Source organism: Pseudomonas alliivorans, from assembly GCF_017826695.1.
GTDB lineage: Bacteria > Pseudomonadota > Gammaproteobacteria > Pseudomonadales > Pseudomonadaceae > Aquipseudomonas > Aquipseudomonas alliivorans.
The window spans coordinates 343,292-458,634 of record NZ_JAFFZW010000002.1 but is presented as its reverse complement, the minus strand read 5'-3'; the positions used below and the strand labels follow the sequence as shown (position 1 = coordinate 458,634).

Genomic DNA, 115,343 nt, shown 5'->3' with positions numbered 1-115,343 from the left:
GGTTAGTCAGGGTGTTATCAAGATCGAATAAAACGGCTTTAGGACGCACTGATTCTCCACTACGACTCACGTGGCAATTCCCTCTGTCGCAAGCGTCTGCGAATACCTCGCGTTCAATGATCAGCGCCTGTTCAAATTTATTTCGTACATCCTTTGCAGTTGAGCCGGTCGGCATGTTTCAAACCATAGAAGTCTGATGCCTGACAAGCTATTCAACGTTCATGTGCCCTTCTCTACCACGACTAAGATTTAATTGCGCCCACCGCTCCGCACTGGTCACAGGCAACCCATGCACCGCATTGAATGTCCCCGCTACATCCCACGCCACCCCCCGACCCATGGCAAACACCGCCCGGTACTTTCGCAGATTATCATCAGGCTCTTCTGCAAGATCGGCCATCAACTCCTGCACGCTTAGCTCGCGGCGCTCGACTTTTCGTCCAATGACTCGTTCAACCAGGTCAGCCAGACCGCCGTAGCTGAGTGTATCGCCGGCGGTGTATACGACCTGGTTTATAAGGCGCGGGCTGTGCAGCACGATGGCGGCGGTAAGCGTGCCTATGTCTTCGGGGGGCGTCACCGTGACCGTGGTTTCCAGACTGCCCAGCGCGTTGACTTTTCCGGCGGCCAGGTCAACGACTCCGAACGCTGGATCGAACAGGAAGCTGGTGAACATGCCGGTGGAAATAATTACCCATTCAGTCCGGGATTGAGCACGCAGCAGGTCGCGAACATCCAGTTGCTCATCAAATAGGTCTTGAGGGCTGCCGCGGCCAATGAGGTCGTAGTCCACGCCGAACTGCCAGGGAATATAGCGTTTCACTCCCGACATGAGTGCGGCCTCGGTGAGTTTGCGCTGAGTGCCCCGGCCCGCTGCAAATCCTACGCAACTGATCACCGTGTCGAAACGTTCGAGCACCACAGCAAGTTCTTCCACGGAGGCATCGGCGATGTCGGCTGTCTCAATGGCAACTCCCAAGGCCTTGATGGTGTCGATTTCCTGTTGTTTTACCTTGCTCGAACTCTGAACAGTGGCCTGACGCAGCAGCACGCTGATGCTCATCGATTCGGTTGAACGGGCAGCCAGTCCTTGCAATACGGCAAGCCCCAGTTCGCCGGCCCCTAATACCAAAATGCGTTGTTTGACGTTTGAAATAACAGCCTGCATGGTAAGCCTCTGTTGTCGTACTTAACGTGAGGCCAGGGATCTTGTCATGGACTTTGATGCGCAAAAAGTAGGTACATCCGTGATACCGAGTGGTCTTGATGCTCAGGAAATCGTGCGGCTTTCGCAGAACGCGTGTCGCGCGCTTTCCGATGACGAGGACGGTCTCAAGCGCGATATCCTGGGGCATTCCGGTAACCGATGGTCACTCGGTGTGGTGCATGCACTGGGTGTCACCAGCCCCTTGCGCCACGCGGAGCTGCGTCGCCGATTGCATGGCGTCACCCAACGCATGCTCACTCACACGCTGCGTCAGCTGGAGCGCGACGGGCTTATCTCTCGTCACGACTTTGGCGAGAAGCCCTTGCGTGTCGAGTACGCGTTGACCGAGCTGGGAATGGGGTTGCTGGTGCAGATGATTCCACTATGGACGTGGGTGATCGCGCAATCTGAGGGGTTCAACGAGGCGCGCAAACGTTATGACAACCAGTGACAGCTGGGTAATGCCCTGCATCCAGAGATGAAGCTAAGTCAGGCGAATTTCCAAGTCCCCTACCCCTTCTGCACCAACCTTTCTGGCACTACCGCAAATTGGGCACGGACAGGAGTGGGTATTACGCCTGGTTGCCTGAGCCGCAATCTCCACGCACCAGAGAAGATCAGCGACAAATTCAGAACGATCTGCGCGAAGTCGGTGAAGATTGTGGTCGCCTCACCCAATTTGCTGAAGCGCCGGTTTGATGTCGTAGAGCCCAACAAGGTTTATGGTTTTCGGTTCATTTTTATCTGGCGGACTGCTCGACGCCTATGGCTGGACGACCGTCTCCGGTCTAATTCTGGTTCCAGTGCTGCTGGCTATGTTCGGGCTCCTTTGGCTACAGCGTCGCCCCTCTAAAGCAGGCGTCCAGCCTCAAACGTAACAGGTCGGCTCGGCACTGGCCTGCTTGCAGCCATAAGGTCAATGCCATGTGGTTCAGCCTATGTCAGCTCATTTACTTCGACGCTGCCTCCTCGAATAGCCAGTCCCGAAAAGCGGACAGTTTCGGCAAGCTGGAGCACTCCGCTCGATATACGACGTAATAAGCCAATGGCGACATGCATGATATCTCCGGGAACAAACGTATTAAACGTCCTGCCGCGAGATCATCGGCTGCCATTACGCTTCGAGCGAGAGCGATACCGTGACCATCGATTGCAGCCTGTAGAACCGCCGCTGAATTGTTGATTTGCATTCCGCGTGTGGCAACGTTGGTGACGCCAGCCTTCTGCAACCACATGTCCCAAGATGGAAAGCCAGTATGCCTATCCATCGACAAATCATGAATCAAGGTCTCGCTTGCCAGATCGCTTGGCTTTTGCAAACGCCAATGTTCGCTAAGCAGTCTTGGTGAACATACAGGGTAGACCTCCTCGCCCATCAGCTTATCTGCCACCAGGCCTGGCCAACTACCTGCGCCGTATCGCACCCCGATATCAATACGCTGAGCGAGGAAGTCCACGGGCTTTAGGTTGGTATCAAGTCTTACATCAGTATCAGGTCGAGCGTTGTGAAAGTGCTCAATTCTTGGCAGCAGCCACTTGGCAGCAAACGCAGGACTTATCGCCACGGTGAGTACGCCTGAAGGGGATGCCTCCTGGAGTCTCTCCATGCCGAGAACCAACCTGTCGAAGCCGGCCCGAATATCCGGCAGCGCACGCTCAGCAGTTTCAGTAGGTATTAACCGCACGCGTCCACTGCTACTGCGCAGAAACAGTGGTGCACCCAGCCAATCCTCCAAGGTGCGTACGAGCTGTCCGACTGCGGCGGGTGTGACATTCAACTCCGCCGCTGCCGCTGAAAAGCTTTGATGACGGGCGCTGGCTTCAAACGCGCGTAGGGCATTCAGGTGAACGGGCGATTTCATGTCGGTAAAGAATTTCTTTCAAAGAGGAACACTTTATCTCGTTTGTCGGCGTATGCAAATCAGAGAAGAATCCATCCCATGTCGAAGCCGGAGCAAAGTACCTGCTCAGGAATGCGAAGTTGCTGACGCAATGATTCTGTCAGAAAGAACGCATCCATCGATGAAGCGGAAAATGGACGCCACGGGGCTACGTGCAGTTTAGCTCAAGGGCATGAGCTGGATGCTCCGAGATATTTTTTCTTTTACTGAGTCCTGTCATCGACAGGCGTAAATCGAGGTTTTCAAAATGAGCATTGAATTCAAAGGCAAAAAGCTGTTGGTCGTCGGTGGCACCAGCGGTATGGGTTTGGAATCGGCACGCATGGTGCTGGCTGGCGGTGGTAGCGCTGTAATTGTAGGCAACCGTCCGGATAAGACCGAAGCGGCGCGCCAGGAGCTGGCGAAATTGGGTCAGGTATGGACGGTGACTGCTGACCTATCCAGCAGCGAGGGTTTGAATGCATTGCTCACAGCCATTGATGAGCAGCATGCAGATGTCGATCTGCTGGTGAACGCGGCTGGCGTTTTCTTCCCTAAGCCATTTCTGGAACACGAGGGTGCAGATTACGACCAGTATATGAAGCTGAACAAAGCGTTCTTCTTCATCACTCAGAAAGTAGCCGCCAATCTGGTCGCCAAGAGCAAGCCAGGTGCGATCGTCAACATCGGTTCGATGTGGGCCAAACAAGCCATTGCAGCCACTCCGTCGTCGGCCTATTCGATGGCCAAGGCCGGTCTGCACTCTCTGACCCAACATCTGGCGATGGAATTGGCTCCCAAGCAAATTCGCGTCAATGCGGTCTCCCCTGCGGTTGTACAAACCCCGATCTACGAAGGCTTTATTCCTAAAGCTGAAGTTCATAGCGCACTGCAAGGTTTCAACAGTTTCCACCCAATCGGTCGTGTTGGCACTCCACAGGATGTAGCCGAAGTCGTCTCCTTCCTGCTTTCGGATAAAACAGGCTGGGTCACTGGCGCGATTTGGGATGTCGACGGCGGCGTGATGGCTGGCCGCAACTGATACACCTCGGGCAGGCGCTCGCGCCTGCCTAGCGACGCATGCCCAAATTTTCAAGAGGAATACCGTCATGATGCAAGACTGGAACGCTTACCGTGAAACCCTTCTGGAACGCGTAGGCGATTACGCAAAACAGAGCCCCGACGTTATGCGCGGCCTGATGACTATCGACAACGCTGCCGCCAAGACTGGTCATTTGGAAGCCAAGTTTCATGAAATGATCGCCCTCGCTGTGGCCGTTACCACGCGCTGCGACGGCTGCATTTCAGTGCACACCAAAAAGGCTGTGGATGCTGGTGCCACTCTCGAAGAAATCTCCGAAGCCTTGGGCGTCGCTATTGCTCTCAATGCTGGTGCAGCGCTGACCTATTCGGCGCGTGTCATAGAGACTTACCAACAGCTGCCAAAAGACTAAGCCGCAGCGACAGGTGCCCGCGTTTCTAGGGGGCACCTGTCAGCGCGTTATTAGGAGAATCCCCATGCTGATCAATTCAGATTTCTCGCGCCGCGCGTTCGTGGCACCCCACAAGTATGAATGGGTCTCCTCCCCTCAAAACGGTGTCGAGCGTGTGATGCTGGATCGCGTGGGCGCAGAAAAAGCTCGTGCAACCAGCATAGTGCGGTATGCACCCGATTCGTACTTTCCACACCACATGCACCCAGGCGGTGAGGAAATTCTCGTGTTGGCCGGTACTTTTTCTGAGGACGACGCACATTATCCTGCGGGCTGGTATCTGCGTAACCCACCCGGCTCTGGACACCGCCCCTCCAGCTGTGAGGGCGCGACTATCTTCGTCAAACTTCAGCAAATGCGCGACGACGAAGCCCAACACGTGCGGATTGACACCAGCGACCCAGACAATTGGCTCCGTCACGGTGATCGTGAGATCTGCCCCTTGTTCTCAGACCAATCTGAGGAAGTTTGTTTAATTCGACTGCCAGCATCTGAAGCGCTCCTCTCAACGCCCGTACAAGGCGCGGAGTTGTTGGTGCTGGAAGGTGAAGTGGTTGTGAGTGAGCGCTCTTTTACCTCCGGTAGCTGGGTGCGCACACCCGCTGGAGAAATCCCTCCAATTACCGCCGGCGAACAGGGTGCCACCGTCTATCTCAAGACAGGCCATCTGGCCGACCTGACGGCAGAGGTCTAAATGCGACACGTACGCACTGTCATCGTCGGAGCAGGTTTGAGCGGCCTGTATGCCGCTTATCTACTTGAACGTCAGGGTCGCCAGGATTACATCCTTCTGGAGGCGCGTGATGTGCTCGGAGGCCGAATCGCATCAGTCAGAGCGCCCCACGACCGGACGTCGACAAATACCTCTGATCGATTTGATTTAGGGCCCACTTGGTTCTGGCCCGACTTCCAGATTGAACTGCATCAACTGATTGTGCAGCTAGGCCTGGAATACTTCGAGCAGTTCGACACTGGCGACATGATGATGGAGCGCGCGTCAAGTGATTCGCCGGTACGCATGCGTGGCTATGCCAGCTCACCGGCCTCTATTCGCTTGAAAGGTGGTATGTCGGCACTCATCGATGCACTGAGCCGAGCGCTGGACTCAAAACGAACACTTACCGATCAGACTGTCCTCTCGATTCGCGCCACACCGGCCAATGTAGAAATTGATAGCACAGACTCTGCCGGAAACCTCACGACCTGGTGCGCAGAACAAGTCTTGCTGGCAATGCCTCCGCGTCTCGTAGAGCGCAACATCAAGTTTGAGCCAGCATTGCCAACCGAGTTGGCTCGACAGTGGCGAGACACTGCCACCTGGATGGCGCCTCATGCCAAATACCTTGCGATATACGACAAACCATTCTGGCGTGAGCAGGGGCTGTCCGGTGCCGCGCGGAGTGCGCGTGGCCCATTGGGCGAGATACACGATGCGTCCATGCCTGATGGCAGCGCGGCGCTATTTGGCTTCTTCGGTGTACCTGCGTACGTCCGTAAAGCGGTTCCCGAGGATGTGCTGCGCGAACACTGCCGGGCACAACTCGTACGTCTCTTTGGATCACAGGCAGCGGAACCACGCGCTGACTTCATCAAGGACTGGGCGCAGGATCCTTTAACCGCTACCGAAGCTGATCTTGGCTCGGCTGGCCATCCCACAAATACTCCCCAAGCTGCGGTGAGTTCAGGGATTTGGAAGGGGCGACTCACCGGCATCGCCAGTGAATGGTCACCACAGTTCCCTGGATACGTTGCCGGCGCCATTGAGGCCACGTCGCTGGCAATTCGGGCCTTATCGCCATTGCCGGACTAAACGAATACTTCCCCGTTCGCTGAGGATGAGAACATGCCAGATCAACGTTTTGACTTTCACGGAGCACTTGGAACAGTGCTGTCTGGACGAATTGAGCGTCCACAGACCACACCTCGTGGGTGGGCTATTTTTGCCCATTGTTTCACTTGTGGAAAAGAAAGCCTCGCGGCAGCGCGGATTGCACGAGCCCTTGCACTGAACGGGATTGGTGTACTGCGTTTTGATTTCGCAGGACTCGGGGGTAGCGAAGGAGAATTCGCTGACTCAACTTTCGCCGCTGATGTGGGTGATCTCATCGCCGCAGGCCGCGCCATGACTGAAGCAGGCCATCCTCCTTCATTACTGATTGGCCACAGTTTGGGTGGGGCGGCAGCGTTGAGTGCCGCCGCCGAAATGCCCTCCGTGCAAGCAGTGGCAACCATCGGTGCTCCTGCCGATGTGAAACATATCCTTCATCAGTTCGACAATGACGCTCTCGCGCAGATCGAGACAGAGGGTGAAGCGCAACTTCTACTGGGTGGTCGCCCTTTCACAGTACGCAAATCATTCGTAGACGACGCTCGACAGCAGAATCTCGAAGAGCGTATTGCCCAGATGGGCAAGCCATTGTTGGTCTTGCATGCTCCTGGCGACAACGTGGTCGGAATCAACAACGCTTCAAGGATCTTCCTCGCGGCGCGCCACCCGAAGAGTTTTGTTTCGCTGGACGATGCCAACCATCTGTTAACACGCCGGGCTGACTCGGACTATGCAGCATCAGTAATCGCTGCTTGGGCCGCCCGCTACCTGCCCAAATTGGTCGATGACATCGCCGATATCTCTACGGGCGAAGGTGTAACTGCAGAGGAGACAGGAGCGGGATTGTTCCAGCTCAGATTGAGCACCGGCGCTCACCATTTGCTCGCGGATGAACCGAAATCCGTGGGAGGGCTCGCAAGCGGACTGTCACCCTATGAGCTCGTTTCTGCAGGTTTGGCGGCATGTACGGTTATGACCATGCGCATGTATGCCCGCCGCAAAGGAATTCCGCTCCAACGTGCCAGTGCCCACGTCACACACGCCAAGCGAAACGAGCAGTCACCTGCGGATCTTTTCACTCGTTCGATCACTTTGAACGGGCCTCTCGACGATGAGCAGCGCCGAAAGCTTCTGGCCATCGCCGATAGATGCCCCGTCGATATGACGCTCGTTCGCGGTTCAGACGTCAGCACTTCTCTAGTTGAGAGCGACGCTTTAGTCGATGACGAAGAGCCCCTCATTAAGCCGATCTCCTGAGGAACTGAACATGAGACTACGAGGCAAAACTGCTTTGATCACTGGCGCAACCAGTGGCATTGGTCTGGCGACTGCACAGCTGTTTGTCGAAGAAGGAGCCCGGGTAGTCATTACTGGCCGAGACGCAGAACGTCTTAAACGGGTTGGAGCAGAACTGGGCGGCGCAGTGACAACAATTCAGGCCGATGTACGCAGCCTCAATGATATGCAACGCATGGCTCGAAAAGTTGCCGAGACGTTTGGTGAAGGTGGTTTGGACATTTTCTTCGGCAATGCTGGCGTGGCGTTCTCCACACCCCTGCTCACTACCGAAGAGGCTCGCTTTGACGAGCTTATGGCCGTCAACGTCAAAGGTCTGTTCTTCTCCATGCAAGCCATTACACCTGTGCTGCGTGACGGCGCCTCCGTTGTACTCAATTCCGCCTGGCTAAATGCGGTCGGCATGGGTGGTTTCTCTGCCTTGGCCGCGACCAAGTCAGCCGTACGCTCATTTGCTCGTTCGTGGTCATGCGAATTAATGGATCGAAAAATTCGCGTCAACGCCGTAAGCCCTGGTGCAGTAGACACGCCAATCTTCGAATTGGAAGGTGCCACGCCTGAACAATTGGCCGAGACAAAGCGGCAAATGGCGCTTCGAATTCCTGCTCGCCGCTTAGGGGATCCACACGAGATTGCCCAAGCCGTCCTGTTTCTTGCCAATGATGAGTCGCGCTACATGTTGGGTGCGGAGATTGTTGTTGATGGGGGCTTCGCCCAGCTTTGAATCGATGAAGCGCTGAACCCACTCACGTCAAATCTGACCTAACCATAGGACACAAGACCATGAAAAATACTTACCAAGCAATGCAAGTGACCCGGCCTGGAGTCCTCGAAATGGTGGATCGCCCGATACCTACTCCATGTACCGGAGAGGTATTGATTGAAGTCGAAGCGTGCGGCATCTGTGGTGCCGACATAAGCGACATCGAAGGTGCAGATCCAGCACTACAACCACCGCGGGTACCAGGTCATGAGGTGGTTGGCCGTATAAAGGCGCTCGGCGCACACACCTCGTCCATCTGGAAGATTGGCCAACGCGTAGGGATGGGCCGACTCGGCGGACACTGTAACGAGTGCCCCCAATGCCGTCAGGGCAACTTTCAACTTTGCCCTAACCAACATTTCGTTGGTGCTACCTGTGACGGTGGCTACGCCGAGCTGATGATCGCTCGCAGCAGCGGACTGGTGTCGATCCCCGACGAGCTCGACGCCGTGGAGGCAGCCCCGCTCCTCTGCGCAGGTATAGCGACCTTCAATGCCCTAAAAAAATGTGGTGCCAACGCGGGTGACACCGTGGCCATTCTTGGTATAGGAGGCCTCGGACACATGGCGCTCCAGTATGCGCGCCGCATGGGGTTTAGAGTCATCGCCGTGGGCCGAGGTCAAGACATTGCAGATGATGCGCTGGCATTGGGGGCGCATCTCTATATCGACACCAATAACAAAGATGCTGCAGCAACGCTCAACAGCTTGGGCGGTGCTCAGGCCATCGTCAGCACCGTCGGTCATCCCGACGCGGTGTCTGCGGTGATGGGCGGATTGGTACCTCAAGGAAGGTTGATTCTGCTTGGAGCACACAAGTCCCCCCTGCCCGTGTCGTCTGGACAGTTAGTCGTCGGCGAACGCAGTGTGTGCGGATCCCTCACAGGCACACCCTACGAAAATGAGCGCACCTTGGATTTCAGCGTGCTCACGGATGTACGTCCGAGAATCGAGGTCATGCCACTCGAACAAGCCAATGAGGCCTTTCAGAAGCTGAAGTCTGGTGAAGCCAAATTCCGGATTGTGTTGACTGTCGCAGGTGAAAGTGTGGCACAGAATGGTTTGCCCTAAGCGTCATCGCTCTCGTGCGCTAACACCTAGCGCACATTGTCGCACTTGCGATTGCATTGAAATCGGTGATGGAGATTCAGAATGACGTTCAAGAGCTCAGGCCAGAGCACTGACACAGCGGCTAGCAACGCATCAGTCGCGCCTTTTATCGTTCTGATGACGAGCCTTGCAATGATTGCGTTCGCAGCCAACTCATTGCTCACCAGGGCAGCTTTTCAAACGACCGACATCGATGCGGCTTCATTCAGTGGCATCCGAGTGATATCGGGCGCACTGACATTACTGATAATTTTCCTGGCTCAGGGCGGAAAAATTAAACAGCTCAAAGCGGAGTGGTGGGCCGCAGTCTTTCTCTTCACATATGTCGCCGCCTTTTCCTTCGCCTACCGTGACATCAGTACCGGCGCAGGCGCATTGATACTCTTTGCATCTGCACAAGTCCTTATGATTTCTTATGGGCTCCGGAGGGGGGAACGCACAAGCATCTTCGGGCTGTTCGTTGCTCTCGGCGGAATGATCGCTTTTCTCGCCCCATCCGCATCGGCACCACCTGCGTATGCTGCCGCGTTGATGGCGGTTGCAGGAATCGCGTGGGGCGCTTTCTCAGTGGCCGGAAAGGCTAACGAGTCTCCACTCGTCAAGACTGCGAGCAGTTTTCTTGGGGCAATTCCCTTTGCTGTTGTGCTCGTGCTTTACCAACATGATCATCTGCGTGTCGATACTACCGGGGCGTGGTATGCAGTGATTGCTGGCGGTTTAACGTCAGCCGTTGGATACGCGATCTGGTATTGGGCACGGGTTCGAATGACCACTATTACTGCCGGGGCCGTTCAGCTTTCAGTCCCCATCTTGAGCATGGTACTTGGCGTTCTCATCCTCAGCGAGAACATCACAATGCTCAGCGGTATTTCGGCGTTAGTGACATTGAGCGGTGTCGCGTGGGTCTCATTGACCACCAAGCAAAAGAAACTCTGACGACGCACCGATACGGGTGTTCCCCCCCCGTCTTTCAAAAGTCGGTGACGGTGATTAGGCATGCCCAGCCACCGGAGGTAGCTGGACACCGTTCATCAGCGAAGATTGATCAACCCGTCAATACAGGTAACGGCTTCGCCTCCTACCTTGATGACCTCATCGCTCACTTCGAGATTGATGAAGCCCGCGCGGCCCAAAATTTGACCCTGACTGGCTCGAAATTGACTGCCAAATGCTTCGGCCTGCCCGGTATGTCGGATAAAAGCTGCCATGGCGCCGTTTCCACTGCCGCAAACGGGATCTTCGCTCACACCGCAAGCTGGAGCAAAAGCGCGTATTTCTACATCTGCAGTGCCGTCAACCGGGTACTTGCCGAAAACAATTACCCCAGTTGCTCTATCGCGTAGATTGCTTACCTTCATACTCTGCAAATCAGGCTTATTCGCAATCACCTGCTGAGCACTGGCGAGCTGGACGACAACCCAACGTGCACCGACGTCAACAAGAACAGGTGGATACTCACGCGATAGGGTTGTGCCCAAACAGGCCTCCAATTCATCAATGCGTTGAGTATCAAATGGCTCGAATTTCGGATGGGGGAGCTCAAACGAGATTAACTGCTTTCCGGCCTCGTCAATGGTGACATCAAGCCGCACCAACCCAGCACCGCACTCTTGAACGACGACTCCGTCGGTGGGAGCGATGGCGCCGGCCTCTATGAGAGCGTGTGCGGTGCCGATAGTTGGATGGCCCGCGAACGGGAGCTCTGATCCAGGCGTGAAAATGCGAACGCGATAATCGGCCTGCTCTTGAGTTTTCGGTAATACGAAAGTGGTTTCTGAAAGGTTCGTCCAATTGGCAATCTGTTGCATCTCGGCGTCCGACAGCTCCTTCGCATCGAGAACGACTGCCACAGGGTTACCTTTGTATCGTTCGAACGTGAACACATCAACTTGCTTAAAACTGACGCTGTGCATGATGGGTCGTCCAATAGGGTTGAGAGTCACTGAATTTTAGTTTCTTACCCTTTTTGGATACAGCTACAGTCAGTACATTGATTTATGAGTACAATTCGAAGCCCATCACGTGCATGTCTTTTAGATATCCTGCCAGGTACAGCAAATAGGACCGAAGAGTCGAATTATTTTATCTTGGCGAAGTCATTTGCCCGGCGCTCCCGTCATGTCTGTCAGCTCAAAGCTCGATTCATTTAGCTCGTTCAACACATAGTGGATCTCTTAGGGAACCCACGACCTCATCGTACAGCGTATCTACGGCACGAGATCCCTTTGAGTCCCGGCTCCGCATCAGCACGACTTCAATTACCGGAAGCTCGGGTAAACCTTGCCGCGCATCCAGCACCTTTAGAGTGGGTGGAAGGCTGCACCGCGTAAGCACAGCAACGGCCATTCCGCTTTGAGCAGCAGCAATCTGGCCGCCGACATTAGGACTGTTGTAGACAACGCGATACTCACGTTGCTGAGCCTCAAGCGCTGCCAGTATCTCGGTACGCAACCGCCCGCCTAATTCATGCACTGCAATCGGTAGCGGGCTGCGCTTCCAGATCTCGTGCTGTTCAGCGGCGCCCCACACCAAGGCCTCCTTGAAGAGCAACTCACCACGTGAAGGCGCATCACGGGTTACCAGCGCCAAATCGATCTCACCCCGATCAACCTTTGCGAGCAGCGCTGTGGACTCTTCACATACCAAAGTGACCTCGACCTCACCGAAGCGCGCAGCAAAGTGTCTGAGCACTGGCACCAGATACGGCACTGCATAGTCGTCAGGAACGCCAAGAGACACTCGCCCTGAAAGAGCCCCACCATGCATAGCAAGCACCAGCGTCGAGTGAGACGCCAGCAACCTGCGCGCATGGCCCAGCAGATCGAAGCCAGCGGGCGTCAGAGACAGTTGCCTAGGCTCGCGGTTGAGCAACGGGCGACCGATACTATCTTCTAGCTTCTTTAATTGCATGCTCACCGCTGACTGCGAGCGCGATACCTGTCGCGCTGCCGCCGTCATTGAACCGGTATCAACCACGGCCAGGAAAGTTCTTAGCCAGTCAATTTGCAAATCCTTGGAATGCATCGCTAAATCCTGCCCATTCGAAATTCGAATAGCTATTATAAAACTTATTCGCTTTTCTTGGATCGATAAGCACCCTCAAAATGTCGCCTCAGTAACGCTACAGCCAGGGCCAGTGAGGTGGAATGGTGTTAAGTGTCGATGCAAGCTCAGTGGAGTTGGATAAAAGCGAAGTATGGAGCGGCTTCAAACAGCTCTTGCCGATTTCCATGTTCGTGGTGGTCTTTGCGATTGCGTTCGGGCTTGCTGCTGCGCAGGCAGGGCTGAGCGAAGCGTCAACGCTTCTGATGAGTATTCTGGTATTCGCAGGTGCAGCACAATTTGCCGTGCTTGACCTTTGGGGTCAGCACGTCCCGGTAATGCCGTTGGTGATCACGGTATTCGCGATCAATGCCCGCCATCTGTTGATGGGGGCAACCCTGTACCCCTGGTTACGCGAACTGCCACGCGCCAAGCGTTACGGCGTGATGATGGTGGTTTCCGACGCCAACTGGGCGATGTCGATGCAGGCGTTCAACAGCGACAAGCGAGGCATGGGACTGCTGTTTGGGGGCGGTCTTGCGCTGTGGTCGGCTTGGTCGCTTGGCAGTTGGTTGGGGCTGAAGTTTGGAAGCGTTATCCAGAACCCCGTGAGTCTGGGCCTCGATATGGTGATGGGCTGTTTTCTTCTCGCGATGGTGCTCGGCGGCCAAAAAAACCTGCGCATGTTGATCATCTGGAGTGTGGCAGCCGTAGCGTCCTTGTTGGCGTATTTGTATTTGCCTGAAAACAGTCACGTTGTTACCGGAGCATTGGCGGGTGGTTTGCTGGGCGCAGTGTGGACGGAGAAAAAGAATGAGCATTGAAATATCAGGGTTCGGCACGCTGTCCATCATTCTGATCATGGCAATTGTCACGCTCGCGACCCGATGGGGTGGCGTATTCGTGATGTCATTTGTGCCCATCAACTACAGGGTGCAGCAGTTTATCAGCGCCATGTCTGGATCGGTATTGGTGGCGGTGCTGACACCAATGGCGATCACGGGTGATAACGGCGCGCGACTCGCATTGCTAACGACCGCCATTGTGATGCTAACACTGCGCAAATCTCTTCCGGCAATTGCAGCCGGGATTTTGATGGCGGCTTTATTCAGACGGCTTCAGGTCATCTTGTAATGTGCCCTCTTCCCGACCACCTATGGACATGAAATATGGATCCGCACTCGGTTTTGGCTTTTACCCTCCTCGCAGCCGTCGCCGTCGCCAGCCCTGGCCCTGCGATAATTATGGCGATCAATAACAGTTTGGCATTTGGGCCGCGTTACGCCGTATGGTCATCATTGGGCAATGCTTGCGGATTGTTCTGCTTGTCGGCCGCTGCGGTGTCTGGCTTGGGCGCCCTGCTCGCAAGCTCCGAATGGATGTTCAATGCGGTGAAAGTCTTGGGTGCCGGTTACCTTCTATATCTTGGCGTTAAGCAATTGATCAACAAGCATCCAATCCTCGTACAGGAAGTGCAGCCGGATGGCAAAGCCATCACACCGTCACGTTTGAAACTCTACAAGTCGGCTTTCCTGACCGCCGTCACCAATCCTAAGGCGACGACGTTCTTCACCGCCTTGTTCCCACAATTTATTAACCAGGACGCCGCGCTACTCCCACAATTCCTGCTACTCACCTGCATCTTTATGGGCTTGTCGCTGGCCTCATTGAGCGTTTACGCCGCCGCTGCAGCTCGTGCCAAAAGCGTACTGACCCGCCCAGCACTCTCTTTATGGATCAACAGGCTTGTAGGCTCAGCCTTCATCTGCTTCAGCGCTGCCATTTTGACGGTACGCCGGCCAGTTTCTTGATACAAACCTGCGCCTTTGGCCTGGACTAGCTGGACTGGGCTGAAGACAAGACGCCCTATGTTATGAGCCGACCCAGTTGCAGGCTGAAGGTTGGCTGGGCGAGATTGAGCAAGCGTGCCGCCCGTGTGACGTTTTGCTCGGATAACAGCGCATCCAGCGTGACCAGTAAATCAAGATCCAGACGATGCTACACCTGAAGGTTAGAGGTCAGCACATCTACTCAATCCACAATCACCGTTTTCGGGGACCATCCACGCATTCCCGCTATTCTGGTCCCCGAAAATGCAGTTCTCCAAACACCCTCACGTCTCACTCGGCCTGCTTTTCCTGGCGATAGCCGAATCCGCTTCCGCCACCGGCTTTCTCGACGATGCGACCACCTCCCTGCTCGCCCGTCATTACTTCCTGAGCAACGACTACCGCTCACCCTCTCCCTCCGGGAAGAACTACAAACAGGAATGGGCTCAGGGGTTCATTGGTACGTTCAGCTCAGGTTTCACCGACGGCGCGATGGGCGTCGGTCTGGATGCTCATGCTTTTTACGGGCTGAAACTGGACGGCGGCAAGGGGCATTCGGGCACGGGATTGCTGCCGGTGGACAGTGACGGCCGTAGCGAGCGGGACTACTCCAGCGCGGGTGGCGCGTTCAAGCTCAAGGCCTCCCGAACCACCCTCGCCTTTGGCGAAATGACGGTAGAGACGCCGGTGTTCGACACGTCGGACAAACGTCTGCAGCCTGAATACGCCACCGGGTTTCTCCTCAACAGTCGCGAGATCGACAATGTGAACCTGGTAGCCGGCCATTTCACGGCGTTCAAGAATCAGGACAGCTCATCAGGCAGGGACGATTTTCAGGGCTATGGTGCCAGCACCGATGCTGGAGGGATCAGTTTTGTCGGGGCTGATCTGTTCAGCGACGGCCCGCTGGGTGGCGCGCTGTATGCCTCTGACCTCAGTGAAACCTGGCATCAGTATTACGCCAATCTGCACTGGAAACAGTCTGGCGTATTGCTCGACGCCAACGTCTACCACACCCGCGATACCGGGCAGGCGCTGGCCGGAGAGATTGATAACACGGCGTTCAGCCTTTCGGGCAAGTACACTTCTGGTGCCCATGCAGTGATGCTCGGCTGGCAACGGATCGACGGCGATACGCCTTTCGATTTCGTCGGTGGCGACTCGATCTATCTGGCCAACTCAATCAAGTACGCCGACTTCAACGGCGCCAACGAGCGCTCGTGGCAAGCGCGTTATGATCTGGATTTCGGTGCGTTCGGCATTCCGGGGCTGAGCTTCATGACCCGTTATGTGTCCGGCAGCCACATCGACGGTACGCATGCACCCAAAGGCGGCGCCTATAACCCGTTCGACGCGGACAGCGGTGATTACCAGCCTCAGCAAGGTGATGGCGGCCGTCATTGGGAACGTGATGTTGACCTGCACTACGTCGTCCAGTCCGGTGCGGCCAAGGATCTTTCAGTGCAGCTGTCCCAGGTCTCGCACCGGGCCAACAGCGCTCAGGCGGGTGATGACATTGACCGGATCTATGTGGTGGTTCAGTACCCGTTGGGGTTCTGAACCAAGGTCATCACGCGAGGATAGCGCCTCAACCCTTGATGCGATGCTCCGTGAATTCATAGTCTTCGACGCGTGCGGGCCTCAAAAGTCCGCCACCTTCCCCCAAGCCGACCCCTTGAACCGATCCGGATGATAAGGCTTCGGATCAACAATCGGGTCAGCCCCACTGACGATGTCAGCAATCAAATGCCCTGCTCCCGGGCCGATGCCGAATCCATGACCACTGAACCCGGCCGCCAGCACCAGGCCCGGCAGACTGGCCATTTCTCCGATGCCGGGAACGCCGTCCGGTGTGCTGTCCACATACCCGGCCCACGCGGCTTTTATCGATGAGTCTCGCAGCGCCGGAACCAGCTCCTGCGCGCGTTTGTAGGTCAGTGCGACTGCCGAGGCATCGGCTGTGGGGTCAAGGATTCGCATCTTTTCCATGGGTGTCGGCTGATCGAGGCTCCAGCGTTTCCAGCTTTCATGGCCTGAGCGGATGCCTTCCAGTCCACCCGGTGCGAGGTTGCGCCATCGGCGCATGAACATCGGCAGGAATTGTGTGCCGAAGCCGAGGAGTTGAGGTGTGGGGTCGACGCGCCCTCTTCCGCTGATTGCCAGCGTGTAGCTGCCATCGAAGCGGCGTGTCATCGAGACGCCGGAGGTGTGCAATGCGCCGGGTATTTCATCGCTTGGCGCGGACACCGAGAGCACGGTTTGGCGAATGGTCGCCTGAGGAAAGCGAATGCCGTACTGGCGACAGAACGACGACGCCCACGCACCTGCCGCGAGCACAGCGATCGGGGTGCGGATGACGCCTTTTTCGGTCACGACGGCAGATAACCGACCCGCCTGGGTCTCGATGCCGCGCACAGCGCAGCCTTGATGCACGGTGCTGCCGAGGGCCATGATGGCGCGTGCGACCGCAGGTGCTGCGCGGGAAGGATCTGCTGTGCCGTCGGAGGGCGCGAAAACCCCACCTTTCCACTGTTTGCCCGTCGCTTTGCCGTGTTCAGCGGCTTGCTGCGCGGTGAGCATACGGGTGTCGACGTTGACCGTACGAGCAAACTCGCCCCAGCGCGCCCAGCCGGCGATTTCCTGTTCGTTGTTGCTCAGGTACAGCAGGCCGCAGCGCGAGAAACCGGTCTGCTCGCCAGTCTCTGCGCCGAATTGCTCCCACAATTCCAGAGCCTTGGTAGCCATCGGCAGCTCACGCGCATCGCGGTTCTGCTGACGGCACCAGCCCCAGTTACGACTTGATTGTTCTGCGCCGATGCGACCTTTTTCGATCAACGCGACTTTCATGCCGCGCCTGGCCAGGTAATAGGCGGTAAACGCGCCGATGATGCCGCCGCCGATCACGACCACGTCGGCCTGCGTCGGCAATTCAGGGGAAGATTCTATGGCGGTTAAAGGTGCGGGCATGGTCAGAGGGTCCGTTCAAGGCTTCAGTGCGCAGTGATGTTACCGAGGTATTACACCACCACAGCGCGATGCATAGATGCTTGAAAGTAACGGACCTCTGGCATGAATTACCGTTTAACCGGGTTGCCTCGGCAGACTTTGCCGATGATGCACGCGTAGCGTTATGGCGAACGTCAGGCTGGCGTCTTCGATCCTCTTATCGACGATACTGCTGCAAAACAGTGAGGTACCTGACGAAGCATTTCCCCCTCGCCCTTGAAGGGAATCAAACACTGCAATGCTCAAACTGGCCACCCTGTCGCTACTTGTCTTTCCCTCTGTTCGCTTTTGCGGGTGAGTGGGACGGAATGTGCATTGTCGACGAACGCACGCTGTTCATCACATACAGATCCGAACACGACACAGAAAGATCTGCTCTCACTTCCCCCACCGCAACACCTCATAAGCCTTCTCCACTCCCGGCTCAGGTCGCAGCAACACCGTGGCCTGCACGCGGGCAGCAGAACCGTCGGGCATTCGCGCCCTGCTGTCGATCACCAGCACTTCGCCAGGGTCCATGCCGAGTGCGCTTTGTGACGGCAGGCCCAGGGCGTTGCGCATCAGCGGACTGGCGAATGCAGGGTCCGGACGATCATAGCCGCTCCACAGTGTGATTTCCGGCAGCAGCCGGTTGTAGAGCGTCTGGCTCATGCTCGGGAGCTGGGCGAGTTCCTCCAGCAGTTTGAAGGGCGTCTGGCCGTCATTACGTTTTGCCACGAGTTCGCTGCCGATCTGGCTGGCCTGAGCCTGGGTTGCTCCGCAGGCAAGCGCCAGGCGGGAAAAGTCGTCCGGCTCTGCGTTGTTCAGATAGAGCTTTCCGTTCTCGCTGTGCAAACGGATGAAAAGCTGCGCATCGTCGAACATCACGGGGATCTCACGACCATCGACGATCCACTTCTTGCGTTGCGCAGGATTATCCAGGCCTTGCACCGCCAACTCGATGCCCGCCTGCGCCGCCATCAACGCCTGCACATGCTGACGAAGCTGCAAGGCCTGACGACTTTCCAATTGCACCCATCCAGCCAGCGAACCCAGCAGCAGGCTCAGGATAGCCAACACCCACAGCACCACCAGCAATGCCACGCCGTGCTGACGGCGCGAGCCTTTCACAGGTGTGCCTTTTCGATGGCAGGCTGCAGTTTCAGCGTACTGAAGCGAGCCTCGCGCTGTGCCTGTGTCACGATCAAGTCGAGGCGGAACATGCGCGGTTGACCCGGATGGGTCGGTTGCCGAGCGACATTCAACTGCCATTCGATCCCTTCGCCCAGACTGCCCTGTTGGTGGCCTGGAGTCAGCGGTTCCGAAGTGTGCTCGTCCATCACACTCATGGCCGCATGGGTCAACCGGTCGCTTTGCGCGACTTTCGACAGAGAGCGTGCACTCTGGCCCAACGCGACCAGCAGCACCGTGCTGCACAGGGCCATGAGCGTCAACGCCGCGAGCATTTCCAGCATAGTGAAGCCGCTTTCGCGGCTTGCCGGCCCTGCCCTGTCCATTGCGGCCTGTCGTGGCAGGGGGCGATTACAGACGAACCGCCATGGTGACGAACGCGCTGCGTGGGTTGCCCACCTGGAGGATCTGCAGGTCGCCCGTCGGATCGCTCGCGGCACTGGCGTCGGTATTCAGAGTGGAGATGTAGCGTTTGTCGAACAGGTTCACCACGTTCAGCGAAACCGTCGTGTCCTTGACGGCACCCAGTTTGCCAAAGTCATAGCCCAGCGTCGTGTTGGCCAGCCAGTAGCCGGCGACGCTCGAATCGTTGGTGTAGGTGTAGTAACGCTTGCTCATGTAACTGCCTTGCAGGCCAGCGTTCCATTGCTGCCAGTGCCAGTCCAGGCTGCTGGAATACATCAGCTTGGGCGTATCGACGACGGTTTTGCCTTTGACATGCACCTGGCTGGTGCCGCTCTGGTAATCGTCGTCGTACGTGCTTCGGTTATAGGACGCCGAGTTGGACCAGCGCCAGTTTTCATTGGGGGTCAGGGCAAAAGTCAATTCAAGGCCCCGACTGGTGACCGAGCCAACGTTGGCCACGCTGTTCTGACAGATCACGATGCCGGTGCAATTGGCGATCGCAACCAGGCGATTGTCGAATTTCGTGTTGTAGACCGCAGCCGAGGTCGAGTACAGCGGATTGCTGCGGCGCACACCGACTTCAACGGTCTTGGAAGTTTCGGGCTTGAGGTTCTTGAAACCGCCCGCTGCGTCGACGGCGACCTGCGTGGTGAAGAACGGGCTGTAGCCACTGCTGGGGAACGCGGCAACGTTCTCGGAATACGAGGTGAAGACCTCATCCTGATCATCGAGTTTGTACGTCGCGCCCAACTGCGGCAGGAAACGGTCGCGGGCTTCCAGCGAGCCACTGGCGTAACCGCCGCCCTTGCCTTCAGCAGTCGAGGTGGTAACCGTGTTCTTCGCACCGAACTCCAGCTTCAGACGGTCATCCAGCAAGGTGTAGCTGTCGCGCAGGTAGAATTGCCGCGTCAGGTCGTTGTAATCCTGGGCAAGAACAGTCGCGACCTGCGGCAGCCCCTTGGTTTTCACAATGTTGTTCTGTGGCGCGGTCCCGGTCGGGTCGAACAGATAGCGACCGATATCGTTTTTGTTCGACTGAATCCAGAACCCGCCCTGAATCTCATGCTGGCCGAGGAAATACGTCAGCGACGTCTGAAAGCCAGACCGGTTGATGCCATAGACGGTGCTGCGAATGGAGTTGGTGGGCACGGTGGTCGTGCCGTTGGTGAAGACAAACGGGTAATAAGAGTTGCCGCGTCCCGAGTCGTGGTGGTGATAGACCGCAGCATCCAGCAGCACATCGTCGCTGAGCGAGAAATTGCCGCTCAGGATGTCCAGTTCATCGTCACGCAGGCTGCTGCCGTTGTAGGTCGCATCCCCCGCACGGGTAACGCCACCGGTAAAGATGCCGTTGGCCGCATTCACGGCGCGCGTCCAGTCGGGCGTGTAATAGCTCCAGTTGTAACCCAGTCGCCGGATTATGCTGCTCGACAGAGACGGCAGGCTGGCCTCGTTGTGGGTAGAAGTACTGTGATAGAAGCTCAGGTGATTACTGCCGAAATCGTAGGTGACCTTGGCGTTTACAGCATCCGATTCCTGCGGGTTGTCGTGACCTTTCCAGGCATCGGCGTCATACGTTTCTCCGGAAATATAAGCGGCCAGACCGTTGTATTCGCCGGTGTCGAATCGAGCAAACGTCCGCTTGGTTTTGTAGTCGCCAAAGGTCTGCGACAGCCGTGCGCCAATCTCCTTGTCAGGATTGGAACTGGTGAAGGCAACTGTGCCGCCCAGATTGCTGTTGGAGGCCGTGCCTAGCGCGCCGATACCGGCGGCCACTTCACTGCTGGCGATGTTTTCCGCAATGATTGCCCGGGTAATGCTCAGGCCATTGAAGTTGGCAAAGCTCATGTTGCCCAGCGTGACGCCATCCAGCGTGTAGCCCAGGTGGTGCATGTCGAAGCCGCGCAGACTGATGCGCTGACTGCTCTCCTCTCGCCCCAGCGGGTCGCCGGACTGAAAGCTGACCCCTGCCAGACGCTGCAGGACTTTCATCGGGTTGGTGGCGGGCGAATACGCCTTGATGTCCTTGTCACTCACCCGCTGCACCTGGCGCGTTTCGCCCTGGCCGATGACGGAAACCGTGCCTAGCGTGGTATCTGCCGCTGCGGAGACGGGTTCCTCAGTCGACGTAGTCGGCGTCGCGGTGTCCTGCGCATAAGCCGCCAGACTTAACGTGTGCAAACCGATCAATAGCACCAGGCGTCGGACGGGGAAACGTGACGCGTGCGTGGTCGATAACGTGATCATGAAAGGATTTCCAGGACGTAATGAGTCGACAGGTTCCGGCCCGCGTGAGGGCTGGCCGGGATTATTGGGTTCAAGGGCTTTCGGTGATTACCGCCAGCCGTGTGATGCCGGATCGCTGCACATCCGCCAGTACGCGGGCGACTCGTCCGTAGTCGGTTGCCGTATCGGCGCGCAGGGTCAGCGCGACCTCCGGGTCTCGTGTATGCAGGTTTTGCAGGGCATCCGGCAGCTGTTCCTCGACCAGAGGCTCGCCATCGACAAACAGACTGCCTGTGGCGTCGATACTGATAGCGACAGGCTTGGCGTCATCCAGCGGTGCGGTAGAAACGGTTTGCGGCAGGTTCAGCGGGATGGCGTTGGTCAACAAGGGGGCTGTAACGATGAACACCACCAGCAGTACCAGCATGACGTCGACCATCGGCGTGATGTTGATATCGCTGATTGCGTCGTCGTCATTGCTTGATGAAAAGGCCATGTCATGCAACCCCGCTGAGGTTGCGCACGCCGTCACGTTCACCTTTCAATCGGAAGGCATGGCGCTGGGCGCGATTGAGCAGGTCAACTGCGAACGCATCCAGATCGGCAACGATGAGCTTCACGCGACGGCCCAGGAAGTTGTAGGCCAGCACAGCAGGCACAGCCACGGCGATACCGACACCCGTGGCGATCAGCGCTTCGCCGATAGGCCCTGCCACTATCGCAATACTGGCTGATTTGGCGGTGCTGATAGCTTGCAGCGCGTGGATGATGCCAAACACGGTGCCGAACAGACCAATGAACGGCGCAGTGCTACCGATGGACGCGAGCACGATCATGCCGCTTTCGAGGCTGCGTCGTTCGCCGTGAATCTGCTGATGCAGGCTGCGCTCGAGCAGTTCCTGTCGGCTCCAGCTATCGGTTGGCTCGTGACCGTCCTGACCGTTGGAGAGCGCTTTGGTGGTCACCTGCGCGAGACGCGCCAACTGACTTTTTTCCGGACCGCTGCGTAATGCCGCGTCAAAATCCTGCGCTGCCCAGAACGCCTGGGTGTAGCGCTTGTTCTGGCTCTTCGCCCTTCCCTGCTGCCAGGCCTTGAGCAACAGTACGGCCCAGGTTGCCAGTGAAAACAGCAACAGAATGCCCATGGAGCTTTGCTGTATCAGTGTTGAATAGTCGATTGTCATAGTGAAGCCTCAAGGCGCGAGAGTGAAGGCAAGCGGAACGTTGACCCAGCCATCGACCGGTGTATCGCCACGCTTGGCAGGAGTGAATGACCATTGCCGCACCGCCGCTTTCGCCGCGTCGTCGAGTGCCGGGAAACCGCTGCTCTGAGTCACTTCAATCTGATCCGGATGGCCGCTGGCCAATACATGCACGCGCAACAGGGTCGTGCCCTGCTGATGGCGTTTCGCAGCGGCGGGCGGATAAACCGGTGGCGGGTTGTTCAGGTAACCCGCGCGGCCAATGGGCGCAGTGGTTCGTGGCTCCGGGCTGGGCGCTGGAGCAGGTGGTGCCGGCTTTGCAGCGGCCTGAGGCGCCGTAGGTGTCGGCGGCGCGGTCTGTTTTTCGGCCACTTGCGGCTTTGCCTGTGGCTTGGCAGGCACAGGGCGTGTCGCTGGTTTTGGCGTGGGGGCCACAGGTTTGAGCGGCTCTGCCGGGGCAGGCGGCGGAGGCGGCGCAACAGGCGGAGTCGGTTCAGCGGGCGCCGAAGGCACGGGGGGTTTGGGGGCAGAGACCATTTGCATGGCAATCGGCATGGGCTGCGTAATAGGCGGCAATGGCTGCGCAGGCATACTGTGCAACAAGAGAAAACCACCCACATGCGCGCTCAGCGCGATGACACAGACCAGCGCAATGTGAGGCTTGCTGGTCGGTGGGACGGCTACTTCCGGCAAGGGTGCAGCGGGCTTGTCGAATGCATGTGCTGCAAGGCTCGGTGTCGAAGTGTGCTCGCGGACCTGTTGCGGCGGACGTCGGGATGAAAGTAACGCAGGCATAACATCACCAGTTCAGGGCGGAATACCCAAGAGCGGGCCGCTTTTTTAAGTTGGGCGATGCTACTATGGGTTTTATGTAGTTAATGTGACCGTGATCGTTCTTGTTGATAAGTTTCATCTTTGCAAAAAAAAATGATGGCCAATTAATGCTTCGGCGACAGGCAAGCTATTAACCGGCCACAGTGATAGACATAATCGCTTATGTGATGGTTTTGTTTTGGTTTTCTGACACGCCACCCATTGAGTGTCACGCTCAAGAAAGCATGAATAAAACAGGACGTGCACCTACGGCCGGACACAGAGTGTAAGTCTGGCCTGCGCATTCAGGCGTCTTCTGTTCGGCTTTACTTGAATATCAGTTTGAAATAAGGCTCATGTTTCTACGACCGGAATTCCTCAGTTCAGTGATGGCTGTCAAGGGGTCGTCCGTAATAATGTAGCCAAAACTCTTGTCTACCGTATTCATGATCCAATTGAGGCTGGTACGGTTGTCACCCGTCTCTTGACCGTTACCATACTTGGACTTCCATAGCCAGTATTTTGGTTCTGTGCAGCAATGCCCATCGGCGGCAAAGTAGGAATAGTATTTGGTTTCTGGCACAGGCTGATAGGCACCCACGGTTTTGACGTTGCGCATCGTCCTGTTGTTGTAATAGTTCTCCATGATGTTGTTCAGAGGAAACCGATGAGAGTTGTCGTACTCCTTAAGCCGCACCTCAGTCGCGTAGACATAATTCTTGTTGTAATAGCCTAGCCAATTTTGAAGCAGCTTCCCCGGTCCACCGCTGGTGTCGATCGCATCAGCACCGAACACCGGAATCAACCTGAAGCGTCCTCCTTCGCTTTGAACGTTGATGATGCCCTTGGCTTCGAATTCACCGGCCGTCATGCCAATCGAGTTGACGGGCATCTTGAAATAGACCCAGCGCTCGGCAGGCGTACCCCACGCGTTGGTGTGTGCTTTCACGATTTGCCAGGCTTTCTTCGCAGCTTCGATATTCTTCACGTCAAGCAAAAGGATCATCGCAATCCGCTGGTTCTTGATCGCATTCAGAACGTCATCGAGGCTCGGCATCTTCTGATTCGTATAGCCGTTGCGCAGAGGATTGCGAAGGTACAGATCAAGCGTATTCCCAAAGTAGTTCGACAGGGCGGGGTTGTAGCCAAATCTAGTGTAAGGGTCATAGTCACTTGTACGTCCGACCGTGGAAACGTTGGTGGTTCGGCCCAGATTGCTGTCATGCAAGAGAATGACGTGACCGGCACGGTCCAGTTGCAGATCGATTTCCGAGCACTCTATTCCCTGATTATGGGCCTGTTCGATCGCCGCGATCGAGTTCTCCGGCACGTTGCGAAGCCAGTCAGGATGGGCATTGGTACCGATGGCGGTCCCATGCAAGCCACGGTGGGCACAGACTATGGTCAGGTCATTGTGTGCACGTTTGAGTACGTCACCGATCTTGTCGGTGTTGTACTCTTCAGCGAACGAAACGCAGGGTGTAATCAGAGCGGCAGTTGCACAAGCTAGAACCCAGATCGGCATACGTAACATAAGCTTGACCTCCTTCAGGTGAGTATCACATCAGTCGGGCAGTGCCGGTGGCAGGTTCTTCCCTGCCATCGCTTCCACATACACGGAGGGTGGTGCGGGAGGTGGTTGAGTGGGAGACGTTAAAGCGCCGGTATCCGGGTCATAGGAAAAGACCTCCTGGACACTGTCGATGCTCACCTTGAGTCGCCCTTGCTGCAGGTCATCGTCGACCTTCAAGACGCGTCGGAATCCATCGGAGCAGGTAATGCTGGCCCCGCTCGCGAAGCCTGACCCTTCTGGTTCGAGAGGCACGATCATGCACATTTCGCCATCGGGCCGACTGATCTGCAGCCAGCCCTGCGGCGTGATTCGATGGGTGTAGACCGGCTGACCATCCGGGCCGAGGGTGGTGAAAGCAGCGCCGCGCTCGAAGCGCCGTTCAGGGGCATCGCTGCCTTTCACACCCACGATGTTGTGCGTCAGAAGACCGTCGGGGCCGATGTAGTAATGCGCGATTTGTGTTCCGATGTTGGCGGGCCAGCGTAGATGCATGTGCACGTGAGGCGGCGCATCTTCATGACCGTGCGGCGCGTTGGTGTCGAACCCCATGATCTGGATCTGACCGAGCCCGTGATGCTGCACGTAACGGCCAAGGTCCAGATCCCGGACCACCTCTCGCTGCGCGAACTGCAATACGTTGGCCGCAGCACGCTGAAGGGATGGAAACTCGCCCTGTGCATAGGCTCCGGCTCGTCGTGCCGGATCGGCATGTTCAAGGCGCAATACCATGCCAGGCTCGACGATATGGGTCGAGACCTGTGCGGCCGTGATTGCATCTGCCGCAAGCGGTGCGAGCGCAACGATCAAGTGCTTTCCGTCAAGCCGGAACGCAATGTCGCCAGCCTCCAGAATGACACGGGAGATGTTCGCGACCGCCCCGCCAAATGCCAGTTCCAGCGTGCGTGATCGAGGCACTTTCAGTGCAATGAGGGTCTCGCGAGCGTTGTCGGCATTCCACAAGTCATCGGTGACCGGCTCACACGCGACGCAACTGGCCGGAACGAACTGAACACCGGGGCCGTCTGCACGCTTTACGAATTTCAGCACTACGGTAACAGTGGAATCCTTGACAGGTAAGAACGCCGCCATTGCCAAGCCTGAACTCAGCATTGCACTTGTCGCAAGGGCCATTGTCCAGGATGCCGTCATGAGTCGGACTTCCGTAAAGGTGCGAAAGTCGATAGGCGACGTGCGCTCATGAATAATGAATGTCCATGTGGGTCAGTGGATGATTGCATCGCAGTTACACGCTCGTTCGACAGAATTGCAACGATTAAGTTATTGGCGGAAAATTATAGATACGTCGATATCAATAACGTTTCCGTCCTGAACAGGCTAAAAAAATGCGTATCAACACCCTCTTGCTTGTTAAATAAATTGAGGGTGCATCAGTAGACGCTGTTATCGGAGATATACCTTTACATTCGTACTGACGGTACGTCGTCGATATGACAGATTGAGGACGTCATTCCCCTGCCTGTATTGGTTTTACGCCGGACAGAGAGAAGGCGATCATCATTCAATGGCAGCTGTTAAACGTGTTTGGATTCGTTGTCGGATCCAATAGATTAGTGCTCTATTGGTTGAAGCACTGTTTTCTCTTCAAGATCTTTTTGCCCAATGCTTGATGTGACGTGCCTTGCGGGCTGAGCACACCTGTCTGTCAACGCTCAATTCAATCGAATTTCGCGGATTGATCCATGACAAAAACCGGTGAGGCTCTTAGTGTGAAGGAACGCCCTGGACAGGCTGGCGCCTGCACACGTGAGCCAACATGAAATAAACGTCATCAGGGCATTAAGGATCTATTGTTGGCGTGCTGAGGTCCCGCTTTAAGGGAGAGAACCGGGATCAACACGGTTGTGTGACCGGCAGCCTGGCTTCAGTCAGATACCAAAGCCGCCAGCACCCTGCCAAGAAAAAATCTCTTCGGCCGGGTCAAGGACCTGGTCGACTCTTATGCCTCGGGTTGCATTGCCCCCTGGAAAGAACAGTATCGCTGCTGATTCATTTGATGTGGTGTTCCTGAAAAAACTCATCCATGCCGCGTCACATGCTTGACCGACTGATACGCCGCGAGTCCCCAAGGCCCGAGTTCACGCCCGATGCCGCTGCCCTTGGGGCCGCCCCAGGACGTTTCGACGAACACGGCCTGGATCGAATTGATCCAGACGTGGCCGACCTCCAGTGCGTCGGCCACCCGCTCGGCACGTTCGATGTCTGCGCTGGCCACCGTGGCGACCAGACCGTAACGGCTGTCGTTGGCAAGGGCGATGGCCTGGTCTTCAGTGCTGAAACGCCGGGTGCAGAGCACCGGGCCGAAAATCTCTTCAGTCCATAAGCGGCTGCTATCCGGAACATTGGTGTACAGCGTAGGGCTGACGAACCAGCCCTGCCCTTGCCGGCCTGCTTTCCCGCCTGCCAGACAGCTTAGCCCTTCTTCTTCAGCGATCGCGAAGTACTGATGGACCTTTCGCCATTGAGCCTGACTGGTCAGCGGGCCCATGTCCACTTCGCCACTCACAGGGTTGCCCACACGCATGTTCTGAAAAGCCGTCTGCAGGCGCGGAATCAGCGCTTCGGCGATGCCGTCCTGAATCAGCAAACGCGAAGTAGCCGAGCACATCTGCCCGGCGTTCCAGCAGATACCGGCAACGATCCACTCCACGGCCTGATCCGGGTCGCAGTCGTCGAACACGATAAACGCCGATTTGCCGCCCAGTTCCAGTGTCACTGGCCGACAGTATGCCGCCGAGCTGCGCATCACCTGAACGCCCACAGCGTTGCTGCCGGTGAAAGAAAGCTTATCCAGACCCGCGTGTTCGCTTAACCCCGCCCCCGTTTCGGTCTTGCCGTTGATGATGTTCAGTACACCCGTCGGCAAACCCACCTGTTCGGCGATCTGCGCGTACGCCAGCTCGGCCAGTGGGGTTGTCTCCGAGGGCTTGAGGATCACAGTGCAGCCTGCCGCCAGGGCCGGGGCCAGTTTCCATGCACTGGTCACCAGCGGAAAATTCCACGGCACGATCAGACCAACGACGCCCACGGCTTCAAGACGTGTGCGTGAAGTGAAACCGGGTACTTGCAACTGCACATCGCGATGGGAAGTCTGGGTCTCGATCAGGTCGGCGTAGTAATTGAAGGTTGCCACCGCATCGTTTAGATCCACCTCGGCTTCATGGCGAGGTTTGCCGTTGTTGCGCATCTGTAATTCGATCAATGTTTCGCGGCGCTGACACAGTTGCACGGCAAAGCCGCGCAGCACAGCAGCTCGATGAGTGACGGTCGTTGCCTTCCAGGCGGGTAACGCAGCACGCGCCGCTGTCACGGCCTGATCGACCTGCGCAGGGCTCGCCGAAACCAGCTCTGCGAACGGTTCGCCAAGGGAAGGATCGTAAACCGTGAGGACATCGTTGCCCTCGCCTGCCTGCCACTGACCGTTGATGTAATGCGGAGTGTTCATTGAGCACTGCTCCTCGAAAATGGGCGGAGGCCCTTGCAAAGGCCGATATTTCGGCGCTCAGGGGGCAAATGGCGGAGCTTCGTTGACTTCGATGATCAACGGCCGGTCGCCTGGCGCTTCGCGCAACAGGGTTTGCAGGTGTGCATGATCACGGGCGCGTTCGGCCATACAGCCAAAGCCTCGGGCGATGGTCAGAAAGTCCGGTGTATAGATGTCCACGCCCAGCGGAGTGATGTCGCGGCGCTCCATGTAGCGCTTGATTTCGCCGTAGCTCTGGTTATTCCACAGCAGCACGACAATCCCGACTCGCGCTTCCACGGCGCTGGCCAGCTCCGGCAGCGTGAACTGGATGCCCCCGTCTCCCATCAGGCTGATCACAGGCACCGTCGGATCAGCCAGCTTCGCGCCGATGGCGGCTGGCAGGCCATAACCCAGCGTGCCGTAGCCGGTCGATGCGTTGAACCAGCGCCGTGGGCTGTCGAGATCGACCAGATGATTGCCACTGTAGACGGTCTGGGTCGAATCACCGACAAAGCGTGCGTCAGGCAGCACCTCAAGGATGCATTCGAACAATCGCCGGTAATGCGCCCATGCGCTGAAATCTTCGGACAGCTGTCTTCGAGCCTCGGCGGCCTGTTGCGAGCCGGGGCTGTCGGGACGGGCATCACGAGGCGGCAAGAGGTCCAGCAACGCTTTCATGGCCTGCCGCGCATCACTGACAATCGAAAGGCATGGTGCATGGTTGCGGGTCAGTTGCGCAGGATCGATATCAATACGAATCAGCTCGCCGCCAATCCGGAAGTTACCGTCGAACACGACGTCGTAATCGGTCTCGCCCAGCTCCGTGCCAATCGCCAGCACCACATCGGCGTTCAGCGACAAGTCTCGAACCGGAATCAGTGACTGGTTGCTGCCGACCAACAACGGATGATCGCCGGGCAGCAGCCCCTTGGCATTGATGGTCAGCGCTGTCGGGGCGTCAAGACGTGAGGCCAGCTCGCTTGCCTCGGTCACGGCGTCCACGCAGCCACCGCCCAGCAGCAGGAGTGGCCGTTTGGCCTGAAGAAGACGTGCAGCGGCTTCTTGAATCGCTGCAGGGTCGGGCGCTGGGCGGGCGACCACTCTACGTGGGCGCACCGGCAAGTGATCGGCAACTGCAGTGATGATGTCCAGCGGCAATTCGATGTGCACCGGTCGCGGTCGCTGGCTGTCGAACACGGCAAACGCCCTGTCCAGAACGTCAGGCAGTTCATCAACGTCCATCAGGGTATGGCTGAATGCACTGACGCCCGCGACCATGGCGCGCTGATCCGGCAGTTCGTGCAAATAGCCGTTACCCAGGCCCAAACGCGAGCGCTCGTTGACGCTGGAGATCACCAGCATCGGAATCGAGTCGGCGTACGCTTGGCCCATCGCGGTCAGGATGTTGGTCATGCCCGGGCCTGTGATGATGAAACACACGCCGGGTTTTCCGCTGACCCGCGCATACCCGTCGGCCATGAAGCCGGCGCCCTGCTCATGACGTGGGGTAATGTGACGGATGCTGCTGGAAGGCAGACCACGATACAGTTCGACGGTGTGCACGCCGGGAATACCGAACACGGTGTCAACGCCCCAGGCTTGCAGTTGTGTGACGAGAAACGCTCCACACGTGGTCATGCCATCGCCTCCTGTTCCAGGCCGATGAAGCGGCGCACCCGCTCATGGCCTTCGCTGCGGATCTGCGCTGGCGAAGCGTCGGCCGCCACATAACCGTTTTCCATGAAGACGATGCGGTCGGAAATCGACAGCGCGAAATCCATCTCGTGAGTCACGATTAGCATGGTCATGCCCTCTTCTGCCAGGTCGCGAATGACATTGAGCACGTCGCCCACCAGTTCCGGGTCGAGTGCTGAGGTCGGTTCGTCGAACAGCATGATGTCGGGTTCCATGGCCAGTGCGCGGGCAATGGCAACCCGCTGTTGCTGGCCGCCCGACAGTTGATGCGGGTACTTGTCGGCGTGGGCCAGCAAGCCCACCCGGTCCAGCAACGCGTGGCCTTTGCGGCGCAGTTCACGGGTACTGGCCAGTCCGTGGTAACGCGGGGCCAGAATCACGTTGTCGAGGATGGTGCGGTGCGGAAACAGGTTGAAGTTCTGGAACACCATGCCGATGCGCCGAATACCCTGGCGGATCACCGGGGACTCCGGGTGCTTGCCGGCGGCAATAAAGTCGTTGCCGAACAGCACGATCTCGCCCTTGTCGATGCTCTCCAGATTGTTGACTGTACGAATCAGCGAGGTCTTGCCGGAGCCTGAAGGCCCGATGATCGAAATCACTTCGCCGGGGCGAACGGTCAGGTCGATGCCTTTGAGCACTTCATGATTGCCATAGCGCTTGTGAATGCCGCGCAACAGCAACGCATCCGGTTGTCCGGGTATTTTCTGGACAGCAGTTTTGCCCTTTGCAATGGGTTGACGCAGCGCGGCGGCCTGACTGTCCTCCAGCGTCCGGGCGGTCTTGCGCGACAGATCCAGGTGCCGTTCGGCCCACTGCAACAGCCAGCCGAACACGGTGACGATCAGCACGTAATACACGGCAACCGCGGCGAGGGTTTCCAGCACCAGAAAGTTTTGTGCATACAAGCGCTGGCCCACCAGCAGCAATTCATTCAGGGAAATGACCGATACCAACGAGGTGAGTTTGACGATGGTCACGTATTCGTTGGTCAGCGTCGGCAAGGCGATTCGGATGGCCTGCGGAATGATCACCAGCCGCTGCGCGCCAAGCCCGCGAATACCCAGCGCCTTGGCCGCTTCACGCTGGCCCTTGAGCACCGACAGCAGGCCGCCTCGATGGATTTCTGCCATGTACGCGGTCTCGGTCAGCACCAGCGCGATAAGCCCTGAATAGAACGGCTGCGACAACACGCTGCCGGTCGATGGAAAGAGCTGCGGCAGGTTGTAGACGAACACCAGCAACACCAATAACGGGATGCTGCGAAACAGCCACACATAAAAATGTGCGGGCAGGCGCAGCCAGGCGTGGCTGGACAGCTTGGCGCTGGCCAGCATAAAGCCCAGCGCAAGCCCGAGCGTCCATGCCAGCGTGCTCAGCTGAACCACCGTGAGGCAGGCTTTCCAGAAAGCGGAAAACGAAAACAGCGAGAAAAAATAAGCCCAATCGAATGCCATGTTGACCTCGGTGCAGCGGGTGAAGGTGATGGCCGGTATTGCTGTGAAGGCGACCTGCTGAGGGCGCGAAGCAGCTTCAGACTGCTCACCTGACAACGCGCAACCCGTTGAAGAAGAGTTCCTGCGGGAGTCGGCTTGCCGGCGATGGCGTCAGTGCAGTCACTGCACAGTCGCCTGAAACATTGCATCGCCGGCAAGCCGCCTTCCAGAGTGGACTATTGGCTGTGCGCCCCATTTGTTTCAGAAACACAGCACCATCGCTTCACGCAGGCTCAAGGTTGTACTTCTTGAGCATCTCGCTGTACTCGCTGCTTTTCTTCCACGCATCCACTGCGCTGCGCATTTGTTCCGTCAGTTCGGTATTGCCTTTCTTCACGTAGATACCCAGCGTTTGTGGATACAACGCTTTCTGCGAGCTGATCAGAATGCGTCCACGGGCCTTGTCGATGATCATCTGGGCAGCCGCAGAAATTTCCAGGTGCGCCTGGATGTTGCCGGACATCAATGCCTGGGACGCCTCGGCAGTGGTCGGAAATTCGCTGATGGCGATCTCGCCCTTGTTCTGCCTGGCGCAGTAATCGGCAGACACGGCCTTGAGCTGATTGATCCAGTTGGTGCCCTGTTGCAGGCCGACTTTCATGCCGCACAGGTCTTCGGGCTGCTGGGGCTTTGCCGTGTTGTCGCTGCGCACCATGATGGCGGCACCGACTTGCGCGTAAGGGATCGCCTCGGCCTGCTTGGTGCGCTCGTCAGTAATGTACATGCCCGAAATGATGGTATCGAAGCGGTTGGCGTTCAGGCCCAGAATCAGGTTCGGAAAGCGAGTGTCGACAAACTCTACTTTCAGACCGCCCAACTGTTTTGCCAGTGCAGCGGAGACATCAGGGTCGAACCCGACGACTTTGTCGCCGTCGTAGGATTCGAACGGCGGGTAGGAAATCTCCATGCCGACCTTGAGCGTGCCTGGTGCTGCCGTGGGCGCTGCGTGAACGGCACCGGTAAACAGGGCCAGACCCAGAACCGAAGCGGCAAAGCGCGAAAGCGTGGTGTTTTGCATAGTAGTCATTCCAGATTGAGGGAAACGGCAGGTCACGAAGTCACGCTCTGGTTTTTCAGGTGCCCGAAGCTTGATGGCTTTCTGGCACGTTCCGGCAAGGCAAGCTGCCCGCTGGCGACGCGCTGGCGAAGGTATTGATAGGTTTGCAAAGCCTGGGCCCACATGTGTTCGCCAATGGCGATTTCCTCGTAGCCCTCTCCGTCGCCAGCGAACTGCGGCAACGGCTTGATCAGGGTGTGGTAGTCGCAGGCGTAGAACAGCGGGAAGGAATAGCGCTCCTGTCTGACCTTGCGCACCCGGTGCGCGGTGGCCACGAAAGTGCCGCTGGTCATGACTTCGAGCATGTCGCCGATGTTGACCACAAAAGCGTCGGGCAACGGCGGCGCATCGATCCACTCGCCCTTTTCGTTCATGACTTCAAGCCCCGGCTGATCGGCCTTGAGAATGGTGAAGCACTCGTAGTCGGTGTGCGCGCCGATGCCCGGTGCGTCTTCGGCTGTGGCGTCGAACGGGTAATGAATCAGGCGCAGTTTGGACGGTGGGAAACAGGCCATCTCATCGAAATAGTGTTCGTCCAGGCCCAGTGCCAGAGCAAACCCGCGAAACAGCTGGTGTCCCAGGGCGAACACAGCCTGATAGTAGGCCTGCACGGCGGCCTGAAATCCGGGCAGTGTCGGCCAGTCATTCGGACCCAGCAACGGTGTACCTGCAACCACCATCGGATTGTCGGCGGGCACTTCGAAACCGACATCGAAGGCTTCTTTATGATCCGGCTTGCCCGTGCCGTACACCTCTTCGCCTTCAGGCACGAAGCCCTTGTGAGTCTGCGAGGCACCGATGTAATGACGCATCTTGGCGTCGATCGGCTGGCTGAAATACTGCTCGGCGGCGCGGTGCAGGTTGTCGATCAGCGCAGGTTCGATACCGTGCCCGGTGATGTACAGAAAGCCCACGTGGCGGGCGGCCTCGCCCAGCGCTTGAGCGACTGCCTGACGGTCCTCGAGGCGCTCGCTGAACAGCCTCTGAATATCGACCACGGGAATTTGCGTGAAAGCAGGACGTTCACTCATGACAGCGGCCTCGTGGATGAATTGACGACAGTGTTGAAGTGCTCGCGCTCGGTGCGGCCCATCCAGGCATTGAGGCTCCATAGATCGGCGATCGGCACGTCGGTAAACGGAAGGTGATGCAGGTAGCCGTCGGGGCCGAACTCCGGGGTCATGGTTGTGCCGGTGTAGCCTCGCGCCTGCTGGGACTTCCAGATGTCGGCCCAGTGCTGCTGATGAAACGCCAGTGCGTCGGCATACTCGGGCGCTGCCGGGTGCGGTACTTGCGGGCCCTGGTCATAACCGACCCGCGCCTGAATGTGGTGCACACGCTCGACAAAGGCTCGCAGATCGTCAGCCGGATCGTTCAACAGGCGTTCGCACGTCACCACCCAATGGCTGATATCGCTGGTAAAACGCAGGTCCGGTACTTGCTCGATCAATTGCAGGGTCAGCCAGGGATTGAACAGCGACCGCGCCCGGTGGGTTTCGAAGCTGCATGCAAGGCCGCTGCGAGCGGCAATCTGCAGCGCCTCACCGAAAAAATCCACTTGCTGCGCCAAGGGCCAGCGGTCGTTACCGGCCAGCACGTTGACGAAGCGCGGCTCAAGCTCTGCGGCGAGCTGCAACTTGCGGGCGAAGTCGTCCAGATGCTCGGCGGGCGTGGCGGATTGCGCCGGCAGCACAGGTGTGGAGGTGAACAGAATCGCGATGTACGGCACCTGGTTGTCACGCAGAAAGGCCGCGAACGCGCCACGCTCCGCTCGGTGTTCGGGGATGCGGGCTTCGAGTCCGTCGAAACCCGCAGCTCGCGCTTCATCCAGCGCCTGCTGCCAGGTCCCGCGATAACCCCACAACGTTCGAAAGAGTTCCAGTTTCATGGGCATGCCTCATCGTCTGCGCCTGCTGGGGCGCAGCACCGATCACGAGTGGACGGAAGCCGGTTGCACCCCATTGCTCATCGCCTTGCGGCCGAGCATCGGGTGGGCGCCTCTTGGGCCATAAACCCCGGCAGGCTCGGGAAAGGTGCGCAGCAAGGTGAGGTACAAGAGCGTCGCAAGACCTAGCGTGATTGGCAGGCTGACGTCGATGCCGCCAGCCAGTTCGCCCAGTGGTCCGACGAATTGTCCTGGCAAGTTGACGAAGCACAGACCTGTCGCCGCACTGGGAATCCAGGCACCCAGCCCGCGCCAGTTCCAGCCGTGGTGAAACCAGTAATGCCCGCCCCGCTGACCCCGGGTGAACACTTGCAGATCGTCGGCGTGGTAAAAGCCACGGCGGGTGATCAGGCCCAGAATCATGACCACCATCCATGGGCTGGTACAGGTGATGATCAGCACGGCGAAGGTCGACACGCTTTGCACCAGATTGAAGGTAAAACGGCCAATGAAGATGAAGGCAATGGCGGCAATGCCGATCAGCAAGGTGGCTCCGGCACGGCTGAGCAGGCGTGGGAAAATGCTCGACATGTCCAGACCGGTGCCGTATAGCGCGGTGGTGCCGGTGGACAATCCGCCGATCACGGCAATCAGGCACACCGGCAGGAAGAACCAGCCCGGTGAAATCGCCAGCAACCCGCCGACATAGTTATTGGCTTCGATGTATTGCGGTGCCTGGCTGGCCACCAGCGTTGCCGTGCACAGGCCAAACAGAAAGGGAATCAAGGTACCGGCCTGCGCGGCCAGCACTGCGAGCATGATCCGCGTCTTTGACGTTTCACGCGGGATGTAGCGTGACCAGTCGCCCAGGAAAGCGCCGAACGACACCGGATTGCTCATCGCCAGCAGCGCAGCCCCCACAAATGCTGCCCAGAATCCCGGCTGTTGAAGATTGACGCTGCCTGCGTAGCCCGCATCGAACGGTCCGGCGAACGCGAAGATGCCCAACAGAAACAGCACGCTCGACGCCCAGACCGCGATCTTGTTGACCCACAGCATGAAGCGGAAGCCGAAGATGCACACCACCAGCACCAATATGGCGAACAAGCCGTAGGCCAGCCCCAGACTGAGGTCATTTTCCGGCAGGCCGACCAGACGCTGTGCACCGCCGACCAGCGCGTCACCGGAACTCCACACCGACAGGGAAAAGAACGCCACGGCCGTCAGCAGCGACAGAAATGAGCCGATGATGCGTCCATGCACCCCGAAATGCGCCCCGGACGAGACCGCGTTGTTGGTGCCGTTGAGCGCACCGAACAGGCCCATGGGGGCGAGGATCAGCGCGCCGATCATCACACCGAGCACAATCGACCAGAACCCGGCCTGAAACGACAACCCGAACAGCACCGGGAAGCTGCCCAGCACCGCTGTTGAAAAGGTATTGGCACCGCCGAAAATCAGGCGAAACAAATCCAGCGGGCGTGCATGGCGCTGGCTGTCGGGGATCTGCTCGACGCCCCAGGTTTCGATTCGGGTTTTGTCGGGTTTTTCGGCACGCATCGAATGGCTCATGTGTCGCTCCAGCACCTGTCACGGTTGTTGTAAGGCCAGCGCAGGCACGCTGACCCTTTATGGCCGCCCGTTACCCCGGACGGAGGGTCGATCTGTTTATTCTTCGGTCACAACGGGGCTCAACGGCGCTCTACGCCCGGCAGCACGCACAGCATTTCGTACAGCAGGTTGGCGCCCAGCAATGAGGTGTTGCCGGTGGTGTCATAGGGCGGCGACACTTCCACCAGATCGCAACCGATCAGGTCCAGGCCGTGGCAGCCACGAATGATCTCAAGGGCTTGAATGGTGGTAAGGCCGCCCACTTCCGGCGTGCCGGTGCCGGGTGCCCATGCGGGATCGATGCCATCAATGTCGAACGACAGATACACCGGCCCGCCGCCGACTTTTTCGCGTACTTCAGCCATCAACGGTGCAAGTGACTGGTGCCAGCACTCCTCGGCCTGCACCACACGGAAGCCCTGTTTGCGGCTCCAGTTGAAATCCTCTGCGGTGTAACCCTGGGCACGCAGACCTATCTGCACCACACGCTCGCTGTCGAGCAGGCCTTCTTCCTGCGCGCGGCGGAAGGTCGTGCCATGGGCGATTTTCTCGCCGAACATGTGATCGTTGACGTCGGCGTGGGCATCGATGTGCACCAGCCCGACCTTGCCGTGCTTCTTGTGAATGGCGCGCAGGATCGGCAAGGTCAGGGTGTGATCGCCGCCCAGGGTCAGCGGAATGATGCCGTGGCCGAGAATGCGGTCGTACGCCTCTTCAATGATGCGCACGCTGTCCAGCAGGTTGAAGGTGTTGATCGCCACGTCGCCGATATCGGCCACATTCAGCGAGTCGAAGGGTGCAGCGCCGGTGGCCATGTTGTACGGGCGGATCATCACCGACTCGGCGCGAATTCCGCGTGGCCCGAAACGCGTGCCGGGTCGCAGCGACGTGCCGACATCCAGCGGAATGCCGACGAAGGCGGCGTCCAGGCGGTCCAGTTCTTCCGGGGCTTGCACATGGGGCAGGCGCAGCATGGTGGCGATACCGCCGAAACGCGGCATCTCATTACCGCCCAGTGGCTGGTGGAAAGTCTTGTCCACGAAGGGCCTCACGTTGTTCCGATAAATGTGAGGCCATTCTGGTGACGGCCTGTAGCCAGAAGAATCGCTGCCAGCAAATACTTAGTTCAGAGATTTCGAAACTATTGGCGATTGTCGTCGGCCGGTTTTGACAGGCATGATGTGCGCCGCACACGGCGGCTGACGTGCGTAACAAGCTCAGCCGCGCAATCAACGACTGCCCACGGAGCGCCCATGTCCTCTGCCCTGCCCGACCTGAAACTGCTGCGCATTTTCGCCAGCGTGGTGCGCCATCAAGGGTTCGCGGCAGCGCAACAGGAGCTCAATCTTTCCACATCAGCGATCAGCACTTACATGAGTCAGCTCGAAACCCATGTGGGGCTGGTGCTCTGCCACAGGGGGCGTGGCGGTTTCAACCTGACCAGTAAAGGTGAGCTTTTCCATCAGGAGACGCTGCGACTTCTGGCAGAGCTTGAAGGGTTCGAACGCTACAGCGCGGCGCTCAAGGGCGAACTGCGCGGCACGCTCAATCTGGGTGTGCTGGACTCCACGGTCAGCGATCCGGCATTGCCACTGGCCGAGGTCATTGGTGCCTACAGCAAGGAGCACCCGGCGGTTCACCTGCACCTTTCGGTGCTCAGCCCCGCGCAACTGCAACTGGGTGTGCTGGAAAACCGAGTGGACCTGGCCATTGGCTCCTTCTCGACTCGCATGAACGGTCTGATGTACCAGGCGCTGTACCGCGAGCAGCACTGGCTGTACTGCAGTGACCGACACGAGCTGTTCGAGCAGCGGCGCATCCCGGCAGAAGTCATCACCCAGCAGCGCATGGTCGGGCGTGGTTACTGGAGCCAGGCCGAACTGGCTCGTCACGGCTTCAAGGACAGCGCAGCGACCGTGGAGTCGATGGAGGCGCAGTTGATTCTGGTGTTGTCCGGCGCCTACATCGGCTATCTGCCAGAGCACTACGCGCAGTTCTGGGTGGACCAGAAGCGCCTGAAAGTGTTGTTGCCCACCACATTCGGTCATCAGGCACCCTTTTCACTGGCACTGCGACGCGGGCGTGCGAAAGAGCCTCTGATTCAAAGCTTCAGGGACAGGCTGAAAACCTGGTTCTAGCGGCTACTTCTCCCGATTAACGTCACGCAGACACTCAGACGCATCCGCCTTGTGCTTCTGACGTTTGGCGAGCCACAGGCATAACCCGGCCCAACCTCCGGCAACGGGCAGAATCAGCATGGCAACCATGCCGAATCCCGCGCCCATTGCCGCCAGCCCCACCGACAGCCACCCGCTCATCGCGTCACCACCGCGATACACCAGCGTTTCGATGACATTCTTGGCCTTGTATTTTTCCTCAGGACTGACCACGGTCCAGAGCACTTCCCGCGCCGGGCGCACCACGGAAAATTCGATGGCACGGCGCAGCCCCTGCGCCAGCGCGACGGTGGTCGGCACCGGGGCCAGCGCCATGGCGGTGAACGCGACAACCGTCGCCAGCGGTAAGGCGATCAACGCGCCACCGACGCCAATCATGCGGATCAAGGGGCCTGTCAGCAAAAGCTGGAACGTCAGGGTCAGCACCGACACGATCAGATCGACGATGGCGAAGAACCGGGTCCTGCTGGCCACGTCCGAATAGCTGTCCGCGACGATACGGCCCTGCTCGAAATACAGAAAGGTCGCGGCGGTGGTGTGCAGAAGCATGAACAGCACCAGCCCCAGCAGGTAGGGCGAGCGTGAGATTAGCGTGATGCCGGCAAGCATGCTGCCGCCCATACGGCGATCCACTTTCGAAGGATCAGCGGAGTGCGCCTCGGTACGAGCCAGCAGCGCTCGATGACAGCGAACCGCCAGTTCCAGCAGCACCGCGGCAGCCAAGGTCAATGCAATCGGCCCCAGCCGGGCCGCCAGGGTCGCTGCCAGCAACGGTCCCATGAAGGTTCCCAGTGTGCCGCCAGCGGCGACAAAGCCGAACAGCCGCTCGCCCTGCTCACTGGAAAACCGGTCAACCAGCACGCTCCAGAAGATCGACACGATGAACAGGTTGTACACGCTGATCCAGACGAAGAACACATTGCCGACCTGCACGGGCGCAACCCGGTTTGCGATCAGGACGCCGAACAGGATCATCGTCATTGCGATCCCCCGATAGATCAGCGGCACGAAACGTCGGGTCGGCAGCCGGGACACCAGCGCACCGAAAATCGGGACCATCAGCAGCATCACCACAAAGGTCGCGGTAAAGAGCCATTGAAGTTTGTCGGTGCCTCCTTCCAGCCCTAAAGCGTCGCGCAAGGGGCGCACCAGGTAATAGCTGGCCAGCACGCAGAAATGGAAGGCGAAACCGAGCAACAAGGCAGCTCGCTCGTCGGGCCGGACATTCGCCCACTTCAGCGCCGCTGCGCGAATCATGATCGGGTACCTCGAAGGGAAATCGTGGGCAAGAATCCGGCTCCGTCAGGTTGATGCATCGTCATTCCTGTGTCGGCACGCAGTCCGCAAGGCGCGGCGTTCCAGGGTTGGACCGGAACGGATCGTCTTCGATCGTCTGAGCGCTTCTCCATTGATCAGAACGGCGACGGCTCCCTCAGTGGTCGGGGTTGAATTCCTCATCGGAACAGGCAAGAAATCCACTGAATCGGTGTATTGAGGCCATTTCCTTCCTGTGAACATGCTTCGCGTATCCGTAGCCGATCAATGCTCGGTTTTTTGCCGATACACCTTATCAATGCGGTGGACTTCAATCAGGTGTTCCATGCCCGACAACCCGAAGCAGGCCGATGCGCTCAGGAGGCAACGCATCTACAGGGAGCGTCAACGTGCAGATGGATTCAAGCAGAACACTCTATGGATTCATATCGAGAGCGAAACAGAGGGCAGGATGGCTGCAAGAGAGGGAAAGCCGTTCCTGCCATTCCTGTCCCGCGACCCGTTGAGCTGGACGATCGGATGGATGAATGAAACGCTAAGGTCTCGCTGATTCAACAAAGGCCATGGATTGGCCAACCTGCCAATACCGATCATTCACATCAAAACGCCCCCGTACTTACTGCAACCGCATACGCTTGATATCGCGTTGCGGCGGTTCGCCAAACAATCGGCTGTATTCGCGACTGAACTGCGACGAGCTCTCGTAGCCGACCAGACCGCCCGCGCTGCTGGCATCCACGTTCTGGCTCAGCATCATTTGTCGGGCTGCCTGCAACCTGAGCTGCTTTTGATACTGCAAAGGGCTCATGCCGGTAACGGCGCGGAAATGCTGGCGAAAAGTGGATGGGCTCATGTATGCGGACGCAGCCAGGTCATCGACCTTGAGCGACTGACGGAAATTCACCTTCAGCCATGCCACCGCTCTGGCGATCTGTTGACTGGGCGATCCTGCACTCACGATGTGCAGCAACTGCGGGCTGTGGGCGCCACTCAGCAGGCGGATCACGATCTCTTCGATAATCAGCGGCGCGACGCTCTTGATCAGGCAGGGTTCATCGAGCAGACCTGCCAGACGTTCGAGCGCATACAGAATGTTCGCGTCCAGTTCATGAACGGTAATCGGGCGAAACTCTTCGTCTTTCATCCGTTGGGACAATTTCAATCGTTCTGCGACGCCCACCACCATGGAACTGTCGAACGTCAGGATCATGCCCAGAAAGGGATGGGCAGCGGTGGCCTTGGTCACGTTCGCGATGACGGGTATATCAACGCTGGTGACCATGGATTGGCCCGGGCCATAAGAAAGTACTTCCTCACCGACCATGACCTGTTTACCACCCTGCAACGTCAGCCCCAGGCCCAGTCCGTAAATGCAGTGCAACGGCACTGTGGCCGCGCTGCGGCGATGGAAACTGAGGCCGGGTATGTCGCTGAAGTGGTCGCCATCACTGCGCAGCAGCCGCGTCGCTCGTTCAGCCAAAAGGCTTGTCTCGTTGCCGGCAGGGAAATGTACAGAGGCTGAGTTCATCATTTTGCTTCCGGATTCAACACGATTAAAGTGCGCTTATGGCGATGCCGTTACGTACCCGAACGATATCGGACATGACCGCCAGCGCGATTTCTGCAGGCGTTTTGCTACCTAGGTTTAACCCAATGGGCGCATGAATGCGATTTGCCTGTTCGTCATTCAGCCCGCCGATACGCCTGATCCGTTCCATGCGTTTTTCACTGGTTCGCCTTGAGCCCATGGCGCCAATGTAGAACGCGTTGGTCCTGACCGCCTCCAGCAGCGTCAGGTCGTCCAGCCGAGGGTCGTGGGTCAGGGCCACAACTGCCGTCGCGTCGTGACAGCCCTGTCGAGCGATATAAGCCGCAGGGAGCGTATCGACCACCTTCGCGCCCGGCAGATTGAATGTCGATGTCATTTCAGGGCGTGGATCGCAAACGATAACCTCATACCCCAGTGCCATAGCAAAACCGGCGCAGAACTCTGCGACCGGCGACAGGCCCGCGATGATCAACCTTTGCGCCGCGCCCATGCGCAAATAGACCGACTCGGCTTCCAGCCTGACGGGCACACACCCTTTGCCCGCCGAGTTGATGCTCGTCTGACACGTGCCCAAAATTACTTGGCGCACAATCAATTGATGACCCTGAAGAGCGCTCAAAAGCCCGCTGAAATGTCCGAGGCTTGCGCATTCAGGCTCAAAATATTCAATGAGCACGTCGAGTACGCCGCCACACGGCAATGCAAGGTTCGGCGCAAGGCCGCCCTCCCCGTAGCGAATGATCTGGCTATCCCTTGTGAACTCACTGCGTCCGAGCCGCTCAAGGAAGTCTTCCTCGACACAGCCGCCTGACAGCGAACCTACGCACTGCCCTCGCTCCAGTGCAGCCAGCATGGCACCGGGACCACGGGGCGCGGAGCCGAAGGTGGAAAGAACCGTGCACAGCCACACGCCCTGCCCCTGTCTGAGCCAGTCCGAAGCCTGCTGAACGACCTGAATGTCCAGGTTATTCATGGCGGGCTGTCGCAGAGGTCTTTTGCCAGGCACACGGGCAGATCATGTCAGCAGCTTGTCCATGGTGAACGGCAGATCACGAATACGTTTTCCGGTTGCGTGGTACACAGCATTGCCGATGGCTGCCGCGACGCCGACGATTCCCAGTTCGCCCACCGCCTTGCCGCCCAGAGCGCTGGCTTGCATATCAGGCACACCGACATCGAGGGTGATGATTTCCGGAACGTCTGCGTTCACCGGCAGTACATAATCGGCCAGGTTGGCGTTGACGACTCTACCGTCGCGCTGATCGATATGGCCCTCCTCAAACAACGCCTGTCCGATCCCCATGATCATCCCGCCAATCCATTGGCTTTCGGCGAGCCTGGGGTTGTAGACCCGGCCGCTGTCGAAGGCCGCAACCATGCGCTTGACCCTGACGGTGCCGAAGTCTTCGTCCACACGCACCTCAACGAAATGTACGCCCCAGCTGTGGGCCGAGACACCACCGGTTGTGGGCAACAGCAGCTGGCTGAACCCGTGCGCTGCCGCATCCCGATCCGCTTCCGTGGCACCCGCCTTGAAGGTATCGGTGGATATGTCGAAGCGCTCCTTGCCGATCGCTTTCAGCAGGTCTCCCAGCGATATGCCATCACCGGGTCGCTGTGAAGGTTTGATTCGGCCGTTCTTGAGCACGAGACTGGCTACGTCCATGCCGTACAATGGTGACTTCGGGTGGCTGGTGGCGACTCTGAACAGTTCGTTGCGGGCCACTTTCGCTGCTTTGTAGACGGCCCCGGTCAGGTTGTTAGCGAGCTGTGAGCCACCTGCAACCGGCGCTCTGGGCAGATCGGTGTCACCCAGCCTGACCTTGACCGAGCTGGTGGGCATGTCGAGCACCTCTGCCGCGGTTTGCGCAAGAATCGTATAAGTACCGGTGCCCAGATCCGTGCCGCCACTGAGTACTTCAATCAGGCCGTCCCGGTGGATGATGATTCGCGCTTCACCCGGCGTGCGCCAAACCGGATAGGTACCTGCGGCCATGCCCCAACCGATCAGTTCACGACCTTCTCGCATGGAGCGCGGCTCAGGATTGCGTCCGGACCATCCAAATGCGTTGGCGCCCGCCACATACCCCTCGCGCAGTCGGCGGGTCGTCCACGGAATATTGGCTTTCGGGTCGACAGCTGCCCAGTTCCTAAGCCTCAGATCAATGGGGTCGATCCCAAGCTCGCAGGCCAGTTCATCCATTGCTGTTTCGAGCGCATAGGTGCTGATGTTTTCTCCCGGAGCGCGCATCCAGCCAGGGTTGACCGTATTGACCGGAATGATGCTGTGGCGGGCAAGCATGTTTGGCGTGGCGTACATCAGCGCCGTGACCGAGGTGGTTGGCTCGAGGTGAGTATCGTCTATGGCGGTTTCATTCCAGCCCTCGTGCAGCACCGAAACCAGCGTGCCTTGCGCAGTGGCACCCAGTGCCAGCTTCTGGCTGGTTCGCGGCCGTCCGCCGAAGCCGGTAAAGGTCTGAGCACGCGTGAGCGATACTTTCAACGGACGACCCAGCGCCCTGGCGGCCGCACAGGTCATGGCGACATGCGGATGTGGCGCTACCCGGCAGCCGAAACCACCGCCAATAAAGGGCGACACGACCCTGACCCTGGTGACATCGAGACCCATCCACTGAGCGATAACGGCACGTGCCCCTCCCACCCATTGGCTTGATTCGTAAACGGTCAGCGTGTCCTGCTGCCACTGTGCGATGCACGCGTGGGGCTCCATTGGCGTGTTGTATTCACGCGGGGTGGTGTAGACGCCTTCGACCTTCACCGTTGCCGATACCATGGCCGCCTGGGCATCACCCCATTTGGCTTGCAGATCGGCAATGGGCTGGGGTTTGGCGCCCGCGTCGTCAGGGTTGATGATTGGCTGAGCTGGCTGGTAGCTGACGCTGATCAGACTTGCGGCTTCTGTTGCCTGCTCAAAGGTCTGTGCCACGACCAGTGCGATGTGCTGTCCATTCCAGCGAACCAGATCATCCTGCAACGGGGTGAAATTCTCGGTGGCCGCACCGCCTTTGATAAACGGCGTCGCGGGCTGAATGGCAAGCGGGTTGAAATGGGTGTAAATCGCAACGACGCCGGGTGAGGCATCGGCCTGACGTGTATCGATTGCAGTAATCCTTCCGGCAGCAATCGTCGACTGGACAGCGACGCCGTAAAGCATCCCCTCGATGACCTGCTCTATGGCGTAACGGGCTTCACCCCGGACCTTGAGGCCACCTTCCTGCCTGGGCGCGCGTTCGCCAATCGAGCCGTTGGTTTGCCGAGCTACCACCGGTTCTGCATGACCGGTCAACGGATTCAGCGCCAGGCCCGTTACTGCGACGGCACTGCCTGCAACAGCGGTCTTCAGCAATGTGCGCCGATGAATGTCAGGGTTGAAGACATCGTTCATGCCAGACCTCCCACGGTCATCAACGCTCTGGCGACCACGCGAGGTGCCAGGATGATCTTGAAGCCATTATGCTCGCGAGCCTGAGCACCTTCGACTGCGTGAATTGCAGCTTCGCGAACCCGCTTTTCGGACAGGGGCTGACCCATCAACGCGTGCTCGACATCTCGCGCCCGCCAGGGTTTGGTGCCTACACCACCCAGCGCAATACGAACGTCCTTGACGGTGCGATCATCGTCCTCGAACTCGATACCGACCGCTGCGCTGGCCGCAGCGAACTCATAGGACGCTCGATCACGTACCTTGAGGTAGTGGGAGCGTTTCAATGCCGGCACCATGGGCACGTCAACCGCGACGATCAATTCGCCGTCCAGCAGATCGTGCTCGATGTCAGGACGAGTGCCAGGCAGCCGATAAAAATCGTCGGCGATCACTTGTCGATCAGTAGCGCCGCGAATTGAAATGCTGGCGTCGAACGCCACCAGCGCGACAGCCAGGTCGCCGGGATAGAGTGCAATGCAGGCATCACTCACACCCAGTACCGCATGGTTTCGATTGAAACCCTCCATGGCTGAGCAGCCCGATCCGGGGTTACGCTTGTTACATGTAGGGTAAGCCGCTGGATCACGGAAATAGGTACAGCGCGTGCGCTGCAACAGGTTGCCGCCAATCGAGGCCATATTGCGCAGTTGTGGAGATGCTGCACGCCACAGGGCCTCGCTCAGTACCGGAGCCTGAGTCTGAATCCGGTTATTGGCAGCGACCTGGCTCATCTTGGCTGACGCGCCGATACGGACCTTCAGATCGTCGACCGTGATCTGATCAAGCGCTTGCAGGTGACTGATGTCGACCAGACGGACCGGACGTTCCACACCGCACTTCATAAGGTCCAGTAATGTAGTGCCCCCCGCCAGAAAACGGGTCTCGGGAGTGCCGCCCGCCTGGCGCGCACTGTCGATATCAGAGGCGCGGATGTAGTCGAACGCTCTCATGCCTTCGCTCCCAGCAGCCGCGCTGCAGCGGTCCGCACGGCGGTCACGATATGAGGGTATGCACCGCACCGGCACAGATTGCCGCTCATGTACTCGCGGATCTCGTCGTCCGATCCTGTATGGCCTTCACGAATGCATGCAACGGCCGACATGATCTGGCCTGGCGTGCAGAACCCACACTGGAAAGCATCGAACTCGACGAAGGCAGCCTGAACGGCATGCAACGTACCGTCAGGCCGCGCCAGCCCCTCAATCGTCATGACTTCATGGCCATCGACCTGAGCCGCAAGGGTCAGGCAGCTCAAGACCCGTCCACCGTTCACATGCACTGTGCAGGCGCCACACTGGCCGTGGTCGCAACCTTTCTTCGTGCCGGGCAGGAAGGCATGCTCGCGCAGCGCGTCGAGCAATGTCGTGCGCGATTCGAGCTCAAAAGCCTTTGGCTGCCCATTAATGGTGAGCTGAAGTCTGTTGCGGTCTGCCATGATGGCTTCTCCATTAAGGTCTGGCGCAAGTATGCGCGGCCGATCAGAGCCGGATTTGCCTGATCAGCGGTGTTTATTGCCCAATCTGATGAGGGTGAGAGCGCCTGTTACAGGGCGGGTGGCGCATCGGAACAAGGTTCGCTGGTCCGAAAGGCGACCTTGCGAACCTGGAATCCACAGACGAACTGGAAAAGGTCGGTTTCTCCGTCCACCGGATAACGCTGGGCATGCTCGCCGTGCTCTCGGGTCAACCAAAAAAGATGCAGAAGAACCTCACCTTCTTGCTCGCCGACCTGTACACGCGAACCGATGAACCCTTCATGCCTGCTGGTGAAGCGATCAACGCGTGCCATCAATGCCTCGACCAGTTGGGCTGAAGACTCCGTACGGGTGAGTATTTCTACGGACTGGCTGAACTCGCTTCCATGTAATGACGTATTCATGGATCACCCCTCCGGAAAGCTCAGCGACGACCATCGACAAGGCGCATGATTTGTTCGGGCGCGGCAGCGTCAGGGATTCTCAGCCTGCCCAGTTCTGTAGCCAGTAGGCGTAGGGCGTTGGCAATACCGAGGCCGGATCAGTGACCTTCAGTTCGCGTGCCGCCTGAAACGGCCAGTGAGGATTGGCCAGAAGCGTGCGCGCGAAGCAGACCAGATCGAGCGCGCCACTGCGGACGAACCCGTCGGCTTCACGTGCTTGCGTGATCATCCAGCTGGCACTGACCGGCAAGCCCGTTTCAGCCCGCACGCGCTTTGCGAAAGGCACCAAAAAGTTCTGGCCCCATGGCACGGGTTCGTTGGGCATGGCGAGATTCAGTGAGCAGTCAATTAAGTCCACCCCGTCGTCTTTCAGCCAGCGAAGCACCTGGATGGTCTCTGCCATTGATTCCTCAAGGTCATCGGCAAAATCGACCACGCCAAGCCTTACTGTGAGCGGTAGATTAGCCGGCCAGACGCGCCTTACCGCCGCCACCGTTTCGCGCAGGAAACGGGCACGATTGGCCAGTGAGCCACCGTAGTGATCGGAACGCTGATTGGCTTTGGGCGACAGAAAACCCTGACCAAGAAATCCGTGGGCAAAATGCAGTTCCAGCCATTCGTACCGGGCAGTCAATGCGCGCGCGGCCGCGTTCACAAAGTCATTCTGGACGGCGACGATCTGTTGCACGGTCATTGCGTCGGGAACGTAGGAAGCATCAGCCATGTAGGGCAGCGCGCTGGCTGCAACCGGTTGCCAGCCTTCTGCACCGGACTCGGCGAGCGGAGCACCGCCCTGCCAGGGCGGCGTGCACCCGGCCTTGCGGCCCGCATGACCTATCTGAACGCCAGGAACGGCGCCTGCGCCCTTGATGAGCGAGGCGACATCGGCGAAACCGGCAATCTGCGAATCGCACCACAATCCCGCGTCACCCGGTGTGATTCGTCCTTCAGGATTAACGGCGGTGGCTTCGACCATCACCAGGCCTGAGCCGCCTTTGGCGAGTGTTTCATAGTGGGTCTTGTGCCAGCCGTTCAGGGCTCCGTCGACCGCCTGATACTGGCACATCGGCGAAGCCGTTATCCGGTTGCGCAACGTCACGCCTTTGAGTGTGTAAGGTGAGAACAGCGAGGTCATAGGGCTCATCCACTGGGTGATTTGAATGAGCAAATTATGCTGCTGGCAAGGTACTGTTTTTTTGCCGGATCAGATCGAGACATTGCACAAAATGATGAGATTCAGGAGTGATCGACAGGATATGGCGAAGAAGTAGAGGTGCCGGATCCTGCGGGCTTCCATTGACTTGACGCTTGCAGTCAGGGTGGGCAAAAGCGAAAGCATTATGCCGAATGAATAACGATATGCCTGACGTTGATTTGACCATCCGGTCAACATTCCTTAGGGTAGCCGACCTTTTCCCCGGCCCGAGACGCTGATGACTACCCGCTCCAAACTGCCTTCAACCGTCTACCTGCTGGGTCTGACGATCTTTTCCCTGGTCACTGCCGAATTCATGGTGGCCGGGATGATGCCTGCGCTGGCCGAAGCGTTTTCCGTCAGTCTGGCGCAGGTCGGCAATCTGATTGCCTATTACGCGCTGGGCATGGCGCTGGGCGGTCCGCCGGTCACGGTGTTGCTGCTCTCACGGGGCATCAGCAACAAGCGGGCGCTGGTCTGGCTGCTGACGTGTTACGTGATCGCAGGCGCTGTTGCGGCAGCGGCTCCGAGTTATGCGGTGCTTGCCTTTGCACGCATCATCATGGGTGTTTCGAGTGCCGTGTGCATCGGTCTGTGCATGACGATCTGCGCAGGACTGGTGGCGCCTGAAGGCCGCGGACGTGCCGTTTCGGTGGTGCTGGCCGGGTTGATGCTGTCTCCGGTGATCGGCGTGCCGATGACCACCTGGGTCGAACAGCATGTCGGCTGGCGTGCCAGTTCCTGGGCTGTGGTCGCGCTGGCGATGCTATGTACGGTCCTGGCGACACGCCGCCTGCCAGCCATTCAAAAAGGTGGCGAACCGCCCCTCAGTCAGCAATGGGCGGGCTTGAAAAACCCCAGGCTCTGGGGTGCCTACATCACCAGTGGCCTGATCATCGGTGGCACCTTCGCGGCGTTCAGCTACTGCACGCCGATCCTGATTCATGAGGTCGGCATTACGCCCACGCTGGTCGCGCCTGTACTCGCTATCTATGGCGTCGCGAACCTGATGGGCAACATGATCGTGGGGCGTTTCGCGGATCGCCACACGTTCCCTGCCCTGGCCTGGGGCCTTGCGCTGATGGTGCTGGCACTGGGTGGCTTCGCGCTGGCGGGCGATCATCTGTGGCTGAATCTGGGCTGTTTCTTCGTACTGGGTCTGACGGGCGTCGCGTTGAACCCGGCAATGGTTGCACGGGTGATGAAAGCGGCCGAACCGGCGGCCATGGTCAACATCCTGCACACCTCGGTGATCACCGCGGGCCTGGCGTTCGGCAGCTGGGCCGGTGGTGCCGTGATAGACGCCGGGTATGGTCTGCGTTCGCCGCTCTGGGTCGGTGCCGCCATGGCGCTGGTGGGCCTGGTCAGTCTGCTGCCTGCGATGACGTCCATGAAACGTGAACACGCTGCGCCAGAAGCCGCTGACTGCGTTTCATAAAAGGTATTGCCTGAATAATGTGATCATCATTAAAGGTATGAAGAGTTCGTTTGACTGGCTTGCTCTTGAGTGCTCCCCGGTCCTTTTGAGACTGCTTGTGGGAGGCTTCCGTATTTAACGTCGAATCATTCCTTTTGCACGCTGTTGCCGATTTAGCCGGAACTCTCCCGTCAAACTCTGTTCTAGAGCCCTTCGCCGATGCTCAGTCAGCACCGGCGTTTTTGGTTTGGTAATCCTTCAAAACGGAGCGACGCATGTCGATTCAGCAAAAAACCGGGCACGTTCTGCCCGCGCGCGCCGCTGGCAAAATGGAAGCGGCCATGGCCGTAGGCAGCTTCGCCATCGGCACGGGCGAGTTCGCAATCATGGGCCTGATGCCTGATATCGCCACCAACCTGCACCTGAGCGAGCCTCAGGTCGGTCATGCCATCAGCGCCTACGCGCTTGGCGTGATGGTGGGCGCCCCGCTGCTGACCATTCTCGGCGCCAGGCTGTTGCGTAAAAACATGCTGTTGCTGCTGATGGCCCTCTACGCGATTGGCAACGTGGCCACGGCGTTCACACCGACCTTTGGCAGTCTGGTGGCCTTTCGTTTCATCAGCGGTTTGCCCCATGGGGCCTATTTCGGTATCGCTGCGGTCGTTGCCTCGAGCATGGTGCCCGACAATCAGCGGGCCGGAGCGGTGGCGCGGGTGATGATGGGCCTGACCCTGGCGATGTTGCTGGGCAACCCGATTGCGACGTTTCTTGGGCAGTTTTTCGGCTGGCGTTCCGCCTTCGCGCTGGTTGGCCTTATCGCCCTTTGTACGATCGCACTGGTGTGGCAGTTCGTGCCGGACCGTCATGACGAGCCTCGCAGCGATCCGCGCAAGGAACTGGGTGCCTTCACCAGACCGCAGGTGTGGATGGCGCTTGCCATCGGCGCTGTCGGTTTTGCCGGGATGTTCTGCGTCTTCAGCTACCTGGCACCGACCATGCTCGAAGTGACGCGCGTGTCACCACAGTGGATTCCTTTCGGGCTGGCAGCCTTCGGTGTGGGCGGCATCATCGGCAACATTGCCGGTGGCAAGCTGTTCGACCGCATGCAGTTCAAGGCCGTTGGCGTCCTGCTGGTATGGTCGATGGCCGTCCTGCTGTTCTTCCCGTTCGCTGCCGGTTCGTTGTGGGGCGTACTGCCAGGCATGGCTCTGGTCGGCACCATGGTCGCGCTGGCCGCACCGCTGCAGATTCGTCTGATGGACATCGCTCACGAAGCGCCGAGTCTGGCTGCAGCCTCCAATCATGCGGCGTTCAACCTGGCCAACGCGCTGGGTCCATGGTTCGGCGGCATGGCGATCACCGCAGGCCTTGGCTGGACCAGCACGGGTTACATCGGCGCTGGCTGTGCGCTGGCCGGTCTGGGTATCTACCTGATCGCGCGACGCATGAAAGGCGGTGAATAGAAACAGACGGCTGAACAGCAGCTTAAGAAGCGTCGAACAATACGCAGGCGATTCGTTGATTGTCGGATGATGGGCTTTCAACGATCTGTTCGCTGCCTGCGAGGACATTCTTTTGCGTACATCGCGGCTTCCCGGCCTGGCTCTGTGTTGCGCGGTATTCGTCACGTCTTCATTCGTGCAGGCCGACGACCATCCCGATGGTTTTGCGAAAGGCGTCACCGGTGGCGCAAATGCAGTGGCTGTTCATCCCACGACGCTTGATGAACTGAAGCAGGCGCTGTGCAGCACCTACGACCATCGGGGTAACTGCACGGACGCCACACCGCGCGTCGTGATCCTGGATCATACCTTCGACTTTCGCGGCAGCGTATTGGCAAACGGCAGTGCCACCACCACAGAGACCGGCTGCATGGTCAAGGCTTGTCCCGGCGGCGGCGCGCAACTTGCGCTCAATGGGGCGAACAATTTCTGCCAGTCAAGACCGTCTGCTTCGGTGACCTACGATAACGCCGGATTGCAACGCCTTAAAATCGGTTCGAACAAGACGCTGCAAGGTTCAGGCAAGCAGGCGGGCATTCAGGGGATGGGGCTGTTCATGGGCGGCGGTGTCCACAACATCATTGTTCGTAACCTGACGCTGTCCGACATCAATGCGCAGGTGGTCTGGGGCGGTGATGCACTCACAATTGATGGTGCGGACGGCGTGTGGATCAACCACAACACCTTCGCGCGCATCGGCAGGCAGATGATCGTGACTGGCTTCGGCGCTGCGTCCCATGTGACGATATCCGATAACGAATTCGACGGCCGCACGCCCTGGTCCTCGACCTGCGATGGCCATCATTACTGGGTGTGGCTGTTCCTCGGCAGCCATGACACGTTGACGCTGGCCCGCAACTACGTGCACGACACCTCAGGCCGCGCGCCACATGCGGGTGGCATGCACGATGCTGCGGTCCTCGCTCAACTGGTCAATAACGTGTTTGCCCGTCTGACCTATCAAGGCGCAATCATGTCGCGCACACCCTCCTCGCAATTGCTGGTCGAAGCCAACGGGTTCGAAAACGTGACACACCCCATGTTCAACGATGCTCAGCAACCCGGCACCGGGTTCGCCCTGTTCTCCTCCTCTGCGGCTGAATCTGCCAATGACGAATGCCAGCGCACGCTTGGCAGAGCATGCGTCGCCAATCTGCAACAACTGAGCGGCGATGACTATCGCCCACAGGACGACGCGGTACTTGAAGCGTTCGCACCCTACCGCCAGTACCTTGTAACGCCCTTGCCTGTGGATGTGGCAGTGGCACAAGTGCCCCTGCACGCGGGTGCGGGCAAGGACTGATTTTGATTCGAAATACCATGAGTACGTCTGATGCGACGCTTGATCTGGATGCTGTGCTGCGCTTGTTGCTGTCTGGTCGGTCTTGTCGACGAGGCACAAAGCGCATCTTTCGGGTTCGTTCGAACACCACCGCGGATTGTCGTGGACACCGGTAATCAATTGGTCTTCAGCGTGGACGAGCGTAACGGCGATCTGGTCTCCATGCGCTACCGGGGTCAGGAGTTACAGACCCGAGAGCCAAAAGCGTCGCAGATTGCATCAGGCCTGGGCGCAGCGCAGGTGGATGTCAGAACCGTGGGCGATGTGATCGTGATCAGCGCCCACGCAGGCGATCTGACGCATTACTACATGGCGGTAAACGGTCGCGATGCCATTTACATGGCGACTTATGCGCCAACCCTGTTGCCGGTTGGCGAGCTGCGATTTGTTGCGCGCCTTGATGTCGAAAAGCTGCCCAAGGCCGACCACGGTACCGATTCAAACGTTGGCACAGCGATCGAAGGCAACGATGTGTTTTTGCTGCGCGACGGACGCACCAGTTCCAAGTTCTATTCGGCGCAGCCTATGATTGATGACCCCATGCACGGAGTGAAAGGACCGGGCGTGGCCGTTTATATGCTCATGGGCAACCGGGAACTCAGTTCGGGAGGCCCGTTTTTCAAGGACATCGCCACTCAGAAAACCGAAAAGACTCACGAGTTGTACAACTACATGTTCTCCAACCATACCCAGACCGAAGCGTACCGGGGTGGTCTGCATGGCGCCTATGGCCTGCTGTTTACTCAGGGAGAAGCGCCTTCGGATGCGCTGACCAACCTGGATTTTCTGAATGGCACGCTGGGGCTTGAAGGGTTTCTGAACAGCGGCGAACGAGGCGCTGTGGCCGGTCATGCGGGAGGAACTGCTCAAGGTATGTCCGCAGTGGTCGGTCTGAGCAATGACACCGCAGAGTATTGGGCTCGAACTGCTACGCCGGGTGATTTTCGCGTGAACGGTGTTCGTCCGGGCCGCTACCGATTGACGCTTTACCAGAACGAGCTGGAGATCGCTCGCAGCACGGTCGACGTTTCGGCGGGCCGCGTCACACAGGCCAGGTTGCACGCCGAACCGCCTCCGGGTCGAGTGAAATGGCAGATCGGCCTGCCCGATGGAACGCCCGCAGGCTTTCGTAACGCAGGACTTCTGACATCCGCTCATCCATCCGACTCGCGAATGGCACCTTGGGCCACAGACATCTACACGGTCGGAACAAGCGCTCTTGCGGAATTCCCGGCCGCACAATGGCGCGACATCAACAGCCCGACCCGGATCGATTTTGTGCTGGGTAACCATGAAGTGCACGCCTACCGCCTGCGTGTGCTCATCTCTCTGGCTCAGGCAGGCGGACGCCCGCAATTGAGCGTCAACGCCGGTTGGCATGCACCGGTGCCCGCTGCTTCGGCGCAGCCCGACAGTCGTGGGATTACCCGTGGGACCTGGCGCGGCAACAATACGCTGTTCGAATTCAACATACCGGCGTCCGCGCTGCACGCAGGCACCAACTCACTGCAGATCGGCGTTGCCTCCGGCCGCTCCGCAGCGGGATTCCTGAGTCCGGGGTTCGTGTATGACAGCGTGCAGTTGATCGAATAGATGCTGAGCGGTCTGCTCTGAAGCGTCAGCACCGGCTCATTGCATTACCGTGCGCTGCAACGCCTGCTTCCATTGCGAATACAACAAAGGCACTGCATTGAGCCGGGGTTCGTATCGTTGCCGAGGGCGTTCGAGACTTGCCAGCGCGTCTTCATCCGGCCACCAGCCAAGCGCGAAACCTGCGAGGTGCGCAGCGCCAATGGCGGATACTTCCGGCGACAGGCTGCGGATCACCGGGCGTTGTAACAGGTCTGCCTGAAATTGCATCAGCCATTCATTGCGTGTGGCACCGCCATCGACCCACAGCTCACCCAGCGGGCCGGGACTGTCCTGTTCCATTGCCTCGAAAACATCGCGAATCTGGTAGGCAATGGCTTCAAGCGTAGCGCGCAGGATGTGAGCGCGAGTGGAGGCTTCAGTCAGCCCGCAGATCAGCCCGCGGGCCTGAGAGTTCCAGTGAGGCGCACCGAGTCCGCCAAGTGCAGGGACGAAATACACGCCGCCGTTGTCCGGTAAAGCTGCAGCCTCGGCAGCCAGTGTGTCAATGTTGTCCGCTGCACCCAGCAGGCGTGCGGCCCAGTTCACTGCGCCGCCGGTATGCACGATATTCCCTTCCAGTGCATACGTGGGCGCTCCGGTTTGCCAGGCAACCGTTGTGGCCAGCCCTGCACTTGAACCCACCTGCCTGGTGGTCGGGGTCATGAGCGAGGAGCCCGTGCCCAGCGTGGCTTTCACCAGCCCGGGAGTAAATCCGCCCTGACCGAAGAGCGCGGCGTGAGAGTCACCGATCATCGACATGATCGCGACACCCGCAGGCAACACTCCATGCGCTGCGGTCTCGCCGAATAGGCCCGCACTGGGGCGGATTTCAGCCAGTGCTGTCAGCGGGATATTGAAAACCTCCGTCAACGCAGCGCTCCACTGGCAGGTACGCAGGTCCATCAGTTGCGTTCGCGCCGCATTGGAAGCGTCTGTGGCGAAGACCTTGCCACCTGTCAGTTGCCACAGCAGCCAAGTGTCTACAGTGCCCAGGCACAACTCGCCATTTGCCGCCCTCGCCTGCCCGTCCGGCAGATGGTCGAGAATCCAGCGCATCTTGCCCGCTGAAAACATCGGGTCCAGCGCCAGCCCACTGGTCGAGCGAATCAGTTCGGCGTGGCCTTGCCGGGCCAGTTGCTCACAGAAATCATCGGAGCGGCGACACTGCCAACTGATCAGAGGCGAGACAGGCTGGCCTGTTTTTCTGTCCCAGGCCAGCACCGACTCGCGCTGGTTGCTGATGGCGATGGCGGCAATCGGGGCTGTAGTCCGAGTCATGCAGTTTTCGATGGCGGCGAGCATGGCGCGCCAGATCGCGGCCGGGTCCTGCTCCGCGTAGCCGGGCCGGGGATGGGAAACGTTCAATGGCTGCAACGCGCGAGCTACCACTTTGCCGTTGCGATCAACAAGGATTGCCTTGGCATTGGTGGTGCCTTCGTCCAGCGCCAGAATCAGAGGGTCGTGGGAGGCCATCGTCTGCTTCCTGTTGTTATTGTTGTTTTGTGTCTTGATGAACGGTCAAGCTGTTCAGCTTATTGCAACAGTGCCTTCGCCGCCGCAACAATCCCGTCCGCATCGATCTGGTGCCTGGCGCGTGTCGGCGAGCGGCCGCCGGCCGAGGCATATTCGCCGTCCTGAATGCCCAGTCTGACGAGCGTGATGCCCAGCCCCGCTTCAGCCAGTACTTCGGCCACAATGCTGCCCGCACCACCATTGACGTTGTGCTCTTCCACCGACACTACGGCGCGGGTGGCGCACAAGGCTTGAAGCAAGGCATCACGCTGCAGCGGTCGGATGGAAGACAGGTTGATGACCTGCGCGCTGATTCCCGCCGTTTCAAGGTGAACCGCTGCGTCAACGGCTTCATGAACGACCGAACCCAGCGCGACGATGCTGACGTCGTGTCCTGTTTTCAAGATGTCGACCTGGCCAGGCACAAACCGGTAATCGGCCCCGTGCACGGCGGGCAGCGCTTTGCCGTCCAGTCGGATGTAGACCGGGCCGTCATAGGCGATGGCGTAGTCGACGATCTGCCTGCATTCCTCGCCATCGGCCGGAGCAAAAATCTGCACGTTCCCGAAACCGCGCATGACCGATATGTCATCGATGCTGTGGTGCGTGCTCGCAAGCGGGCCGTAGCTGGTGCCTGCGTTGAGGCCGAACATTTTGACGTTCGAGCGGTTATAGCAGACGTCCACCTTCACCTGTTCATTGGCGCGGGAAATCAGGAACGGCGCAGCGTTGCACGTCACGGCGACCTTTCCTGACAGGCCCAGGCCTGCCGCAACGCCCACCAGGGTCTGCTCGGCAATGCCGACGTTTACCAACCGGTCGGGAAAACGCTTCATGAACGGGCCGATCTTGGCGGTCGATGTCGAATCGCTGACCACCGGGATCAGGTCTACACCGTTGTCCACGGCATTGATAAAGGCCTCGACCATGACCGAGGCCAGATGTGCTTCAGGCGCCACAGTGTGTTCAGTGGACATGATCAAGCTCCTTCAATGCGGCCTCTATTTCGTCACCCTTGGGAACGCGGTGATGCCATTCGGGTTTATCTTCGATGAACGAAACGCCCTTGCCTTTCACCGTGTTGGCAATCAGGACCTTGGGGCCCCCGGATGGCTGCAGCATGGCTTCCAGCGTCTGGACCAGTTGGGTGACATCGTTGCCATCGCATTCGCTGACCTGAAAACCGAAGGCGCGCCATTTGTCCGGCAAGGGTTCCAGAGGAAGAATTTCTGCAGTTCGGCCGGCAAGCTGCAGTTGGTTGTGATCGACGATCACGATCAGGTTGTCCAACTGATACTTGGCGGCCGTCAATGCCGCCTCCCAGTTGGAGCCCTCCCCCAGTTCGCCATCCCCGGTCAGCACGAAGACATGCTTGCGGCTGCCGGACTTCTTGGCGGCGATGGCAATGCCGCAGGCCACCGGCAAACCGTGGCCCAGAGCGCCGGTGTTCAATTCAATGCCCGGGGTTTTCTGGCGCACCGGATGTCCCGGCAGGTGTGAATCGAAGTGCTGGTAAGTGTCCAGCCACTCGGCAGGGAAATACCCCGCTTCAGCCAGGCAGCAGTAAAGACCGCCGACGCCGTGCCCCTTGCTCTGGATGTAGATATCACGGTCCGGGTCGCTGAGCGTGTCGGGCGATACGTTGAGCAACCGGAAATACAGCGTTGCGAGGATATCGGCCTCAGACAGGTCAGCACCGGTGTGTCCCCCGGCTGGCGACTCAGCGTTCAACTTGATGATCCTGCGCCGGATGGCCTGGGCTGTCGCACGGATCTGCGGTACTTCATAGCGGAATGGATTCATCTCGATCCCCTGGTTGTGACCTGGACGCAAACCGGAAAATCGAGGCTGCGTCATTCTCGAATAATTATTCATGCATGAGAATATATTTGTATTTAGAGCCTAATCCGTTCGCCCGTCAATCCCTTCCGTCGCCCTTTGGGCCGACCTGCCACACATCTTCAAGGCGAAGAAAGCGCTTGACATCCAAGAGCCACAGCGGGAGTCTGATTTAAAAATCACGTACGAATAATTATTCCTGCGTGCCAAATAACAACAACAAAACCCAGGAGAAGCCTGTGGACGTAAAAGCCCCGATTGGCTCGATCCCACCCAAACCTCTTACCCGTCTGGCACTGCGCCTGCCTCAGAACGTGGGCGGTCCACTGATCGGTCTTGCGCTTTTGATCCTGGCGTTTTCCTTCACCTCCGAATATTTCTTCTCGGTCCGCAATGCGCTCAACATCCTTGATCAGGTGACTGTGTTAGGCATTCTCGCCATCGGCATGACGGCGGTGATTGTCATCGGCGGGATCGACCTGTCGGTCGGGTCAGTGCTGGCGTTTTCGATGATGCTGCTGGGCTGGCTTTATCAGGACATGGGCATGCCGATGGGCTTTGCCATACCGCTGGCGATCCTCGGTGGCATGGTCTGCGGTCTGATCTCCGGGACGCTGATCGCCAAGGCCCGGCTGCCCGCCTTCATTGCCACGCTGACCATGATGTCGGTTGCCCGCGGGATGGCGAATATCCTCACGGACGGACGTCAGATCGTGGGTTTCCCCGACTGGTTTACCAGCCTCGCCACACAGCGTCACTTTGGCTTTCTATCTGCGACCGTGGCGCTGTTTCTGGTAATGCTGGCCGTGGCCTGGGTTTACCTGCGCTTTCGGGCGGGCGGCCGCAGTCTCTATGCCATCGGCGGCAGCGCGGAAGTGGCGCGCCTGTCAGGCATCAAGGTCAAGAAAATCACCCTGTGGATTTATGCATTGAGCGGCGCACTGGCCGGGCTTGCAGCCGTGGCTATGGCCGCACGGCTTGATTCTTCACAACCGAGTGCCGGGCTGACGCTGGAACTCGATGCCATCGCCGCAGTTGTCATTGGCGGCGCCAGCCTGAGTGGCGGTGTCGGCAGCATCGGCGGCACGCTGGTGGGTGTGCTGATCATTGGCGTACTGCGCAACGGCCTGAACCTGCTGGGCGTCTCGCCGTTCGTGCAACAGGTGGTGATCGGCGTGGTTATTGCGCTTGCAGTGACGCTGGACACGCTTCGCCGCCGGGCAGGCCAGCGTTGATTTTGAATTCTTTTGCGATTTCTGTTCCCTGACCGCAGTACACAACAAAAACAATGGAGAACCGCTATGTTAGCGCCAAAAAAGCTGTTGCTGGGCAGTCTGTTCGCGGCTGTCACCCTTGCCACAACGGGCCAGGCCTGGGCTGAAAACCTTACCGTCGGCCTGGCTGTCGCCAACCTGCAGGCTGACTTCTTCAACCAGATCAAACAGTCGGTCGAGGCCGCAGGCAAGGAAAAAGGCATCAAGGTCATCACGGTCGATGCACAAGGCAACTCGGCCACTCAGGTGAGTCAGGTTCAGGACCTGATCACACGCAAGATCGACGCCCTCATTTATATTCCGGCAGGTGCCACCGCCGCCGGGGTTCCGGTCAAGGCAGCCAAGGCCGCAGGCATTCCGGTCATCGCTGTGGATCGCAACGCGCCCGACGCACCGGGTGACACCTTCATTGCCAGCGACAGCGTTGCAGCAGCCCGCACACTGGCTGAATACGTGGGCAAGGTGACCGGCGGCAAAGGCCGGGTTGCCATTCTTCAGGGGCAGATCGGCACCTCGCCGGAAAACGATCGTGCCAAAGGCTTCTCCGAAGGCCTCTCGAAATTCCCCGGCCTGAAAGTCGTCGCCGAACAACCGGCCGAATGGGCGCAGGACCGTGGTTTTGCCGTCGCTCAGGACATGCTCCAGCGCGACCCGAACATTACGGTGTTCTTCGGTAGAGCCGACGCCATGGCATTGGGCGCGGCACAGGCGGTGAAGGTCGCCAATCTGGAGCAGCCGGTGACCATTGTGGGCTTCGACGGTGACGTTGCAGGCCTCAAGGCGGTCGCCAACGGCACACTCTCGGCCACCATGACCCAGCAGGCACAGAAGATGGGCCGACTGGCGCTGGACTCGGCCATCGCACTCAAGGAAGGCAAAACCGTTCCCAAGGAACAGTTGCAGGAAGCGATTCTGACGACCAAGGAAAACGTGGCGCCATTCATCGCCAACCATCCTTGATCCGCCAGCACCTGTTGAGGTGTTGATCAATCCAGTAATGCCCGGGAGATTCCATGTCTGCCACCGCAATAGATCAATCGGCGCCTGCACCAAGGCTCAGCCTGCGCAACATCGGCAAGAAGTACGCGGACATCGAGGTGCTCGCCAATATCGACGTTGATATCTACCCGGGCGAAGTGCTTGCCTTGCTTGGTGAGAATGGCGCGGGCAAATCCACGCTGTCTTCGATCATCGCCGGTCTCGTCCCGCCCGAGGCTGGCGGCTCGATGATCTGGCAAGGCGAGGCCTACACGCCCGCCTCCCCAGGTGCTGCGCTGGATTCAGGTATCGGGCTCATCCACCAGGAAATCCGTCTGCTGCCGGAGCTGTCGATTGCCGAAAACATGTTTGTTGGCCGCCTGCCGACTCGCTTCGGGCGTGTCGACAGGGCCTTGATGGAAGCTGAAGCGCAAAAGCAGCTGGATCGTCTTGGCTTGAAAGTCTCGGCGACCCGAAAGGTTGCGGGTTTGAGCGTGGCGGCACAGCAACTGGTCGAGATCGCCAAGGCACTGACCCTCAAGGCCAGTCTGCTGATTCTCGACGAACCCACGGCAGCGCTGGGCGGCGAGGAAACCGAAAAACTCTTCGCCCAGGTAGAACGCCTGAAAGCCGAGGGCGTGTCCTTCATCTATATCAGCCATCGAATGGAAGAAATCGCCAGAGTTGCAGACCGGATACTCGTCTTGCGCGATGGTCGGCAAGTTGCTGTCCACGCGACGGCGCAGGTGCCGGTCAGACAACTGGTCGCGGAAATGGTCGGCCGCAGTGTGGACCGGATCTTCCCTGCAATGAAGCCGGCTCAGTCAGAGGTCGTGCTGACGGTCAAGGATCTCAAGTGCCGGGAAATGGAGTTTCACGATATAGACTTCTCGGTCTACAAAGGTGAGGTGTTTGGCATTGCAGGCGTTGTCGGGGCTGGCAGGACCGAGCTGGTCAGGGCCATTGCGGGCGCGGCGGAGCACATTACCGGTACGCTGATTCTCGACAATCATCCCCAACACTTCGCCTCACCGCACGAAGCCATTCAGGCCGGGATCGTTCTGGTACCGGAAGATCGCAAGCAGCAAGGTGTGGTCGTGGACCATGCCATCGAAGAAAACCTGATCTACGGCAATACCGACCTGCTCCCCGGACAGGGTTGGATTTCTCCGTCCGGTTTGAGGGAGTTTGCCCAGCACGCCGTCTCGAGGATGGGCGTCAAGGGCCTGCCGGAACAGACAATTTCCTGCCTGTCCGGCGGCAATCAGCAAAAAGTGATCATCGCCAAGTGGCTCGCCCGTAACCCCAAGGTGTTCATCCTCGATGAGCCGACCCGAGGCATTGATGTCGGCGCCCGTGCGGCGATTTATGAAGTCATTGCCGAACTGGCTGCCAACGGCATGGCGGTGATTGTGGTGAGTTCCGATCTGGATGAAGTGCTGGGTCTGGCCAGCCGGGTCATGGTCATGAGCCGGGGTCGCCAGATGGGCATCCTGAACAAAGAAAACGCCACGCCTGTGGCGGTCATGGAACTGGCGACAGCCTAGGAGTCGATTTATGCGTCTGTTTGATTTGAGTGGACAAACCGCCTTCGTCACCGGTGCCGGCAGCGGCATCGGTCAGGCCATCGCGATCGGGCTGGCTGAAGCCGGTGCACATGTCGCCTGCTTCGACCTGCCCGGCAGTCGGGACATGTCCAGCACTCTCGAGGGCATCCAGCGCCATGGCCGCAAGGCGTTGGCACTGGAAGGTTCGGTGACGTCGCCTGAGGAGCTGGAAGCCGCAGTAGCCCGTACGGAACAGGATCTGGGAGCGCTCAGCCTGGCGGTCAACGCCGCAGGGATCGCCAATGCCCAGCCCGCAGAAGCGCTGGAGTTGAGCCGCTGGCAGCAGATGCTCGACGTCAACCTGACCGGCATCATGCTCAGTTGTCAGGCACAGGCCCGCGTCATGCTGCCGCGCCAACGAGGGTCGATCATCAACATTGCGTCAATGTCCGGGATCATCGTCAATCGTGGCCTGTTGCAAGCCCACTACAACACCTCGAAAGCGGGCGTTATCCACTTGTCGAAAAGCCTGGCCATGGAATGGGCGCAGCGTGGGGTGCGAGTCAACAGCATCAGCCCCGGCTACACCGCAACACCCATGAATACTCGGCCGGAGGTCGCCGATCAGGTGAAGATTTTCGAAGAGACCACGCCGCTGGGTCGCATGGCCACGGTCGACGAAATGGTCGGCCCCGCCATCTTTCTCTCCAGTCAGGCTGCGTCTTTCTGCACCGGCATCGACCTGATTGTGGACGGCGGATTCGTCTGCTGGTGAGCGACAGCGCCTGAAACAGGAATCTCGAACTGAATCCACCCGCAAAGGAGCACGCTCTTGAACAATAAACGCTTCGACGGAGTCACTGTGGTCATTACCGGCGCATGCCGGGGCATTGGTGAAGGCATTGCAGAGCGCTTCGCCAGAGAAGGCGCCAAACTGGTCATGGTGTCCAATGCCGACAGGGTCAATGAAACCGCCCGACGTATCGTCGAATTGACCGGCGCTGAAGTGCTACCGGTGGTGGCAGACATCACCGACGAGCAGGCGGTGATCGACCTGTACGCCCAGGCACAGGCTCGCTTCGGCCGTGTCGACGTTTCAATACAGAACGCCGGGATCATCACCATCGATCATTTCGACCGCATGCCCCGTGCCGATTTCGACCGAGTGCTGCAGGTCAATACCACCGGCGTCTGGCTGTGCTGCCGCGAAGCCGCCAAACACATGATCAACAACGGGCGAGGTGGTCGACTCATCAACACCAGTTCGGGTCAGGGCCGCCAGGGCTTCATCTATACGCCCCACTACGCCGCCAGCAAAATGGGCGTGATCGGCATTACTCACAGTCTGGCCCATGAGCTGGCGCCTCACGGCATAACGGTCAATGCGTTCTGCCCCGGCATCATCGAAAGCGAAATGTGGGAGTACAACGACCGGGTCTGGGGGCAGATACTGTCGACGCCCGATAAAACCTACGGCACTGGCGAACTGATGGCCGAATGGGTTGCCGGCATCCCGATGAAACGCGCTGGAACGGCCCACGACGTTGCCGGACTGGTCACCTTTCTGGCCTCTGCGGATGCGGCCTACATCACCGGTCAGTCAATCAATGTCGATGGCGGTCTGATCATGTCCTGATCAAGCAAAGGGTTGCTTTTGCTTTGAGGCGAATTGCACCATAGTGCCTGCAAACTGGCTAAGTTGGATCCCGGATGAGAATGCTTGAGGAGCAGCGGCTCCTGACAAAGATTGCTTCGCTTTATTACGAAGACGGACTGAAGCAGTCCCAGATTTCACAGCAACTGGATCTGTCCCAATCGTTCGTGAGCCGGGCGCTCAGTCGTGCGTTGAAAGAGGGAATCGTCAAGATTTCGGTGCAGCGACCGGCGAATTTTCACCTCGACCTGGAGCGTGAGCTGCAACAACGCTATGGCGTCAGACAGGTGATCGTCGTCGAGCCGACCAGCGACGATGAAGACGCCCTCAAGCAGGCCATTGGCTCGGCGGCTGCGCACTACATCGAGACCACCATCACCGAGAAGGACAGAATCGGCATCAGTTCCTGGAGCTCGACCATTCGCGCGATGGTCGGCTACATGCACAGCTCCAAGCAGAGTGCGGCAACTGAAGTGGTTCAACTGTTGGGTGGCGTCGGTAACAAAGGTGCTTTCGAGGCCACCTTGCTCACTCAGCAGCTGGCAACACTGCTGGGCTGCCCTTCCTACCTGCTGCCGTCACAGAGCATCGAACAGTCGGTCGACAGCCGCCACCGTATTCTGCAACTGGATGAAGTCAGGGAAGTCGTTGAACGTTTCTTCAACCTGACTGTTGCGATTGTCGGCATCGGCGAGCTCGAACCCTCGAAGTTGCTGCGCAACAGCGGAAACTATCACGGTGAGCCGATGCTCAAGTTGTTGGCTGAACGCGGCGCGGTGGGTGATATCTGTCTGCGCTATTACGATGCCGACGGCAAGCCGGTGCTGCAGGACAGCGAGGAAGTCGTGGTTTCGGTGGACCTTGAGCAGCTTCTGAACATAGAACGGGTCATCGGCCTTGCCGGTGGCGAGCGAAAAGTGAACGCGATTCGCGGTGCATTGCGCGGCGGTTATCTGGATGTGTTGATTACCGATCTTGCGACGGCTCGTTCACTGATCGGTTGATGCGTTTTGCCCGCTCAGGAAAGCGACGGTTCTTCTCTCCCTGGCCGAAACCTCCAAGGCTTACGGTTAAATAATTAGTCATTTGATCTTCTCCCGCCTTTCGGTGGAATCTCGCGAACCCGTCTGACCAGCGGGCAACTCCCCCATAAATGCTCATCGCTGCGATTCATGCAGCCGATGAGCGACGTTCGCCTGCCCAAAACCGTGGAATCAAACCGAATGAGATCGCCTGCACGCTGGAAAATATCGAGGGTTATGCCCGCACACAGCCTGTTTGGGTTGTTGGTTTCTGGACTGGTGACAGTCGGCGGACTTTCGATGCCCGAGCCGTCCCTCGCGGCAGACAGCCCGGAAGGCTTTGCCAAAAACGTTACAGGTGGTGGCGACGTAGCGCCTGTCCGCCCGACGACAATCGGCGAGCTTCAAAAGGCGCTGTGCGGTTCATATGATAACCACGGCCATTGTTCCGACGACACGCCGCGCGTCATCGAACTCGATCATGCGTTCGACTTCCGTGGCAGCGTGATGATCAACGGCAGTCCCACAACCACCGAGATGGGGTGCGAGGTCAACCCGTGCCCTGCCGGCGGCGGACAACTGGCGATCAACGGTTTCAACGGGTTCTGTCAGGACAGGAAATCGGCCAGCGTGACCTATGACAACGCCGGCATGACGCGCCTCAATGTGGGCTCGAACAAAACACTGATCGGCGTAGGCAGTCAGGCGGGCATCCAGGGCATTGCGCTGCACATCGGCGGCGGTGTTCACAACGTCATCGTCCGCAATCTGACGCTGTCTGATGTCAATCCGCAGACCGTCTGGGCGGGCGATGCGCTCATCATCGAAAATACCGACGGTGTGTGGATCAGCAACAACACGTTCGCACGCATCGGCAGGCAGATGATTGCGACCGGCTGGATGTCTGCCTCCCATATCACGATTTCAGACAATGAATTCGACGGGCGCACGCCCTACTCGGCGTCCTGCGACGGCCATCACTACTGGGTGTGGCTGTTTCTGGGCAATCCGGACACGCTGACCGTGGCCAGAAACTACGTGCACGATACGTCCGGTCGCGGGCCGCATGCCGGCGGTATGGCCAATGCCGACGTCACTGTGCAACTGGTCAATAACGTGTATTCCCAGGTGAGCTACCAGGGCGCAATCATGCCGCGGACCATGTACTCCCATCTGCTGGTGGAAGGTAATTATTTCGATCATGTCACGCACCCTTTCTACTTTGATGCGCATCAACCCGGCACTGCATTTGCGCTCTTCGCGCCAGGGACCGAAGCCGAAAATGCAGCGTGTCAGGCCGCGATTGGCAGGCCGTGTGTGCCCAATCAGCAAGCGTTCAGTGGCAACGATTACCGTCCCGAAGATATCAATGCGCTTCAGGCGTTCAGCCAACACGCCGACTATCTGATTACGCCGTTGCCCGCAGACGTTGCGTTCAAACAAGTGCCTCAGACTGCTGGAGCAGGCAAGATCAGCGTGGCGGGCACGCAGGTTCAGGTTGTACCCAATGGCCCGGCCAGACAATGAGATGAGCTGATTTTCAGAAAAATATGAATTTTTCGTTCCCTGTTTTGCTCATATCAGCATGAGCAACGGTTCAATCCGACGTTGCAGTGTTTTTGAATGTGAAATGCAAGGCTGAGGGAACGAAAAATGGCTCAATCAGAGCAGTATGGGAAGCCTGCACAAGGGGAAGGTCTGGTGCTGGTCGTTGAAGACGAACAGACGATCCGCGACTTCGTCTGTGAAATCCTCGAGACGGACGTCGGACTGCGCACCAAGGCCGTGGAAAACGCCGACGAAGCGATGAAATACCTCCAGCAGAACACCAACAAGGTTGCCCTGCTCCTGACGGATGTCCGTATGCCGGGCAGTATGGACGGCATCGCGCTGGCCAACCTGGTGGGTTCACAGTGGTCGCACATTCCGGTCGTGGTCATGTCCGGCCACGGCACGCCGGGCAGTGATCAATTGAAGGATGACGTACTGTTCATCGCCAAGCCCTGGACCATCACCCAGCTGGTCAACGGCATCATGGACAGTCTGGGTGCGGAAGGCATCGCTCAGGTTTCCATGGACGATCCGAACTGAGCGCTTGGGTCGCCGTTGCGCGCAATGAACCCGGATTGCATTGCGCGCAGCCTTGGCGGTCTGGCTGTGTCTCGCTACACCGCGAAGCGTTTCGAGACATTCATCCGTTTTTCAACCAGTCGACCCAGCAATTCATCACGGCGCGTCCGATCTGCCTGTTCTTTCGCCAGCAACTCAGGCAACAGTTCGCCAGCCTGGTGTGCTGTCAGAATGAACACGCCGTCGTCGTCGCCAATAGCGATATCACCCGGCTGCACCGTGACCTCGCCGATCCTGACCGGCTGATTGAGCGCCCCGCTCTGCCGGAGGCTGCGGGTGGTAACGGCGCTGATCCCGCGACTGAAGACAGGCAAGCCATGCGCGCGTAACGCCGCAACATCCGTGACCGCACCCGACACCACCACACCTGCCAACCCCTTGATCAGGCCCGCCAGCGTGCGCAGTTCGCCCCAGCAGGCGCAATGGGCATCGCCTGTGCATTCGACGACCAGTACGTCGCCCGGCTCGCTGTTGATCAAAGCGTCACGCAGGATGCTGCCGTCGGGCAGTTCCACTTTGACGGTGACGACATTGCCTGCCATTCGAGCGCCCTCGAACAACGGCCTGATGCCAGGCAGATAACCGGATTCGGTCAAATGGCCGATGGTGGATGCTGAAATGTCCCGGTACTGATCAAGCACGTCGTGGCTGATGTGTTGCTGTCGCGGTGCGATTCGCTCATTCATCGGCATTTCTTTGGCCTCAATAACGGACAGGTCGAGCAGTACTCGACGGGATTGCTTGCGTCGTAATAAAAACAGCAGGTGCGTCGGAAGCGAATGTTCTGCCCGGACGGCAATGTCGTCGGTGGTCGCCTGAAATGCTTCAGCGGGTTGTAGTCCAGACCGAACAATGAAGGATCCGCGTGATTCAACAGCCAGTCGAAATCGGCTTCGTACCGCGCACGAATGACGGGATCGTCAACCTTGGCCATACGTTTCTCGTAAAGCGAATACACGCGAACGGCCGTGTTTTCCCACAGGATGCGTCGAGAAATACCACTCACCCGATTGAATATTTCCCAAAGCGGCTTCAGCAATCCGGCGAACAGGGTCCGAACGATCGATTCACGCCAGATTTCCCGCTCTCCGGTCGCATAACTAAAAGGAACAACGCTCAGCAGCGGCATGGATGAGGTCCAGAGGCCGTCGTCATGGGCGTATTCGACCAGGCTGTTGTCCAGCGACAGGCTGAGGCCTTTGTCGAAGACCGACATGGCGTACAGGCACGCGCCAGTGCTGAGAAAGGAAAACCGTTTGGCCAGCAAGGAGGCTGTGATCGCCCGCGTGGGAGAACCGATGACCGGCCCTAGTGCATCCAGCAGCTCGCGGCACACAGCTTCGTCCAGCAAAGCGTGTGCCGGCAGTGACCGGGGATCACGAGCCTCGGCAGTCCTGAGCTGCAATGGTCCGCAGAGCAACGCCCATTCGGCTTCGCTGAACGCTTGCGCCGTGGTCATTGCGGCAGTTCCCGGCCGAAGGGAATGCACAGCGGCGTGCCGAAAAACGGGTCGGGGATGATCCGGCAATTCAGGTCGAACACCTGTTTGATCAGCGTTTCGCTGAGGATGTCGGCAGGACGTCCCTGCGCAAATGCCGTGCGCTGGTGCACGGCAATCATGTGGTCGGCGTAACGGCAGGCCAGATTCAGGTCGTGCAGGACCATGACGATGGTCTTGCCTTCCTGCCGGTTGAGGTCGCGCAACAGGTCAAGCACTTCAATCTGATGGGCCAGGTCGAGAAAGGTGGTCGGCTCATCCAGCAGCACAAGGTCGGTGTCCTGTGCCAGGGTCATGGCGATCCAGGCGCGCTGACGCTGGCCGCCCGACAAGGCGTCCACCGGGCGCTCGGCCAGCGCGTGCATGCCGGTCTGCATCAGGGCCTTTTCGACCATGGCCTCATCCTGAGCGGACCATTGCTGCATCCAGTTCTGGTACGGATAGCGGCCCAACGCGACCAACTGGCGCACACTGATGCCTTCCGGCGCGGTGGGCATCTGCGGCAGGATCGCCAGTTCACGGGCCACGGTCGCCGTGGACTTTTGATGAATGTCAGCCCCGTTGAGCACCACACTGCCTGCCTGAGGTTTGAGCAGACGCGCCAGGGATTTGAGCAACGTGCTTTTGCCGCAACCGTTGCTGCCGATCAGCACCGTGACCTGCCCCGGAGGAAGCAGCAGGTCAAGGCTGTCGATGATGACCTGCCCCTGATAGCTCAGGGTCAGGTCACGGGTTGCAATGGACGCCATCCAAAATTCCTTAATGCCGCTGGTTGATCAATAGATACAGAAAAAACGGCGTGCCCAGCACCGCGACAAAAATTCCTGCGGGCAGATCCAATGGCAGGAACAGCGTACGTCCGGCCAGATCGGCCAGCATTACCAGATTGGCGCCCATCAGCGCAGACATCAGCGCCTGACCGGCAAACCCTGGCGGCACCAGACGTTTGGCGATATGCGGCGCAATCAGGCCGACAAAGGCAATCGCCCCGCCCCAGGCCACGGCCAGACCGGCCAGCGCCACGCTGACCAGCAACAGCCCTGCCCGCAACCACTGCACACGCACACCGATGCCTTGGGCCAAATCATCATCCAGCTGCTGCACCCGCACCTGTCGGGCGAGCAGCACCAGCAACGGCAGGACCACCACCAGCCAGCTTGCCAGCGCCCGTGGTTCGGGCCAACTGGCACCGTACACGCTGCCGGTCAGCCAGACGTAGGCTGACAACGTCGTGGTCAACGGGCTGAACACCAGAATGAAGGTGGTGACGGCGGCCAGCAAGGCCGACACGCCGACGCCGATCAGCACCAGTCGCAGCGGTGAAGCGCCCTGATTCCAGGCCAGGAGATAGATGGCCAATGCCGCCAGACCCGCTCCACTGATGGCTGCCAGGGGCAGAAACTGTGCACCCAACGCTGCCGAGAAGAACGACAGGTAGATCACCGCCGCCGCACTGGCACCACTGGTAATACCCAGCAGATCCGGCGACGCCAGTGGGTTGCGGATGATGCTTTGCAGAATCAGGCCGGACACGGCGAGCGCCGCACCGACCAGCGCGGCCAGCGCCAGCCTTGGCATGCGCAGTTGCTCGACGATGAACACCAGACTCTGGTCCGCATGCCCGAACAGCACGTCGAGCAGCGTTGCAGGCGAAAGGTTGATCTTGCCCAGCGCCAGCGAGCCCGTCATGACCAGCAGCGTGAAAGCGAGCGCCACCAGCAACCGTGTCAGGCCAGCCAGAGCGAAGCGTCTGGAGAACCCTCGATAGCGGAGCGACAGGTGCTTATCCATACCGGGCTCCCCGGCGTGCCAGTGCAATGAAGAATGGCGCACCGAACAGGGCCGTCATCACACCGACCGGCACTTCCTGCGGCACGATCACCACACGCGCCAGCGTGTCGGCGAGCAGTAAAAGCGTCGCACCCAGCACCGCGCAGCCAGGCAGCAGCCAGCGATGGTCAATGGACAGTGTCTTGCGAACCATGTGCGGCACCAGCAGGCCGATAAAGCCGATGCTGCCTGCCAGTGCCACGGCGCTCCCCGCCAGAGCAATGATCACGACGCTCATCAGCAGGCGAATCAGCCCGGTGCGCTGACCCAGCGCGGTGGCAATCGCTTCACCGGTATTGAGCACATTGACTTGCCCTGCCAGGAGCAGCGCGGCGATCAGGGCCAGCACCACACAGGCCAGCATCGGCGCGGCGGTGCTCAGGTCGCGTTCCGACAGCGAACCCGCGAGCCAGAACAGCACCGTGTCCAGACCGTCCTGATTGACCACCAGCAAGGCCTGACTGAACGCGGTGAACAACGCCGTGATAGCCGCTCCCGCCAGAACGATACGCAGCGGATTGAGACTGCCCTGCCCCCGATTGCCGATTACCCAGACCAGACACCCCGCCACCGTCGCGCCGATGAACGCGCACCACAGCCACTGACTCATCGACGTCAGGGTCAGCAACGAGGAACAGGCAATGATCGAGAACGTTGCCCCCGCATTGATGCCGAACAGACCCGGAGACGCCAGCGGGTTACGTGTCAGAGCCTGCATCAGGGCACCGGCCACGGCCAGACTTGCGCCCACGGCAATGGCCATCAACGTACGCGTGAAGCGGCTGTCGAGCAGCACATGCTGGCTCGCACTCAGGGCATCCGTCTGCCAGACGCTGTTGAGAATCGCCGCAGGCGAAATCCAGCTGGCGCCTGATGCAAGGCTCAACCCCATGCACATCACAAGCACCACTGCGGCGATACCCAGTCTCATTCCCTGACTCATGAAGGACGGGGTCCGAGTGCAACCTGTGAGATCTCGTCGAGCATCAGGTTGGCCCCCAGTATCCCGCCGGACAGGCTCCAGGCCACCGCATCCACGCGCCAGACCTGATCGTCCTGCGGAGCGCGCAACTGTTTCCAGAACGGATGCTGCACAAGCTTTTCATACGTGTTCTGCGCGGCTTTGCTGTCGCCACGCTGGAAGATAAAGAACAGGTCGGCATCGACCACAGGCAGACTCTCTTTACTGCTGAGTTTGAGGGAAACGCCCTGTGCTTCGCGGGCGGCAGGTGTCCAGTCGAAGCCCAGCTCGCTGAGCACGGAACCGGCAAAGCTGGCGGGCAGGTAGCTGCGGATATGGTCCTCGCGGACATCGAGCACTGATACGGTGATGGGCCAGCGCCCGGCAAACCTCGCCTTCAGTTGTTCTCGCAGCGTCGCCACACGTTGCTGCCATTGTCCAAGCAGCGCCATGGCCTGCTGCTGGCGATTCAGGGCTGCGCCCATCATCGCCAGGGTGCGTTTGAATTCGAACACCTCTTCCAGCATCACTAGCGGGGCGATCTGTTCGAGCAAGGGCGCAATGCGTTGATGGCGAAAACGCGAGGCCACGATCAGGTCCGGCTTGAGCAGAACGATGTCTTCCAGACTCGGCTGGGTTTCCAGGCCCACGTGAGGCACTGTTGCCAGTGCCGGACGCAGGTAGCGGTACATGGGTTTCTCGCTCCAGGAATCCACCACGCCACAGGGCGTGACGCCCAGCGCCACCGCCGTGTCGGAGGCGCCCTGAAACAACGTGACCACCCGCAACGGCGCTGCCCGGGCAATGCCGGGCAGCGTCAATCCGGGTAACACCAAAAGCCCCAACGACAGGCGCAGCAGGCCGCGCCGCGATGGCTGAAAAGGCTCGTCAGACCTCACGTCGCAACCTGTGGAACGGGTTCACCACCTGGCCCTTGCCGAACGGCATGCTGCCCGGACCGCCAGCTCGCGCAATCATCGGCGTGAGCAGCAGTTTCTGTGGCCAGTTCGGTACTTCGAACAGTTGGTGGCGGAGCATGTTGCGGGCCTCCTCGTCGAATTCAATGGTGGTGATCAGGTTGTCCAGCACGTCGCGCAAGACGGTCCACAGCGCGGTGACCGGAATCTCGTAAACCTGTGCAAGGGTATCCATGATTGCCCGGACGTTGACCTGAATACCCAGCGTCTGCAGCCAGAACAGCAAATCTTCAGGGCGCTCATGGTACAGGGTATTGGCATGACCTTTCTTCATGCGATACACCGGATCCTGCATTCCGTTACGCTCAAGCCACGGCACGAAGATGCGCAGCGAGTCGTGATCACGCAGCAACAGGCCCTGCGCCTGCCCGGCTTTCCACACCAGCACCGCATTCTGACCATGTACCTCGCCCAGCATGCCCAGGCGCAACATGCGCAGGTTAATGTCGAAGAAGCTGTGGCTCAACTCCCGGAACAGCGTCAGGACCGAGGCCTGATTGCGTGGCAGCTCGCGATACGCCATCCATTCATCGAAGAAGTGCCGGTTGCTGCCCGGCAACGGCGTACCCAGCGCAGCCATCGGCAACAGGCGGCATTCGGGATCGTCCAGCAAAGCTGCCGGATAACGGCGCAGCATGGCCGAAAGATGACGCGGGCCTTCGTCGAACAGGCTGGCGCCGTTCGGCATGAAGGCCCACCACTTACGCTCGTCACACAGGTGCAGCGAGCGACCCAGCGTTTCGTCCTTTTCCACCACCTGGCGCAACAACGCCTCGCTCAGATTGCCGTTGATCATCTTCACCGCCGGCAAATAGCGCGATGCGCCGAGGGAGTAGATCGCCATCGGCAGCTTCAGGTAATCCGCGCTGTCGAAGCAAGGCGTCATCGAGCGTAATGACGATGTGGCAAAGACTGACGCTTCCTGGAAATCCAGGCGCAGGCAGTCGCCCTTGGCCAGCGCGTCTCCTACTTGCGTCTCAAGTACGTGCTCGAACTGCCAGGGATGAACCGGCAGCGCGACGTGACTGTGGGCAACGCCGCGGGCCTGCATTTCATGGTCAAGCCGGGCCTGCAGGTCAGTGGGCAGCAGGTAGCGGGCCGGGAAAGACGCCTCCAGGTCCGCGACGCCTTCGCCACATTGCAGCAGGGTCTTGTCCACCGCCACCCAGTTCAGTGCCACCGGTTTGGCGAACTCGGCCTGATAGGCGCGGTACTGCTGCTCGTCCAGGCCCTGCTTGGCTTTGGCCAGCGGGTGGTAAGGACGGTCACGTAACGAGGCCCACTGCTCCATGGTGCGGAAGAACGTGTGGCCGTCCTGAGCCATCAGGTTCTGGTCATCCACGTTGTGATCCAGCGACAGTGCAGTCTGCCAGACACTGATGCGCAGCACGTCGAGGAACAGCGACAGGCCTTTTTCGTTGTCTGCAAAGCGCGTCGCCATGCCCGCGAACACCCACTTCATGAAGTCTTCGGGCGACAACTGTGTCCAGCGCTCGCCCTGACGGCCCAGCACAGGGGTGTCGGGCACCTTCTCCCATTGCTGGGTGATGCCGGGGCGCAGCGCGATGCTGATGAAGCGTTGCTCGGCGGCATCGCAGTTCCAGTCCCAGACTTGCTGCCCGGCACTTTGCCCGGCCAGCACCGGCGCCTGCGGATGGCGCAGTTGCCATTGGGCGGTGTCCTGCAGTGCCAGGTTTTCCTGGCCGAAGAAGTTTTCGGCCAACAGGCAGTCGACCAGGTCCTGCATCACCAGGTCTGCGGCGTGTGAAGTGAAATTCATCGGATCAGTTTCCTTCTACAGAATGTTGGGTCAGGCGGGCCTGAAGTGCGCGAAAGGCAATGCCGCGCTCATCCCCCAGCACAAAAGCGTTGACCCCGCGAGCCTGCCAGCGAGCAGCGTCGCCCGGCTGGCGGGGAATGGTGCAATAGGTAACGTCTGCGGCTTTCGCCGCCTGCCAGGTGTCGAACAGCGCCTGCTGCACGACCGGGGTATCGATCTGCCAAGGCATACCGAGCGACTGGGACAGATCCGCCGCGCCTTCGAGAATCATGTCCAGGCCCGGCACCGCAGCGATGTCGGCTGCGCGGCGTACGCCTTCGGCGCTCTCGATCATCGCCACCAGCATGATTTGCCGGTTGGCCGCTTCGACGTACTGCGCCAGGCTGTGCTTGCCGAATGAACCCGGACGCCCGGCGTTGAGGCTGCGATGGCCCAGCGGGTGATACTTGCAGGCGGCAATTGCGTCCGCCAGCTGTTCCGGGCTTTCGATCATAGGCAACACGATGCCCTGTGCACCGCCATCGAGCAGCCGCAGCAGGATTTTCGGGTTGAGATCCGCGACCCGCACCAGCGGGGTGAGGTCGTAGCTCTCGGCCACGCGGATCATGTTCTCCACGGTTTCCGGGTTGATCAGCACGTGCTCCATGTCGATGATCACGAAGTCGAAACCGGCCTCGGCGATCAGCTCTATGGAAGCAGGCGCCGGGATCGAGCTGATCAGTCCGTATACCGGCTGGCCGTTGTCGAGCTTCTGCTTGAGCGTATTGGTCCTCAGCATCATTGCGGCCTGTAGGCGTGCAGAGGGTTGGGCACGGACCTGAAGCGACGCTCGCCGTCACCCAGCAGGCGACGCTTGGTGAGTTCCTCCACTTCGTAGGTCGGTGCAAACACATCGAACAGCCCGAAACGGTCACGGTGCTGCGGATGGGCCTTTTGATACGCGAGGATCACGTCAGCCGTCATCTGCCAGAACAGCGCTTCGTCCAGTTGGTACTGCTGACGCAGGAATATCGCCATTTCCGCGAGGCAGATGAAGAAGAAGCAGTCGCAGGAGAAATCCCGCACGGCGTTGACATCATCGGTAATGATGAACGAGTTGCGGTTGAGTTTCGCGTGGCTGGCAGGCAGCGGCACCAGCTCTGGGCACAGTTCGGGACGACCCAGATGCGCAGGCGAATAGCGCACGCCATCATGGAAATCCTTGAGCGCAATGCGCTGCGGCCAGCCGTCTTTGGTGATCAGTACGATGTTCTGGCCGTGGGATTCCATGCCGATGCCTTCGGCGTAAAGCATGTGAATGATCGGCGGCACGGTGACCTGCAACAACTGCCGGGTCCAGTTTTCCAGGCCGTACTGACGCACCCAGGCATCGATGAAAGGCGACGGCACTCCATCACCGTAACGATTTTCCACATGACTCAGCCCGTTGAACGGCACGGCCTGCTCATCATTCCTGAGGTATTGATGCAGGCTTTCGCGCCAGATCGCACCCAGCGTGCCGTAGGTCTGGGCCGAACGCGACTCCGGCAGATGACGATAGTCGAAACTGACCCCGGCCACTTCGCCGAGAATGACGAACCCCAGTTCGCGAGCGGTGCTGTCAGTACTGATCAGGCGCTGCAGCCAGTCAGCAATGATCGGCCCGTTCAACACGGTATGCCGCGCCAGAATGCGCGTGCTGGACGTGTTGGTCATGCTCATCGCCAGTTTGACGTATGGCTTCTTCGGATCGCTGGCGTTGGCCAAGGTGCGTATCGACTGCTGGGCCTTGTACTGATCACTGGAGGTGCCGAGATAGATCAGCTCGCCGCCAGCCAGCTCGGGGAAGAAGGTCGACACCGTCACGTTGTCCCACTGCCATGGATGCACCGGCATGAGCTGATAGTCATCCATGGACTTGCCCTGCGCTGCCAGCGTCTGGGCAAACGCCTGCCAGCGCTGCGTGCCGAGTTCGTCACGAATGAACTGTTGAAGGTCCATTGCACGAACATGACCGACAGAGGCACGGGTTTTAGCAACAGCGATCCAGACCACTTCAATCGGCGTGGCGAACTCCGGTCCATACCTGACGTTGTCGGCCAGTGAAAAGCCGATGCGCGACTTGTAGCACGGGTGGTAGCTGTGGGCGTCCATGAAATGCTGTTCCAGGGCATCGACATCCAGCTGGTGAGCGGGCTTGGCCGGCTTATAGTCCTGATTGCGGGCTTGCAGGTCCTTGAGCTGAGTCTGCTCGATTTCCTGAATGAAGCGCGCCAGATGCGGGCTGTCTTTGAATGGACTGAGCAACTCGGTCAGGGCCTGATGCAGGTCCGGTATGCTGCGTTTACCGTCCTTGTCGACACGTTCGAGACTGGCGTGATCAAGCCTGATCAACTCGAAACTGCTGCTGAGCAGGCCGCTGCAGCGGTACTCGACAGGTGCCTGAGCCGAATCTGTCGCTGGCACCACAAACAGATGCCGATGCTCATCCAGCGATACACAGGTGTAAGGCAGAACGGCCTCGTAAAGCAGCGTCTGCAGCAATTGACCGATCACGCGGCGTTGCACTTTTGCATAACGTCCAGCGTCGATGTTCGCCAGCCAGTCGCCGGTTGCCGGGGCTTTCACGGAATGTTGATCACGCGGCAAAGGGTTCAGCGGTAGAGGGGTTGCCATGTTCATACCTCACGGAATTATCGGGTTTCGACGGCGCCGGGCTTTGCCTCGGCGCGTTCATCGTTAACGGGCTTTTCATTCATGGGCTTTTCATTGACGGGGAAGCGCCAGGCGCAGGGCAAGGCCAGGAGAATCAGCAATCCGGTGGCAATGAAGACTTCGCTGATGGCCGATGGCGTGGCGGTCGGTCCCGCCGAGCTCAGGCGGAACTCGAGCCACAGCGATGCGATGACAATTCCCAGCGACGCCACCAGACGCCGTGAGATGTTGTTCATCGCCGCACCCTGGGTGACCATCGGTTCAGGCAAGGCGTTGAGACCGGCGGTGGTAATCGGCATGTAGGACAGGCCCAGACCTGCGCCGCGGACCATCATCAAAACGAACACCATGCCTATCGCCGCATCGGATTCGAGCAGACCCAGTGCCAGCGTCGAAAGACCGGTCAGCAACAGGCCGATGGCGACCACCGTGCGCGGACCATGACGGTCCAGCGCCTTGCCGCCCCACTGTCCGAACAGGCTGGCGAATGCCGCCGTGCAGAGCAGCGACAGACCGGTCCAGATCGGGTTGTAACCCATCACGGTCTGCACCAGCAGCGGCAGCAGAACCAGGCACTCGAACATGCCGACCGATTGCACCACGGCGACGATCACACTCAGTCGATAGCCGCGCAGGTTGAACAACCGCAGGTTCAGCAACGGATCCTTGCGGCGCAACTCCACGCGCACGAACGCGATCAGACAGGTCACCGCCACCAGCACCATGCCCTGATTAAGCGGGTCCAGCAGCGCCTGGGCGTGGTGCATGCGACTGATGGCCACCATCAGCAGGCCGATCCCCGACGCGATCAGCAGGTAGCCGACCAGATCGAAAGGCTTGCGCTCGGGCGGCTCGGACGCCGGGAGGACACCTGAGCCCAACACCAATGCCAGCAGGCCGATGGGCACATTCATCAGAAACAGCGACCGCCAGCTGAACCACTCCAGCAACAGGCTGCCGCATAGCGGACCCAATGCCGGAGCGAGCATCACGGCGGCACTCCAGAGCCCGGTTACCCTGCCCCGTTCATGCTTTTCATAGACGGCGAAGATGATGGCCAGCGACAACGGAATCATCAGCCCGCTGGCCACGCCCTGCACCACCCGCGCGGCGATCACCAGCGCAATGGAGTTGGCCAGCGCTCCCAGCAGTGATCCGCCGATGAACAGCGCGACACCCCACAGGTACAAGCGCTTGCGCCCGACCCGCTGGCTGAGAAAGCTGGTCAGCGGCATGGTCATGCCCATACTGGTCATGAACGCGGCGACGATCCAGGTGGCCATCAACGGACCGATCCGGAACGCTTCCATGAACGTGGGCAGCGCCGGGTTGAGCGAGCTGTTGCTCAGGCTCACTGTCAGCGTGCCCAGCAATACGTTGATCACCACCCAACTGCGCGGGACGTTGAAGCCGGATTTCACCGAACGTCCTCCCGGATCCGTTCACCGTTGCGCACGAAATACTGCGCCGGACGCGGGTGGCAGAGAAAATCCACATGGGAAATGTTGAAGCCATAGGCGCCGGCCAGCGGCAGCACCAGCAGGTCGCCGATCGCCACGCCCTTGAACGGGTGCCTGCGACTCAATACGTCCTTGGGCGTGCACAGCTGACCGACCACCGTGCAGGCCTTTTCCTCGGATTCGGCAGTCTGTGGCACGTTCGGCAGATGGATGACCGGGTGATCGTGACTCTGGGCCACCGGCAGCCGGAACTGGTGGGTCCCGCCGCGGCAGACCAGGAAATGCTCGCCGTGACTGGTCTTGATATCCAGCACTTCGATTGCGTAGTAGCCGCAATAAGCGCTGATGAAGCGGCCTGGCTCGAAACGCAGGATCGGCGCATCGGCCTCTTCGCCCAGGCGCTTTTCCAGGTAACGGCAAAAGCGCTGCCAATCGAAACGCTGACCGCTGAGGTAATCGACGCCAATGCCGCCGCCCACGTTGAAATGCGTGACATGCTCCGGGTTGCGGGTCAGGGCTTTCCACTGCGGCCAGCGCTGCAGGTAAAGATCGATCAGTTGTTCGTGACGCTCGACCGACTGCTGGTGCGACATGGCATGGACATGAAAGCCCTTGAGCGACAGGTGACTGGCGCTGTCGACGCGCTGCACCGCTTCAGCCAGGTCCGCTTCGTCGATGCCGAATGGCGTGGCGGTTCCGGCCATGGCCAGTCTGCTCGACTGAGTGGCCGGCAACTGCGGATTGATGCGGATGAACACCGGCTGCACGCGCCCGACTTCGCTCGCCAGTCGTTGCAGACGCTCGATTTCGTTGAGGCTCTCCACATGGAAGGCCTCGACCTTGTTCAGCAGTGCGCTGCGCAGATCCGAGTCCAGCTTGCCGGGACCTGAGAACACATAGGGTTTGCGCGCAGGGCACGCCATCACCCGCTCGATCTCACCTCCCGAGGAAATCTCGAAGCCGCTGACCAGAGGGGCCAGCGTCGCCAGTACCGGCGCTTCGCTGTTGGCCTTGATCGCGTAGTACAGCTCAACGCCCGCGGGCAGCGCTGCCATGACCTCGCTCACATGCTGCCCAAGGGCGTCCAGATCGTAAATGAAAGCCGCCAGCGGATCCGACTCCAGCGAGCGGGCCTCGTTTATGGCGGCACGCACCGTGTCAGGCAACTTATGCATAACGCACCTCATCCTGCTCGGCGTAGCGCCCTTCTTCGCCCCATGGCGATGCCAGACGCACGTAATTGGCCTCACGATCGGCCTTGGCCGCCAGACGCACTTTCAGGTTGGTCTTGCAGGCAATCGAATGGCCTGCGATCAGTGCATCCAGTTCTGGCGCCGGACGTATCAGTTCCTTGCGGATGCTACGTAGCTGTTGCTCGACCTGCTGCCACATCAGCGGCGCAAGGTGTGGCCGCTCCCAGCTCAGGGCCAGCACGGCTTCGGACAGGTTGTTGATCAGCAGGCAATAGGTGATGCGGCTCCAGCCCTGCTCGCGGGTGTAGGTCAGTGACTGCCGAATGCGTGGGTGCAAACCGACTTCGATGGACTTGATACCCAGTTCGTCGGTGAGTTTGACGCCTTCGAAGTCGCGCAACAGCAACTGTCGAGGCTGGCCGTTATCGTGAATCAGCACGGCGTTCTGCAAATGCGGCTCCATCACCACGCCATGGTTGAAGAACAGCGCCATGACCGGACGCAGCAGCAAGGCCTGATACTGGTCGAACCAGACCAGCAGATCCTCATCATCGAGTTCCGAGCCTTTGAAGTTTTGCAGGAAGTCGTGCACCAACGGACGTGAGCGCAGATCGCGGGCGAACAGCGTGCCCGCCATCACACTGCGGTCGGCGCCGGAACGGCGGCAGAAGTTTTCGCGCAGAATCGCGCCGGTCTGCTCGCGAAACCAGTGGGCATCGGTTTCGCTGACCCCTTTGGGCGCCCAGCTCATGGAGCCGGGTTCAGCCACCGTGGACAGCCCGCCAAGGGTCTCCGGTCTGGTTTGCTGCAGGCGCTGGAACAGCTCGTCGATGATCAGCGTGCTTTCCAGCTCGTACCAGGCGTTTTTCCTGACACAGTTGGTGATGCGCACGTTCAGCGAACCCTTGATGAAATAGTCGTGCCCTTCGATGTACCAGGTGCGCATCGAAGCCGTCGGACTGGCCAGCGGTCCGCTGGTACCAAGGTCGGTGACTTCACCCAGCTCGAGCAGACGCTGCACACGACGATCCTGCATGAACAGCTCGGCCTGCACCGGATGCATGCAGATCAGCGCGTGGCCGGGCCGGGCTTTTGCCTGATCGACAAAACCGGCCATCACTTGTGCTTCGCTCAGACCATTGGAACTGATCCGAAGCCCCTCCATCGGCACTTCAAACAGGTGAAGCGCGGTTTTTGCCTGAAACTCCGGCGCGTAGGTTTCCTGTGCCAGATGTTCGGGCCACAGGCGCGCCTTGGGCGCGGGGTGATTGGGATGCCCGAACCAGAGGCCTTGCTCGCTTGCCAGGTATCCGCTCAACGGCTCCGGGTGCTCGCCGGTCATGTTATGGGCGACAATGGCGGCCGTCAGGTGCTGGCTTTGCATGACCTGATCCAGCAGTTCGTCGTTGCTGGCGCGGGTCATGTACTCACAGGCGCTCAGCAACTGCTGGACGAATTCAGGAAAGGCCGGGCATTGCCAACTGCCTTGTCCACGCCGGGCATAGACGTCGGACAGATAGCGATGGCTGCCCAGGCCGTCGCGGCGGTCTACCAGTACGAAGAATTGTTGCTTATTGGGCAGGCTGATGGTCAGCGGGATGCCTTTCCAATGACCGCCATCGACAAAACAGCCAGGCGCGATGCCCTGCATGCCCTGGGGCCAGGTGTAGTGAAGGCAGTTTTCCGGCAGTGCAAATTCCTTTATCAGGCAATTGAGTAACGCGCGGGTCGTCGCCAGCTCGCTCACCATAGTTGATAAAACGGTGCGATCGGTATTAGTCATGTCTGCTCCACAGTCGCTTTACGCTTACTGTCTAAGTGACATCGCAACAAGTGTCAGATAATCATCTGCTGCGAAAACAACTCAAGCATTTGCCCGGCTTATCATTCGGTACGATAAACCCTTCAGCAAACACACTGCGTTTGTTCGGCCCAAACTTCCGAACGGGGCCGACAGATTTGAATGAAAATGAACGCGGTGACGTTAGTGGGTGCGCAATTGAATTAATGCGGCCTTGAGTGCCTGTTCGAATCGCTGGACAACCAACTGGCACTGTTCGTCTGTAATGATCAGCGGCGGTAACAGGCGGATGACGTTACCGTTGCGGCCACCGCGTTCCAGTAACAGGCCCTGTTTGAAACAGTGCTGCTGAATGACCAGCGCAAGTTCGGCGTCGGTCGGAAAGCTGCCGAGGCGATCTGCCGGTTTGCGCTCGTCGACGATCTCGATGCCAAGCATCAGACCGCGTCCACGTACCTGCCCCATGGCCGGGTAACGTTGTTGCAAAAGCGTCAGTTGATCCTTGAGCCACTGTCCGCGTCTGGCGGCCTGACCGGCCAGGTTCTGGCGCTGCAGCACTTCCAGTGTCGCGAGACCGGTGGCCATTGCCATCTGATTGCCGCGGAAGGTGCCCGAATGGTTGCCCGGCGCCCACGCGTCGAATTCACGCCGGATGCCCAGCACGGCGAGCGGCAAGCCGCCACCGACCGCCTTGGACATGACGATGATGTCCGGTTCGATACCGGCATGCTCGAACGCGAACATCTTGCCGGTACGGCCAAACCCGGCCTGCACTTCGTCAAGAATCAGCAGGATGCCGTGTTTACGGGTCACCTCGCGGATCTGCCGCAACCAGCTGTCCGGGGCAGGATTGACGCCGCCCTCGCCTTGCACGGCTTCCAGAATCACCGCAGCGGGAAGCGATACGCCACTTTCGACGTCTTCGATGAACTGGGTGAAGTAGTAACTCAGCGCCTCTGTACCGGCTTCGCCGCCCAGACCCAGAGGGCAGCGGTATTCGTGCGGGTAAGGCAAAAATTGCACGCCGGGCATCAGGCTGGCGACCGCATCTTTCGGCCCGGTGTTGCCGGTCAGCGCCAGAGCGCCGTGGGTCATGCCATGGTAGGCACCGGAGAAGCTGATGATATTGCTGCGGCCCGTCGCGGTTTTCGCCAGCTTGATCGACGCTTCCACCGCATCGGCGCCGGACGGGCCGCAGAACTGCAGGCAATAGTCGCGGCCCTGCCCAGGCAGCAGACTCAGCAGTGTTTCACTGAAGGCATCCTTGACCGGCGTGGTCAGGTCCAGCGTGTGCATCGGCATTCCCGATGTCAGGAAGCTGTCGAGGCTGGCCATGATCGCTTCATGGTTATGCCCCAATGCCAGCGTTCCAGCGCCTGCCAGACAATCCAGGTACGTCGTGCCTTCGACATCCGTTACCCACAGGCCGTGTGCCTTGGCAATCGCCAATGGCAACTTGCGCGGATAACTTCGTACGTTGGATTCAAATCTCGCCTGTCGGGCCAGATAGTTGGCATTGGTTTTATGCGAAGACGTAGTAGAGTTCAATAAGCCATCATTCAACATGGGGTAACCCTCGCTAAGTTCGGGATGCAAACTATTCTCATTTCCATAAAACTGCAAGTCTGTTACTGGAATTTAATTTTGAATTCAACAAGACACTGGCTACGCGCTGATTTAATTGAGCGCGCACAGTATGACGCCAATAGAAAACTGGATATTCGATACATCTCTGACCGCATACATCAGTGTGCGTAAGTGGTTACTTTTTAAAGGCCACACGTTGGCTGCGTTATAAGCAGGGCGTTTATTCAGCCGACACTTTGCATGGCGCTCTCTCTATCAGAGTCGTTCCGCATTGAGTGATGAAGCGCAGGTGCCCGTCCCTGGGCAGCGCATGAATGATTGATCAGAAGCCCACAGTGGCCGAGATCAGATAGGTTCGGGGTGTCGCGAGCGTCAGGCCCGGCTCGCTGTCATCCGAGGCGCCGGCAGAGCTCCAGTACCGCTTGTCCATGACGTTCTCGACGTTGGCGCGCAGCGTAACGGTCTTCTGATCGACCTTGAAGGCGTAGCGTGCGCCGACGTCGAAACGCTCGGACGAATCGATGTCCTTGGTATTGGCCTGATCCAGATACTGAGAGCTGGTATAGATACCCCGCCCGGTCAGCGTCAGGCCCTGCACGGTCGGCACGTCCCATTCGGCACCGACATTGACGTTGTATTCGGGCGTGGCAGGCGCACGGTTGCCGTCGAAGGTGCCACCCGTGGTGTTTTTCAGCTCACTGTCGATGTACATCACACCGCCCAGCAGGCGGAAGCCCTTGAGCGGCTCGCCGAACATGGTCAGCTCTACGCCATTGTTCTCGCGCTTGCCGTTCGGCCCGAACACGCGGGAGGCGGCATTGGTTTCGTAGGCTGGCTGCTTGATGCGGAACACGCTGCCGGTGAAAGCGAACGATCCCAAGTCATATTTGGCACCCACCTCGACCTGACGGCTGATGAAGGGCGGGAAGATCTCGTCTTCGTTGATCGAGGTCGACGGTGCGATCTTGCCCTGGCTCAGGCCTTCCATGTAGTTGGCATACACCGACAACTCATCGGTCACCTTGTACAGAATGCCGCCGGACGGCGAGACCTTTTCCTCATCGTAAGCCGTGTCGCCCTTGACGTTGTTGGTCCAGTCATCGACCTTGACCCGCTGCCAGCGTGCGCCCAGGGTCAGCAGCAGACGATCATCGAAAAAGCCCAGCGTGTCGGACAGCGCCAGACCGCTGAAGCGGTTTTCGGTGTAGACCTTGTCATCCCTGCGCGTCGGGTTGGCTGGCGTCGGTGTGTCTACCGGGTTGAACAGGTTACTCGGAGACGCGGCGTAGCGGGCACCCCCGTTTTCGAAGTCCATGTAGAAGTAGCTGGCCGCCAGATTCACTTCGTGACTGACCGGACCGGTCTTGAACCAGTTGCGCACACCGGCCGTGGCCGTGCGCACGTTTTCGTCGCGCGTAAAATCGCGCGGCTGAACGCTGAAGTTGCCCGCATCGTTGGTGATCGAAACCGCATGGCGCAGAAAGTCGTGGTCGCTTTTGCGTGCACCGACGCCGCCGTACAGCATCACGGAATCGTTGACATCGTATTCGGCGTTGACCATGCCGAACGTGTCCTCGGTGCGTGCCTTGCTCCAGGATTGCGCATAGTTGTCACGCACATCGTTGGCGTTGGGCACCTTGGCGTTCGGGCCGATCTGTACGCGCTCCTGGGGTGCATCGGTGTTGCGCTCGGTGTGCCCGATGTCCGTGGACAGACGCAGACGCTCGCCACGGAAATCCAGTCCCAGGACCGCCATCTGGCGGTCGACACTCTGGTGGTCCCAAGTGGTGTCGCCGGACTGCTTGACACCGTTGAAGCGGATACCGAACTTGTCTTCATCGCCAAAACGGCGGGCGATGTCCACGGCCCCGCCGACCTGGCTGTCCGAGGCATAACTGCCGGTGAATTCGGTGATGGGTTTGTCTGTAGCGCGCTTGGGTACCACGTTGATGCCGCCGCCGACACTGCCGCGCGGCGAAATGCCGTTGACCAGTTGGCTCGGGCCTTTGAGGATGTCCACGCGCTCGGCCATTTCCATGTCGATCGTGTAGGTCGGCAGGATGCCGTACAGGCCGTTGTAGGAAACGTCGCTGTTGAAGAGGCTCAAGCCGCGAATAGTGAACTGCTCGTAGCGTCCGCCTGCCGGGTTGGTCGCACGTACCGAAGGGTCGCTGGCGATCAGGTCACCCAGCGTGCGGGCCTGCTGGTTCTTCACCGCTTCCTGGGTGTAGGTGGTCATGCTGAACGGCGTGTCCATGAAGTCACGCGCACCGAGCATGCCTTGCGAGCCGCGGCGTGCAACCTGACCGCCCGCATAGGCTTGGCCGTCAGTCGTGCCGCCAGCACCGAGAATCGAGGTGGGCGCCAGCTCCAGGCTGCCGCTGCTCGGCGCCGGAACCAGCGTATAGGCCTGCTCTCCCACTGACACCAGTTGCAGGCCTGAGCCTTGCAGCAGACGCGCGAAGCCTTCCTCGACCGCGAAGTCTCCGGACAGTCCTGCGCTGTTGCGTCCGTTCACCAGCGCAGGGTCTACGGAAAGGTTTACCCCGGCCAGTCCCGCAAAACGGGTCAGCGCGGCGCTCAGGCTGCCAGCGGGAACTTCGTAGGCGCGGCGCCCTGACGTTTCCGCCCAGCTGTTCGAGATGAACAGCGGGCTGGAACTGAGGGTCAGCAACAGGCTGAAGTGCAAAAGCGGACGTAAACGATAAGGAGGCACTGCGGACATGTAGGGAAGCTCTCGTAGTTTTTTGTTCACTTACCTGGAATGACCAGTGAGGCGAAAAAAAGGGACAGGCTTCACGCACTATTTTTTGCAGAAAGATTTTTGCGAGGCACCAGCGTCACCCAATAGCGGGTACGCATATGCACATCCACCTGCAGGCTGGCGGCCAGCAGCGAAAGGACACGGTCCGTATCGTCGAGCCGGAAACTGCCTGTGACGCGCAAGGCATCAAGTCCGGGTTCCCAACGCAACAGCCCTGGCCGGTAACGACCAAGTTCGCGCAGGAAACTGCCCAACGACTGGTTCTGAGCGGTCAGCACGCCGTCGCGCCAGCCCGGCAACAGGGCGTCGAACGCGCTGACCGACCCTGCTCCGTTACGCTGAAGGCTGATCTGCTGCTGCGCATGCAGGTCCAGTTCAGGCCCTTGCAGCGGCTGCAGTCGCACGCTGCCACTGACAACCGAGACCCGGCAATCGTTGGCGTTGAGACGCACGCAGACTTCGCTTCGGCTGACGATGATCCTGCCGTACGGAACCTCGATGGTCAGCGGCGTACTGCCGGACACCTTGAGCGCCATCTCGCCGCGAACCAGCGCTACCTGCCGGGTATTCAGGTCGACGTTCACGGCGCTGTCGGTGTTCAGTTGCAGAACGCTGCCGTCCGCCAACGCAAGACGCTTGTGTTCGCCGATAGAGGTTTGCAGGTCGGCGCGCCAGACATCAATCGGTAATTGCCGGCCCAGCAGCCAGACGGCCGGAACCAGCGTGGCCACTCCAAGCGCTCTTTTTAGCGCTGCGCGCCGTGCCTTGTCGGGACGATCGAGGGTGGCCATCGCAAGGTGAGACGGCAGGCCGAAAAAACGCTTGCGCAGCTGTTGTGCCTTTTGCCAGGCGCGCTCGTGACTGCTGGCACTGTCGCGCCAATGCTGAAGTTTGACGTGGTCCTCGTCGCTCGCACCGCCGGACTCCAGCAGCGCAAGCCATTGCGCCGCTGCGCGTGCGACCTCCCGGTCTTGGCTGGACAGCGACTGACGCATCACCAGTCCACCAGCAGACAATGTTCGTAGGCGTGTGCCATGTAGCGTTTGACGGTGCGCTCGGAGACCTGCAAACGTTCGGCAATTTCGCGATAACCCAGGCCTTCGAGCTGGCTCCACAGAAATGCCCTGCGCACGACAGCGGACAGTCCGTCGAGCAACTCGTCCAGCGCCTGCAGTGTTTCCAGCAGCAGCCAGCGCTGTTCGGGAGATGGAGCGGCCTCTTCCGGCAACTGTGCCAAGGCTTCAAGATAAGCCTGTTCCAGACTGCGACGGGTATAGAAGTTGCTCAGCAGGCGCTTGCCGACGGTCAGCAGATAAGCACGAGGTTCCTGCATATCGGCGATCTGCTGTGAACTGGACAGCACGCGAAGAAACGTATCCTGGCTAAGGTCCGCAGCATCCCAGGCATTGCCCATGCGCCGTCTCAGCCAGCTTTCCAGCCAGCCATAGTGGTCGCGATACAGGGAATGTAGAGAATGGTCCGTTGACGTCGCTGCTTCGATCATGTCGAGAGGCCTTGCGCTATGGATGTGTCAAATGAGACTCATTCTAATTAGTGTTATATCCAGAGTCCACGCACTTTTTCGATCAGCCCCCCGTTACAGCTGGGCCGAGAGGCCGTCAAAACCGCGCAACGGCACGGTTTGTAACGGCTTGCTGGTGATCGAACCTTGACAGAATGTTGTGACGCTGAGCCTGCCAAGGCACACGGTGCGACGCGATCGGGCCGTTTTTCGACGCGGCCCTGCCTGATCAACGGGGCCCTGTCACACCGGTGTGTGACGGTATTGATGTCTGGCAAGCTTCCTTGCGCCTTCAGACGGTCTCGGCATCCTGGCTCTGCGGCCTGTCCGATCCCCCCAAAAAAATGAGCCTTCGCTTTTACGGCAGATAATTTCCTTTCGCTCTAAATCGTCATCTTTCGCAGGCACGCTAGTTGAACTAAATAAAAATATTAGTTTATGTGACTGCCAAGTCGTATTAACGTCTTAGAGACGTCAGTAGTTCTGAAATCATGGATGAGCAAGATGACCCCAACGCTACTTCCTCAAATCGGCAGGGCCATAGCCAGCATCGGCAGCGGCCATTTTTCAAGCATGTTTCACGAGTTGATCAACTCACAGTTGACCGTGGATGCGACCCACCTCTACTTGCTGCCAAGGCCTTGGCAAACACCGAAAGCGCCGGTGTCCACGGTGTTCAACGAAACCGTGACATCGCACCGGGCGGCCTCGCGCTTCACTGATTCCATTCAGTTGAATCCGGCCCAGGAATCGCCAAGTTACTGCTGCAAGATCACGGCGTTTCGCGGACGCCCGTCCAGTGATTTCTCGATGACCGAACGACGCCGCCTGGAGGACATTTCTCCGCTGCTGTTTTCGATTCTGGAAAAGCACGTAGACGCCCTGCAACTGGCCACCCTGGATGCCGAATCAAGGAAGCCCGAAGGTCTTGAAGACCGCTTCCACGAACGACTGCGTGAAACCGGGCTGGTGCTTTCCGAACGCGAACTGCAGGTCTGCGTGGGACTGCTGACAGGCCAGACCGCCATGGAACAGGCGGAGCGTCTGGCGCTCAAGGTGAGCACGGTGAGCAGTTACCAGCGTCGTGCAGCGGTCAAGCTGGGCATCAGCGGACGCAACTCGCTGATGCGCTGGATGTACGCCTCGCCCAACGATATATCATCGGGCGACCGGGCCCGAACGCCGCTTTTCAGTCCCGCGCCAGCGCTTCGATAGGGTCAAGCCTTGCTGCGTTTCGGGCCGGTACGAAGCCGAACAGCACGCCGATCAGCGTCGAGCAGGCAAATGCGGTGACCACCGAAGCCATCGAGAAGACCATTTCCCACTGTTTGACGAACAGCGTGAACAGGTAACCGATGCCGTAAGACAGACCGATGCCGATGACGCCACCGATCAGGCAGACCATGACCGCCTCCACCAGAAACTGCTGACGGATATCCGACTGTCGAGCACCCACAGCCATGCGAATCCCGATCTCCCGAGTTCGCTCGGTGACCGACACCAGCATGATATTCATCACCCCGATCCCCCCCACCACCAACGAGATCACGGCGATCAACGACAGCAGCAACGTCAGTGAGCGGCTGGTTTTCTGCACCGTCTGCATGACGCTGTCCAGGTTGTTGGTGAAAAAATCCTTGGTGCCGTGACGCTGCAGCATCAGCGCCTTGATTTCCTCTTCCACGACCTTGCTGGGCATGCCGTCCTTGACCCGCACGCTGATGCTGTCCAGATGGCGCTGGCCGAGCACACGTCCGGCGGCGGTTTCGTAGGGCATCCAGATGTTGAGCGTATTGCCTGCAATGAACAGGTTCTTGTGATCACTGGTGACGCCAATCACCGTGCACGGCAGCTTGCCGATCAGGATGACCTTTCCTAACGGATCAACGCCCGGGCCGAACAGACGCTGGGCGGTGTTGTGGTCCAGCACCACGACCTGCGCCTGGCGCCGGGCATCCTGATCATCAAAGGTGATGCCGGCTGCCAGTTGAATGTTGCGAACCTGGAAGTAGCGACTGCTGACGCCATTGAGTTGCGCATCGACGTCGATGTTGCGGTAGCGCACCAGCATGCTGCGCCCGACCACCGGGGTGGCGCTGTCGATGTAATACATCTGATTGAGCGCCGTGACGTCTGATGGCAGCAGCGTCTCGATGGACTTGGCCCGACTGTCGCCAAAGTTGCTGCCCGCATAAATGTCGATGGTGTTGCTGCCAATCGACTGAATGTCCTTGAGCACGTAACGCTTGGCGCCTTCGCCGATGGCCGAAATGGAGACCACCGAGGTGATGCCGATGATGATCCCCAGCATCGTCAGCAGCGTGCGCATGCGGTGCGAAATCAGCGCGATCCAGGCCATGTTGAACGCTTCGCGAAACAGGCCGAAGCTGGCGATAATTCGGCGCCTGGCGGTGGCCGGTTGTTGCAGCGCAGGCTGGGGTTCAGCCACCGGCTGCACACGTGGCGCGGTGCGTTTGTCACTGATGATTTCACCATCGCTGACTTCGATGACCCGCTCGGCATTGGCGGCGACCTTCGGGTCGTGGGTCACGAGGATGACGGTGTGCCCCATCGCGTGGAGTTCCAGCAGGATGCGCATGACCTCCTTGCCGCTGGTGGTGTCCAGTGCGCCGGTCGGTTCGTCGGCGAGAATCACCTCGCCGCCGTTCATCAACGCCCGGGCAATACTGACCCGCTGCTGCTGCCCACCCGACATCTGACTCGGGCGGTGCTCAAGATGCCCGCCCAGCCCGAGGCGCGTCAGCAACTCTTGGGCACGCTGATGACGCCCGGCCTGGGAGGTGCCCGCGTAAACCGCCGGAATTTCGGTGTTACGCACGGCGTCCAGATGCGGCAGCAGGTGGTAACGCTGGAAAATGAAGCCGAAGTGATCGCGCCGCAAGGCGGCCAGCGCATCGTCATCCAGGTCGCGGGTCTGCTGACCCGCGACCCGATAGATGCCGCTGCTGGCGTTATCGAGGCAACCGAGAATGTTCATCAGCGTGGATTTGCCCGAGCCGGAGGCACCGATGATTGCTACCAGTTCACCGGCGTGAATCGCCAGATTGATCTGCTTGAGGACGGTAACCTCGCGGTCTCCGGCCATGAAGCTGCGACTCACGTTCTCCAGTTGCAGCAAAGGCTGCTGCGAGGCAATCGAGGCTTCATGCAGGTCGGCGACTTCTACCTTCTGGTTCATATCAAACCCCTGCCACAACCGCTGTCGGGTCGCCTATGACCACCTGATCACCTTCGACCAGCCCGTCCTTGATCTCTGCCTGCACATTGTTGTTGATGCCGACCTGAACCTTGCGCTCCTGAGCGAAGCCCTTTGCATCCACCACCCGCACAAACGAAGAGCCCTCGCTGGTCCGCGACCCCAGCGCGGCTACAGGTACGGTGATCGCGTTGCGCGCCGTGCCCAGAACGATGCGCACCTGCGCAGTCATGGCGATGCGCAGACGCTGATCCTGATTGGGCACCTCGAACAACGCGTTGTAGAACACCGCTGAATTCTGCCGGGAAGCCGAGCTGCCGCTTTCGGTTTCCAGGTAATCCTGCGGCGCGGGCTCGGTGCCGCGCAGCTTGGCGTAGTAGCGTTTGTCCTCACCCAGGATCGTGAAATAGACCTCCTGCCCCGGCGTGATATGGATAACGTCCGCCTCCGACACCTGAGCCTTGATGGTCATGGTGTCCAGATCGGCCAGTTTCAGCAGCACCGGTGCCAGTTGCTGAGCGATGACGGTCTGACCCTCCTGCGTGACGATACCGACCACATCACCATCGATAGGCGCAATGATGCGTGTATAGCCCAGATTGACCTTGGCGGTGTCGATCTGCACCTGAGCACTTTTGATTTCAGCGTCCAGCGCGCGCACGTTCGCCTGCTGCATGTCGTAATCGGATTCGGCGCTTTCGAAGTCCTGACGGGATACCGACTGATCGGTCTGTAATTCCTTGTAGCGGTCATAGAGGCGCTTGGCCTGTTTCATCTGAGCCTGCGCCGAGGCCCGCTGAGCCTTGAGTTTTTCCTCGTCCACCTCGGCCTGGCGCAACGTGTTGCGCAGCACCAGCGGATCGATCTCGGCCAGCCACTGGCCTTTCTTGACCTTGTCGCCCAGCTTGACCTTGAGCGACTTCAATTGCCCCGACACCTGAGCGCCGACATCCACCTGCTTGATGCCTTCCAGTACGCCCGTGGCGAGTACGGCGTTTTCGATGTCACCACGCTCGGCCTTTGCGGTGATATACGCGGGCGGTTTGGCCGGTGCCTCGACGGCATACAGCACAACGCCCGCTACCACTACCAGCGCAGTGATCAATCCCGTCTTGCGTAATTTCGACTTGTTCATAGAGGCCTGCTGATCCTTGAAGATCGCGCCCGCTCAATGGGCGACGACTGATTTACCGTTTTCCATGCGCAGCCCCGGAGCAGGCCGGATGCCTGCCACCGGGGTTTCATTCAGGGGTTCATGAGAGCGGTTCCCGGACACTGACGGGCTGCCTGTCGTACCACCATGCGGCCAGGCTGTAGACGTCGGGCGTCTTGAGGATGCTGAAATGATCGCCCGGACCGTTCCACAGCGTCAGTTGCGGCAATACCTGCTGCCAGCCCTGAGTCATGTCGCTCCGCTCGACACGATTGGCCGCGGCATCCAGAGCGGGATCGGTCAGCAGCACCAGACTCGCTGGCCCTGCATAGCCGATTTCCGGTCGGTACAGGGTGCGCAAGGCGCTGGAGAATGTGCGCACGATCCCGTTCAGCGCCTGGGGCGCAATCCGCGAGGACAGCAGACCGACGCGCACCATGGCTTCGCGAAGCTGCAGAGACTGAACCGCATCGTCAGCGTCGGCAAAGGCCTGCGTATCAAGCTCGAGGTTCTTGCCGCTGGACAATTGCAGTGCATTGATCAGCCGCTGCACCGCCGCCGTGGCGGTGTATGGCTTGCTGCAGGTCGTCGTGTTGCCGGGCGCTTCGCTGTCGATCAGGGTCAGCGAAAGCACTTCGCGCCCCTGTGCCTGCAGCCTGCCTGCCATGGCATGCGCCACCCAGCCGCCAAACGAATGCCCCACCAGATGCAACGGGCCGTGCGGGTACAGACCCTCGATTTCCCGCACGTAGCTTATGGCGGCCGCTTCGACACGGCTGTGAGGCACGTAACGGCCTTCCAGTCCGCGCGCCTGGAAGCCATAGATCGGCCAGTCAGGCCCCAGCGCTTCGGCCAGACCGATCAGGCTGGTGACACTGTCGCCCGCGCCAGGCACGCAAAACAGTGGCGCCCGGGCATTCTGTCCGCTCTGTATGGCCAGCAACGATTTGTGGACCTGGGACGGCTGCACAGCAGCGGCCTGAGCGGCCAGTGCCTTGCCGAGTGCCTGCCCCAGCACCTGAACATGAGGTGCCTGCATCATGCTCATGTGATCACCCGGCACGCTGACGCAATGCAGTTGCCCGGCAGGCACAACCTCGGCCCAGCCGTGGTTGGAATCCTGCCCGCTGGCTGCATTGCTCGGTGCATTCTGTAACTGTTCGGCGCGGAACAGATGCACCGGCAGGTTCACGGGTTCGAGCCGGTAGTGAGCCAGCGCATGACCGTGGGCCAGCTCGCGCTCCAGGTAATGACGCAGTTGCAGATCGCTCGCCTGTGCCAGGTCCGGATACAGCAATTGCTCATCCCGGCACAGTTGCAACAGCGATTCGAATGCCGGCACGTCGGCCTGCTCCTGCAGAGTCACCAGGCGCATCAGCGGAGTGATGCCCGCCTTGCCCTGCGCCTGCCAGTACGCTGCGCAATGCGCCAGCAATTCACGCTCAAGCAGGTTTGGCCCCTCCCACCGCGCCTTGCCCTGATCGGTCAGGCGCGGCACATAGCTGTCCAGCAGACCGATGAAGGAAACCGTTTCATCCATGCCCAGCAGTTGCGTGGCCACTTCATAAGCCAATACACCGCCGAACGACCAGCCCGCCAGACGATAAGGCCCGTGCGGTTGCACACTGCAAATTCGCTCAATCAACCCTGCTGCCAGCCCTTCCAGCGTATTGAGTTGCGGTTGTCCCAGGCCAATACCGGGCAGACCGTAAATCGGGAAATCGCCTTCAAGATGCTGGCCCAGCACCGGGAAGTAGGCGTCCAGACCGGTGAAATCATGAATCAGGAACAGCGGCGCATTATTGCCGCCCTCTCGCACCGTGATCACCTCAGGTATTTCAGCGATGCCGTCAGGTCGTTGCTCGAGCAACCCGGCCAGTGCTGCGACGCTTGGGTGCTGGAACAGCTCGGCCAGACTCAGCGACAGGCCGGATTTCTGGATCAGGCTGACCAGACGGATTGCCAGCAACGAATGACCGCCCAGCTCGAAGAAGCTGTCGTGACGGCCGATCCGCTCAACCTCCAGCACCTCGGCCCATAGCCCGGCCAGGCGCTGTTCCATCGGTGTCTCGGGTGCCTGATAGGCGGCTGTTGCAAGCGCATCCAGACTCGGCACCGGCAGTGCCTTGCGGTCCACCTTGCCATTCTGGGTCAGCGGCAGTGCATCCAGCGCTACATAAGCGGCAGGCACCATGTACTCAGGCAGAAGGCCCGTGAGATGCGCCCGCAAGGTGCTTGCGTCGAGCGGCGCAGCAAGGCAGGTGTAATAAGCCACCAGGCGCAATCCACCCTCTTCCAACTGCCGCGCCACCACTACGGCTTCGCCGATGCCCGGATACGACGCCAGTTGCTGCTCGATCTCGCCCAGTTCGATACGTATCCCACGAATCTTCACTTGGTCGTCATTGCGCCCCAGGTACTCCAGCGTCCCATCAGCCAGCCAGCGAACCAGGTCGCCGGAGCGATACATCCGCGCATTCGGCTGCTCGCTGAACGGGTCATCGAGGAAGCGTTCGGCGGTCATCTCCGGACGGTTCAGATACCCCCGGGCCACACCGTCTCCGCCGATGTACAACTCGCCGGGCACGCCCAACGGGACCGGCTGGCAACGCGCATCCAGCACGTAAAGGCGTGCGTGTGACAACGGTTTGCCGATGTGCAGCACACCGCCCGCAGACATCTCGCCGGAGCTGGCCACGACCGTGGTTTCGGTCGGGCCATAGTTGTTGATCACCGCAAAACCGGGGTCGCGAGGGAACTGACGCAGACGGTCGCCGCCGATCAACAGCGTGCGCAGCGTCGGATGACGCAGCTCGCGACTGAACGCGTACTCGGCGACCGGCGTCGGCAGGAAGGCAACCTGCAGCGGCTGGGCCATCCACCAGTCGAGCAACGCGTCCAGTTGCTCGTTGCCGATAGCCGCGGGCGGTACATGCAAGGTTGCCCCGGCACACAGCGCTGGCCAGACTTCCCAGGCCATGGCATCGAAACCGAAGCCGGCGACGCTGGCGGTATGGCTGCCGACGTGCAGATCGAAGGCCTGACAATGCCAGTCCACCAGATTATTGAGGGTCCGGTGCTCGACCATCACACCTTTGGGCAGACCGGTGGAGCCCGACGTATAGATCACGTACGCCAGATGGTCGATGGTCAGGTGCGCAACCTGCGGATTGTCCGCACGCATTGGCCACTCGACGCGGTCCAGTGCCACAACGGGCACGTTCAGGTCCACAAGCCGCTCCAGCAGATCGACTTGAGTCAGCAACACTACTGGCGCGCTGTCTTGCAGCAGGTAGCCCACGCGCTCGTCCGGGTGACCCGGATCGACCGGCACATAACCGGCACCGGCCTTGAGCACAGCCAGCAGCCCGATCAGGGTGTCCAGCCCACGGCACGCCATCACCGCCACGCGGTCGTCAGGACGCACACCCAGCCCGATCAAATGATGCGCGAGGGCGTTGGCGCGACGGTTCAATTCGCCGTAGCTCAGACGCTGATCGCCCACTTGCGCCGCTACGGCATCAGGTACCAAGGTTGCCCGATTCTCGATGCGTTGATGAATGGTGAACGCGCTGTCAGGCTCGGTGCGCCGCACATTAAAGCCGTTCAACAACTCGATGCGCTCGGCAGCGGGCAACAGATCCAGCGTGTCGAGGCCCATGCGCGGCGCCTGCGCCAAGGTCTCAACCAGTGCTTCAACGGCACAGACCATGTAGGCACAGATACGTCGCGCATCAATGCCTGCCGAGGTGAGTGCGGTCAGGTCGAAGCCTTCGCCCAGATCATCGACACTCAGGGTCAGCGGGTAATTGCTGCGCTCATCGGCCTCAAGCAGCTCGATGCCCTGCCAGGCTTCGCTGGCCGGGGCGTCGGCAGCTGCAGGCGCCGCGCTGTGACGGTAATTGAGCAATGCGCTGAACAGCGGCGCACCGGCCGGCAGCGCGCTGCAGCGTTGTGCAAGTGCCAGCGGCGCGTGTTCATGTGCCAGCAGACCGCTCAGGCGACGGTGGGCCTGAAGCACAGCCTCCTGCGCCGACTGCCCCACGAGATCAATACGCAGCGGCAAGGTATTGATGAACACTCCCAGCGTGCGCTCCACGCCTTCTCCGCCTTGCAGCCGGCCAAGCAGGACGGTGCCGAACACGATCTTTTCACGACCGGACAACTGTCCCAGCACCTGCGCCCAGGCCAGGTGCATCAGACTGGCAGCACTGACGCCGAGCACGCGTGCCTGATCTCGCACCTTGCGACTCAAGTCAGCCGTCAGTGGCTGCCTGGCTTCACCCGGCACGTCAGCACCCGGTAACCAACCCTGGCCGTAAGGCAGGGTCGGCTCGTCCAGATCACCCAGTTGCTCGCGGAAGAACAACTCGTGCCCCTGATCGCCCTGCCCCTGCAACGTCTGGGCAATGTAATTGCGATACGGCACCGGCGCAGGCAACTGCGCTTCCTGATCAAGCAGCATCGCCTGCAGTTCGTGGCTCAGCAGCTCCAGCGCCATGTGATCCATGATCAGGTGATGGAACAGCAACACCGCCACAATCCGTCCGTTGGCCGGATCATCCGCGTGTATCAGACGCAGCAGCGGCGCCTGCTCAAGCCCAAGAGGCTCTGCCCTGACGAGGTCATCCAGTGCCACTTCGATCACCGGCAGCGTGGCCTGGCGCCAGACCACCTGCACGGGTGTTTCCAGCCCTTCCCAACACAGTGAAGTGCGCAGCACGTCGTTGCGGGCGATCACCCGCTGCAAGGCTGTGCAGAATGCGTTCAGGCGCGAACGGTCAGTGAAGGCAAAACGGGCCTGCAACTGATAGGGATCGTCGCCACCTGCGGACAAGTGGTGATAGAAGATACCGGCCTGCAGCGGCCCCAGTGGATAGATGTCCTGCACGTTGGCCACGCCACCCGGAACGCTAGCGACGATCAGATCGATGTCGGCCTGTTCCAGCGCCACCAGCGGCAGCATGTCCGGCGTGATGCGCAGGCAACCCGGTTCGATCGGGTTGGCGGGCACCTGCGTTTGCTGGCTGTTGCCAATCGCAGCCGCCAGTGCGGCCAGCGTCGGCTGCGCGAACAGGGTGCGAATATCAGCATCGAGCCCCTGACGACGCATCTGCGCGATCAGGTTCACGGCCAGCAGCGAGTGTCCGCCCAGTTCGAAAAAGTGGTCATGACGCCCCACCCGCTCGACGTGCAGCAATGAACTCCAGATCTCGGCCACGGCTGTTTCCACCGCCCCCTGGGGTGCTTCGTAATCCCGACCCGGCAGCGCGTCGCGATCCGGTACTGGCAAGGCGCGACGGTCGACCTTGCCGTTGGCCGTCAGTGGCCAGGCGTCCAGGCGGACCAGTGCGCCGGGCACCATGTAGCCCGGCAGCACCGACAGCAAGGCAGCCCGCAGTTCGGACACCGGGGTCGACAGCGAGCCGTCGCGTTCAATGAAATACGCTGCAAGCCTTGGCTGGCCCGGCTCGTCTTCACGAGCAACGACCAACGCCTCTTCGATGCCCGGCAACTGGCTCAATTGAGCCTCGATCTCGCCCAGCTCGATACGTACGCCACGGATCTTCACCTGATCGTCGTTGCGCCCCAGGTATTCCAGCGTGCCATCGGCGTTCCAGCGGGCCAGGTCGCCGGTGCGGTACATGCGCGCTTCGCAGTTGCTCTGGAACGGATCACGCAGGAAGCGCTCGGCCGTCAGGTCCGGGCGATTCAGGTAGCCCCGCGCCACGCTGTCACCGGCCACATACACCTCGCCCGCCACGCCCAGCGGCACCAGTTGCTGGCGCTCGTCGAGCAGGTACACGCGGGTGTTGGCGATGGGTTTGCCGATGTCGAGGCTGCCGTCGGGCAGCAGACGTCCCGACGTCGCGACCACCGTGGCCTCGGTCGGGCCGTAGTTGTTGATCACGGCAAAGCCCGGATCGCGGTGGAACTGGCGCAGACGGTCGCCGCCGATCAGCAGCGTGCTCAAGGTCGGATGACGCAGGTCACGGCTGAAGGCGTATTCGGCGACCGGTGTCGGCAGGAACGCCACCTGCAGCGGCTGGGCGATCCACCAGTCGAGCAAGGCATCAAGCTGTTCGTTGCCCACCTCCGCAGGCGGCAGGTGCAGGGTCGCCCCGGCGCACAGCGCGGGCCAGACTTCCCAGGCCATGGCGTCGAAACCGAAACCGGCGACGCTGGCCGTGTGACTGCCAGCGCGCAGGTCGAAGGTTTGACAATGCCAGTCGATCAGGTTGTTCAGCGTGCGGTGCTCGACCATCACGCCTTTCGGCTGGCCGGTGGAGCCCGAGGTGTAGATCACGTAGGCCAGGTGCGCGCAAGTCAGCCCTGCCACCTGCGGAGTGTCCAGACGTTCCGGCCAGCCCGGCTGATCGAAGGCAATGACCGTCGCAGCCAGTTCCGGCACACGACTGAGCAATGCCTGCTGGGTCAGCACCACGTTTGGCGCGCTGTCGGTCAGCAGGTAGGCCACGCGTTCGTCCGGGTGTGACGGATCCACAGGCACATAGCCAGCGCCCGACTTGAGCACCGCGAGCATGGCCACCAGCGTATCGAGGCCGCGACGGGCCATGACGGCCACGCGGTCGTCGGGGCGCACGCCAAGGCTGATCAGGTGATGGGCCAGTGCGTTGGCACGCAGATTGAGTTCGCCGTAAGTCAGGCAACGCTCGCCGACTTGTGCCGCCACGCTCTCGGGCATGCTGGCAGCACGGGCTTCGATAATCGCGTGCACGGTCTGCTCGTCATCCACCGCCACAGCCGTTGCGTTGAGCGTTTCCAGCAGGTAATGCCGTTCCTGTTCGCCGACCAGCGCGATGCGGTCAAGCCGCGTCTGCTCATGCGTCGCCAGCGTTTCAAGAATCTGCACGAAGTAGTTCAGATACCGCTTCGCCGTCGCTTCGTCGAACAGTGCCGTGGCGTAGTCCAGCGACCCGATCAGGGTTTCGCCCCGCTCGCTCAGGTTCAGCGACAGGTCGAACTTGGACACCTGACTGACCTGTTCGACCGCAGCCACCACCAGACCACCAAGCGGTACGGCGGCGTGTTCACCCGGCATCCAGTTCAGCGTGGTCTGGAACAACGGGGCATGGGCCAGGCTGCGTGTCGGGCGAACCACTTCCACGACCTGCTCGAAGGGCAGGTCCTGATGGTCCTGTGCCTCCAGCACGCGCGCTTTGACCTGCGCCAGCAACGCTTCACCGCTCGGGCTGCCCGAGGTGTCGATGCGCACGGCCAGGGTGTTGACGAACAGGCCGACCAGGTCTTCCAGTTCAGTACGACCGCGTCCCGCCACCGGGCTGCCGATCACCACTTCGGCCTGACCGGACAGACGCGTGAGCGTCGTGGCCCAGGCGGCCATCAGTGCCATGTACAGCGTGACACCCTGGCGTTGCGCCAGTTTACGCAGATCTATCGTCAGCCTCGCCTCCAGTTGCAACGCCAGGCTTGCGCCTGCGAAATCCTGTTGTGCAGGACGCGGACGGTCAGTCGGCAAGGTGAGCAGTGTCGGCGCGCCTTCCAGCGTCTGACGCCAGTAGGCAGCCTGGTGTTGCAGGCGCTCGCCCGTCAGCCAGCGACGTTGCCACACGGCGTAATCGGCGTACTGGATCGCCAGCGGCGGCAGCGGGTCGGGCTGACCCCGGCAGTACGCCGGGTACAGCGCCAGCAATTCCTGTGTCAGCACACCCATCGACCAGCCGTCGGCGACAATGTGGTGCACGGTCAGCAGCAGCACATGACGCTCGTCGGCGACCTGCAGCAGATGAGCGCGGATCAGCGGCCCATTGGCCAGATCGAACGGTGCGACTGCCTCGGCGCGGACACGCGCGTCCAGATTGCGGGGAGCGTGGCGAATGTCCTCGACGAACAGCATGGCATCGGCAGACGTGGGCACGAACAGCACTTGCGCACTGTCGCCGCTTGCCACGAACCGGCTGCGCAAGGTCTCGTGGCGCTCGACTATACGTGCCAGGGCTCGCGTCAGTGCCGTCATATCGAGCGCGCCTTCGAGGCTCAGAGCCATCGGGATGTTATAGGCCTCGTTGCCGCCGTCCATCTGTGCCAGAAACCACAGCCGTTGTTGGGCGAACGACAACGGCATCGGCTGGTCGCGCTTCACCGGCAGAATCGAAGGCAATTCGCTGCGGGCCACACCACACAGCGCGGCGGCCACCGCAGCCAGCTCACCGAGAGCAAACAGCTCGCCCAATGGCAACTCCACGCCCAGTTGCTGGCGAACCTGAGACACCATGCGCATCGCCAGCAGCGAATGCCCGCCCAGATCGAAGAAGTGGTCGTGACGGCCGACTCGTTCGACCTGCAGCACCTCGGCCCAGATCTCGGCCAGTGCCACTTCGAACTCGCCTTCAGGCGCTTCGTAGTTCAGGCCGAACAACGCCGAACGCTCGGGTTTGGGCAGCGCACGGCGGTCCAGCTTGCCGTTGGCTGTCAGCGGCAGCGTCTTCAGCTCGATAAAGGCTGTCGGCACCATGTAGTCCGGCAGACTGGCCTGCAAATGCGCGCGCATCTGTTCCGGTGCAAGCAGCGTGTCTTCTTCATGACTGGTGTAATAGGCCACGAGCCGCACGTTGCCGGGCTCGTCTTCGCGAGCCAGCACCACGGTTTCGCCAATGCCCGGCAACTGGTGCAGGCAACTGACAATTTCACCCAGCTCAATGCGGAAGCCACGGATCTTGACCTGATCGTCGTTGCGTCCCAGGCATTCCAGCTGACCGCCTTCCATCCAGCGACCAAGGTCGCCGGTGCGGTACATCATGGCGCCCGGTTCATCGCTGAACGGGTCGACGAGGAATTTCTCGACGTTAAGGTCAGGGCGGTTCAGGTAGCCCAGCGCAACGCCATCGCCACCGATGTACAGCTCGCCCGTCACGCCCTTCGGTGCCAGGCGCTGATGGGTATCCAGCACATAGATACTGGTATTGCCAATCGGACGGCCAATCGGCACGCTCTCGTCGCCCTCGGACACGGCGCGCACTTCACAGGTCGTCGCGAAGGTGGTGGTCTCGGTCGGGCCGTAAACGTTGAACAGGCGCAGACCCTGCGCCCCGCCCAACAGCGCCCGATAACTGGCCGGGTCTGCGCGCTCACCGCCCGAAAGCAGCAGCCTGAGGCCTTGCAGGGCTTCCGGGATCTGCTGCACGTATTGGTTGAACAGCGCGGTGGTGATGAACAGCACGCTGATGCGGGCATCGCTCAGCAAGGCGCTGAAGCGAACCGGATCGACCAGTGTTTCGTGGTCGACCACACACAGCTGGCCGCCATTGAGCAAGGCGCCCCACACTTCCATGGTGCTGGCATCGAACGCCGGGTTGGACGCAAAAGCGACGCGGTCATGTTCGTTGAAATCGGCATAGCCATTATTCAGCACCAGACGAGCGATACCGCGATGCGGCACACGCACCCCTTTGGGCGCGCCAGTGGAGCCGGAGGTGTACATGACGTAGGCCGCCGTGTCCGAGCCGTGCGCCAATTCCGGGTCGTGGGCCGGCTGGCCGTTCAGGTTCAGGCTGTCCAGATCGATACGACGCGTCGTCGCGTTGATGGCCGTAGCGTTGCGGGTCAGCACGCAGACGGCCTGGCAGTCATCCAGCATGTATCTCTGGCGTTCTGCCGGTGCATTGACATCCAGCGGAACGAAGGTCGCGGCGCATTTGCTTACGGCCAGCTGAGCGATCAGCAGTTCCACTGAACGCGGAAGTACGATTGCCACATGGTCGTTGGGGACAATGCCCTGTTCGATCAGGTAATGAGCGAGGCGGTTGGCCTGCGCGTTCAGTTCACCGTAGTTCATCGAGCGCCGGCCATGCTCGGCGGCCACACGATCCGGATGTCGGGCGGCCCGTTGCTCGAACAGACCGTGTACAGACTGCTCGCGTGGGTATTCACGACGGGTGTCATTGAACGCGCTCAGCAGCTCCTGACGCTCGGCGGCAGGCAAAATGGCCAGCTGCGTCATGTCCGTGTCCGGCTGCTGTTCCAGCGCCAGAATCAGATGGGTCAGCGCTTCGTGCAGGTAATTGCAGATTCGCTGCGGCTCGATGCCCGACGTTGCCTGTGCCGTGAAACTGAAACCTTCGCCCAGATCATCGACGCTCAGGGTCAGTGGGTAGTTGCTGCGTTCCTCGGCGTTCAGTACCTCGATGCCTTGCCAGGCTCGCACGGTTTCGTCATCAACGGCCTTGTGTGCCGAGCTGTGACGGTAATTGAGCAGCGTGTTGAACAGCGGAGCGCCCGCAGGCAGTGCGCTGCAACGCTGAGCCAGCGCCAGTTGCGCATGCTCGTGGGTCAGCAGACCGGTCAACCTGCGGTGAGTGTCGAGTACCGCATTGCGCACAGACTGGCTGCCCAGTTCGATGCGCAGCGGCAAGGTGTTGATGAACACACCCAGCGCACGCTCCACACCCTCGGAGCCCTGCAGACGACCCAGCAGCACCGTGCCGAAGACCACGCTTTCTCGTCCCGACAGGTGCCCCAGTACCTGAGCCCAGGCCAGGTGCATCAGACTCGCGGCACTGACGCCCAGCAGACGCGACTGATCGCGCACCCTGTGGCACAGCGCATCGTCCAGCAGCAGACGCGCCTCGTGGGGAGCATCGTCCTGCGAGGCGAACGTCAGGCCATACGGCAGCGTCGGTTCATCAATGTCATCCAACTGTTCGCGGAAGAACGCTTCATGCGCGGCATCGTCCGGGCCTTGCAGCACCTGAGCGATGTAATTGCGGTACGGAACAGGCTCGGCCAGTTGCGCAGGCTCACCCAGCAGGATGCTTTGCAGCTCCTGGCCCAGTACATCGAGTGCCACGTGGTCCATGACCACGTGATGGAAACGCAGCACCGCAGCGATCAGCCCGGTGGCCGGATCATGGGCATATACCAGGTGCAGCAGCGGTGCCTGGGTCAGGTCCATGCGTGGCGCGTCGTCCAGCGTCTGCAGGTCAACCGCATCCACACGCAGCAGCGCCTTGCGCCACACGACCTGCACCGGGGCTTGCAAGCCTTCCCAGAAGAGCGCCGTGCGCAGTATGTCGTGACGCTCGATCACCTGTTGCAACGCACCGCAGAACGCGTCCAGACGTGTCGCGTCAACGAAGGTGAATCGAGGTTGCAGCAGGTACGGGTCGCTGTCGCCAGCGGCCAGGTGGTGATAAAGAATACCGGCCTGCAACGGCCCGACCGGGTAAATGTCCTGCACATTGGCTGCACCGCCAGGTACATGGGCGACGATGCGGTCGATGGCTTCCTGATCAAGCTGCACCAGCGGCAGCAGGTCCGGGGTGATGTAACGGCAGTCTGCATCGATCCGGTTTGCCGGGATCTGCACCGCGTTGTCGGTGCCGACCGCACTGGCCAGCGCAGCCAGCGTCGGCTGGGCGAACAGCACGCGGATGTCAGCGCTCATGCCCAGCTTGCGCATGCGTGCAATCAGCGTGACGGCGAGCAGCGAATGGCCGCCCAGTTCGAAGAAATGATCCTGACGCCCTACGCGGGCGACATTGAGCAGCTCGGCCCAGAGTTCGGCGATACGGGCTTCGGTTTCGCACAAGGGTGCCTCGTAGTGACGGCTCAGCACTGCGCTTGCGTCCGGCTCTGGCAGCGCGGTACGGTCCAGCTTGCCGTTGAGGCTCAGAGGCAAGGCGGCCAGCGCGACATAGGCCGTCGGCACCATGTAATCCGGCAGTTGCGCCAATACATGGGCACGCAAGGCATCGATGCCGGGCGCCGAATGACCTTCCCGGCAACTGAACCAGGCCACCAGACGCTCGCCGTGCAGCAGCACGGCCACTTCACGCAGCGCCGGATGGGCGCTGAGGCGTGCTTCGATCTCGCCTAGTTCGATGCGCAGGCCATGCAGCTTGACCTGGAAATCATTGCGGCCGAGAAACTCCAGTTGACCGTCTGCCCGCTGGCGAACCAGATCGCCGCTGCGATACAGGCGATCACCGGGTACGAACGGGCTGTCGATGAAGCGTTGTGCCTGCATGTCAGGCAGATTCAGGTAACCGCGGGTGACACCCGCACCGCCGATGTGCAACTGACCCACCACGCCCTGGGGCACTGGCTGGTCATAGTCATCCAGCACATACAGCCGCGTATTGCTGATTGCGCGACCGATCGGCAACGCTGATTCCGGAACCGGTTCATCGGCTTCCAGGGTCCATACGCTGCAGTCCACTGTCGCTTCGGTCGGGCCGTAGACGTTGTGCAGACGGACCTGCGGCAGGCGCAGGCGGACCTGTGCCGCCATGGCAGCGGTCAATTCGCCACCTCCGCAGACAATGTCGGTCAGGCTGATGCAACGGGCGCTTTCGTCAAGATCGACGAACTGTTGCAGCAGCGCGGGCACAAACTGCACCACGCTGACCTGACGGTCCTGAATTTCCTGGACGAGATAAGCCGGGTCACGTTGACCATCAGGGCGCGCCAACACCAGACGCAGACCTGCACACAGGGGCCAGAACAGTTCCCAGACCGATGCATCGAAACTTACCGGTGTTTTGTGCAGCAGCGCGCCGTTCGCCGCCGGCGGACACAGTTGCGAACTCCACTGCACCAGATTGCACAGGCCGCGATGTTCAACCATCACCCCCTTGGGTGCGCCGGTAGAGCCCGAGGTGTAGATCACATAGGCCAGGTGGCCTGCGCCCAATCCAGACACGATCGGGTTTTCGGGCGATTGCGCGTTCCAGGTGCAATTGTCCAGGTTGACCTGCGGCAGCGGGCGATCGGCAAAACGCGCCTGTGTCGTGCCATCGACCAGCAGCGCCACGGCGTCGCTGTCGCCGAGCATGTAGGCCAGACGATCCATCGGATAGCCCGGGTCCAGCGGCACATAGGCACCGCCAGCCTTGAGCACGGCCAGCAGGCCGATCACCAGTTGCGGACCACGCTGCAGGCACACCGCGACGCGACTTTCTGTCTGCACGCCCTGCCCGATCAAATGATGAGCCAGACGATTTGCCGCTTCGTTGAGCTGGCGATAACTCAGCCAGACTCCGGCCGACTCCAGCGCGACGGCATCCGGGGTTCGGGCAACCTGCGCTTCGAACAGCGTCTGCAAGGGTTGATCGAGCTGGAAATTCTGTTCGCTGGCATTGAACTCCACCAACAGACGACGGCGCTCCTGAGGCCCCAGCAATCCTGCTCTGGCGGGCACGGCGTGCGCATTGCCGACCATGGTCCACAGCAACTGCTCCAGGTAACCCACGTAACGGGCAACAGTCGATTCGTCGAACAGTGCGGTGGCGTAATCCACCACACCGGCAAACCCTTCGTTGGTTTCACTCATGCTCAAGGTCAGGTCGAACTTGGCGAAGGTCGGCTGATCGGACAGCGGTTGCAGGTGCAGGTCACCCAGTTGCAGTCCAAGCCCCTGACTTCCGTCCCAGGCCAGAGAGGCCTGGAACAGCGGGCTGTGGGCCAGACTGCGTGGCGGCCGCAGACGTTCCACCACCTGCTCGAACGGCAGATCCTGATGTTCCTGAGCCTGGATCACCTGAGACTTGATGCGCGCCAGCAGCGTGCTGACGTCGGGCTCACCAGATATGTCGATGCGCACCGCGAGGGTATTGACGAACAGGCCGATCAGCTCCTCGACTTCACTGCGCCGACGATTGGCCACCGGCATGCCGATCACCACCTCGGACTGCCCTGACAAGCGCGCCAGCAACACGGCCCAGGCGCCCATGAACAGCATGAACGGTGTCACGGCATGAAGCTGGCAGAAGGTTTTCAGGTCATCGCACAGGCGTGGATCAAGATGCACCGCAACGCTGGCTCCCGAATAGTCCTGACGTGCCGGGCGTGGTCGGTCGGTGGGCAGGGTCAGCAAGGCAGGCGCGCCGCTCAGTGCCTGATGCCAGTAATCGCTCTGCTGACTCATGCGCTCGCCGTCCAGCCAGTCGCGTTGCCACAGCGTGTAATCGGCGTACTGCAAGGCCAGTGGCGGCAGCGGATCGTCCAGCCCTTGGCTGAAGGCCCGGTAAAGCGTGGTGAGTTCACGGGTAAAGACGCCCAGCGACCAGCCATCGGCGACGATGTGATGCAGGGTCAGCAGCAGCACGTGCCGGTCCTCGGCCAGGCACAGCAGACGTCCGCGAATAGGCAGCTCGTCGAGCAGCTCGAACGGCTGTGCGGCTTCTTCGCGAACCACACGCTGCAGCGCCTGCTCGTCCTGACCGCGCAGATCCTGCCAGAGCAGATCCGGAACGACCGACACGGGTGCTGCCTGTACACGAGCTTCGCCTTCCTGCTGAATGAAGCGACTGCGCAGACTGTCATGGCGCACGACGATGCGCTCAAGGGCGCGTTTTAGCGCGCGAGTGTCCAGTTGACCGGTCAATTGCAGACCCAGCGGAATGTTGTAGGCGCTGTTGGCGTCTTCCATTTGCGCCAGGAACCATAACCGTTGCTGGGCAAAGGACAGCGGCACCGGCCCGTCATGACGGGTGACCTGGATGGCAGGCAGCTCGCTGCGTCCGGTGCTGCCCAGGCAGCGCGCGACGGCCGCCAGCGCGCTATCGGCAAACAGATCACCCAGCGCCAGCTCCAGCGACAGGCGCTGGCGTACCTGGGACACCATGCGCATGGCCAGCAATGAATGGCCACCCAGTTCGAAGAATCGATCGTGACGCCCTACCCGCTCGACCTGCAGCAACTCGCTCCAGATTGCCGCCAGGGCGATTTCAAGCTCGCCTTGCGGCGCCTGGTATTCGCCAGTGTTCAGTGCATCGCGATCCGGAACTGGCAAGGCACGACGGTCGACCTTGCCGTTGGCCGTCAGTGGCCAGGCGTCCAGGCGGACCAGTGCGCCGGGCACCATGTAGCCCGGCAGCACCGACAGCAAGGCCGTGCGCAGTTCGCCCACGTTCAAGGTGGTGACCTCTGTCCGTTCGGTGAAATACCCCACCAGCCTTGGCTGACCCGGCTCGTCTTCACGAGCAACGACCAACGCCTCTTCGATGCCCGGCAACTGGCTCAATTGAGCTTCGATCTCGCCCAGTTCGATACGTACGCCACGGATCTTCACCTGATCGTCGTTGCGCCCCAGGTATTCCAGCGTGCCATCGGCGTTCCAGCGGGCCAGGTCGCCGGTGCGGTACATGCGCGCTTCGCAGTTGCTCTGGAACGGATCACGCAGGAAGCGCTCGGCCGTCAGGTCCGGGCGATTCAGGTAGCCCCGCGCCACGCTGTCACCGGCCACATACACCTCGCCCGCCACGCCCAGCGGCACCAGTTGCTGGCGCTCGTCGAGCAGGTACACGCGGGTGTTGGCGATGGGTTTGCCGATGTCGAGGCTGCCGTCGGGCAGCAGACGTCCCGACGTCGCGACCACTGTGGCCTCGGTCGGGCCGTAGTTGTTGATCACGGCAAAGCCCGGATCGCGGTGAAACTGGCGCAGACGGTCGCCGCCGATCAGCAGCGTGCTCAAGGTCGGATGACGCAGGTCACGGCTGAAGGCGTATTCGGCGACCGGCGTCGGCAGAAATGCCACTTGCAGCGGCTGGGCAATCCACCAGTCGAGCAAGGCATCAAGCTGTTCGTTGCCCACCTCCGCAGGCGGCAGGTGCAGGGTCGCCCCGGCGCACAGCGCGGGCCAGACTTCCCAGGCCATGGCGTCGAAACCGAAACCGGCGACGCTGGCGGTATGACTGCCAGCGCGCAGGTCGAAGGTTTGGCAATGCCAGTCGATCAGGTTGTTCAGCGTGCGGTGCTCGACCATCACGCCTTTCGGCTGACCGGTGGAGCCCGAGGTGTAGATCACGTAGGCCAGGTGCGCGGAAGTCAGCCCTGCCACCTGCGGAGTGTCCAGACGTTCCGGCCAGCTCGGCTGATCGAAGGCAATGACCGTCGCAGCCAGTTCCGGCACGCGACTGAGCAATGCCTGCTGGGTCAGCACCACGTTTGGTGCGCTGTCGGTCAGCAGGTAGGCAATGCGTTCGTCCGGGTGTGACGGATCAACCGGCACATAGCCAGCGCCCGACTTGAGCACCGCGAGCATGGCCACCAGCGTATCGAGGCCGCGACGGGCCATGACGGCCACGCGGTCGTCGGGGCGCACGCCAAGGCTGATCAGGTGATGGGCCAGCGCATTGGCACGCAGGTTCAGCTCGCCGTAGCTCAACGATTGCTTACCGACCTGTGCGGCAATGGATTCAGGCGCGTGTTGCTCGATACGTTGGTGCAGCGTCAGGCTGTCAGCGAAATCGGACGGCTGTGGATTGAAGCGCTGCAGCAGGTGCGTGCGCTCTTCGAGCGGCAACATGTCGAGCTGCTCGGCCGAGGTCTGTGGCGATTGATCCAGCGCCTCCAGCAGATGCTCCATCACACGTTGCAGATACGCGCAGATACGCTGCGGATCAATCTGCGGGGACGTTTGCGCCGTCAGGCTGAACGCTTCACCCAGGTCATCGACGCTGACCACCAGCGGGTAGTTGCTGCGTTCCTGCGCATGCAGCACCTGAATACCCTGCCAGGTCTCACTGCCCGCCTCGGCAGGCGCGCTATGGCGATAGTTGAGCAAGGCGTTGAACAGAGGCGTCGGCGCAGCGACGCCGCTGCAACGCTGGGCCAGCGCCAGGGGCGCGTGTTCGTGACGCATCAGCGTGGTCAGGCGCTGATGGGTGGTGCGAATCGCGGTGCGCAGGTCCTGGTCGCCCAGATCCAGACGCAACGGCAAGGTATTGATGAAAATACCCAGTGCCCGTTCGGTGGCCTCGGCCCCCAACAGGCGGCCCATGAGTACGGTGCCGAAGACCACGCGCTGGCGGCCGGTCAGGCCAGCCAGCACACGTGCCCAGCCCAGGTGGAACAGGCTGGCGACACTGACGCCCAGCGTGCGTGCCTGATTGCGCAGGCGCTGACACAGCAATGGGTCCAGTGCCAGCGTGAATTCGCCGATGTCGCCGCCCTCTCCACTGAGGTCCTGCAGGTCGTAAGCCAGTGTCGGCTCATCCAGATCGGCCAGCATGTCGCGAAAGAACGCCTCATGCTCGGCTTCGCTGACGCCCAGCAACGCCTGGGCCACATAGTTGCGGAACGGCACCGGGGTGCCCAGCGCCTCGGCCTGTCCGGACAGGCAGGCTTGAATCTCGTGACGCACCACTTCCAGTGCGCTGTGGTCCATGGCGATGTGGTGAAACACCAGGGTCGCCTTGACGCCATCGTCGGTGTTCTGGTTGCAGATCAGGCGGATCAACGGCGCCTGTCCGAGGTCCAGCAGGATGCCTGCAGTGCTCGGCAAGGTATCGACGACCAGTTCCGCATGACGCCAGACCACCTGCACCGGCGTCTCCAGACCGTCCCAATGCACTGAAGTGCGCAGAATGTCATGGCGTGCGATCACCGTTTGCAGCGCCAGCGCAAAGGCGTCCAGACGCTCACGATCGGCAAACGCGAACTCCACCTGCATCACATACGGATCACCATGGGTCGCCGTGACGTGGTGATACAGAATGCCCTGCTGCAGCGGGGCCAGCGGATAAAGGTCCTGGATATTGGCGGCACCGCCCGGTATGGCCTGGACCAGTTGATCGATGGCGGGCTGATCAAGCACCACCAGCGTCAGCATGTCGGGGGTGATGTGGGTGCAGCCGCTCGGAATGGCGTTTTCCGGGAAGGTCTGCGTGCCACGGCGAGTGGTCAGTGCATCACCTTGTTCAAGGCGCTCGATCAGTGCGGGCTTATGTTCACGCAGGCTGTCCAGCAGGCCCTTATCCGTCAGTGCGCGGCGATTGCCCTGCACCACCAGTTGACCGTCCTTGACCGTCAGGTGGATGTCATTGGCTTTAAGCGTCGCCAGAAGTTCGTTGATACTCACAGGATAATCTCCATGTTCTCTGTGATGGCTGCGTAGCCCGCCAGCGTAGGGTGCTCGAACAGTGCGCGGACGTCGGCTTCAAGGCCTTCCTGACGCAGGCGCGCGGTCAGGCTGACCGCCAGCAGCGAGTGGCCGCCCAGTTCGAAGAAATTGTCGTGTCGCCCTACGTTCTCGACACCGAGCAGTTCGCTCCAGAGTTCGGCCAGCAGGGTTTCCATCTCGCCTTCCGGCGCTTCATAAGGTCTGGACAGCAACGCGTCTGCGCCCGGCACCGGCAGTGCGTGACGATCCAGTTTTCCGTTCGGGCTCAGCGGTAAGGCATCGAGGTGCACGTAAAGAGCCGGGACCATGTAGTCCGGCAGGTCTTTGCGCAGCGCATCGCGCAGGGCCTCGACTGACTTCGGCGCGCCGGTGTAATACGCCACCAGCCGCTGACCGCCCGGCTGTTCGTCGCGCACCATGACCACCGCCTGCTCGATACCGGGGTGACGAATCAGGCAGGCCTGAATGTCGCCCGGCTCGATACGCAGCCCGTTGATTTTCACCTGATCGTCATTGCGACCCAGAAATTCCAGATTGCCATCGGCCTGCTGGCGCACCAGATCACCGCTGCGATACAGGCGATCGCCTTCGACAAAAGGGCTGTCGATGAAGCGCTCTGCCTGGTGTTCCGGCAGGTTCAGGTAACCACGGGTGACGCCTGCACCGCCGATGTGCAGTTGACCGATGACACCCTGCGGCACGGGCCGATCATGCGTGTCGAGCACGTACAGACGCGTGTTGCTGACCGGACGGCCAATCGGCAGTGTGGTCTCCGGCAGTGGCATCTGCGGGTCCAGCGTCCAGAAGCTGCAATCGACGGTGGTTTCCGTCGGTCCGTAGACGTTGTGCAGACGCACCCACGGCAGACGCAGGCGCACCTGCTCAGCCAGTGCGGCCGTCAGCTCACCGCCACCGCAGACGATGTCGGTCAGGCTGTGGCACTGGCCGCTGTCCGGCAGCTCGAGGAACTGCTGAAGCAACACCGGCACGAACTGCACCACGCTGACCTGCCGCTCGCGGATCAAACGGGACAGATAAGCCGGGTCACGCTGCCCGTCCGGGCGGGCCAGCACCAGCGGCAGCCCGCTGCACAGAGGCCAGAAAATCTCCCAGACCGATGCGTCGAAACTGATCGGGGTCTTGTGCAACAGCCGGCCGTGCGGCGTCGCCGGGCACAGCAGTGAGCCCCAGCGCACCAGATTCGCCAGGTTGCGATGCTCCACCATAACGCCCTTGGGCGTACCGGTAGAACCCGAGGTATAGATGACGTAAGCCAGGTGACAGGCGGTGAGACTGGCAACTTCAGGGTCCTGAAGGCGTTCGTGGTTCCAGTCCGGTGCGTCCATGTCAACGCGCAACACCTGCTCGTTTTCCAGCAACGTGCGGGTCGAGCCCTGCACCAACAGCACTTTCGGCGTACTGTCTTCAAGCATGTAATGCAGTCGTTCGCGCGGATAACCCGGGTCGAGCGGGACGTAGGCACCGCCCGCCTTGAGAATGGCCAGCAGGCCGATCACCATCGGCGTGCCGCGCTCGACACATATCGCCACCCGGTCGTCAGGCTGCACACCCAGATCGATCAGATGATGAGCCAGGGCGTTGGCCTGCCCGTTGAGCTGTTGCCAGCTCAACTGCGCATGTTCGGCCAGTACGGCGATGGCGTCCGGCGTGCGGGCAACCTGAGCCTTGAACAGGTCCAGAAGCGTCTGCTGCGGGTCATGGGTGACGGCCGTTGCGTTGAACCCGACCAGCAATTGCTGACGCTCCCGCGCGTCGAGCACCGGCAACGCCAGCACAGGCAGATCGGGCTCAGTGTCGAGCGCATCGACCAGCCCGGTCAGCGCCTGCTGCATGTAGCCACAAATGCGTTGGGCACCCACTTTGGGCGCAACGGTCACGGACAGACGCAGGGACTCGCCCAGGTCGTCGACATTGAGGCTCAGCGGGTAGTTGGTGTGTTTCTCGCTGGCGAGAATTTCCAGCCCCTGCCAGCTGTCGCGCTGCGCGTCCTGTCTTGCCTGTCCTGCGCCGTGGCGATAGTTGAGGATGGCACTGAACAAGGGCGAGGATGTGCCGACGCCGCTGAAACGCTGTGCCTGAGCCAGCGAGGCGTGCTCATGCCCCAGCAGTGTGGCCAGACGCGCATGAGTGGCTCGTGCGCCATCGCGCACGCTGACCTCATCCAGATCCACCCGAACAGGCAGGGTATTGATGAACATGCCCATGCCGCGATCCGCACCGGCGCCCCCTTGCAGGCGACCCAGCAATACCGTGCCGAATACCACACGATCATTGCCGGTCGCGGCGCCCAGAACCCGTCCCCAGGCAAGGTGGAACAGGCTCGCGACACTGACGCCCAGTTGCCGCGCCTGGCGGCGCAGGCGGTGCATCAGTTCGTCAGGCAGTGCCTGCTGGTGTTCTTCGATGCTGCGACCATCGCCCTGTACATCGCGCAGGCCGAACGGCAAGGTGGGCTCGTCGATATCGCCCAGTTGCTCGCGGAAATAGGCCTCGTGCTCGGCCTCGCTGACGCCCAGACGTGCCTGAGCCACGTAGTTGCGATAAGGAACGGCAGGCAGGGTGGTTTCAGGCTCACCGCGAAGATGGGCGAGCAATTCCTCGCGCATCACTTCAAGCGCGGTCGCATCGACCACAATGTGATGAAACAGCAGCGTGGCAGAAACGCTCTCGCGAGACGGGTCACGGTTGTAATCCAGACGGATCAGCGGCGCGCGCGACAGGTCCATGGGGGCCGGACGGGTCAGATCGGAGACTTCCTCGACCGACAGTTCTGCATGTCGCCAGACCACTTGTTGCGGTGCTTCCAGACCCTCCCAGATCACTGCGGTACGCAGGCTGTCGTGGCGGGCGATGACTTTGCGCAAACCCTCGGCAATGCTTTGCAGGCGAGCCATGCTGTCGAAGTTCAGACGCAATTGCAGCAGATAAGGATCATCCTGCTCAGCCGTCAGGTTGTGATACAGGATGCCTTCCTGAAGCGGCGCCAGCGGGTAGATTTCCTGCACGTTGGCAGCGCCGCCAGGCACTGTCGAAACAATGCGCTCGATGGCGGCCTGATCCAGACGCGTCAGGCTCAGCATGTCCGGCGTGATGCGTGCGCAACCGATGGGCACGTTGTTGTCCGGCACCACGATCTCACGACCGCTCCCTACCGAAGCTGCCAGCGCCGCCACGCTTGGCTGGCCAAGCAGCACGCGCACATCGGCACTCAGACCGGCATTGCGCATCCGCTCCACCAGACTCACGGCCAGCAGCGAATGCCCGCCCAGTTCGAAGAAGTTGTCATGGCGCCCGACGCGTTCCAGGCCCAGTACCTGCTCCCAGAGCCCGGCAATGATCACCTCGATTTCACCTTGCGGCGCTTCGTAGACGGTAGTCGTCAGATCGGCGAGTTCAGGGTCAGGCAACGCTCGGCGGTCGAGTTTGCCGTGGCTGGTCAGTGGTAAGGCCGTCAGGCGCATGAACGCCAGCGGCACCATGTAACCCGGCAGTTGGTCCAGCAACGCCTGGCGCAGCGCCTCGATTTCCACGTCGGTCGTCTCGGTGAACCAGGCCAGCAAACGCTCGTTGCGTACCAGCACCACGGCGTCTTTTACGCCGGGCTGACCGGCAAGCGCTGTCTCGATCTCGCCCAGCTCGATACGCATGCCGCGAATCTTGACTTGATCGTCGTTGCGGCCCACGTAATCCAGCGTGCCATCGTTGTTCCAGCGCACCAGGTCGCCGCTGCGATACATCCGTGCCTGAGTATCAGCGCAGAACGGATCGGCAATGAATCGTTCTTCGGTCAGGTCCGGGCGATTCAGATAGCCACGGGCAACGCCTGCGCCCGCGATATACAGCTCGCCGATCACACCGACCGGCACTGGTTGCCGTTGCTCGTCCAGCACATAGAGACGCGTGTTGGCCACCGGACCGCCAATGTGCAACTGCGCCCCCGGAATCACCTGACCCGAAGTCGCGACAACAGTGGTCTCCGTCGGCCCATAGTTGTTGATGACCGTAAACCCGGGGTCCCTGTCGAACTGCCGCAAGCGGTCGCCGCCGATCAACAGCGTGCGCAGGGTCGGGTGCTGACGTGTGCGGCCGAACGCCTGTTCGGCAACCGGGGTTGGCAGAAAGCTGACCTGAAGCGGCTGCGCCAGCCACCAGTCGAGCAACTCATCAACCTGTTCGTTGGCGACTTCGGCAGGTGGCACATGCAACACAGCGCCAGCACAGAGCGCCGGCCAGACTTCCCAGGCCATCGCGTCGAAGCCGAAACCGGCAACCGTACTGGTGTGGATGCCTGCGTGCAGGTCAAACGCCTGGCAGTGCCAATGCACCAGATTATTCAAGGTGCGATGTTCGACCATCACGCCCTTGGGCTGGCCGGTCGAGCCTGAGGTGTAAATGACATAGGCCAGATGACGGGCGTTGAGCCCCGCCACCTGTGGATTGCTGTCGGGCGCGTCGTGCCGAAGTCCGAGGTCAAGATTCACCTGATGCACGTTGCCCACCAGACTTGCGGTCGAATGTTCGGTCACGACGGCGCGTGGTGCGCTGTCTTCCAGCAGATAGGCGATGCGGTCGGCAGGGTACGCCGGGTCTATCGGAACGTAGGCGGCTCCGGCCTTGAGAATGGCCAGCATGCCGACCACACGGCCCGAACCTCGACGCAGACACAACGCGACACGCTCGTCCGGCTCCACGCCCAGACGGATCAAATGGTGTGCAAGGCGGTTGGCCCGCTGGTTGAGTTCGGCATAAGTCAGCACCTCGTCACCCTGCACAACGGCTTGGGCCTGCGGCTGACTTGCTGCGCGGGCTTCGACCTGTGCGTGCACCGTCAGGCCTTCGATAAACCCTCGTGCACTGGCATTGAACGCCGTCAGCACCCGTTCACGCTCAGCCGTTTCCAGAATCGACAGGCTTTCCAGCGGCTCGGGCAAGCCCTGTTCCAGCGCCTGCACCAGCTGTGTCACAGCGTTGTTCATCCAGGCTGCGATGCGCTCGGCCCCCATGCCATGCCGCGCAAGCACATGCAGGTCGAACCCTTCGCCCAGGTCGTCCACGCTCAGGGTCAGCGGGTAATTGCTGCGCACTTCACCGCCCAGCACGCGCACGCCCTGCCACACGCCTTCGCCGTCGCGAGGCCGGACTTCGGCGCTGTGGCGGTAGTTGAGCAAGGCGCTGAACAGCGGTGAGCCTGAAGCCACGCCGCTGCAGCGCTGAGCCAGCACCAGCGATGCCTGTTCATGAGCAATCAGAGCCGAGAGTCGAGAATGCACGGTCTTTACGGCGTGACGGGCGTTGCTCGTGGTGTCGACACGCAACGGCAAGGTATTGATGAATACACCCAGCGCCCGGTCTGCGCCCTCGCCGCCTTGCATGCGACCCAGCAGCACCGTGCCGAAGACCACGTCACGTCGATTGGCGATGACACCCAGCACGCGCGCCCAGGCGGCGTGCATCAGGCTCGCCGCGCTGACACCCTGCTGCCGGGCCTGCTCGCGCAAGCGAAGCGCCAACTCGTTGTCGAGTACCCGTCGGGCCTGCTCGACATCACCGCCGTCTGAACGAACGTCCTGCACCCCGAACGGCAGGGTCGGCTCGTCTACATCACCCAGCATGTCACTGAAAAACGCTTCATGTCTCGCATCGTCATTGGCCATGCGCACATGCGCCACGTAATTACGGTACGGCACCGGAGCGGCCAGAGGCGTCTGGCGATCGAGCAGCAACGCTTCCATTTCCCGTGTGGCGATTTCCATCGCAGCGTTGTCGAGTACCAGATGGTGGAACAACAGCACGGCGGCGACTTCACCGCTGACCGGGTCATGGGTGTGAACCAGACGCATCAATGGTGCCTGGGAAAGGTCCAGGCGATGATGACGGGCGTCGAACCGCTGGTGCAGACGATCCATCACGGAGTTGGCAACGTTTTCATCAGCAGCGGTCTCGCTGTCGAGGTTGACCTGCTGGACCACCAGATCAGCCTTGCGCCAGACCACCTGTTGGGCGCTCTCAAGCCCTTTCCAGGCCACAGCGGTGCGCAGAATGTCATGACGATCAATGACCTGTTGCAAGGCATCGGCCCAGGCGTGCAGGCGCTGCGGACTGTCGAATGCCAGACGCCATTGCAGCAGATAGGGATCGCCCTGCTCCGCAGACAGATGGTGATAGAGAATGCCTTCCTGAAGCGGTGCCAGCGGGTAGATTTCCTGCACATTGGCAGCGCCGCCCGGAACGCTGGCGACGATACGGTCTATCGCGGATTGATCGAGACGGGTCAGGCTCAACATCTGCGGGGTGATACGCTCACAACCCGGCGGCACCGCGTTGGGCGGCACGGCCAGTTCGCGAAGCTCGGTACGGCTCGCCGCCAGTGCAGCAACGGTGGGTTGCGAAAGCAACACATGCACATCGGCATTGACCCCGGCGGCGCGCAGCTGCTCTACCAGCTTGATCGCGAGCAACGAATGGCCGCCCAGTTCGAAAAAGTTGTCATGCCGCCCTACCCGCTCAACGCCCAGTACCTGCGCCCACACAGCCGCAATCGCGACTTCGGCTTCACCTTCCGGTGCTTCGTAAGCCTGGCCCAGCAGGCTGGCGGGGTCGGGATTCGGTAACGCACGGCGGTCAAGCTTGCCGTTACCGGTCAGGGGCAGAACGTCCAGCCGGGTAAACGCGCGCGGCACCATATAAGCCGGCAATCTGGCGCGCAGGGTCTGACGCAACTCGTCCGTGTCCACGCTCGAGGTTTCGGTAAACCACGCCAGAAGCTGCTCGTCGCGCACCAGCACTACGGCCTCCTTGATGCCGGTCTGGCTGACGATCACCGCTTCGATTTCACCCGGTTCGATACGCATGCCGCGAATCTTGACCTGATCATCGTTACGGCCCTGATAATCAAGCGTGCCGTCGGCATTCCAGCGCACCAGATCGCCGCTGCGGTACATGCGCGCCTGCGCGTCCTCGCTGAACGGATCGGCCAGAAAGCGCTCCTCGGTCATTTGAGGACGGTTGAAATAGCCTCGCGCAACACCCGAACCACCGATGTACAGCTCGCCTGTCACACCAATAGGCAACGGCTGCAGACGCTTGTCCAGCACGTAGACCCGAGTGTTGGCGATCGGACCTCCAATGTGCAGCGATGTACCTGCCCGCACCTGCCCGGAGGTGGCAACCACCGTGGTTTCGGTCGGGCCATAGTTGTTGACCACCGCGTAGCGGCGGTTTTCGGCGAACTGACGAAGACGGTCGCCGCCGATCAACAGGGTCCGGAGCGTCGGGTGGTCTTCGTCCAGGCTGAACGCGTATTCGGCGACCGGTGTCGGTAAAAAGCTGACGTCCAGTGGCTGTTTCAACCACCAGCGCAGCATCGCATCGACGTCATCGCCGCTTTCCTGAACTGGTGCCATATGCAGGGTTGCGCCCGCACACAAAGTCGGCCAGATCTCCCAGGCCATCGCATCGAAACCAAAGCCCGCCAGACACGACGCATGCCCGCCTGCGGTCAGCTTGAACGCTTCGCAGTGCCAG

General features: G+C 60.1%; 81 protein-coding genes and 1 pseudogene (2 of these 82 running past the window's edge). 28 read left to right on the top strand and 54 right to left on the bottom strand.

The genetic code is table 11. From position 1 onward, the window contains the following. Together JTJ32_RS26335 and JTJ32_RS06635 are read right to left on the bottom strand one after the other, a co-directional pair. Positions 1-175 carry the start of a hypothetical protein gene (locus JTJ32_RS26335; RefSeq protein WP_236059207.1) on the bottom strand. It extends 176 nt beyond the left edge of the window, so the window shows 175 of its 351 coding nt (coding positions 1-175); it begins with the start codon at positions 173-175; the stop codon falls past the left edge of the window. A gap of 33 nt (positions 176-208) precedes the next feature. After that, positions 209-1,168, bottom strand: coding sequence for an aromatic alcohol reductase (locus tag JTJ32_RS06635; RefSeq protein WP_210041499.1), 960 nt, complete (start codon positions 1,166-1,168; stop codon positions 209-211). 46 nt (positions 1,169-1,214) lie between these two features. On the opposite strand from JTJ32_RS06635, the gene JTJ32_RS06630 reads away from it, so the two are divergent. After that, positions 1,215-1,658 (top strand): winged helix-turn-helix transcriptional regulator, encoded by a 444-nt coding sequence (locus tag JTJ32_RS06630; RefSeq protein ID WP_099230777.1) that lies wholly within the window; start codon positions 1,215-1,217, stop codon positions 1,656-1,658. Between the two features lie 499 nt (positions 1,659-2,157). Here the strand turns inward: JTJ32_RS06630 and gcvA are convergent, their stop codons facing one another. Further along, complete coding sequence (gene gcvA, locus JTJ32_RS06620; protein WP_099230775.1) at positions 2,158-3,069, bottom strand: transcriptional regulator GcvA; 912 nt, start codon at positions 3,067-3,069, stop codon at positions 2,158-2,160. Between the two features lie 286 nt (positions 3,070-3,355). Between gcvA and JTJ32_RS06615 the strand changes: the two genes are divergently transcribed. The 8 genes from JTJ32_RS06615 (at position 3,356) to JTJ32_RS06580 (ending at position 10,512) form a co-directional block, all read left to right on the top strand. Beyond that, the gene (locus JTJ32_RS06615) at positions 3,356-4,129 is read left to right on the top strand and encodes an SDR family NAD(P)-dependent oxidoreductase (RefSeq protein WP_099230773.1); all 774 of its coding nucleotides are present in this window, start codon (positions 3,356-3,358) and stop codon (positions 4,127-4,129) included. 70 nt (positions 4,130-4,199) lie between these two features. Further along, the gene (locus tag JTJ32_RS06610; protein ID WP_218963285.1) at positions 4,200-4,541 is read left to right on the top strand and encodes a carboxymuconolactone decarboxylase family protein; all 342 of its coding nucleotides are present in this window, start codon (positions 4,200-4,202) and stop codon (positions 4,539-4,541) included. Between the two features lie 64 nt (positions 4,542-4,605). After that, complete coding sequence (locus JTJ32_RS06605) at positions 4,606-5,274, top strand: cupin domain-containing protein (protein ID WP_210041498.1); 669 nt, start codon at positions 4,606-4,608, stop codon at positions 5,272-5,274. Positions 5,275-5,310: 36 nt separating this feature from the next. Continuing rightward, positions 5,311-6,390: a flavin monoamine oxidase family protein gene (locus JTJ32_RS06600; RefSeq protein ID WP_236059206.1), complete on the top strand. Its 1,080-nt coding sequence runs from the start codon at positions 5,311-5,313 to the stop codon at positions 6,388-6,390. Positions 6,391-6,423: 33 nt separating this feature from the next. Continuing rightward, positions 6,424-7,665, top strand: a complete 1,242-nt coding sequence (locus JTJ32_RS06595; protein WP_210041495.1) for a bifunctional alpha/beta hydrolase/OsmC family protein — start codon at positions 6,424-6,426, stop codon at positions 7,663-7,665. A 10-nt stretch (positions 7,666-7,675) separates the two neighbouring features. Then, positions 7,676-8,428 carry an SDR family oxidoreductase gene (locus tag JTJ32_RS06590; RefSeq protein WP_210041493.1) on the top strand — a complete coding sequence of 251 codons (753 nt, stop codon included), beginning with the start codon at positions 7,676-7,678 and terminating at the stop codon, positions 8,426-8,428. A gap of 59 nt (positions 8,429-8,487) precedes the next feature. Beyond that, positions 8,488-9,537, top strand: coding sequence for an alcohol dehydrogenase (locus tag JTJ32_RS06585; RefSeq protein ID WP_210041492.1), 1,050 nt, complete (start codon positions 8,488-8,490; stop codon positions 9,535-9,537). A gap of 81 nt (positions 9,538-9,618) precedes the next feature. Next, a complete protein-coding gene (locus tag JTJ32_RS06580) occupies positions 9,619-10,512 on the top strand; it encodes a DMT family transporter (RefSeq protein WP_210041491.1) in 894 nt (297 codons plus the stop codon). A 95-nt stretch (positions 10,513-10,607) separates the two neighbouring features. Here JTJ32_RS06580 and JTJ32_RS06575 read toward each other — a convergent pair whose 3' ends face one another. Continuing rightward, positions 10,608-11,489: a PhzF family phenazine biosynthesis protein gene (locus JTJ32_RS06575; protein ID WP_210041490.1), complete on the bottom strand. Its 882-nt coding sequence runs from the start codon at positions 11,487-11,489 to the stop codon at positions 10,608-10,610. Positions 11,490-11,718: 229 nt separating this feature from the next. After that, positions 11,719-12,600 carry a LysR family transcriptional regulator gene (locus JTJ32_RS06570; RefSeq protein WP_099230759.1) on the bottom strand — a complete coding sequence of 294 codons (882 nt, stop codon included), beginning with the start codon at positions 12,598-12,600 and terminating at the stop codon, positions 11,719-11,721. A 122-nt stretch (positions 12,601-12,722) separates the two neighbouring features. Here JTJ32_RS06570 and JTJ32_RS06565 point away from each other — a divergent pair, with 122 nt between their 5' ends. The 3 genes from JTJ32_RS06565 to JTJ32_RS06555 are packed head-to-tail and all read left to right on the top strand — an operon-like array spanning position 12,723 to position 14,429. Beyond that, a complete protein-coding gene (locus tag JTJ32_RS06565) occupies positions 12,723-13,442 on the top strand; it encodes an AzlC family ABC transporter permease (protein WP_210041489.1) in 720 nt (239 codons plus the stop codon). Further along, positions 13,432-13,752, top strand: a complete 321-nt coding sequence (locus tag JTJ32_RS06560; protein WP_184322714.1) for an AzlD family protein — start codon at positions 13,432-13,434, stop codon at positions 13,750-13,752. The genes JTJ32_RS06565 and JTJ32_RS06560 overlap by 11 nt, the downstream gene beginning before the upstream one ends. A 35-nt stretch (positions 13,753-13,787) precedes the next feature. Further along, on the top strand, positions 13,788-14,429 hold the full coding sequence (locus tag JTJ32_RS06555) for a LysE family translocator (RefSeq protein ID WP_210041488.1): 642 nt from the start codon (positions 13,788-13,790) through the stop codon (positions 14,427-14,429). 64 nt (positions 14,430-14,493) lie between these two features. Here the strand turns inward: JTJ32_RS06555 and JTJ32_RS06550 are convergent. Continuing rightward, positions 14,494-14,610: pseudogene (locus JTJ32_RS06550) on the bottom strand (LysR family transcriptional regulator); the annotation flags it as partial. Positions 14,611-14,711: 101 nt separating this feature from the next. Here JTJ32_RS06550 and JTJ32_RS06545 point away from each other — a divergent pair. After that, positions 14,712-16,007, top strand: coding sequence for an OprD family porin (locus JTJ32_RS06545; protein WP_210041487.1), 1,296 nt, complete (start codon positions 14,712-14,714; stop codon positions 16,005-16,007). Between the two features lie 81 nt (positions 16,008-16,088). Here JTJ32_RS06545 and JTJ32_RS06540 read toward each other — a convergent pair whose 3' ends face one another. The 17 genes from JTJ32_RS06540 to speB form a co-directional block, all read right to left on the bottom strand. Then, positions 16,089-17,414: an NAD(P)/FAD-dependent oxidoreductase gene (locus JTJ32_RS06540; RefSeq protein WP_210041486.1), complete on the bottom strand. Its 1,326-nt coding sequence runs from the start codon at positions 17,412-17,414 to the stop codon at positions 16,089-16,091. A 417-nt stretch (positions 17,415-17,831) separates the two neighbouring features. Next, a complete protein-coding gene (locus JTJ32_RS06535; RefSeq protein ID WP_210041484.1) occupies positions 17,832-18,563 on the bottom strand; it encodes a type II secretion system protein GspK in 732 nt (243 codons plus the stop codon). Continuing rightward, positions 18,560-18,949 (bottom strand): type II secretion system protein, encoded by a 390-nt coding sequence (locus JTJ32_RS06530; protein ID WP_099230745.1) that lies wholly within the window; start codon positions 18,947-18,949, stop codon positions 18,560-18,562. Before JTJ32_RS06530 ends, JTJ32_RS06535 begins: the two co-directional genes overlap by 4 nt. Before the next feature lie 25 nt (positions 18,950-18,974). Then, on the bottom strand, positions 18,975-21,275 hold the full coding sequence (locus tag JTJ32_RS06525; RefSeq protein ID WP_210041482.1) for a TonB-dependent receptor: 2,301 nt from the start codon (positions 21,273-21,275) through the stop codon (positions 18,975-18,977). A gap of 70 nt (positions 21,276-21,345) precedes the next feature. Beyond that, positions 21,346-21,750 carry an ExbD/TolR family protein gene (locus JTJ32_RS06520; protein ID WP_004882306.1) on the bottom strand — a complete coding sequence of 135 codons (405 nt, stop codon included), beginning with the start codon at positions 21,748-21,750 and terminating at the stop codon, positions 21,346-21,348. 1 nt (position 21,751) lies between these two features. After that, positions 21,752-22,438, bottom strand: coding sequence for a MotA/TolQ/ExbB proton channel family protein (locus tag JTJ32_RS06515; RefSeq protein ID WP_099230739.1), 687 nt, complete (start codon positions 22,436-22,438; stop codon positions 21,752-21,754). Between the two features lie 9 nt (positions 22,439-22,447). Beyond that, the gene (locus tag JTJ32_RS06510) at positions 22,448-23,251 is read right to left on the bottom strand and encodes an energy transducer TonB (RefSeq protein ID WP_210041479.1); all 804 of its coding nucleotides are present in this window, start codon (positions 23,249-23,251) and stop codon (positions 22,448-22,450) included. 355 nt (positions 23,252-23,606) lie between these two features. Further along, positions 23,607-24,803: a glycerophosphodiester phosphodiesterase family protein gene (locus JTJ32_RS06505; RefSeq protein WP_236059205.1), complete on the bottom strand. Its 1,197-nt coding sequence runs from the start codon at positions 24,801-24,803 to the stop codon at positions 23,607-23,609. A gap of 30 nt (positions 24,804-24,833) precedes the next feature. Further along, a complete protein-coding gene (locus JTJ32_RS06500) occupies positions 24,834-25,931 on the bottom strand; it encodes a hypothetical protein (RefSeq protein WP_236059204.1) in 1,098 nt (365 codons plus the stop codon). Positions 25,932-26,877: 946 nt separating this feature from the next. Then, on the bottom strand, positions 26,878-28,305 hold the full coding sequence (locus tag JTJ32_RS06495; RefSeq protein ID WP_210041478.1) for an aldehyde dehydrogenase family protein: 1,428 nt from the start codon (positions 28,303-28,305) through the stop codon (positions 26,878-26,880). A 57-nt stretch (positions 28,306-28,362) separates the two neighbouring features. After that, positions 28,363-29,964, bottom strand: a complete 1,602-nt coding sequence (locus JTJ32_RS06490) for a 5-guanidino-2-oxopentanoate decarboxylase (protein ID WP_210041477.1) — start codon at positions 29,962-29,964, stop codon at positions 28,363-28,365. Beyond that, on the bottom strand, positions 29,961-31,478 hold the full coding sequence (locus JTJ32_RS06485) for an amino acid ABC transporter permease/ATP-binding protein (protein WP_099230828.1): 1,518 nt from the start codon (positions 31,476-31,478) through the stop codon (positions 29,961-29,963). Before JTJ32_RS06485 ends, JTJ32_RS06490 begins: the two co-directional genes overlap by 4 nt. Before the next feature lie 262 nt (positions 31,479-31,740). Continuing rightward, on the bottom strand, positions 31,741-32,535 hold the full coding sequence (locus JTJ32_RS06480; protein ID WP_184322725.1) for a transporter substrate-binding domain-containing protein: 795 nt from the start codon (positions 32,533-32,535) through the stop codon (positions 31,741-31,743). 32 nt (positions 32,536-32,567) lie between these two features. Beyond that, positions 32,568-33,605 carry an isopenicillin N synthase family dioxygenase gene (locus JTJ32_RS06475; protein ID WP_210041476.1) on the bottom strand — a complete coding sequence of 346 codons (1,038 nt, stop codon included), beginning with the start codon at positions 33,603-33,605 and terminating at the stop codon, positions 32,568-32,570. Then, positions 33,602-34,462, bottom strand: coding sequence for a sugar phosphate isomerase/epimerase family protein (locus JTJ32_RS06470; RefSeq protein ID WP_184322727.1), 861 nt, complete (start codon positions 34,460-34,462; stop codon positions 33,602-33,604). Before JTJ32_RS06470 ends, JTJ32_RS06475 begins: the two co-directional genes overlap by 4 nt. 42 nt (positions 34,463-34,504) lie before the next feature. After that, positions 34,505-36,019 (bottom strand): purine-cytosine permease family protein, encoded by a 1,515-nt coding sequence (locus JTJ32_RS06465; protein WP_184322851.1) that lies wholly within the window; start codon positions 36,017-36,019, stop codon positions 34,505-34,507. Positions 36,020-36,150: 131 nt separating this feature from the next. Then, positions 36,151-37,110, bottom strand: a complete 960-nt coding sequence (gene speB, locus JTJ32_RS06460) for an agmatinase (RefSeq protein ID WP_210041475.1) — start codon at positions 37,108-37,110, stop codon at positions 36,151-36,153. 213 nt (positions 37,111-37,323) lie between these two features. On the opposite strand from speB, the gene JTJ32_RS06455 reads away from it, so the two are divergent. Then, on the top strand, positions 37,324-38,208 hold the full coding sequence (locus JTJ32_RS06455; protein ID WP_099230710.1) for a LysR family transcriptional regulator: 885 nt from the start codon (positions 37,324-37,326) through the stop codon (positions 38,206-38,208). Between the two features lie 3 nt (positions 38,209-38,211). Here the strand turns inward: JTJ32_RS06455 and JTJ32_RS06450 are convergent, their stop codons facing one another. After that, on the bottom strand, positions 38,212-39,504 hold the full coding sequence (locus tag JTJ32_RS06450; RefSeq protein ID WP_210041474.1) for an NTP/NDP exchange transporter: 1,293 nt from the start codon (positions 39,502-39,504) through the stop codon (positions 38,212-38,214). Positions 39,505-39,847: 343 nt separating this feature from the next. Between JTJ32_RS06450 and JTJ32_RS06445 the strand changes: the two genes are divergently transcribed. Then, on the top strand, positions 39,848-40,072 hold the full coding sequence (locus JTJ32_RS06445; protein WP_210041473.1) for a hypothetical protein: 225 nt from the start codon (positions 39,848-39,850) through the stop codon (positions 40,070-40,072). Positions 40,073-40,138: 66 nt separating this feature from the next. Here JTJ32_RS06445 and JTJ32_RS06440 read toward each other — a convergent pair whose 3' ends face one another. The 7 genes from JTJ32_RS06440 to JTJ32_RS06410 form a co-directional block, all read right to left on the bottom strand. Next, positions 40,139-41,050, bottom strand: a complete 912-nt coding sequence (locus JTJ32_RS06440; protein WP_210041471.1) for an AraC family transcriptional regulator — start codon at positions 41,048-41,050, stop codon at positions 40,139-40,141. Positions 41,051-41,075: 25 nt separating this feature from the next. Continuing rightward, positions 41,076-42,044: an XdhC family protein gene (locus JTJ32_RS06435; protein WP_210041469.1), complete on the bottom strand. Its 969-nt coding sequence runs from the start codon at positions 42,042-42,044 to the stop codon at positions 41,076-41,078. Between the two features lie 42 nt (positions 42,045-42,086). Continuing rightward, a complete protein-coding gene (locus JTJ32_RS06430) occupies positions 42,087-44,477 on the bottom strand; it encodes a xanthine dehydrogenase family protein molybdopterin-binding subunit (RefSeq protein WP_210041468.1) in 2,391 nt (796 codons plus the stop codon). Beyond that, positions 44,474-45,466: an FAD binding domain-containing protein gene (locus JTJ32_RS06425; protein WP_210041467.1), complete on the bottom strand. Its 993-nt coding sequence runs from the start codon at positions 45,464-45,466 to the stop codon at positions 44,474-44,476. The genes JTJ32_RS06430 and JTJ32_RS06425 overlap by 4 nt, the downstream gene beginning before the upstream one ends. Continuing rightward, the gene (locus JTJ32_RS06420) at positions 45,463-45,951 is read right to left on the bottom strand and encodes a (2Fe-2S)-binding protein (RefSeq protein WP_210041466.1); all 489 of its coding nucleotides are present in this window, start codon (positions 45,949-45,951) and stop codon (positions 45,463-45,465) included. Before JTJ32_RS06420 ends, JTJ32_RS06425 begins: the two co-directional genes overlap by 4 nt. Before the next feature lie 107 nt (positions 45,952-46,058). After that, complete coding sequence (locus JTJ32_RS06415; protein WP_210041465.1) at positions 46,059-46,394, bottom strand: hypothetical protein; 336 nt, start codon at positions 46,392-46,394, stop codon at positions 46,059-46,061. A gap of 79 nt (positions 46,395-46,473) precedes the next feature. After that, a complete protein-coding gene (locus JTJ32_RS06410) occupies positions 46,474-47,568 on the bottom strand; it encodes an NADH:flavin oxidoreductase/NADH oxidase (RefSeq protein ID WP_210041464.1) in 1,095 nt (364 codons plus the stop codon). 298 nt (positions 47,569-47,866) lie between these two features. On the opposite strand from JTJ32_RS06410, the gene JTJ32_RS06405 reads away from it, so the two are divergent. From JTJ32_RS06405 to JTJ32_RS06390, 4 genes are all read left to right on the top strand, one after another. After that, entirely contained in the window at positions 47,867-49,066 is a 1,200-nt protein-coding gene (locus JTJ32_RS06405) for an MFS transporter (protein ID WP_210041463.1), read from the top strand. 254 nt (positions 49,067-49,320) lie between these two features. Continuing rightward, positions 49,321-50,508, top strand: a complete 1,188-nt coding sequence (locus tag JTJ32_RS06400; RefSeq protein ID WP_099230690.1) for an MFS transporter — start codon at positions 49,321-49,323, stop codon at positions 50,506-50,508. A gap of 112 nt (positions 50,509-50,620) precedes the next feature. Further along, positions 50,621-51,850 carry a pectate lyase family protein gene (locus tag JTJ32_RS06395; RefSeq protein WP_210041461.1) on the top strand — a complete coding sequence of 410 codons (1,230 nt, stop codon included), beginning with the start codon at positions 50,621-50,623 and terminating at the stop codon, positions 51,848-51,850. 30 nt (positions 51,851-51,880) lie between these two features. Further along, positions 51,881-53,482 carry a rhamnogalacturonan lyase B N-terminal domain-containing protein gene (locus JTJ32_RS06390; RefSeq protein ID WP_210041459.1) on the top strand — a complete coding sequence of 534 codons (1,602 nt, stop codon included), beginning with the start codon at positions 51,881-51,883 and terminating at the stop codon, positions 53,480-53,482. 36 nt (positions 53,483-53,518) lie between these two features. On the opposite strand, the gene JTJ32_RS06385 is transcribed toward JTJ32_RS06390, so the two are convergent. Genes JTJ32_RS06385 through JTJ32_RS06375 form a run of 3 tightly spaced genes read right to left on the bottom strand, consistent with a single transcriptional unit; the run spans position 53,519 to position 56,836 of the window. Continuing rightward, complete coding sequence (locus tag JTJ32_RS06385) at positions 53,519-54,994, bottom strand: FGGY family carbohydrate kinase (protein ID WP_210041458.1); 1,476 nt, start codon at positions 54,992-54,994, stop codon at positions 53,519-53,521. A gap of 59 nt (positions 54,995-55,053) precedes the next feature. Continuing rightward, a complete protein-coding gene (locus JTJ32_RS06380) occupies positions 55,054-56,010 on the bottom strand; it encodes a transketolase family protein (protein WP_210041457.1) in 957 nt (318 codons plus the stop codon). Beyond that, a complete protein-coding gene (locus tag JTJ32_RS06375) occupies positions 56,000-56,836 on the bottom strand; it encodes a transketolase (RefSeq protein WP_184322741.1) in 837 nt (278 codons plus the stop codon). Before JTJ32_RS06375 ends, JTJ32_RS06380 begins: the two co-directional genes overlap by 11 nt. A 275-nt stretch (positions 56,837-57,111) precedes the next feature. Here JTJ32_RS06375 and JTJ32_RS06370 point away from each other — a divergent pair, with 275 nt between their 5' ends. From JTJ32_RS06370 to JTJ32_RS06335, 8 genes are all read left to right on the top strand, one after another. Beyond that, positions 57,112-58,107, top strand: coding sequence for an ABC transporter permease (locus JTJ32_RS06370; protein WP_184322742.1), 996 nt, complete (start codon positions 57,112-57,114; stop codon positions 58,105-58,107). A 66-nt stretch (positions 58,108-58,173) separates the two neighbouring features. Next, positions 58,174-59,106, top strand: a complete 933-nt coding sequence (locus JTJ32_RS06365; protein WP_210041456.1) for a sugar ABC transporter substrate-binding protein — start codon at positions 58,174-58,176, stop codon at positions 59,104-59,106. Between the two features lie 53 nt (positions 59,107-59,159). Then, complete coding sequence (locus tag JTJ32_RS06360) at positions 59,160-60,671, top strand: sugar ABC transporter ATP-binding protein (RefSeq protein WP_099230677.1); 1,512 nt, start codon at positions 59,160-59,162, stop codon at positions 60,669-60,671. Positions 60,672-60,681: 10 nt separating this feature from the next. Further along, positions 60,682-61,446: an SDR family oxidoreductase gene (locus JTJ32_RS06355; protein WP_210041455.1), complete on the top strand. Its 765-nt coding sequence runs from the start codon at positions 60,682-60,684 to the stop codon at positions 61,444-61,446. A gap of 57 nt (positions 61,447-61,503) precedes the next feature. Continuing rightward, a complete protein-coding gene (locus tag JTJ32_RS06350; protein WP_184322744.1) occupies positions 61,504-62,307 on the top strand; it encodes an SDR family oxidoreductase in 804 nt (267 codons plus the stop codon). Positions 62,308-62,381: 74 nt separating this feature from the next. Next, entirely contained in the window at positions 62,382-63,329 is a 948-nt protein-coding gene (locus JTJ32_RS06345) for a sugar-binding transcriptional regulator (protein ID WP_210041454.1), read from the top strand. Positions 63,330-63,647: 318 nt separating this feature from the next. Then, positions 63,648-64,874, top strand: coding sequence for a pectate lyase family protein (locus JTJ32_RS06340; RefSeq protein ID WP_210041453.1), 1,227 nt, complete (start codon positions 63,648-63,650; stop codon positions 64,872-64,874). Positions 64,875-65,000: 126 nt separating this feature from the next. Continuing rightward, the gene (locus JTJ32_RS06335; protein ID WP_099230667.1) at positions 65,001-65,438 is read left to right on the top strand and encodes a response regulator; all 438 of its coding nucleotides are present in this window, start codon (positions 65,001-65,003) and stop codon (positions 65,436-65,438) included. Between the two features lie 74 nt (positions 65,439-65,512). Here JTJ32_RS06335 and JTJ32_RS06330 read toward each other — a convergent pair whose 3' ends face one another. The 16 genes from JTJ32_RS06330 to JTJ32_RS06255 all read right to left on the bottom strand — a co-directional run bounded on the left by JTJ32_RS06330 (position 65,513) and on the right by JTJ32_RS06255 (position 85,526). Next, the gene (locus tag JTJ32_RS06330; RefSeq protein ID WP_210041452.1) at positions 65,513-66,169 is read right to left on the bottom strand and encodes an RraA family protein; all 657 of its coding nucleotides are present in this window, start codon (positions 66,167-66,169) and stop codon (positions 65,513-65,515) included. Continuing rightward, positions 66,160-66,936: an IucA/IucC family C-terminal-domain containing protein gene (locus tag JTJ32_RS06325; RefSeq protein WP_210041450.1), complete on the bottom strand. Its 777-nt coding sequence runs from the start codon at positions 66,934-66,936 to the stop codon at positions 66,160-66,162. The genes JTJ32_RS06330 and JTJ32_RS06325 overlap by 10 nt, the downstream gene beginning before the upstream one ends. Further along, positions 66,933-67,724, bottom strand: coding sequence for an ABC transporter ATP-binding protein (locus tag JTJ32_RS06320; RefSeq protein ID WP_210041448.1), 792 nt, complete (start codon positions 67,722-67,724; stop codon positions 66,933-66,935). The genes JTJ32_RS06325 and JTJ32_RS06320 overlap by 4 nt, the downstream gene beginning before the upstream one ends. 10 nt (positions 67,725-67,734) lie before the next feature. After that, on the bottom strand, positions 67,735-68,766 hold the full coding sequence (locus JTJ32_RS06315) for a FecCD family ABC transporter permease (protein WP_210041446.1): 1,032 nt from the start codon (positions 68,764-68,766) through the stop codon (positions 67,735-67,737). After that, the gene (locus tag JTJ32_RS06310) at positions 68,759-69,748 is read right to left on the bottom strand and encodes a FecCD family ABC transporter permease (RefSeq protein ID WP_184322748.1); all 990 of its coding nucleotides are present in this window, start codon (positions 69,746-69,748) and stop codon (positions 68,759-68,761) included. The genes JTJ32_RS06315 and JTJ32_RS06310 overlap by 8 nt, the downstream gene beginning before the upstream one ends. Beyond that, positions 69,745-70,665, bottom strand: coding sequence for an ABC transporter substrate-binding protein (locus tag JTJ32_RS06305; RefSeq protein ID WP_210041444.1), 921 nt, complete (start codon positions 70,663-70,665; stop codon positions 69,745-69,747). The genes JTJ32_RS06310 and JTJ32_RS06305 overlap by 4 nt, the downstream gene beginning before the upstream one ends. After that, positions 70,655-72,523, bottom strand: a complete 1,869-nt coding sequence (locus tag JTJ32_RS06300) for an IucA/IucC family protein (RefSeq protein ID WP_210041443.1) — start codon at positions 72,521-72,523, stop codon at positions 70,655-70,657. Before JTJ32_RS06300 ends, JTJ32_RS06305 begins: the two co-directional genes overlap by 11 nt. A gap of 4 nt (positions 72,524-72,527) precedes the next feature. After that, positions 72,528-73,301 carry an HpcH/HpaI aldolase family protein gene (locus tag JTJ32_RS06295; protein ID WP_210041442.1) on the bottom strand — a complete coding sequence of 258 codons (774 nt, stop codon included), beginning with the start codon at positions 73,299-73,301 and terminating at the stop codon, positions 72,528-72,530. After that, a complete protein-coding gene (locus JTJ32_RS06290) occupies positions 73,301-75,178 on the bottom strand; it encodes an IucA/IucC family protein (RefSeq protein ID WP_210041441.1) in 1,878 nt (625 codons plus the stop codon). Before JTJ32_RS06290 ends, JTJ32_RS06295 begins: the two co-directional genes overlap by 1 nt. Positions 75,179-75,195: 17 nt before the next feature. Further along, positions 75,196-76,638: a DHA2 family efflux MFS transporter permease subunit gene (locus tag JTJ32_RS06285; RefSeq protein WP_210041440.1), complete on the bottom strand. Its 1,443-nt coding sequence runs from the start codon at positions 76,636-76,638 to the stop codon at positions 75,196-75,198. Beyond that, complete coding sequence (locus JTJ32_RS06280) at positions 76,635-77,852, bottom strand: type III PLP-dependent enzyme (RefSeq protein WP_210041439.1); 1,218 nt, start codon at positions 77,850-77,852, stop codon at positions 76,635-76,637. Before JTJ32_RS06280 ends, JTJ32_RS06285 begins: the two co-directional genes overlap by 4 nt. After that, on the bottom strand, positions 77,845-79,653 hold the full coding sequence (locus JTJ32_RS06275) for an IucA/IucC family protein (RefSeq protein WP_184322755.1): 1,809 nt from the start codon (positions 79,651-79,653) through the stop codon (positions 77,845-77,847). The genes JTJ32_RS06280 and JTJ32_RS06275 overlap by 8 nt, the downstream gene beginning before the upstream one ends. Positions 79,654-79,854: 201 nt before the next feature. Continuing rightward, positions 79,855-81,237: a diaminobutyrate--2-oxoglutarate transaminase gene (locus tag JTJ32_RS06270; protein WP_210041438.1), complete on the bottom strand. Its 1,383-nt coding sequence runs from the start codon at positions 81,235-81,237 to the stop codon at positions 79,855-79,857. A 343-nt stretch (positions 81,238-81,580) separates the two neighbouring features. After that, positions 81,581-83,983 (bottom strand): TonB-dependent receptor, encoded by a 2,403-nt coding sequence (locus tag JTJ32_RS06265; RefSeq protein ID WP_099230644.1) that lies wholly within the window; start codon positions 83,981-83,983, stop codon positions 81,581-81,583. Positions 83,984-84,054: 71 nt separating this feature from the next. Next, a complete protein-coding gene (locus JTJ32_RS06260; protein ID WP_236059203.1) occupies positions 84,055-85,017 on the bottom strand; it encodes a FecR domain-containing protein in 963 nt (320 codons plus the stop codon). After that, the gene (locus JTJ32_RS06255) at positions 85,017-85,526 is read right to left on the bottom strand and encodes a sigma-70 family RNA polymerase sigma factor (RefSeq protein WP_099230640.1); all 510 of its coding nucleotides are present in this window, start codon (positions 85,524-85,526) and stop codon (positions 85,017-85,019) included. Before JTJ32_RS06255 ends, JTJ32_RS06260 begins: the two co-directional genes overlap by 1 nt. A gap of 522 nt (positions 85,527-86,048) precedes the next feature. Here JTJ32_RS06255 and JTJ32_RS06250 point away from each other — a divergent pair. Further along, complete coding sequence (locus JTJ32_RS06250; RefSeq protein ID WP_099230638.1) at positions 86,049-86,759, top strand: helix-turn-helix transcriptional regulator; 711 nt, start codon at positions 86,049-86,051, stop codon at positions 86,757-86,759. Here the strand turns inward: JTJ32_RS06250 and JTJ32_RS06245 are convergent. From JTJ32_RS06245 to JTJ32_RS06230, 4 genes are all read right to left on the bottom strand, one after another. Next, positions 86,734-88,743, bottom strand: a complete 2,010-nt coding sequence (locus JTJ32_RS06245) for a MacB family efflux pump subunit (protein ID WP_210041435.1) — start codon at positions 88,741-88,743, stop codon at positions 86,734-86,736. The genes JTJ32_RS06250 and JTJ32_RS06245 overlap by 26 nt on opposite strands. A gap of 1 nt (position 88,744) precedes the next feature. Next, the gene (macA, locus tag JTJ32_RS06240; protein ID WP_210041433.1) at positions 88,745-89,896 is read right to left on the bottom strand and encodes a macrolide transporter subunit MacA; all 1,152 of its coding nucleotides are present in this window, start codon (positions 89,894-89,896) and stop codon (positions 88,745-88,747) included. 118 nt (positions 89,897-90,014) lie between these two features. Beyond that, complete coding sequence (locus JTJ32_RS06235; RefSeq protein ID WP_210041431.1) at positions 90,015-107,756, bottom strand: non-ribosomal peptide synthetase; 17,742 nt, start codon at positions 107,754-107,756, stop codon at positions 90,015-90,017. Continuing rightward, on the bottom strand, positions 107,753-115,343 hold the 3' portion of the coding sequence (locus JTJ32_RS06230) for a non-ribosomal peptide synthetase (protein ID WP_210041430.1). The gene runs 1,901 nt beyond the window's last position; the window shows 7,591 of its 9,492 coding nt (coding positions 1,902-9,492); its start codon lies off the right edge, out of view — the gene reads right to left on this strand; it ends in the stop codon at positions 107,753-107,755. The genes JTJ32_RS06235 and JTJ32_RS06230 overlap by 4 nt, the downstream gene beginning before the upstream one ends.

What these genes read in the sequence shown, in the direction of transcription:
- JTJ32_RS06450 (WP_210041474.1), bottom strand. Translation starts at nt 39,504, where the DNA reads ATGATTCGCGCAGCGGCGCTGAAGTGGGCGAATGTCCGGCCCGACGAG.
- JTJ32_RS06365 (WP_210041456.1), top strand. Translation starts at nt 58,174, where the DNA reads ATGTTAGCGCCAAAAAAGCTGTTGCTGGGCAGTCTGTTCGCGGCTGTC.
- JTJ32_RS06425 (WP_210041467.1), bottom strand. Translation starts at nt 45,466, where the DNA reads ATGAGAGCGTTCGACTACATCCGCGCCTCTGATATCGACAGTGCGCGC.
- JTJ32_RS06540 (WP_210041486.1), bottom strand. Translation starts at nt 17,414, where the DNA reads ATGCCCGCACCTTTAACCGCCATAGAATCTTCCCCTGAATTGCCGACG.
- JTJ32_RS06265 (WP_099230644.1), bottom strand. Translation starts at nt 83,983, where the DNA reads ATGTCCGCAGTGCCTCCTTATCGTTTACGTCCGCTTTTGCACTTCAGC.
- gcvA (WP_099230775.1), bottom strand. Translation starts at nt 3,069, where the DNA reads ATGAAATCGCCCGTTCACCTGAATGCCCTACGCGCGTTTGAAGCCAGC.
- JTJ32_RS06375 (WP_184322741.1), bottom strand. Translation starts at nt 56,836, where the DNA reads ATGAATCCATTCCGCTATGAAGTACCGCAGATCCGTGCGACAGCCCAG.
- JTJ32_RS06260 (WP_236059203.1), bottom strand. Translation starts at nt 85,017, where the DNA reads ATGCGTCAGTCGCTGTCCAGCCAAGACCGGGAGGTCGCACGCGCAGCG.
- JTJ32_RS06475 (WP_210041476.1), bottom strand. Translation starts at nt 33,605, where the DNA reads ATGAGTGAACGTCCTGCTTTCACGCAAATTCCCGTGGTCGATATTCAG.
- JTJ32_RS06445 (WP_210041473.1), top strand. Translation starts at nt 39,848, where the DNA reads ATGCCCGACAACCCGAAGCAGGCCGATGCGCTCAGGAGGCAACGCATC.
- JTJ32_RS06525 (WP_210041482.1), bottom strand. Translation starts at nt 21,275, where the DNA reads ATGATCACGTTATCGACCACGCACGCGTCACGTTTCCCCGTCCGACGC.
- JTJ32_RS06320 (WP_210041448.1), bottom strand. Translation starts at nt 67,724, where the DNA reads ATGGCGTCCATTGCAACCCGTGACCTGACCCTGAGCTATCAGGGGCAG.
- JTJ32_RS06560 (WP_184322714.1), top strand. Translation starts at nt 13,432, where the DNA reads ATGAGCATTGAAATATCAGGGTTCGGCACGCTGTCCATCATTCTGATC.
- JTJ32_RS06495 (WP_210041478.1), bottom strand. Translation starts at nt 28,305, where the DNA reads ATGAACACTCCGCATTACATCAACGGTCAGTGGCAGGCAGGCGAGGGC.
- JTJ32_RS06630 (WP_099230777.1), top strand. Translation starts at nt 1,215, where the DNA reads ATGGACTTTGATGCGCAAAAAGTAGGTACATCCGTGATACCGAGTGGT.
- JTJ32_RS06565 (WP_210041489.1), top strand. Translation starts at nt 12,723, where the DNA reads ATGGTGTTAAGTGTCGATGCAAGCTCAGTGGAGTTGGATAAAAGCGAA.
- JTJ32_RS06340 (WP_210041453.1), top strand. Translation starts at nt 63,648, where the DNA reads ATGCCCGAGCCGTCCCTCGCGGCAGACAGCCCGGAAGGCTTTGCCAAA.
- JTJ32_RS06250 (WP_099230638.1), top strand. Translation starts at nt 86,049, where the DNA reads ATGACCCCAACGCTACTTCCTCAAATCGGCAGGGCCATAGCCAGCATC.
- JTJ32_RS06390 (WP_210041459.1), top strand. Translation starts at nt 51,881, where the DNA reads ATGCGACGCTTGATCTGGATGCTGTGCTGCGCTTGTTGCTGTCTGGTC.
- JTJ32_RS06280 (WP_210041439.1), bottom strand. Translation starts at nt 77,852, where the DNA reads ATGCATAAGTTGCCTGACACGGTGCGTGCCGCCATAAACGAGGCCCGC.
- JTJ32_RS06330 (WP_210041452.1), bottom strand. Translation starts at nt 66,169, where the DNA reads ATGCCGATGAATGAGCGAATCGCACCGCGACAGCAACACATCAGCCAC.
- JTJ32_RS06570 (WP_099230759.1), bottom strand. Translation starts at nt 12,600, where the DNA reads ATGCATTCCAAGGATTTGCAAATTGACTGGCTAAGAACTTTCCTGGCC.
- JTJ32_RS06345 (WP_210041454.1), top strand. Translation starts at nt 62,382, where the DNA reads ATGAGAATGCTTGAGGAGCAGCGGCTCCTGACAAAGATTGCTTCGCTT.
- JTJ32_RS06455 (WP_099230710.1), top strand. Translation starts at nt 37,324, where the DNA reads ATGTCCTCTGCCCTGCCCGACCTGAAACTGCTGCGCATTTTCGCCAGC.
- JTJ32_RS06300 (WP_210041443.1), bottom strand. Translation starts at nt 72,523, where the DNA reads ATGAATTTCACTTCACACGCCGCAGACCTGGTGATGCAGGACCTGGTC.
- JTJ32_RS06290 (WP_210041441.1), bottom strand. Translation starts at nt 75,178, where the DNA reads ATGGCAACCCCTCTACCGCTGAACCCTTTGCCGCGTGATCAACATTCC.
- JTJ32_RS06255 (WP_099230640.1), bottom strand. Translation starts at nt 85,526, where the DNA reads ATGATCGAAGCAGCGACGTCAACGGACCATTCTCTACATTCCCTGTAT.
- JTJ32_RS06605 (WP_210041498.1), top strand. Translation starts at nt 4,606, where the DNA reads ATGCTGATCAATTCAGATTTCTCGCGCCGCGCGTTCGTGGCACCCCAC.
- JTJ32_RS06490 (WP_210041477.1), bottom strand. Translation starts at nt 29,964, where the DNA reads ATGACCACGTGTGGAGCGTTTCTCGTCACACAACTGCAAGCCTGGGGC.
- JTJ32_RS06520 (WP_004882306.1), bottom strand. Translation starts at nt 21,750, where the DNA reads ATGGCCTTTTCATCAAGCAATGACGACGACGCAATCAGCGATATCAAC.
- JTJ32_RS06615 (WP_099230773.1), top strand. Translation starts at nt 3,356, where the DNA reads ATGAGCATTGAATTCAAAGGCAAAAAGCTGTTGGTCGTCGGTGGCACC.
- JTJ32_RS06295 (WP_210041442.1), bottom strand. Translation starts at nt 73,301, where the DNA reads ATGCTGAGGACCAATACGCTCAAGCAGAAGCTCGACAACGGCCAGCCG.
- JTJ32_RS06580 (WP_210041491.1), top strand. Translation starts at nt 9,619, where the DNA reads ATGACGTTCAAGAGCTCAGGCCAGAGCACTGACACAGCGGCTAGCAAC.
- JTJ32_RS06485 (WP_099230828.1), bottom strand. Translation starts at nt 31,478, where the DNA reads ATGGCATTCGATTGGGCTTATTTTTTCTCGCTGTTTTCGTTTTCCGCT.
- JTJ32_RS06355 (WP_210041455.1), top strand. Translation starts at nt 60,682, where the DNA reads ATGCGTCTGTTTGATTTGAGTGGACAAACCGCCTTCGTCACCGGTGCC.
- JTJ32_RS06420 (WP_210041466.1), bottom strand. Translation starts at nt 45,951, where the DNA reads ATGGCAGACCGCAACAGACTTCAGCTCACCATTAATGGGCAGCCAAAG.
- JTJ32_RS06380 (WP_210041457.1), bottom strand. Translation starts at nt 56,010, where the DNA reads ATGTCCACTGAACACACTGTGGCGCCTGAAGCACATCTGGCCTCGGTC.
- JTJ32_RS06325 (WP_210041450.1), bottom strand. Translation starts at nt 66,936, where the DNA reads ATGACCACGGCGCAAGCGTTCAGCGAAGCCGAATGGGCGTTGCTCTGC.
- JTJ32_RS06590 (WP_210041493.1), top strand. Translation starts at nt 7,676, where the DNA reads ATGAGACTACGAGGCAAAACTGCTTTGATCACTGGCGCAACCAGTGGC.
- JTJ32_RS06270 (WP_210041438.1), bottom strand. Translation starts at nt 81,237, where the DNA reads ATGTTGAATGATGGCTTATTGAACTCTACTACGTCTTCGCATAAAACC.
- JTJ32_RS06315 (WP_210041446.1), bottom strand. Translation starts at nt 68,766, where the DNA reads ATGGATAAGCACCTGTCGCTCCGCTATCGAGGGTTCTCCAGACGCTTC.
- JTJ32_RS06400 (WP_099230690.1), top strand. Translation starts at nt 49,321, where the DNA reads ATGTCGATTCAGCAAAAAACCGGGCACGTTCTGCCCGCGCGCGCCGCT.
- JTJ32_RS06530 (WP_099230745.1), bottom strand. Translation starts at nt 18,949, where the DNA reads ATGGACAGGGCAGGGCCGGCAAGCCGCGAAAGCGGCTTCACTATGCTG.
- JTJ32_RS06545 (WP_210041487.1), top strand. Translation starts at nt 14,712, where the DNA reads ATGCAGTTCTCCAAACACCCTCACGTCTCACTCGGCCTGCTTTTCCTG.
- JTJ32_RS06515 (WP_099230739.1), bottom strand. Translation starts at nt 22,438, where the DNA reads ATGACAATCGACTATTCAACACTGATACAGCAAAGCTCCATGGGCATT.
- JTJ32_RS06275 (WP_184322755.1), bottom strand. Translation starts at nt 79,653, where the DNA reads ATGACTAATACCGATCGCACCGTTTTATCAACTATGGTGAGCGAGCTG.
- JTJ32_RS06585 (WP_210041492.1), top strand. Translation starts at nt 8,488, where the DNA reads ATGAAAAATACTTACCAAGCAATGCAAGTGACCCGGCCTGGAGTCCTC.
- JTJ32_RS06435 (WP_210041469.1), bottom strand. Translation starts at nt 42,044, where the DNA reads ATGAATAACCTGGACATTCAGGTCGTTCAGCAGGCTTCGGACTGGCTC.
- JTJ32_RS06465 (WP_184322851.1), bottom strand. Translation starts at nt 36,019, where the DNA reads ATGCGTGCCGAAAAACCCGACAAAACCCGAATCGAAACCTGGGGCGTC.
- JTJ32_RS06310 (WP_184322748.1), bottom strand. Translation starts at nt 69,748, where the DNA reads ATGAGTCAGGGAATGAGACTGGGTATCGCCGCAGTGGTGCTTGTGATG.
- JTJ32_RS06335 (WP_099230667.1), top strand. Translation starts at nt 65,001, where the DNA reads ATGGCTCAATCAGAGCAGTATGGGAAGCCTGCACAAGGGGAAGGTCTG.
- JTJ32_RS06430 (WP_210041468.1), bottom strand. Translation starts at nt 44,477, where the DNA reads ATGAACGATGTCTTCAACCCTGACATTCATCGGCGCACATTGCTGAAG.
- JTJ32_RS06635 (WP_210041499.1), bottom strand. Translation starts at nt 1,168, where the DNA reads ATGCAGGCTGTTATTTCAAACGTCAAACAACGCATTTTGGTATTAGGG.
- JTJ32_RS06555 (WP_210041488.1), top strand. Translation starts at nt 13,788, where the DNA reads ATGGATCCGCACTCGGTTTTGGCTTTTACCCTCCTCGCAGCCGTCGCC.
- JTJ32_RS06415 (WP_210041465.1), bottom strand. Translation starts at nt 46,394, where the DNA reads ATGAATACGTCATTACATGGAAGCGAGTTCAGCCAGTCCGTAGAAATA.
- JTJ32_RS06440 (WP_210041471.1), bottom strand. Translation starts at nt 41,050, where the DNA reads ATGAACTCAGCCTCTGTACATTTCCCTGCCGGCAACGAGACAAGCCTT.
- JTJ32_RS06575 (WP_210041490.1), bottom strand. Translation starts at nt 11,489, where the DNA reads ATGCACAGCGTCAGTTTTAAGCAAGTTGATGTGTTCACGTTCGAACGA.
- JTJ32_RS06595 (WP_210041495.1), top strand. Translation starts at nt 6,424, where the DNA reads ATGCCAGATCAACGTTTTGACTTTCACGGAGCACTTGGAACAGTGCTG.
- JTJ32_RS06505 (WP_236059205.1), bottom strand. Translation starts at nt 24,803, where the DNA reads ATGTTACGTATGCCGATCTGGGTTCTAGCTTGTGCAACTGCCGCTCTG.
- JTJ32_RS06500 (WP_236059204.1), bottom strand. Translation starts at nt 25,931, where the DNA reads ATGGCGGCGTTCTTACCTGTCAAGGATTCCACTGTTACCGTAGTGCTG.
- JTJ32_RS06405 (WP_210041463.1), top strand. Translation starts at nt 47,867, where the DNA reads ATGACTACCCGCTCCAAACTGCCTTCAACCGTCTACCTGCTGGGTCTG.
- JTJ32_RS06410 (WP_210041464.1), bottom strand. Translation starts at nt 47,568, where the DNA reads ATGACCTCGCTGTTCTCACCTTACACACTCAAAGGCGTGACGTTGCGC.
- JTJ32_RS06480 (WP_184322725.1), bottom strand. Translation starts at nt 32,535, where the DNA reads ATGCAAAACACCACGCTTTCGCGCTTTGCCGCTTCGGTTCTGGGTCTG.
- JTJ32_RS06510 (WP_210041479.1), bottom strand. Translation starts at nt 23,251, where the DNA reads ATGCCTGCGTTACTTTCATCCCGACGTCCGCCGCAACAGGTCCGCGAG.
- JTJ32_RS06470 (WP_184322727.1), bottom strand. Translation starts at nt 34,462, where the DNA reads ATGAAACTGGAACTCTTTCGAACGTTGTGGGGTTATCGCGGGACCTGG.
- JTJ32_RS06245 (WP_210041435.1), bottom strand. Translation starts at nt 88,743, where the DNA reads ATGAACCAGAAGGTAGAAGTCGCCGACCTGCATGAAGCCTCGATTGCC.
- JTJ32_RS06360 (WP_099230677.1), top strand. Translation starts at nt 59,160, where the DNA reads ATGTCTGCCACCGCAATAGATCAATCGGCGCCTGCACCAAGGCTCAGC.
- JTJ32_RS06385 (WP_210041458.1), bottom strand. Translation starts at nt 54,994, where the DNA reads ATGGCCTCCCACGACCCTCTGATTCTGGCGCTGGACGAAGGCACCACC.
- JTJ32_RS06610 (WP_218963285.1), top strand. Translation starts at nt 4,200, where the DNA reads ATGCAAGACTGGAACGCTTACCGTGAAACCCTTCTGGAACGCGTAGGC.
- macA (WP_210041433.1), bottom strand. Translation starts at nt 89,896, where the DNA reads ATGAACAAGTCGAAATTACGCAAGACGGGATTGATCACTGCGCTGGTA.